Source organism: uncultured Formosa sp. (assembly GCF_947500765.1).
Lineage (GTDB): Bacteria > Bacteroidota > Bacteroidia > Flavobacteriales > Flavobacteriaceae > Formosa.
Map to the genome: position 1 here is coordinate 57,672 of NZ_CANMTH010000009.1, position 98,573 is coordinate 156,244.

Genomic DNA, 98,573 nt, shown 5'->3' on the forward strand with positions numbered 1-98,573 from the left:
AATCCCTTACTCTAATGTCATTCAGAGCAAAACGCAGTGAAGCGAAGAATCCCTAACTATAATGTCATTCAGAGCGTAACCCAGTGCAGTGAAGAATCTCTAACTCGAATATCATTCAGAGCGTAACCCAGTGAAGCGAAGAATCTCTAACTCGAATGTCATTCAGAACAAACCCAGTGCAGTGAAGAATCTCTAACTATAATGTCATTCAGAGCGTAACCCAGTGAAGCGAAGAATCCCTTACTCTAATGTCATTCAGAACAAACGCAGTGAAGCGAAGAATCTCTAACTATAATGTCATTCAGAGCGTAACCCAGTGAAGCGAAGAATCCCTTACTCGAATGTCATTCAGAGCAAACGCAGTGAAGCGAAGAATCCCTTACTATAATGTCATTCAGAACAAACGCAGTGCAGTGAAGAATCCCTAACTATAATGTCATTCAGAGCGTAACCCAGTGAAGCGAAGAATCCCTAACTCCACACTATAAAGATTCCTCCTACCGTCGGAATGACAACACACAAACAATCCCAAATGTCATTCAGAGCGTAACCCTGTGAAGCGAAGAATCTATTACTATAATGTCATTCAGAGCAAAACGCAGTGCAGTGAAGAATCCCTAACTCCAAAACATAAAGATTCCTCCTACCGTCGGAATGACAACACACGAACAATCCCAAATGTCATTCAGAGCATAACCCTGTGAAGCGAAGAATCCCTAATTAAGCTTCCCCGTTTTATGAAGAACAAACAAAATAACGATAGGTATAGCCAACAAACCAATCATCAATAAATTAGTTTGAAACAACGATGGAAACAAAATTAAAGTGGTAACATAACCACCAATTGCACCTCCAAAATGGGCATCGTGACCAATATTACCAATACGGTTTTTCATACCATAAATAGAATATAACAAATACCCAATACCAAACACATAAGCAGGAATTGGAATAGGAATAAAAAACATATACAAACTCATATTAGGCTCTAATAATATAGCTGAATACAAGATTCCCGTTACAGCACCACTCGCTCCTACCGCACTATATTCATATTCGTTTTTATGAAAAAACAACGACAATAAACTCCCTAAAATCAAACTGACTAAATAAACAACTATAAAGTTGAAATTACCTAAGTATGAAACCACAACATCTGCAAAGAAATACAGCGTAAACATATTAAAAAACAAGTGAGACATATCTACATGTAAAAAACCAGAACTAAACATTCTCATTTTTTCACCGCGATTAATAGCTCCTACATTAAACTTATATTTTTCAAAAAAGCTAAAATCATTAAATCCTTTTAGAGAGATAATCACATTCGCCGCAATAATCACAATAGTTACTATACTTAAATTCCCCATAAACTATAAACTTATATTTCAAATATACTATATATTTGTTTTTGCAAAACTAAAACTAAATAATGCAATTCCTCGCTTATATTCTTGTTTATCCTATTATTTGGCTCATTTCTATACTTCCGTTTAGACTGCTATATGCATTCTCAGACGGGCTGTATGTCTTACTATACCATATTATTGGATATAGAAGAAAAACAGTTAAAGAAAATTTAGACTTGGTATTCCCTAACAAATCCGAAACCGAAAAAAAACGAATCACCAAAGCGTTTTACCATCATTTATGTGATATGACGGTTGAGGCTATGAAATCGCTAACCATTTCTGAAGCGGAAATTAAAAAACGTTTCCAATTTAAAGATTTAGATGTCATTCAAGATTTAGTAGCGAATAATAAAAGTGTGGCTTTAATGTGCGCACATTATGGAAGTTGGGAATGGATTTTCGTGCTACAATCTTACGTAAATGTAAAAGGATACGCGGTATATAAAAAACTAAAGAACCCGTACTTCGATAAATTGGTTAAAAGAATACGTGCACGATACAATAGTTATTTAATTACCACTAAAGAAACGGTACCAACACTAATGCATGCTAAGGTTAACAATAATCTAATGATATGTGGTTTTGTCTCTGATCAATCTCCTAAAATAAACAGCGCCCATTATTGGACCAATTTTATGGGAATAAAAGTACCCGTGTACACCGGAGCAGAAATGCTCTCTAAACGTATAGATATGTCTGTGGTATTCTTTAGAGTGAAACGTTTAAAACGTGGACATTACGAAACTACATTCGAGTTATTAGCAGATCAGGCCAAAGACTATGAAAACTACGAGATTACCGATGCCTTTTTAAGAAAGGTTGAAAAACAAATAGAAGAAGCGCCCGAGTATTATTTATGGACGCACAAACGTTGGAAACATAGAGATAAAGTCCCTGCAGAATTCCTGTAAATATTCTAATTTCGATTACATGATATACAAAAAAAGACACCTTAATAAGGTGTCTTTTTTAGTTCTATGTACGTTGTCGTTTACAAGCCTGCTATTTTAGAAATCTCAGCAATAAAACGATCTGCTAAAGCATCGGCTTCTGTTTGCGATCCGGCTTCTGTATACACACGAATAATAGGTTCTGTATTACTTTTACGTAAGTGTACCCAGTTGGTTGGGAAGTCAATTTTCACACCATCTATAGTCGTTATCTGCTCTGAAGCGTATTGCGCTTCCATCGCTTTTAAAATACCATCGACATCCAATTCAGGGGTTAATGCTATTTTCTTTTTACTCATATAGTATTGCGGATATGATGCTTTTAAAGCACTAACCGACATTCTCTTTTCGGCTAATAAACTTAAAAACAAAGCTACTCCTACAAAAGCGTCACGTCCGTAATGTAAGGTTGGGTAAATAATACCACCATTACCTTCACCGCCAATAACCACGTTGTTCTTTTTCATTAAAGTTACCACATTCACTTCTCCTACAGCACTTGCTTCGTAGGTTCCGCCATGTTTTTCAGTAACATCACGTAAAGCACGCGTCGAGCTCATATTACTAACGGTGTTCCCTGGGTTTTTACTTAGCACATAATCTGCACAAGCAACAAGCGTGTATTCTTCTCCAAACATTTCACCTGTTTCATCCATAAACGCTAAACGGTCTACATCAGGATCTACTACAATTCCAAAATCGGCATGTGCTTTTACTACAGCTTCAGATAAATCGGTTAAGTGTTCTTTTAATGGTTCTGGATTATGAGGGAATTGTCCGTTAGGTTCACAGAATAACTTCACAGCTTCTACACCTAAACGTTCTAAAAGCAACGGAATTGCTAATCCTCCTGTAGAGTTTACACCATCTACCACCACTTTAAATTTAGCGTCTTTTATAGCCTCTAGGTTTACTAATGGTAAGTCTAAAACCTCATCAATATGAATATCTATATAGGCATCGTTTATAGAAATGTCTCCCAAACTATCAACATCCGAAAACTGAACCGTATCGGCTTCAGCATAATCTAAAATTTTAGCACCTTCTTCAGCATTTAAAAACTCGCCTTTAGCATCTAATAATTTTAAAGCATTCCACTGTTTTGGGTTATGGCTAGCCGTTAAAATAATACCTCCATCTGCATGTTCTAAAGGCACAGCAATCTCTACTGTTGGCGTAGTAGACAGTCCAAGATCAATCACATGAATTCCCATGCCTACAAGCGTATGCATAACTAAACTCTGTATCATTTCTCCTGAAATTCGAGCATCACGACCAACAACAACGCGGTAATTGTCTTTATTGCGTTGTGCCTTAACCCAAGTACCATAAGCTGCAGCAAATTTAACAGCGTCTATTGGAGTTAAATTATCTCCTACAGCACCACCAATGGTACCTCGTATTCCTGAAATTGATTTAATTAATGTCATAAAATAATTTAAGTTTCAACAAATATAATATTTCATTATGGTAATCTTATATTTTGAATTTGTAAATTCCCCAAATGAATTATTTAGCGCACATATATCTTTCGGAAAACCGTCCCAAAGTCACCATAGGTAATTTTATAGCCGATGGAAATGGGATTAGAGGGAAATCGTATCAGAAATTCGATAAAGATATTCAAGTTGGTATTTTATTACATCGCCAAATTGATACCTTTACCGATGCGCATCCTACCGTAAGACAAAGCACCAAACGATTACACAAAAATTATGGCCATTATTCAGGAATTATAATCGATATCTTTTACGATCATTTTTTAGCAAAAAACTGGACCTCCTATTCTGATGTACCTTTAAATGAATATGCAAACGCATTTTATAATTTATTAGAAGAACATGTAGATGATTTACCGAAATATACCCAACACATTTTACCATATATGAAAAAAGGCAATTGGCTAGTAAGCTATGCCTCTATAAAAGGTATTGAAAGTGTACTAAAAGGCATGGATAAACGTACCAAAAACCAATCGCAAATGTACCTCTCCATAACCGAATTAGAAACCCATTACAAGGAATTTGAATCTGAATTCACCTCCTTTTTTGAAGAATTACGCCAGTTTTCTCACACGAAACTAAACACCATTATAAATAACATATGAAGCCTAGTTACTACATCCTTATATTCTTTTTAATAGTATCTGCTTGTAAAGAATCTCCAACGAAAACAGAAGAAAAAACCACAGAGGCTGTTACAGGCGTTATCGCTAAAAAAGCCATGGTCGTTTCCGCAAGAGAAGAAGCCTCTATAATAGGAACCTCTATTTTAAAACAAGGCGGAAATGTGTTTGATGCCATGATGGCAACAGAATTATCGCTTGCCGTAGCTTATCCATACGCTGGAAATTTAGGTGGTGGCGGATTTATGGTATACCGCTTAAATAATGGCGATATTGGTGCCTTAGACTATCGTGAAAAAGCCCCAATGGCTGCAACAAAAACCATGTATTTAGACGAAGACGGAAATGTAATTCCAGACAAAAGTACACTTGGCGGCATGGCTATTGGTGTACCCGGAACGGTTGCAGGGGTATTTGCTGCTCATGACAAATTTGGAAGTTTACCTATAGCTACAATCTTAAAACCTGTAATTGCTTTAGCCAAACGCGGCGTTATTGTCACTGAAAAACAAGCAAAACGTATTCAAGCAAAACGCAAGTTATTTCAAGAAGTAAATAAAGACACCATTATTTTTGATGCCGATTGGAAAGCTAACGACACCATTAAATATCCTGTTTTAGCAAACACTTTAGAACGGATTTTAAAAACAGGTAAAGACGGATTTTATAAAGGTGAAGTCGCAAAAACATTAGCGACATTCATTCAAAATAATGGAGGAATCCTTACCGAAGAAGATTTAGCAAATTACGAAGCAAAATGGAGAACTCCTGTCGTTTTTAATTACGATGATCTAAAAGTTATTTCTATGTCACCTCCGTCTAGTGGCGGTATTTGTTTAGGTCAGATAATGAATATGATAGAACCATACGACCTTGCGAGTTTAGGACACAATAGCACCAAAGCCATTCAAATAATTACAGAAGCAGAACGTCGTGCGTATGCAGATAGAAGTTACTATTTAGGTGATCCAGATTTTGTTGAAATACCGACTAAAAAATTACTAAGCGATGCCTATCTTAAAGATAGAATGGCCAATGTATCTTTCGATAAAGCCACTTTATCATCGTCCTTAAAGCATGGAAATGTAGAGCTTGTTGAAAGCGACGAAACCACACACTACTCTATAGTAGACCAGTTTGGAAATGCCATTGCAGTCACCACAACTTTAAACGGAGCATACGGTTCTAAACTATACTGTTCAGAATTAGGATTCTTTTTAAATAACGAAATGGACGATTTTAGCAGCAAACCAGGCGAACCAAATATGTTTGGTTTAATTGGTGCCGAAGCAAATAGTATTGCGCCACAAAAACGGATGCTGAGTTCTATGACACCAACTATTGTTGAAAAAGATGGCGAGCTATTCATGACTGTTGGTACACCTGGAGGCTCTACCATAATTACTTGTGTATTACAAACCATTTTAAATGTACACGACTATAATATGGGCATGCAAGAAGCCGTTAATGCACCACGCTTTCACCACCAATGGTTACCCGACGAAATACTTATGGAACCCTCTAAATTTAGTCGTGAAACCATATCAGAATTAGAGCAAAAAGGCTATCATATTAATGAAAAAGATGCACCGGTTATTGGTCGTGTAGATGGAATTTTAAAACGACAAAACGGAACTTTAGAAGCTGGTGCAGATTATCGTGGAGATGATACTGCAATTGGATTTTAAATCCATAATATTGTAACACTAAATCAGAACTATGTCTGCAAAGAAAATTCTTAAAATCTGTGGTGGAATTATTGTATTCCTAACACTACCTACATTATTATTTTTTGGGTATTTATATGTTAGATATGATGAAGATTTACCTCAGGCCACACCTACCAAAGAAGCCGATATTGTAGCAAAAAAAATGCTTGATGCATTAGATTATAAGGCCTACAAAAAAACAAGTTATATTGAATGGACCTTTAATAAACGTCATCATTTTAAATGGACCAAGAATGCCGATTTTTGTGAAGTGTATTGGAAAAACGTGAGAGTAGATCTACAATTAAATGCACCAAACACAAGTAAAGTACTTGTTAATAACACTCACATAACTGGTGAAGAAGCTCAGGAATATATAGACAAAGCGGTAGAATATTTTAATAACGATTCGTTTTGGATTGTTGCTCCTTATAAAGTATTTGACGCTGGTACAACACGTAGTTTAGTTCCGTTAGAAGACAACAAACAAGGCCTTTTAATTTCGTACACTACAGGAGGAAGTACACCTGGCGATTCGTATATGTGGCTATTAGATGAAAATTATAAACCTTCGGCATTTAAAATGTGGGTATCTATTTTACCATTAAATGGACTAGAAGCGTCGTGGAGTAATTGGACGACAACAGAAACTGGAGCACAACTTCCTGAATTTCATCAATTACTGTTTCTGGGTCTAGATATTACAAATATCAAAACAGCATTCTAATTGTTAAGTATATTTACACCTCTAGATACCAAACAATTCCATGCTTTAAAAGAGCACGAGGTATAATATTTGTTTTAAATTCAGGATAGCACACTTCAACCACCTGACAATAATTCAATTTTAACACACAAAAAGCCTACATAAATAACAAATTCATAAAATATAAGTGTATTTTTTATTATTTTAAAAACCACAACAACACTTAATTCTATTTGATTTTTTAAAAACACCATTGAAATTCAATTTTTGAAGATATAATTTATTAATTTTGATTAACCAACTATTTAAAAGGCATGGATAACCATTTATTAAAACCTTTAAGTCATTATATCACTCCCGACTTAATAACTCAAGCTGCTGATACTTTAGACGAATCGGAAACGAGTGTTTTTAAAGCGATGTCCTCCTCGATTCCTACGCTTTTAACCGGACTATTAAATAATATAACCGACACAACTTTTATAGATAAGATTATTAATCTGGCTAACCATGAAGAATTAGATGCTTCTCATATACTTTCAGACCCAACGACTTTACTAACAAATAAGAGTAATCAATTCACTTTAGATGCAGGAACAAGCACTCTAAATATGCTTTTTGATACCAAACAGTCTAGTTTGTTAGATCTTTTAGGAAATGCTTCTGGAGTAAAAAAACCATCTGTTTTCCGATTATTGCATATGACTGCTCCTATGCTATTAGCTTTTATAAAGCAATCTGATTTTGATACAGACCTTTTAATTAAAACGTTATTATCTGAAAAAGACGATATTTTAATGGCTACTCCTGTAGGATTACAAGCCTTACTAAGTAAAGAATCGGCAGTAAAACCTCAAGTCTTTACAAGAACTAAAAAAAACAAAAAGAAAGAAACGGAAGCCATTAAACACAGATGGATTATACCCTTCTTAATCTTTGTTGCCTCTATACTATTATTTGTAATAATGAAAAAAAGTGATGGAGAACCCGACACACCTATTATGCCAAACAAGGTTCCCGAAACACTAAGCGAACCAATAGAACCTTTGGTTAAAGACACAAAAACAGATATTACATTACCAAACGGCTATACGTTTAAAGCTTCGGAAACGGGGTTAGAAAACAATCTGTCTGCTTGGTTAGCCCAAACCGATACGATTGCAAATAAAGACCAGTGGTTTAATTTCGATAAGTTATTATTTCCTACAGCAGAGGCTAAACTCTTACCAGAATCTAACCTTCAACTTAAAAATCTAGTTGAAATTTTAAATGCATACCCTAATATTTCTATAAAAATAGGAGGTTATACAGACAATACTGGAGATGCAAATACCAATTTAAAATTATCTAGCGACAGAGCTCAAAACGTAGTAAACGAACTAATTTCTATGGGAATCGACCCTAAACGATTGTCGGCAGAAGGCTATGGAAATCAACACCCTGTTGCTTCAAACGATACAGAAATTGGACGCTCAAAAAACAGAAGAATTGCCTTGCGTATTACAAGCAAATAATTTTAATTACAACTATATTTTAAAAGCTGATGCATCATATGCATCAGCTTTTTTTTATGATCATTGCTAATACAAAAGACATTTTTTTCAAAATAAACCCCTACAATACCCCCTTCATTTTTAACAATTTACTAAGACTCTTGGCGTTTCCTTTTTCATCATAAAATCAGTATCTTTGAGACTTTGCATTTCTATGAGCAAGTTCGAAGAATATATTGAAGTTAAGGGTGCCCGAGTGCACAATTTAAAAAACATTGACGTGTCTATACCTAGAGACAAACTCGTTGTAATTACGGGTTTATCGGGAAGTGGAAAATCGTCTTTAGCTTTCGACACCATTTATGCCGAAGGCCAGCGCCGTTATATTGAAACGTTTTCTGCTTATGCACGTCAGTTTTTAGGCGGACTGGAACGTCCTGATGTCGACAAAATTGATGGCTTATCTCCTGTTATTGCTATAGAACAAAAAACGACAAGCAAATCGCCACGGTCTACAGTAGGAACGATTACAGAGATTTACGATTTTTTACGTCTGTTATACGCAAGAGCTAGTGATGCTTACAGTTATAATACTGGCGAGCAAATGGTAAGTTATAGCGACGAGCAAATTAAACAGTTAATTATTGAAGACTATAAAGGGAAACGTATAAATATTCTCGCTCCCGTTATACGATCTAGAAAAGGGCATTATCGTGAATTATTTGAACAGATAGCAAAACAAGGCTTTGTAAAAGTAAGAACAGATGGCGAAATTCGAGACCTTGTAAAAGGCATGAAGTTAGATCGTTATAAAATGCATGATATCGAAATCGTTATCGATCGTTTAAAAATTGATAGCAATGCCGACAACGATAAACGCCTTTCTGAAACTATAAATACAGCAATGTATCATGGTGATGATGTGTTAATGGTTATCGATCAAGACACTAACGAAGCACGTTATTTTAGTCGTTTACTTATGTGTCCATCTACAGGTATATCGTATCCAAATCCTGAACCTAATAATTTCTCATTCAACTCCCCAAAAGGAGCTTGTCCGAAATGTAATGGAATTGGTCAACTGTACCAAGTAAACATTTCTAAAATTATTCCTGATCCAAGTTTATCTATAAAAGCAGGTGCTCTAGCACCACACGGACCAGAAAAAAACAGTTGGATTTTTAAGCAATTACAACTTATCGCACAACACTACAATTTTAAATTGACAGATCCCTATAAAGATATCCCTGAAGCCGCTAAGCAGATGATTTTATACGGCGGAAAAGAGAAATTTTCTGTTGAAAGTAAAACTTTAGGTATAACTCGAGATTATAAAATCGATTTTGAAGGTGTTGCTAATTTTATTGAAAGTCAGTATGAAAATGCACAAACTACAACACTAAAACGTTGGGCTAAAGAATATATGGACAAAGTTGATTGTGAGGTTTGTCAAGGCACACGACTTAGAAAAGAATCATTATATTTTAAAGTCAATGGCTTAAATATAGCCGAATTAGCAAATAAAGACATTAGTGATTTATCGGTTTGGTTTAAAGACTTAAACACCCATTTATCGTCTAAACAAGTTCAAATTGGTGAAGAAATTATAAAAGAAATTAGTACGCGTCTTCAGTTTTTATTAGATGTTGGTTTAGATTATTTATCGTTAAACCGAAGCTCTAAATCCTTATCTGGAGGAGAAGCACAACGCATTAGATTAGCAACACAAATTGGATCGCAATTGGTTGGTGTACTTTATATTTTAGACGAACCAAGTATTGGTTTACATCAGCGTGATAATGAAAAGTTAATCAACTCATTAATTTCTCTTCGCGATGTTGGAAACTCTGTTATTGTGGTAGAACATGATAAGGATATGATAGAACGTGCCGATTATGTTATTGACATCGGACCAAAAGCAGGACGTTATGGTGGTGAAATAATTAGTCAGGGCACCCCTGCCGAATTACTAAAACAACATACGTTAACCGCAGAATATATTAACGGGACAAAAGCTATAGAAATCCCTAAAAAACGACGTGAAGGTAACGGCCATTTATTAACCTTAAAAGGCTGTACTGGAAACAATTTAAAAAATGTAAGTGTTTCATTTCCTTTAGGAAAAATGATAGGAGTTACTGGCGTTTCAGGAAGTGGAAAATCGACTTTAATTAACGAAACCCTCTACCCTATTTTAAACGCTTATTATTTTAATGGCGTTAAAAAACCAATGCCGTACAAAAGCATAAAAGGTTTAGAACATTTAGATAAGGTTATCGATATTAATCAGTCGCCTATTGGTCGTACACCTCGAAGTAATCCAGCAACATACACCGGTGTGTTTAGCGAAATAAGAAGTTTGTTTGCTAAAATCCCTGAAGCCATGATTCGTGGTTACAAACCAGGAAGATTCAGTTTTAATGTTAAAGGCGGACGTTGTGAAACCTGCCAAGGAGGAGGTTTACGCGTAATAGAAATGAACTTTTTACCAGATGTATACGTAGAATGTGAAACCTGTCAAGGGAAACGTTTTAACAGAGAAACACTAGAAATTAGATACAAAGGAAAATCGATTAGCGATGTGCTAAACATGACTATAAACGAAGCTGTACCGTTTTTCGAGAATATTCCTAAAATTCATAAAAAAGTAAAAACAATTCAAGATGTTGGATTAGGTTATATAACACTCGGACAACAGAGTACAACACTTTCTGGAGGAGAAGCACAACGTATAAAACTTGCGACAGAATTAAGTAAACGCGATACAGGAAATACATTCTATATTTTAGATGAACCCACAACAGGACTTCATTTTGAAGATATTCGTGTGCTTATGATTGTTCTTAACAAACTAGCAGACAAAGGGAATACAGTACTTATTATTGAACACAATTTAGACGTTATAAAAACCGTTGATCATATTATAGATATTGGTTACGAAGGCGGTAAAGGCGGTGGTAAAGTAATCGTTGAAGGCACACCCGAAGAAGTTGCAAAACACAAAAAAAGTTACACCGCTAAATTCCTTAAAAAAGAATTAAATTAGCAAAAGAAGATAAAATGATTATGACAAAAGAACAACATCCTAAAGGTTGGAATGAAATAAAGACAAACGATTCATGGGCTATTTTTAAAATCATGGGTGAATTTGTAAATGGTTTTGAAAAAATGAGCACCGTTGGTCCTTGTATATCAATTTTTGGATCTGCAAGAACTAAACCAGAAGATAAATACTATCAATTAGCAGAACGCGTAGCCAATAAAATTGTAGATGAAGGTTACGGTGTAATTACTGGCGGAGGACCTGGAATTATGGAAGCTGGAAATAAAGGTGCGCATTTAGGCGGCGGAACATCGGTGGGTTTAAACATTAAATTACCGTTCGAACAACACGACAACCCGTATATCAATCCCGATAAAAGTTTAGATTTCGATTACTTTTTTGTTAGAAAATTAATGTTTGTAAAGTACTCTCAAGGATTTGTGGTACTTCCTGGTGGTTTTGGAACTCTAGATGAATTATTCGAATCTATTACCCTAATTCAGACCGGAAAAATAGAACAGTTTCCTATAATTTTAGTCGGAAAAGATTACTGGGCAGGCTTATTCGAGTGGATAAAATCTACTATGCTAGCAAAACACAATACCATTAGCGCTAAAGACTTAGACCTAATACATATTGTAGACACTGAAGATGAGGTAGTTAATATTCTTAACGAATTTTATAACGAATCTAATTTTAGCCTAAATTTTTAACATGAATTAATAAGATTAAATTCCTTTAAAAATATATCTTTCCAACTATATATTTGTAGTGATGCTTTAGTTAAACTAAGAATGACTAAAGCATTACTATAAAAGTTAAAGACAATTGTAAAATTAAAATTTTAAAAAGTAACTTGAGATTACGAAGTATTTGCTTTACCCTATTTATTTTCACAAACATGGTTGCTATCTGTCAAAACAAAATTGACGTAAAAGCAACATTCGACGTGTCTACAAAGCAGATTCTCATTTCTCAATCTATTCAATATAAAAACACCACACAAGATACGCTGCAAGCCGTATATTTAAACGATTGGGCCAACAGCTACTCTACAAAAACAACACCATTAGCAAAGCGTTTTGCCGAAGAATACAAAACAAATTTTCATTTTGCTAAAAGTCAAGATCGAGGTTTTACCGCTATAACAAGTATTACTGAAAACAATAAAGATCTCGTTTTTAATCGGCTTAAAAATCAACCAGACATTTTAAAAATTAAGCTTCCAAAACCTCTACAAGGCGGAGAAACCTATACCATACAACTTGAATACATTGTTCAAATTCCGAACGATAATTTTACTCGTTACGGATGGACAAACAACAACGATTTCAACTTACGGTATTGGTATATAACACCAGCTATTTATAATGGCACCTGGAATTATTACAGTAATAAAGATTTAGACGATTTATTTATTCCTGCTGCCGATTTAAACATACAAGTTAAATTTCCTAGTTATTACACTTTAACGTCAGAGTTAAAAAGAGTAAACACACAAATAGAAAAAGGGAATACATCGGTTACATTAACAGGGAAAAACAGTGTAGATTCTAAATTATTTCTAAAAAAGACTTCAGATTTTAATACCACCGGAAACGATTCTTTTTCTATCGTTACCAATATTAATGACGAGAATTTAAATCAAATTGACCGCATTATAATTACCGATAAAATTATCACATTTATAACCGAAAACTTCGGCAGTTATCCTAATGATAAATTATTACTTTCTGAAATAGATTATAAAAAGAATCCTATTTATGGCCTTAATCAATTACCAAATTTTATAAGACCATTTCCAAATCATTTTCAATATGAACTTAAACTAATAAAAACAGCTTTAAATAATTATTTTGAAAACATGTTATTCATTAATCCTCGAAAAGATTATTGGCTTAACGACGGATTACAAGTTTACTATTTAATGAAATATGTAGATCAGTATTACCCAAACATGAAACTTTTTGGAACACTTTCAAAGATTTGGGGGGTACGTTCTTTTCATGCAACTCAGCTACAGTTTAATAATCAATATAATTTTTTATACATGCATATGGCGCGTTCAAATTTAGATCAGCCATTAACAATGCCTAAAGATTCTTTATTAAAATTTAATTCTAATATTGCTAACAAATACAAAGCTGGCGTTGGTTTAAAGTATTTAGAGGACTATTTAAATCATGATATTATTCAAGGAACCATAGATAGTTATATCTCATTATATAAGCAAAAACAAACGTCTCCAAAAGATTTTGAAACACTTTTACGCTGTAACACAGACAAAGATGTAGATTGGTTTTTTAACGACTACATAGCAACACGACAAAAAATAGATTATAAAATTAAAGGCTACGATATTATTGGAGATTCTTTAGAAGTAACCATAAAGAATAAAAGAAAAAACAATATGCCCATTTCGTTATTCGGACTTAAAAACGATAGTATTGTTTACAAAACCTGGATTAATAACATTTCTGAAACTGAAAAAATTACCATTCCAAAAGACTCTATAGATAAGTTAGTTTTAAACTACGATATGGTAGTCCCTGAATTTAATTTAAGAGACGATTGGAAATCTTTAAAGGGCTTTTTATTTAACAATAAACCATTACAATTTAGGTTATTTAAAGATATCGAAGACCCGTATTATAACCAGGTATTTTTTATGCCAGACTTTACATATAATTATTACGACGGTTTTGCCCCTGGCCTACGTTTATATAACAAAACAATACTATCAAAACCTTTTGCATACAGCCTGAGTCCTCGTTATGCTTTAAAAAGCAAGCAACTTGTGGGAAACGTAAGCCTAAGCTACACACATCGCTTAGAAGAGACTAGCCTATATTATATTAGATATGGTTTTTCAGGAGAATATTCTAATTACGCCCAAGACTTATCTTACACCTCTTATACACCATATGTGCAGTTTAGTTTTAGAAATAAAGATAATTTTCGTGACAATAAAAAACAAAACTTAACACTTAGATATGTGAGTATTTCTAGGGAAGACGATCCTACTCTTCAATTCACAAATGAAGATCAGCCAGATTATGATGTGTTTAATATGCGTTACGGAAATACAAACCCAAATTTAAAAAATCATGTTAGTGGGTTTACCGATTTACAATTAGCCAAAAACTTCGGAAAAATAGCTGTGAATTTTGAATACAGAAAACTCACAGAAAACAATAGAAATTTTAATTTACGCTTTTTTGCCGGAACTTTTCTATATAACAATACCTACAAAACTTCAGACTATTTTAGTTTTGCTTTAGATCGTCCAACAGACTATTTATTCGACTACAATTACTTGGGAAGATCTGAAGAGTCAGGACTACTAAGCCAAGAATTAGTTATTGCAGAAGGAGGCTTCAAATCTAAACTAGATACCCCTTTCGCAAACCAATGGATTACAACATTAAATGGAGGAACCACAATCTGGAAATATCTTGAACTTTATGGAGATATAGGTCTAGTAAAAAGCCATAATCAACCTACTGAATTTGTTTACGATACAGGATTCCGTTTAAACTTAATAACAGATTACTTTGAATTATATTTTCCTGTTTATTCCAATTTAGGATGGGAAGTTTCACAACCTCACTATAAAGAAAAAATTAGATTTATTGTAACCTTATCTCCTAAAACCTTATTGGGATTATTTACAAGACGTTGGTACTAAATTTTATAATTTAATTAACAATTTATCATTAAAAACGAAATAATCTAACAATTCTTTATAAAAACATAGTAAAACCACGTTTTTACTATAAAATTCACAGCTCACTTAAGTTAGATTTGAATTGTGAAAACCATTTAATTTCCATAAATTTGCACTCATTCCAATCCAAATAAAAACATGCAAACAGAACCCGAAACAATGACAGGACTTTCTTTTGAAGATTTTAAAGCCGAAGTTTTAAATGATTACAAAATTGCAGTTACCTCTCGTGAGTGTAGTTTACTTGGTAGACGAGAAGTACTTACTGGTAAAGCAAAATTCGGAATATTTGGAGGCGGTAAAGAAGTGGCGCAATTAGCCATGGCAAAAGCCTTTAAAAATGGAGATTTTCGTTCTGGTTATTACCGTGACCAAACCTTTATGATGGCTATTGGACAACTTACTATCGAGCAATTCTTCTCAGGGTTATATGCCAATACCAATTTAGAAATAGAACCTATGTCTGCAGGTAGACAAATGGGAGGGCATTTTGCAACACATAGTTTAGACGAAAACGGAAATTGGAAAAACTTAACACAACAAAAAAATTCTAGCGCAGATATATCCCCTACCGCAGGGCAAATGCCTCGCCTTTTAGGATTGGCTCAAGCGTCTAAAATTTACAGACATGTAAAAGGAATTTATACTAAAAACTTCTCAGACAACGGTAACGAAATTGCTTGGGGTACTATCGGGAATGCAAGTACTAGTGAAGGAGTCTTTTTCGAAACTATAAACGCGGCAGGTGTACTTCAAGTCCCTATGGTTATTAGTGTATGGGATGATGAATATGGTATTTCTGTTCATGCAAAACACCAAACAACAAAAGAAAATATTTCAGAAGTCTTAAAAGGATTTCAAAGAGAAGAAGGTACTAACGGATACGAAATATTACGTGTAAAAGGTTGGGACTACCCTGCTTTGGTATCTACATACCAAAAAGCAAGTAAAATATCAAGAGCAGAACATGTTCCTGTTTTAATTCACGTTAATGAATTAACACAACCTCAAGGCCATTCTACGTCTGGATCTCACGAACGTTATAAAAGTCCAGAACGTTTAGCTTGGGAAACCGCTAACGATTGTAATTTAAAAATGCGTGAATGGTTAATTTCTAACGGGTTTGCAACCGACGAAGAGTTAACTGAAATAGAAAAAGGTGTTAAACGAGAGGTTCGTGAAGGTAAAAAAGCATCATGGAATCAATTTGTTGAGCCTATAAATAAAGATAAAATTGAGATTGTAAACTTATTAAAACAAGTTGCAAATATTAGTACCAATAAAGTTTTTATACATAAAATAGTAAAAGATCTAGAACATATTGAAGAGCCTATTAAACGCGATGTAATTGTTGCTGCTCGTAAAACTTTACGCTATATTATTGATGACGTAGCGCCTGAAAAAGATAGACTTTTACTTTGGATTGATAAATATTTTGAAAAAGTACAACCACAATACAGTTCTAATTTATACAGTGAAGGTAACAAGTCTGTTAAATACATTTCAGAAGTTAAACCTATATATACTCCAGATGCAGAAAACGTTGATGGACGTTTAATTATTAAAGATAATTTTGATGCAATATTTAGTAAATATCCAGAAGCATTAATTTTTGGTGAAGATTCTGGAAATATCGGAGACGTAAATCAAGGTCTCGAAGGTATGCAAGAAAAGTATGGTGAATTACGTGTGGCCGATGTTGGTATTCGCGAAACAACAATTCTTGGTCAAGGTATTGGTATGGCTATGCGCGGACTTCGTCCAATTGCAGAAATCCAATATTTAGACTACTTATTATACTGTATCCAAATTATTAGTGACGATTTAGCAACCTTACAATACAGAACTAAAGGACGCCAAAAAGCACCTCTAATTATACGTACACGTGGGCATCGTTTAGAAGGAATATGGCATTCTGGATCTCCAATGGGAGGTATTATTAACTTAGTACGCGGTATACATGTTTTAGTACCAAGAAACATGACTAAAGCCGCAGGATTCTACAATACATTATTAGAATCTGATGAACCCGCTTTAGTTATTGAATGCTTAAACGGATATCGTTTAAAAGAGAAAAAACCTTCGAATTTTGGATTATTCAAAACACCGATTGGTGTAACAGAAACCATTCGTGAAGGAAGCGATATTACTTTAGTTTCTTACGGATCTACATTAAGAATTGTAGATCAAGCTGCAAAAGAATTAATGGAAATTGGTATACAAGCAGAAGTAATTGATGTGCAATCGCTATTACCTTTTGATATCAATCATGATATTGTAAAAAGTGTAGAAAAAACCAGTCGTTTATTAATTATAGATGAAGATGTTCCTGGAGGAGCTTCTGCATATATTTTAAATGAAGTTTTAAATACTCAAAATGCTTATCAATATTTAGATAGTAAGCCAAAAACATTAACATCTAAACCACATCGTCCTGCATATGGAACAGATGGCGATTACTTCTCGAAACCTTCTTTAGAAGATATCTATGAAACGGTTTACCAAATAATGCATGAAGCCAACCCAACTAAATATCGTAAATTACGATAAATATAAATCTTTAGTATAGATAAATATTAACTCGCTTTTTTTAATATTATGACCATAAAATTATTGGCCATTGGTAAAACAGACAATAAGCTTTTACAAGGTTTAATAGACGATTACCAAAAACGACTTGGATTTTACATTAAGTTTGAATTTGAAATTATTCCAGATTTAAAAAAAGTTAAAAATTTAAGCGAAGAACAACAAAAACAAAAAGAAGGCGAACTTATTTTAGGAAAACTAAACGCAACAGATGCACTTATTCTTTTAGATGAGAATGGAAAACAAATGGATTCCGTTGGTTTCTCTAATTACCTACAAAAACACATGAATTCGGGTATTAAGCAACTGGTATTTGTTATCGGTGGGCCTTATGGGTTTTCTCCAGAGGTATACGCAAAAGCTTTAGGGAAAATATCGCTTTCAAAAATGACATTTTCACACCAGATGATACGTTTATTTATTATCGAACAACTGTATCGTGGGTTCACAATACTAAAAAATGAGCCTTACCACCATCGTTAATTAAGCAATTAAAACAAGATTGTATTTTAACGATAATGATACGTTTTTTTACCAGAACCTAATTTATAACCAATCGCTAGTTTAGCCTTAGTTACATTAAAACGGTATTTATTATTAAAATCTAGATCTGTAGAATAAACACCACCACCATAAATTAAACTCACGTAATAACGCTCTACATTATACCCTAATGCGAATGTATAATCTAATTTTAGTAATACGGGATTAGACGGTTTATAACGCCCTTCATGCAATGTTACATGTTTATACATTAAACCTATTCCAGGCATAATATTACAAGATGCGGTAAAATCTCCTGGCAATTTAAAAACAGACATTACCCCCCCTAAAACACCTAAAGCTGCACTATTATAACGTTTAATATGAGCTTTCTCATTAAAATAATCTCCCGAAGTATCGGCAAGAATATCTGTATCAGATGTAAAATAATCGTAAAAACTAAAAGCTCCAAAACCACCAGTAATATATACCTTTCTGTCTAACTTATCTATTCCAGCTTTTAACATGGCATACGAAAATTCTATGTCTGGAATTGTATGTAAATAATTAAAACCAACAGTAATCGATTTTATATCGTCCCTAAACACAAAAGGTTCATCATAATTATTTTTAACATTAAACCCCTTATAAGTCTGAACATAAAAATTAACATAATTTTTCTTTCCAAGAATGGTTGTTCCTTGCATGTCAAACCTGTGAGTTATATCATCTGTATTAGACTTAACATTAAAGGCAATATCAATTAATAATTTACTACTCGCTACACCAAATCCGACCCCAAATTTATTATTAGGAATGTAACGCGACTTAAAATTATCGTCATTAAGTATTCTAAATTGCTTGAATTTATAATTTGTAAAGAGACGAAATGAATAGTTATTTATATCATGATCTATAAAAAGTTTATCTAACTGTTTAAGAAACTTCAAAGAGTCTAAATCCTTTAGAATCTGAGCTTGTATCGAAGAATAGCTCGATAATAAAAATAATAAAAAGGCGATTTTTTTAAACATGTACTTAATCAACTAAACAGACATCGTTTTTTAACGATTTTGGTCAAGCATTAAAAATACATTAATTATAGACACTAACAATTTATGAATTGATTAATCTATTTTAAAAAGAAACTTAAACACAAAAATAAAAACAAAAGTGATTATTAAAACATTAAAGACCAACACTATAAAAGCTATTAATCGTCTAAAATTTAAATAATCACTTTCTTAAATTATATATAATTATTTATGAATTTATATACGTGTGTTTTCGTTTTTTAAGCTGAACTTCTAAATCGTTTATGGTGTTTTTAACTGCCAATTCATAAGTACGCTCTTGCGATGATGCAAAAATTCGTGGTCCAGGTGCACTTAATTCAATTTTACAAATTTTACCATCCTCTTTTTCATTCTGAATAGTCTCAAAAATTACTTCAGCAGAAATAATCCAATCATATTTTAAAGCTAATTTATTCAGTTTCGCAGTTACATGTTCATTCATTGCCTCGCTAGTTGACATATGAATATATTGAATGTTAATTGTCATAGATTAGTGTTTTAATGTTTATATAAATTTAAAGATAAACAGCGTGATTTCATATGTTTTTATCATAAAAATTATGAAATAATCAAAATATATTCAATATAAAAAGAATTTACTAATGTACTCTGCTAAAAATCAAATTATTAATCAAGTACAATTTCAAAAAAAATATTACTTCAAATTTAGTTCGTTTTAAAATTCATTTCAAACTCATAATAAAAAGGTATTTTAGCATTTTTAACGTTATAATGTCGAAGTATGAAACTTGTATTTGCTACCAATAACAACAATAAAATAAAAGAAGTGCAATCTTTAATTCCATCTCATATTACTCTTTTAAGTTTAGAAGATATTAAGTGTTTTGAAGATATTCCAGAAACACAACCCACGATAGAAGGTAACGCGCTACAAAAGGCAAATTATGTAAAAGACAATTATGGTTTTGACTGTTTTGCAGATGATACAGGTTTAGAAGTAGAGGCATTAAATGGTGCTCCTGGTGTGTTTTCTGCCCGTTTTGCTGGACCACAACGCAACGCTAAAGACAACATGGTTAAGCTATTAGAAGATCTAGGCAAATCAACTAACAGAACCGCTAATTTTAAAACAGTTATAGCATTATCACTTCAAAATAAAATGGAAACTTTTACAGGTATTTGTAATGGCGAAATTACAAAAACACAACACGGAAATTCTGGTTTTGGATACGACCCAATATTCAGACCAAATGGCCTTCAAGAAACCTTTGCTGAAATGTCGCTTAAACAGAAAAATACGATTGGCCACCGTGGAAAAGCTGTTTCACTATTGGTAGAGTATTTAAACACTTTGTAGGCCCTAAATTAATTGACTGATTTGCAATAATTTAATGAAAATTAGTTTATTTTAAAAAAATCACTACCTTTGCAGCTTGAAATTCCTCAGAGAGAGGATGTGTTACTTGGAAGTTTAAGGTTAAGTATGTCGATTCCCTTCTTATGTAACACTTACATACTTTAATCGAATACTTATTACAAGAATGAACACATTCAAAGATTTAGGTCTTAATGACGACCTATTGCGTGCTATTACAGATATGGGCTTTGAAACCCCAAGTGAAGTACAAGACAAAGCCATACCATTATTATTAGAAAGTGAAACAGATTTAGTTGCATTAGCACAAACAGGAACAGGTAAAACTGCTGCGTTTGGTTTCCCAATGCTTCAAAAAATTGATATCAATAGCAGAACTACTCAAGGATTAATCCTATCTCCTACTCGCGAACTTTGTTTACAAATTACTAACGAAATTAAAGCTTACGGTAAATACTGTAAAGGTTTAAATGTTGTTGCTATATATGGAGGATCTAGTATCCAAGATCAAGCAAGAGATGTAAAACGTGGTGCACAAATTATTGTAGCAACTCCAGGACGTATGAAAGATATGATTAGCCGTAATATGGTTGATATTTCTAAAATTACTTACAGTGTACTTGATGAAGCAGATGAAATGCTTAACATGGGTTTCAAAGAAGACATTACAGATATTTTATCGCACACACCTGCCGATAAAAATACATGGTTATTTTCTGCAACTATGCCAAAAGAAGTTGCAACTATTGCTAAAAAATTCATGGATAATCCTAAAGAAATTACTGTAGGAAATAAAAATGAAGGAAGTACTCAAGTGTCTCACGAATATTATTTAGTAAATTCAAGAGACCGTTACCAAGCATTAAAACGTTTAGCTGATGCTAATCCTGATATTTTCTCTGTTATTTTTTGTAGAACAAAACGTGATACTCAAAAAGTTGCAGAACAACTAATAGAAGATGGTTATAACGCTGGAGCACTTCACGGTGATTTAAGTCAAAACCAACGTGATTTAGTAATGAAATCGTTTAGAAATCAACAAATCCAAATGCTTGTTGCTACAGATGTTGCTGCTCGTGGAATTGATGTAGACGATATTACTCACGTAATTAACTACCAATTACCAGACGAAATCGAAACATATAATCACCGTAGTGGTCGTACAGGACGTGCAGGTAAAACAGGTATCTCTATGGTAATTGTTTCTAAAAGTGAGGTTAGAAAAATTAAAAGCATAGAGCGTATCATTAAAAAAGATTTCATCAAAAAAGAAATTCCAGACGGAATGGAAATTTGTGAAGTTCAATTAATGTCTTTAGCAAACAAAATACACAGTACAGAAATCAATCCTGAAATTGATAAGCACTTAGATAGTATTAATACATTATTTGCAGATACATCTAAAGACGAATTAATTCAGAAGTTTTTCTCTGTAGAATTTACACGATTCTTTAACTACTACCAAAAATCTAAAGATTTAAACGTAGCAGAAGGAAACTCAAGAGAAAGAGAAGGCAGAGAACACGTAAGTAACGATAATGCTGCACGTTTCTTTATTAACGTGGGTACTCGTGATGGTTTCGACTGGATGAAATTAAAAGATTTCTTAAAAGAAGTTTTAGAATTAGGTCGTGATGATGTGTTTAAAGTAGATGTTAAAGAAAGTTTTTCTTTCTTTAATACGGAAAAAGAAATTAAAGATAAAGTTTTAGCATTCTTTACAGATTACAAACACGATGGTCGTTTTGTGAATGTTGAAGAAACAGAAAACAAAGGCGGCGGCGGCGGTCGCGGCGGTAACAGAAGTCGTAGTGGCGGAGGTGGTCGTAGAGATAGAAAAGAATCTGGAGGATTTAGAGGAGATAGACGTTCAAAATCTGGAGGAGAAGGAAAAAGAAGAAGTTCTGATTCTGATTCTAGACCAAGACGTTCTAGCTCATCAAGTTTCAGTTCTGAAAAAAAAGGTGATTCGTCATCTTCATCTAGACCAAGACGTTCAAGACGCTAAACTATCTGTTAATATTTAGTCAAAAAAACATTACTTTTTCCTAAATATTATTTAGTTTGCTACTTTTACGCCTAACAAAACTATAATGAAATATATATTTATACTATTCATCCTATTATTGTCCTCGACAACAGTCTTTTCTCAAGACAGTAACACAAATGTCTTAGGGGTAATTATTAATGGTTCTAACAACGAACCGCTTGAAGGTGTAAATATTGTAAACATAAATCAAGTTAAAGGTAGTACCACCAATAGTAAAGGTGAATTTGAAATATCTGCGAAAGCAAATGATACACTTCACCTTTCTTATTTAGGTTTTAAATCTATTAAGGTTAAGGTTACTAACGACTGGATAAAATTTGGTAGTTCTACAATTGAATTAACAGAATTAGCTTTAGCTTTAGAAGAAGTTGTAATTAATCAGTTTAGACTAACAGGTTATTTAGCAGTAGATATTAAACAAGTACCTATTAACAATAATTACCAATACAGTATCTCCGGATTACAAAATGGTTATGAAGCTGGTAGAGGTACTTATAGTGTAAATAAAATTTTAAGTTCCATTTTTAACCCAGCAGATTTCTTATATAACATCTTTGGTAAAAAGCCTCAGGAAATGAAAAAACTGAAGCAAATGAAACAAGATGATGAAATAAGGAATTTATTAGCATCGCGTTTTGATCGCGAAATGCTAACGGTCTTATTACAGGTAGATCGTATTGACTTAGACGAAATAGTAAGGCAATGTAACTATTCTAAAGACTTTATAAACTCTGCTAACGATCTTCAAATACTTGATGCCATTAGTGGCTGTTATGAAGAATATAAGGTATTAAGCCGGGGCAGGAAAAAAATATAATAAAACAAAAAAAACTGTCTGTTAAAAGACAGTTTTTTTTTGCTTATTTAAAAAAAAGCATAAATTCACTCTCTCATACAAAATATAAGATTCCTAATATTTTTCATATTAAAAAATGTATTCAATAATTTTCGAGTATAATAATTAATGAAAATTTATTATTTGCAATATCTTTATAAATTTTATACTTTGCATGACCGACTCATATAACGATTCATGACAAACCTAACACGATTATTTGATTTCCCGTATTATCAACTAGAAAAGTATAATTTAAGTAAATCTTTAACAACAAAATACGGTGATACTTGGGTATCTACATCAACTCAAGATTATATTGACAAAGCTAATGCGATAAGTCGTGGTTTATTACGCCTAGGTGTAAAACCAAACGATAAAATCGCAATAATATCATCTACCAACAGAACCGAGTGGAATATTATGGATATTGGTGTACTTCAAATTGGAGCTCAAAACATTCCTATATATCCAACTATTTCTGAAACAGATTACGAATACATCTTAAATCATTCTGAAGCTATTTATTGTATTGTATCAGACCAAGCCGTTTTAGAAAAAATAAATAAAATTAAAGGAAATACACTTTTAAAAGAAGTTTACACTTTTGATGAAATTGAAAATGAAAAAAACTGGAAAGAGTTATTAGCTTTAGGAGAAGATACCTCTAATCAAAATGAAGTTGAAGTTTGTAAAGCCAACGTTAATCCTAATGATTTAGCAACTATTATATATACATCTGGAACAACAGGAACTCCCAAAGGGGTTATGTTATCTCATAATAATATTGTATCAGATGTACTTAACTGCGAAAAACGTGTGCCTTTTAATTATGGAAAATCAAGAGCATTAAGCTTCTTACCAATTTGCCATGTGTTTGAGCGTATGCTTTTATATCTATATCAATATTGTGGTGTAGAAATTTATTTTGCCGAGTCTATCGACAAAATGAGTGATAATTTAAAAGAAGTACATCCTCATGTAATGTCTGCAGTTCCTAGATTATACGAAAAAGTATATGATAAAATTGTAGCTAAAGGAGGAGAATTAACAGGAATTAAGAAGGCTTTATTCTTTTGGGCAATAGATTTAGGACTTAGATACGAGCCCTACGGAAAGAATGGTTGGTGGTACGAAAAACAACTAAGCTTAGCTAGAAAATTAATTTTCAGCAAATGGAAAGAAGGTTTAGGTGGGGAAATACAAATTATGGTTTCTGGAAGTGCACCTTTACAAGCCCGATTAACACGAACATTTGCTGCAGCAGGAATACCAATTATGGAAGGTTATGGTTTAACAGAAACCTCTCCTGTAATAGCTGTTAACGATGAACGAAATTTTGGTTTTCAAATCGGAACTGTTGGAAAATTAATAGACAATGTCGAAGTTAAAATTGCTGAAGATGGAGAAATTCTGGTAAAAGGTCCAAACGTTATGTTAGGGTATTATAAAGATCCAGAAAAAACTGCTTCGGTTATGAGTGGTGAATATTTTCATACTGGAGATATTGGAGAGATATGCGACGATGGCTTTTTAAAAATTACAGATCGTAAAAAAGAAATATTTAAAACTAGTGGTGGTAAATATATAGCACCAGCTGTAATTGAAAATCAGCTTAAACAATCTCGTTTTATAGAACAAGTAATGGTTATTGGAGAAGGCGAAAAAATGCCAGCGGCTTTAATTCAGCCTAACTTCGATTTTATTAAAGAATGGGCTAAACGTCATAACATAGACTCTAGCGATATTAAAACGTTGTGTAAAAACGAACATTTATTAGATCGAATTCAAAAAGAAATCGATTTCTCTAACAAAGATTTTGGTAAATGGGAGCAAATTAAAGTATTCAAAATCACCCCAGAAACCTGGTCTATTGAAAAAGGACACCTTACTCCGACTTTAAAGTTAAAGCGAAAAATCATCAAAGAAATTTACAAATCCTTAATAGAATCTATATATAGATCTTAAATTATCAAACTCCTTATATTTTTAAGGAGTTTTTTTTGTCTTTAATTTTAGTTAAAATTGTATCATTTATTATGCATGCATAATATTTTTTATTATATTTGGTTTAGACAAAAAATTAGAATGAAAGACAAAACAATCGACTATGTTTTACGAACCACTTGGTTAGCTGTTACAAAAATGTACAACGAACAAGGCCATAAATTTGATAGTACAATGGCTACTGGTTTTGCTTTACTTAGTATCGATCCTGAAAAAGGAACACCTTCAACTTCATTAGGCCCAAAAATGGGTATGGAAGCTACTAGTTTATCTAGAATTATAAAAAACTTAGAAAAACAAGGTCTTATAGAACGCAAACCAAATCCTGAAGATGGTCGTGGTGTGTTAATTTACTTGACCGAATTAGGCAAAGAAAAAAGAGGATTCTCTAGAGATCGCGTATTAATCTTTAACGAAGCGGTTAGAAATAATATTTCTGCCGAAAAAATCGAACATTTTTACGAAGTTGCAGAAGTCATCAACGATTTAATTTCAAACAAAAAGATATATAATAACGAAAGCATTTTAAAATAAATGAGTACACGTAGAATAAAAAAAGTAGCTGTTATAGGTTCCGGTATTATGGGTAGTGGTATTGCATGTCATTTTGCCAATATTGGTGTAGATGTACTATTACTAGATATTGTACCACGCGAACTTAATACAGCCGAACAAGCAAAAGGACTGACTTTACAAGATAAAGTAGTTAGAAACCGAATGGTAAACGATTCACTTAAAGCAGCTTTAAAATCGAAACCCTCTCCTATTTATCATCAAAAATTTGCCAGTCGTATTACTACAGGTAATTTAGAAGATGATATTGCTAAGGTAAAAGATGTCGATTGGATTATTGAAGTTGTGGTAGAACGTTTAGATATCAAGAAACTCGTTTTCGAAAATCTTGAAAAACACAGAACACCTGGCACTTTAATTACATCCAACACGTCTGGTATTCCTATTCATTTTATGAGTGAAGACCGTTCCGAAGATTTTCAAAAACACTTTTGTGGTACACACTTTTTTAATCCAGCACGTTACTTGAAATTATTCGAAATAATTCCTGGTCCACATACTTCTCCTGAAGTTTTAGACTTTTTAAATGGTTATGGTGAACAGTTTTTAGGAAAGACATCTGTTGTTGCTAAAGACACTCCTGCTTTTATAGGAAACCGTGTAGGTATCTTTAGTATTATGAGTTTATTCCACGCTGTAAAAGACATGGATTTAACCATAGAAGAGGTCGATAAATTAACGGGGCCTGTTATTGGCCGTCCTAAATCGGCAACCTTCAGAACGGTAGACGTTGTTGGTTTAGATACTTTAGTACATGTTGCTAACGGTATATATGATAATGTACCTAATGACGAACGTCACGACCTTTTCAAATTGCCCGATTTCATTAGTAAAATGATGGACAATAAATGGCTAGGAAGTAAAACTAAACAAGGATTTTATAAATTAGAACGTCATAAAGACGGTACTAAAGATATTTTATCATTAGACTTAGAGACTTTAGAATATCGTGCAAACAAAAAAGCAAAATTTGCAACTTTAGAATTAACGAAATCGATTGATAAAGTCGTAGACCGTTTTAAAGTTTTAGTTGCAGGAAAAGATAAAGCAGGCGATTTTTATCGTAAAAATTTTGCTGCATTATTCGCTTATGTTTCAAACAGAATACCTGAAATTTCAAACGAATTATACAAAATTGACGATGCCATGAAGGCTGGTTTTGGATGGGAACACGGACCATTTCAAATTTGGGATGCAATTGGTGTTGAAAAAGGAATAAAAATCATGGAAGCCGAAGGTTTAAAACCTGCTACTTGGGTAAACGACATGTTAGCTTCTGGAGTAACCTCATTTTATGCTGTAAAAGAAGGCGCATCTTACTTTTATGATATTCCGTCTAAAAAACAAGAAAAAATTCCAGGTCAGGATGCTTTCATTATTCTAAATAATATTAGAAAATCTAAAGAAGTATTTAAAAATTCCGGGGTTGTTATTGAAGATATAGGCGACGGTATTTTGAATTGCGAATTCCAATCTAAAATGAATACAATTGGTGGCGATGTTTTATCTGGACTTAACAAAGCAATAGATTTAGCAGAAAAAGATTTCCAAGGTTTAGTTGTTGGTAATCAAGGCGCTAACTTCTCTGTAGGTGCAAATATTGGAATGATATTTATGATGGCTGCCGAACAAGAATACGACGAATTAAATATGGCTATTAAGTATTTCCAAGATACTGTAATGCGTATGCGTTATTCATCTATTCCAACTGTATCTGCTCCACATGGGATGACCTTTGGTGGAGGTTGCGAATTATCGCTTCATGCCGATAAAGTTGTTGCTGCTGCAGAAACCTACATGGGACTTGTAGAGTTTGGAGTTGGCGTAATACCTGGCGGTGGTGGTTCTAAAGAATTAACATTAAGAGCTCAAGATACCTTTAAAAAAGGAGATGTAGAATTAAACACACTTCAAGAATATTTTTTAACTATTGGTATGGCTAAAGTTTCAACTTCGGCTTACGAAGCTTTTGATTTAGGCTTATTACAACATGGAAAAGATCTCGTTGTTGTGAATAAAGAAAGACAAATTGCAACAGCAAAAGCGCATGCCAAAATAATGGCAGAAGCAGGTTACACTCAACCTATAAAACGTACAGACATTAAAGTATTAGGAAAACAAGCCTTAGGGATGTTCTTAGTCGGAACAGATGCTATGGAAGCAAGTCGATACATTAGTGAACACGATCAAAAAATAGCCAATAAATTAGCTTACGTTATGGCTGGCGGAGATCTATCTGAACCAACTTTTGTTAACGAACAATACTTATTAGATTTAGAACGCGAAGCCTTTTTAAGTCTATGTACAGAACGTAAAACGTTAGAGCGTATTCAACATATGTTAAAAACAGGGAAACCGCTTAGAAACTAGATCTTAGTAATGAGTAATTTAGATTTTAGTAGTTAGAGATTATGTATAAAGTAGAAGATTTAATAATATGGAAAAAGTCAATTGAGTTGACTAAAAGAGCCTATCTACTTATTTCAGAATTCCCATCTAATGAAAAATATAGATTAAACACTCAAATTAAAAGAAGCGCTGTATCCATCCCTTCAAATATTGCTGAAGGAGCTGGAATAAATTCAAATAAAAAATTTAAATATTTTATGAGTGTTGCCAATAGTTCAACATACGAACTTGAAACACAACTCATATTATTAATTGAATTAAATTTAATATCAAAAGAAAAAACACAACCCGTCATTGAACTATGTATTGAAATTTAAAAAATGAATTATTCTTTTCAAAAGAAATTATAAATCTCAATACTAAAATCTCAATACTCAATACAAAAATAGATGAAACAAGCATATATAGTAAAAGCATACAGAACCGCAGTTGGTAAAGCACCAAAGGGTGTGTTCCGTTTTAAAAGAACAGATGAACTGGCCGCCGAAACCATCAAATATATGATGAAGGAATTACCTGGTTTGGATCCAAAACGTATAGACGATGTTATTGTTGGTAATGCGATGCCAGAAGGCTCACAGGGACTAAACATGGCACGTTTAATCTCATTAATGGGATTAGATATTGTAGATGTTCCTGGTGTAACCGTCAATCGTTTTTGTTCATCTGGAATAGAAACTATCGGTATGGCCACTGCAAAAATTCAATCAGGTATGGCCGACTGTATTATTGCTGGTGGTGCAGAAAGTATGAGTGCTGTTCCAATGACAGGCTTTAAGCCTGAATTAAATTACGACATCGTAAAAGCCGGTCATGAAGATTACTATTGGGGTATGGGAAATACGGCGGAAGCTGTCGCAAATCAATTTAAAGTCTCTCGTGAAGACCAAGATGAATTTGCCTATAACTCTCATATGAAAGCTTTGAAAGCACAAGCTGAAAATCGTTTTCAAGATCAAATTGTACCAATAAACATCGATGAAACTTATATTGATGCTAACGGAAAAAAAGCAACAAAAACATATACCATTACTAAAGACGAAGGTCCTCGTGCAGGAACAAGTATAGAAGCATTATCTAAACTTAGAGCCGTATTTGCTGCTGGAGGTAGTGTAACAGCAGGTAACTCTTCGCAAACAAGTGATGGTGCAGCATTTGTAATGGTGATGAGTGAAGATATGGTTAAAGAATTAGGACTTGAACCTATAGCGCGTTTGGTAAATTATGCTGCCGCAGGTGTAGAACCACGTATTATGGGAATTGGGCCAGTAAAAGCCATTCCAAAAGCATTAAAACAAGCAGGATTAAAACAAGGCGATTTAGAACTTATAGAATTAAACGAAGCTTTTGCGTCTCAATCTTTAGCTGTAATTCGTGAATTAGAATTAAACCCTGATATCATTAATGTTAATGGTGGTGCTATTGCATTAGGACACCCTCTTGGATGTACCGGAGCGAAACTTTCAGTACAATTATTTGATGAAATGCGTAAGCGTGATATGAAAGGAAAATATGGAGCTGTAACCATGTGCGTTGGTACAGGGCAAGGTGCTTGTGGAATTTTTGAGTTCCTCAATTAATAAAATAATTCAGAAACAAATTTAAACCATAAATTTAAGTTTAAAATCTTGATTATAATAACAAATCTTGATTTCTAATCTTTGAATCTACTAATAAACAAACAACTAAATTAAATGGAAACTACAGAAAAAGATATAATTAGAGGCGGGCAATTCCTGATCAAGGACACCCAATGTGAAGACGTATTTACTCCGGAAGATTTTTCGGAAGAACAAATTATGATGAAGGAAGCCGTTATGGAATTTAACGAGCGTGAAATTATTCCGAATAAAGCGAAATTCGAAGCGAAAGACTACGCTCTTACTGAAGAAGTAATGCGTAAAGCTGCAGAACTTGGATTCCTTGGTGTTTCGGTACCTGAAGCATATGGCGGACTTGGAATGGGATTTGTATCTACCATGCTAACGTGCGATTATATTTCTAGTGGAACAGGATCTTTTAGTACCGCTTTTGGCGCGCATACAGGAATTGGGACTATGCCAATTACACTTTATGGTACAGAAGAACAAAAACAAAAATACGTTCCTAAATTAGCTACAGGAGAATGGTTCGGAGCTTATGCTTTAACAGAACCTGGAGCTGGTAGTGATGCTAATTCAGGTAAAACAACTGCTAAAATTTCTGAAGACGGAAAATCATATGTCATTAACGGACAAAAAATGTGGATTTCAAATGCAGGTTTTTGTAGTTTAATGATTGTGTTTGCACGTATTGAAGACGATAAAAATATTACAGGTTTCATTGTAGAATATGATAAAGACAATGCAAATGGCATTACTTTAGGTGAAGAAGAACACAAATTAGGAATTCGTGCATCGTCTACTCGACAAGTCTTTTTTAACGATACTGTTGTCCCTACAGAAAATATGTTAGCAGGTCGTGGTGAAGGTTTTAAAATCGCGATGAATGCTTTAAATATTGGTCGTATTAAGCTTGCTGCTGCCTGTTTAGATTCGCAACGACGTATTACAACAACTGCGGTACAATATGCAAACGAGCGTAAACAATTTAAAACACCAATTGCAGACTTTGGTGCGATAAAAGTTAAGCTAGCAGAAATGGCTACAAATGCATATGTTGGCGAATCGGCTTCATATAGAGCTGCAAAAAATATTGAAGATCGCATTGCTATGCGACAAGCTGCAGGAAACACTCATCAGGAAGCTGAATTAAAAGGTGTTGAAGAATATGCTATTGAATGTTCTATCTTGAAAGTGGCTGTATCTGAAGATGTACAACATTGTGCAGATGAAGGAATTCAAATTTTTGGTGGTATGGGATTCTCTGAAGACACGCCTATGGAAGCAGCTTGGAGAGATGCTCGTATTGCTAGAATTTACGAAGGTACAAACGAAATTAATCGTATGCTTTGCGTAGGAATGTTAGTGAAGAAAGCCATGAAAGGCCATGTGGATTTATTAGGTCCAGCCATGAAGGTTCAAGAAGATTTAATGGGAATTCCATCTTTCGACACTCCTGATTTCTCTGAATTATTTTCAGAAGAAAAGGCAATGGTGGCTAAACTTAAAAAAGTATTTTTAATGGTTGCTGGTGCTGCTGTTCAAAAATTTGGACCAGAATTAGAAAGCCACCAACAATTACTAATGGCGGCTTCAGATATATTAATCGAAATTTATATGGCTGAATCGGCTATTTTAAGAACAGAGAAGAATGCTAAACGTTTTGGCGAAGCGTCTCAAAAAGTACAAATTTCTATGTCTAAATTATATTTATACCAAGCTGTAGATATTATTGAGAAAAAAGGAAAAGAAAGCATTATTTCTTTTGCAGAAGGCGACGAACAACGTATGATGTTAATGGGACTTAAACGTTTTACAAAATACGTTAACTATCCTGATATTGTAGATTTAAGAAATGAAATCGCAGAGAAAGTAAAATCAGAAAACAAATATTGTTTCTAAAATAATGTGTGACTAATTCTATTTTTATTTTATAAAAGGCCAATCCTATTAAGAATTGGCCTTTTATTTTTAATCTTATTTAACTTGTTTTTCACGCATACATTCAATAACCTTTTCTTCTTCAGTAACATTAGATAGATTAATAGCTGTTTCTATTAATGCTAAGTGTGAATACGCTTGAGGAAAGTTCCCTAATAATCGTTTCGTTTCAAAATCTACGTCTTCACTAAACAATCCTAAGTGGTTGCTATAAGATAATAATTGGTCGAACAAGGCTTTTGCTTTTTGCTCCTCTCCTATTTTATACAAACTGTTTATAAACCAGAATGTACAAATTGTAAATGATGATGATGGTAAACCGAAATCATCTTTATTTTTATAACGGTATAATAATCCGTCGTTACTTAAATCGCGTTCAATACCTTTTACAGTATTCACATATTTAGGGTCGTTGGCATCAATAAAACCGTAAGGTTCCATCAATAAAACAGAAGCATCTAAATCGTCTGAACCATACGATTGTGTAAACGCTTGTACTTTTTCGTTCCAAGCATTCGTCATGATATCTGCTTTAATTTCTTGCTCAAGTGGTCTCCATTTCTCAGCCTTAGCTGTTTTTCCTAAAATTTCTGCAACCTTAATGGCTTTATCAACAGCAACCCAACATAACACTTTTGAAAAAGTAAAATGACGCTCTTCTGTTCTAAACTCCCAAATTCCTTTATCTGCTTCTTTCCAGTGCTTGTTAACCACCCAAAAAATACCTTTAGTTATCGTCCAAATTTCTTCACCGTTTTCTATATCTGTACTAAAATTAACTAACTGTTGATGGATAACATCCATCAAAATACCATAGATATCGTTTTGTCGTTGCTCGTAAGCAGCATTCCCAACACGAACTGGTTTAGAACCTTTATAACCACTTAAATGATCTAAGGTTTCCTCGGTTAATTTCTTCTCTTTATTAATACCGTACATAATTTGAAGCTTCTCGTCTTTATCTGGAATTAAATCAATAATAAAATTTAAATAACGCTTCGCAATGTTTTTATGGCCTAAATGAGACACGACCTTCACGACCATAGATGCATCTCTAATCCAACAAAAACGATAATCCCAATTACGTACCTCTCCTATCGTTTCCGGTAAAGATGTTGTAGCGGCTGCTAATACCGCTCCTGTTTTATCGTAAGTTAAAAGTTTTAGTGTAATAGCACTTCTCGCAATTTCTTCATTATAACGCTCATAAGACGGTGTACTATCCATCCAGTTTAACCAATAAACTTTAGTACGTTCAAACTCAATATAAGCTTTATGAACATCTGGTTTAAAAATTTTCTCGTTATAACCTATTAAAAAATAGGCGTCTTTAGTAAGTTCTATATCAATACCATTTACAACAGCGTCTTTGTCTAGATCTGTATACATAAAAAGGGTATCAAATTTTTCCTTATCAGTTAAACTAACAATGAAATCTGATTTTACAAACGTATTTGTTTCTCCTAAAGCATATTCCAATTTTGGATTATAATCTGCTGAAAATTTTGGAGTCCCTGTTTTATATTTTATAAATCGAATAATTTCTGGAGGCGACTGATAACCTCCTGTCGTTTTGTGATATCTGGGCATAAAATCCATAATATCAAAGGCATCTGTTCCATTACTAAATGAAGTTACTAAAATCGCTGTTTTATTCAAATAACTTTGTGTAACAGTATAACTTTCGTCTACTTTAATACCAAAATGACCTCCAATATTCTCATCTAATATTTTTGCAAAAACCGAACTAGAATCGAATTCTGGTAAACAGCACCATTCTATAGTTCCTGTTTTTGAGATAAGTGCAGCGCTTCGGCAATTTCCTATAATTCCATAATCTAAATTATTCATTAAATCTTCATTTTATATGGTTAACAACCAATTTTTCTTTAAATTAACGAAAAACTTATTGCTAATCAAAATTGAACTCCATGAATAAGACTATTATAGTCTCAAATAGACTCCCTTTACAAGTAAAATTAGAAAATTCTAAACTAGAAATTAAACCAAGTATTGGAGGTTTAGCCACCGGAATGAAATCTGTACACGCCGAAGGTAACGGTATCTGGGTGGGTTGGTCTGGATTAACAGAAGATGAACTAACTCCTGAATTAGAAAAAGAAGTAAAAGAAGCTGTAACCAAAGAAAAATGTGTCACAGTACCTTTAACGACCGAAGATGTAGATAATTTTTATCTAGGCTTTAGTAACAAAACACTCTGGCCTTTGTTCCATTATTTTATGGAATACACCTCATTTGAACGCTCTGAATGGGAATCATACAAAGCCGTAAATCAGAAATTTGCCGATGTTATTCTAGAAAATGTTAATGATGGAGACACCGTTTGGGTACACGATTATCAGTTACTATTATTACCAAAATTAATTCGCGATAAAAAACCAAATATTTCTATTGGATTCTTTCTACATATTCCTTTTCCTTCGTTCGAAATTTTTAGAACCTTTCCTTGGCGTGAAGAATTACTAGAAGGAATGCTTGGAGCCGATTTAATAGGGTTCCATACTTACGATTATGAACGTCATTTCTTAAGCTCAATAAAACGAATTTTAAGACTTGAAGTGAGTTTTAATAATATAGATTATTTAGACCGTACGGTTACTGTAGATTCTTTTCCTATGGGAATTGATTATAATAAATTCTATAATGCAGCCCTAGTTAACGATACACAACAAAAAAAAGAACGTTCAGAATTACAACGCCGTTTAGACGAACATATAAAATCGGCTTCCGACGCTAAAATTATACTTTCAATAGATCGTTTAGATTATACAAAAGGAATTCCTAATCGCTTAAAAGCTTTCGAATATTTCTTAAATAAATACCCACAGTTTAAGGAAAAAGTAAGATTAATCTTATTAGCTGTACCTTCGCGTTCTAACGTGCCTCAATACCAGAAATTAAAACGCGACACAGATGAATTAGTCGGACGCATAAACGGAGAATTTTCAACAGTAAGTTGGACACCAATTTGGTATTTCTACCGTTCTATGCCGTTTGAAAACTTAATCGATTTATACACCACTTCAGACATTGCTTTAATTACACCCGTTCGTGATGGTATGAATTTAGTCGCTAAAGAATATGTAGCAACCCGTACTAATCAAGATGGTGTACTTATTTTAAGTGAAATGACCGGTGCTTCTAAAGAAATGAATGAGGCACTTTTAATTAATCCTAATAATTTTGATCAGATAGCGGATACCATTAAACAAGCTATTGAAATGCCTATTGAAGAACAACAAACTAGAATTAAAATTCTTCAAGAACGATTAGAACGTTATAGTGTTGAAAAATGGGCAGAAGAATTTTTAAAAGCACTAGAATCAACCAAAGAAAAAGAAAATGTATTTATTTCTAAACGTTTAAATAAAACATTAAAAAAAGATATTTCTAAAGCCTTTAGTTCTGCTAAAAAGAAACTTGTATTATTAGACTTTGATGGTACACTTGTTGGATTTAAAGACAATCCGAAAGATTGTAAACCAGATGCTGAATTATTTGAATTACTAGACAAAATAAATGCTGTAGAAGGTGTGAAACTAGTTATTATTAGCGGAAGAGATCGTGAAACTTTTGAAGAATGGTTTGCAGAAAAAGACTATACTTTAGTTACAGACCACGGCGTTTGGCTTAAAGAATCAGGAAAAGATTGGATGATGCTAGAACATCTTAAAAACGATTGGATGGAAAACATACTTCCTGTTCTAGAAACCTTTGTAGATAGAACTCCTGGAACTTTTATTGAAAAGAAAAAATATTCTCTAGCATGGCATTATAGAAAAACAGACCCAGAATTAGCTCAAACACGAACTATAGAACTCAATACAGTACTAAATAGTTTAATTGAAAATCATGGTCTTACGGTATTAAAAGGAAATAAAGTAACCGAAATAAAAAGTAGTAATGTAAATAAAGGACGTGCAGCATCTCGTTTACTAACGCAAGATAATTACGATTTCATGTTTGCTATAGGAGACGATTGGACAGACGAATATATGTTTGAAGAATTACCATATTCTGCCTATACCGTTAAAGTTGGGTTTAAAAAAACAAATGCAAAATATCATGTAAAAAACACTGCAGAAGTACGCGAACTATTAGATACTTTTACTAAATCTTAAATTCAATTTCAATTTTATCTATGACATATCGTTTATACTTATGTGCCATTTTAGGCCTAAGCAGTCTCATGCTATCTGCTCAAAATCATCAGCAAATTTATAATATTGTAGATGCTATTTCTGCAGATCGCATTCAACAAGACGTAAAAACATTGACCGAATTTGGTACACGTAATACATTTAGCGACACCATTTCTAATACTCGAGGTATAGGAGCTGCAAGACGTTGGATTAAAAATGAATTTAATTCTATTTCTAACACCTGTAACTCTTGTCTTAAAGTGTTTTATCAGAAAGACTTTGTTACTAAAGAAGGAAATCCTCGAGTACCTCACGATGCTTGGGTTGTAAATGTAGTCGCGATTCAGAAAGGGACAAAATATCCAAATCGTTATATTATTATGACGGGCGATATAGATTCTAGAGCTAGTAATACTATGGACTTTACAACTGATGCTCCTGGTGCAAATGACAATGCTTCGGGTATGGCCGGAACTATTGAAGCAGCTCGTGTATTATCGCAATACCAATTTGAAAGTAGCATTGTCTATTTAGGATTATCTGGCGAAGAACAAGGCTTATTTGGTGGTGCCGGATTTGCTGCTTATGCTAAAGCAAATAATTGGGATATTATAGGCGTGTTTAATAACGACATGATTGGTAATATTGAAGGTGTAGATGGAGTGATTGACAATAGATCTTTTCGAATTTTTTCTGAACCTGTGCCACCTACAGAAACAGAACGCGAACGTAAAATGCGCCGTTTTTACGGTGGTGAAGTCGATGGAGTTTCGCGTCAGTTAGCGAGATACATATACAAAACAACAAAAACGTATATGCCAGAAATGAATCCTATAATGATTTACAGATTAGATCGTTTTGGAAGAGGTGGTCACCATCGTCCGTTTAACGATTTAGGTTTTGCTGGTATCCGAATTATGGAAGCTCATGAAAACTATACCCAACAACATCAAGATGTGCGTACAGAAAACGGCATTGAATATGGTGATACTTTTGAGCATGTAAATTTTGATTACACTAAAAAATTAACCGCTGTAAATGCTATTAATTTAGCCTCTTTAGCTTCGTCTGCTCCTGCTCCTACTACAGTAGCTATTGGAGGAATTGTTGAAGCGGCAGCAAAATTAAAATGGAATACAGTAAAAGGTGCCGTGGGTTACAAAATATATTGGAGAGATACAACCTCGCCCACTTGGGATTATAGCAGATCTGTAGGAAATGTTACAGAGTTTACGTTAAACGGTATTGTTATAGACAATTATTATTTTGGAGTCGCATCTATCAATAAAAATGGCTTTGAAAGTCCTGTTGTTTTCCCCAATGCAATTATAAAAAAATAAATTATTTTAAAATTTTCAACATTGAAAAAACTTAATATTCTTCTCCTCTTTATTCTATGTGTTTCAACTTCTGCATTTAGTCAAATGTTGTCAAACAAAAAGAGTTTCACACATCAAGATACACTTCGCGGAAGTATAACTCCTGAACGTGCTTGGTGGGATTTAACATATTATCATTTAAACGTAGAAGTTAAACCTGAAAACAAATTTATTTCTGGACAAAACACCATTCAATATACCGTTTTAGAACCTGCTAATGTGCTTCAAATTGATTTACAAGATCCTTTAAAAATTATAAAAGTAACACAAGACGGAAAAACATTACAAGTTATTGACGATGGAAATGCTCATTTTATAACCCTTACCAAACCACAGCGTAAAGGTGCAGTAAATGCAATAGAAGTGTATTACGAAGGGCATCCCAAAGAAGCTATTAGAGCACCTTGGGATGGTGGTTTTTCTTGGAAAAAAGATGATCATGGAAATGATTTTATTGCCACATCTTGTCAAGGTTTAGGAGCTAGTGTTTGGTGGCCATGTAAAGACCACATGTACGACGAAGTAGATAGTATGGATATTAGTATAACGACACCTAAAAATTTAATGGATGTTTCTAACGGAAGACTAACAGATACAAAAACGTTAAGCGATGGCAGAAAAACATATACTTGGTCGGTAAAAAATCCAATTAATAATTATGGTGTAAACGTAAATATTGGTGATTATGTTCATTTTTCAGAAGTCTATCCTGGAGAAAATGGGCCTTTAGATATGAATTATTATGTACTAAGAGATAATCTTAAGAAAGCAAAAAAGCACTTTAAAGACGCTCCTAAAATGATGAAAGCTTTCGAGCATTGGTTCGGACCTTATCCTTTTTACGAAGATGGTTATAAACTAGTTGAAGTACCTTATTTAGGTATGGAGCATCAAAGTTCTGTAACGTACGGAAATAAGTTTAAAAACGGATATTTAGGCCGTGATTTATCTGGAACAGGTTGGGGGTTAAAATTTGATTTTATTATTATTCACGAATCAGGTCACGAATGGTTTGCCAATAATATTACCGATATTGATATTGCTGATATGTGGATTCATGAAAGTTTCACAGCTTATTCTGAAAACTTATTTTTAGATTATTATTACGGAAAAGAAGCTTCTGCAGCATATGCTATAGGAACACGTAAATCTATTATAAACAATAAACCAATTATTGGAGTTTATGATGTAAATAGTGAAGGTTCTGGAGATATGTATTATAAAGGCGCAAATATGTTACATACTTTACGACAGTTAATAGAAGATGACGAAAAGTGGAGACAGATTTTACGAGGCATGAACACAACATTCTATCACCAAACTGTTAACACAAAGCAAATTGAAAATTATTTAAGTCATGAAACAGGTATAGATTTAACCGAGTTTTTCAATCAGTATTTAAGAGATATTCGCATTCCTACTTTAGAATATAAAATTAAAAATAACACATTACATTACCATTGGACAAATATTGTTACTGGTTTCGATATGCCTATTCAAATGACTTTAGATGGAAAATCGCAATGGATACACCCTACTGCCGAATGGAAAACAAAGGCTATAAAAGATAAAAATTTAGAAATTGATCCTGATTTTTATGTAGAGTATAATAAGCTATAACAAAAAAAAAGCCATCTTTAAAAGATAGCTTTTTTTTTATATCTGACTTTTTTATTTACAATCCGCTAATATAACTTCCGTAAGGATCTTTAAACTGAATCCCTTCTGTAAAACGATATTTACTTAATTTATTAAATTGTACTAATCCCCAAAGCACAAATTCTTTTATAATATAGTGTTCGTCTTTGTTTAAATCTGGCTGATATGTATTGATTAAATCTTGCAATGGTGTTACAGCATCTAATGTTGATTTATAAGTAACTTCATCTAAATCGTCTAGCAATTCAAAACCTTCAGAATTATTAAAAAACCAAGAAACAATCGCATCATAAGGCGATTCTTCATCTTGTTTTTCTAACTTTTCAATCTTCGGAAAAAACTTCGGAAACAATGTTTGTACCGCATCACCTATTAAATTAAAAGCGACAACAGAAGCACCTTCTTGTTCGCCTTCGTAAACCAGTTCTACTTTTCCAGTGATTGCAGGAATAATACCTACAAAATCGCTAAGTCTAATTGCTGTTTTATCATCTCCTGAAATTAATGCTCTACGCTCGGCGGTGCTTACCAAATTTTCTAAAGCTGTAATTCCTAAACGTGCACTTACACCACTTTTTGCGTCAATAAATTCGCTATCTCGTGCTTCGAAAACAATTTGTTCTAGGATATCTTTTACCAATTCTGGAACAACAACACGTTCTGTTTGATTTTTATTTAGCTTAGCTTCCTGAGCTGTAATTTTTTTAGCCGTTTCAATATCCATTGGATAATGTGTAATAATCTGTGAACCAATTCTATCTTTTAATGGCGTTACTATACTACCTCTATTGGTATAATCTTCAGGGTTTGCTGTAAACACAAACTGAATATCTAAAGGCATTCTTAACTTAAATCCACGAATTTGAATATCTCCTTCTTGAAGAATATTAAATAGTGCTACTTGAATTCTGGCTTGTAAATCTGGTAATTCGTTAATTACAAAAATACATCGGTTTGCTCTAGGAATCATCCCATAATGAATTACACGATCGTCTGCGTAACTCAATTTTAAATGCGCTGCTTTAATGGGATCTACATCACCAATAAGATCGGCTACTGTTACATCTGGCGTTGCTAATTTTTCGGCAAAGCGTTCTTTTTTTGGTAACCAAGAAATTGGCGTATCGTCACCTTTCTCTTCGATTAATTCTGTTGCAAATCTTGAAATAGGTTGTAACGGATCGTCATTAATTTCAGAACCTTCTACAACTGGAATAAAATCGTCTAACAAATTCACCATTAAACGTGCTAAACGCGTTTTTGCTTGTCCGCGTAATCCAAGTAAATTAATATTATGTCGGGATAAAATAGCACGTTCTAATTCTGGAATTACAGTATTTTCATACCCATGAACGCCTTCAAAAGTAACTTCATTGTTCTTTAATCTTTCAATTAAATTATCACGTAATTCATCTTTAATCGATTTACTTTTATACCCTGAAGTTTTTAAAGCTCCTAATGTTTTTATATTTTCAATTTTCATATATGTATGTTTTTAGAAATTAATTTAAGATTCAAAAAAAACTAAATATTGTATTTTCTTATGTCTCTTTGTTTTAATCTCTTAACCTTTAATTCGTTTTTTTCTATTAGTTTCGTAATCTTCAAAAATCATTTCTCCTAAACCTTTTAAGCCGGTGTAAAATGCTTTTCCTTGATTCGCTTTTGTAAATTCTTGCACAAACTGAGTTAAATACGGGTCTTTCGCAATCATAAATGTGGTAATTGGAATGTGTAATCTTCTAGCCTGTTGCGCAGAATCGTAGCATTTATTTACAATAAATTCGTCTAATCCCATACTATTTTTATAATACTGCCCGTCTGGCATACGCAAGCAACTTGGTTTTCCATCTGTAATCATAAAAATTTGCTTATTAGTATGTCGTTTTCGTCTTAACACATCCATGGCCAATTGCAATCCTGCCACTGTATTAGTATGATATGGTCCTACTTTTAAATATGGTAAATCTTTAATTTCGATAAGCCAAGCATCGTTTCCAAAAACTAAAATATCTAAAGTGTCTTTTGGGTATCGTGTTGTAATTAATTCGGCTAATGCCATCGCTACCTTTTTTGCAGGCGTAATACGATCTTCTCCATAAAGAATCATACTGTGGCTTATATCGATCATGAGTACAGTACTCATTTGTGATTTATGAAGTGTTTCTTCGACTACCAAATCATCTTCAGTTAGATTAAAGCTTCCGATGCCATGATTAATTTGTGCATTCTTCAAGCTTTCAGTAATCGATACTTTATCTAAAGCATCTCCAAATTGATAGCCTCTAAATTCGCCCGTATGCTCATCTCCTGTTCCTAAAGATTTGCTTTTATGGCTACCAGAACCATTTCGTTTTAGTTTTCCGAAAATGTTATTTAAAGCTTGTTGCCTAATTGCACGTTCTGTTTTTGCAGTTATTATTGTTCCGCCCGAACCATTTTTGTCTATTTCATCTTTTATATAACCTTTCTTTTTAAGGTCTTCAATAAAATTGTCTATAGTATATTCTGCGGTTGTAAGTTTATATTCTTTATCTAATTCTCGCAACCAACTTATGGCTTCATCAAAGTCTCCAGAAGTGTGCGTAATTAATTCTTTAAATATTTCAAAAAGAGTATCGAAAGGGGATTTATTTTCCGCTTCAAAAACCTGAAATACAAAGCCTTTTTTGTGAATTGTTTTTTTCATAGCATTATAAAAATAGTAATTAAAGAAAGAAATCTTTACGCTTTCACATAACTTTATAACTAAAAAAAGTTGAATCGCTTTTCACAGCTATTCAACTTTATACTTTTTAAAAACATGAATTAAATTAGGGTTATTCCATTAACTCTAATCCTTCTTGATTCATTATTTGTATCTTCTTTCCTGAGGTTTTAATTAAACCTTCTTTTTTAAACTGAGAGAGTGTTCTAATTACAGACTCTGTTGCTGTACCTACAATACTTGCAAAATCGTCTCTAGATAACGGTACTTTTAAATGACTACTTTCATCTACTCCAAAATTATTATATAAATACAGAATAATTTCGGCTAAACGTTTTCTAACAGATTTCTGCGCCATATTTACAATAGCAATTTCTGCTTCTTTTAGATCTGTAGCCATACGTTTTAAAACACTAAAAGAAAATTCGTTATTTTTTAATAAGTCTTGTAAAATTTCTTGTTTTGGAATAAAACAAACTTCCATATCGTTTAACGCAGTAGCCGTTAAGTTAGCGGTTTGGTTAATAATTACCGAACGTTGCCCTAGAAGCTCCCCTTTTATAACCAATTTTACAACTTGGTCTTTTCCTTTTTCTGTTAATTTAGTTAATTTACAAACTCCAGAGCTAATGCAATACACACCATTAAGCATATCCCCTTCTTTAAAGACAACTTCACCTTTTTTAATTGTTTTTGTTACTTTACAACCAGAAATGGCTTTTATCTCTTCTCCCTTCAACATTTTTAAAGCACTAAGCTTCCTCACCATGCATTGTTCGCAATCACTCATTCTCAAAAAATTTAATTAGAGACAAAAGTAGTAAATCCATGACAATTATCATATTTTTGTAAGCTCCTATTTTAAACCTTTGGAGAATAAAAAAGATGAGTAAAATTTCAGAAAACAAGATATGTTACCATTGCGGTAATAGTTGTGATGATACTGAAATTATCTTCGACGAAAAATCTTTTTGTTGTAATGGTTGCAAAACGGTTTACGAAATTTTTTCAGAAAGCAATCTTACGGCCTATTACGACCTACAAAAATCTCCTGGAGCAATACCCAAAATTAATGAAGGTAAGTTCAATTTTTTAAAAGATACCCAGATTTTAGAAAAGCTCTTAGAGTTTAACGATGAGTCTATACAAATTGCCACGTTGTATATTCCGCATATTCACTGTAGTTCTTGTATTTGGATTTTAGAAAATTTACATAAATTAAATTCTGAAATTACAAGCTCTCAAGTAAATTTTAATAAAAAGACAGTTCGTATTACATATGAACATAAAAATACGTCTCTAAAAGATGTTGTTATTCTTTTAAGTACCATTGGTTACGAGCCTTATATTAGTTTAGATGATTATAGCGACGGTAAAAAGCATATAAACCGTTCTATGATTTACAAATTAGGAATTGCTGGATTTGCTTTTGGTAACGTAATGTTTCTATCGTTTCCTGAGTATTTCGAAGTGAATGAATTTTGGCTAGACCAATACAAGCCTGTTTTTAGATGGTTAATGTTTGCCTTTTCTCTTCCTGTGGTTTTATATGCAGCCCAAGATTATTTTATTTCAGCATTTAAAGGATTACGTGCTAAAATATTAAATATAGATGTTCCAATAACCATAGGTATCCTTGTACTATTTATTAGAAGTACCATAGAAATTACCTTAGATATGGGACAAGGTTTTTTTGATAGTTTAACTGGTTTAATTTTCTTTTTGTTATTAGGGAAATTTTTTCAGCAAAAAACATACTCCTTCCTCTCTTTCGAGCGCGATTATAAATCGTACTTCCCTATTGCGGTAACTAAAATTGTATCTGAAACTGAAGAAATTCCAATACAGATTTACGATATTAAAAAAGGAGACCGTTTACTTATTCGTAATGAAGAATTAATTCCTGTAGATGGTATTTTAATTAATGGACATGCATCTATTGACTATAGTTTTGTGACAGGAGAATCTGAAGCTATTGAAAAAAAATCTGGAGACAAATTATTTGCTGGCGGAAAACAAACCTCTGGAAGTATAGAAATGGAGGCTTTAAAAGAAGTAAAACAAAGCTATCTAACACAACTTTGGAGTCACGATATTTTTAATAAAAATAAAGAGGAAGCCTTTGTTAATTTAACCAATACTATTAGTAAACGATTTACAGTTGCTATTTTAAGCATTGCAGTTCTTTCTACTACATTCTGGTTATTTTACGATGCAAGTAAAGCCATGAATGTATTTACAGCCGTGCTTATTATTGCTTGTCCATGTGCTCTAGCTCTGGCTGCACCTTTTACTTTTGGAAACATGCTACGCATTTTCGGAAAACATAAACTCTATTTAAAAAACGCTAGTGTTATTGAACAAATGGCTGCGATAAACACCATTATATTTGATAAAACTGGGACAATTACATCTAACAAGAAAAGTACCGCAACTTACGACGGTGTACCTTTAACCGATTCTGAAGAGCGTTTATTAAAAAACACATTACGAGGTTCTAATCATCCATTAAGTAGAACGCTTTACGATATATTAAAAGCTAATGATATTGTAACTTTAGATTCTTTTGAAGAACATATTGGGCAAGGTGTTCAAGCATCTTTAAACAAAGATGATATAAAAGTAGGATCTGCCAATTTTGTTGGAAAAAAAGAATTAGTAAAATCATTACAAACAAGCGTACACATAAGTAGTAATAATAACTATAAAGGAAAATTTACTTTTTATAATAGCTACAGAACTGGACTTTCTAAACTTTTTAATGAATTAAAACAACATTACGATTTAGCTATACTTTCTGGAGATAATGAAGGTGAACTTAATAACTTAAGAAAAATACTCCCCACAAAAACAAAATTACTATTCAATCAAAAGCCTAAAGATAAATTAGAATATATAAAATATCATCAAACTGAAGGTGCTAAGGTATTAATGCTTGGAGACGGACTTAACGACTCTGGAGCTTTAGCACAAAGTGAAGTAGGAATTGCACTATCTGAAAATATCAATATATTCTCTCCTGCTTGTGATGGTATTATGGATGCCTCGGTTTTTCATAAATTAGAACAATTCTTAATAGCGTCAAAAAGGGCTATAAAGATTGTAAAATGGAGTTTTTTATTATCTTTATTATACAATTTAATAGGATTGTATTTTGCTATAACAGGGCAACTTGCGCCAGTTATAGCTGCTATACTAATGCCACTTAGCTCGATAAGTATTGTTGTGTTTACAACCATTGCTTCTAACTGGGCTGGGAGAAAATTGGTTTAGCAGTATACAAAACATGACAAAAGTCATATTTTGTATACAATAACCCTTTTACATTTACCGATTAATTAAGCAGCAATGAGTGTTATATACATATTATTAGGAGTCAGCGTTATCGTCGCTATACTATTTTTTATTGCATTTATTTTTGCAGTAAAGAGTGGACAATACGACGATAGTTACACACCGTCTGTACGCATGCTGTTTGAAGACGAACTAATTGAAGAAAAAACAACCGACAAAACCATACTAACCAAAAAAGAATAATTAACTCTCACTATGGAAATACAACAATTCTACTACGATAATAAAATCGTTAAAAAATTCATTTACGCAACCATTTTTTGGGGAGTAATTGGAATGGCTGTAGGACTACTACTAGCATTCTTCTTCCTATTTCCTAACCTAACCGACGGTATTTCTTGGTTAAGTTTTGGACGTTTAAGACCTTTACATACCAATGCCGTTATTTTTGCATTTGTTGGTAATGCAATATTTGCTGGGGTATACTATTCTTCGCAACGTTTGTTAAAAGCTAGAATGGCAAGTGATACTTTAAGTAACATCAATTTTTGGGGTTGGCAACTTATTATTGTTGCTGCTGCAATTACATTACCTTTAGGATATACTTCTTCAAAAGAATATGCCGAATTAGAATGGCCTATAGATATTGCAATTGCTGTAGTTTGGGTTATTTTTGGATGGAATTTAATTGCAACACTTTTAAAACGTAGACAACGTCACCTATATGTAGCCATTTGGTTCTATTTAGCGACATTCGTTACTGTTGCCGTTTTACATATTTTTAATAGTTTAGAATTACCTGTTAGCGCATTTAAAAGTTATTCTGTTTACGCTGGTGTACAAGATGCCTTAGTACAGTGGTGGTATGGACATAATGCAGTAGCATTCTTTTTAACAACACCCTTCTTAGGATTAATGTACTATTTTGTTCCTAAAGCAGCGAACAGACCGGTATACTCTTATAAATTGTCTATTGTTCACTTTTGGTCTTTAATCTTTATTTATATCTGGGCAGGACCTCACCATTTATTATATTCAGCTTTACCAGAATGGGCACAAAATTTAGGTGTAGCCTTTTCAGTAATGTTATTAATGCCATCTTGGGGTGGTATGATAAACGGGTTATTAACCTTAAGAGGTGCTTGGGACAAAGTAAGAACAGACCCTGTTTTAAAATTCATGGTTGTAGCCATTACAGGTTATGGTATGGCTACTTTTGAAGGTCCGCTTTTATCTCTGAAAAGTGTAAATGCTGTTGGTCACTATACAGACTGGATTATAGCTCACGTTCACGTTGGTGCATTGGCATGGAACGGATTCTTAACCTTTGGTATGATTTATTGGTTAGTTCCAAGATTATTTAAGACAAAATTGTACTCTATAAAACTTGCAAACCTACATTTCTGGATCGGAACTTTAGGAATTGTAATGTACGCACTTCCTTTATATGTTGCTGGATTTTTACAAGCAAGTATGTGGAAACAATTTAACCCAGACGGTACTCTTGTTTACGGTAACTTCTTAGAAACCGTAACAGAAATTATCCCTATGTATGCTATGCGTGCTATTGGTGGTACATTATACTTAACAGGTTTACTTGTATTAGTATATAATGTTGTTGTAACAATTAAACAAGGATCTGCTGTAACAGACGAATTAGCAGAAGCACCTGCTTTAGAGCGTGTTTCTAAAAGACGTGTTGCTGGTGAAGGTTTCCATACGTGGCTAGAACGTAAACCTATTCAATTAACAATTTTAGCGACTATCGCTATTTTAATTGGAGGTATTATACAAATTGTACCCACAATAATGATTAAATCTAATATTCCTACTATAAGTAGTGTTAAACCATACTCCCCTCTAGAACTTGAAGGTCGTGATATTTATATTCGTGAAGGTTGTGTAGGCTGTCACTCGCAAATGATTAGACCGTTTAGAAGTGAAGTAGAACGTTACGGAGAGTACTCTAAAGCAGGAGAATATGTTTACGATCACCCATTCCTATGGGGTAGTAAACGTACAGGACCAGATTTACATCGTGTTGGAGGAAAATATTCAGACAACTGGCACTTAAACCATATGTATGATCCACAAAGTACGTCTAGTGGCTCTATCATGCCAGCTTACCAATGGATTGTTAGAAACGAATTAGATAAATCTGATACAGAAAACAAAATGGAAGTTATGGTTACTTTAGGTGTACCATATTCTGAAGAAGACATTGCCAATGCACAACAAAGTATGTTAGAACAAGGAACTGCAATTGAAAAGAATTTATATAACGATCCTGATTTTGCTGAAACATACGAAAACGATAAAAAATCGGCTGCAGAAAGTGGTGATGATTTTGTTGAAATGAAAAATCGTGAAATTGTAGCACTAATAGCCTACTTACAACGATTAGGAACAGATATTAAAGTAAAAGAAGTAGAATAAATAAACTATTTAATCATGTTAAGCTTCGTAAAAAATTATATGGATAGTATTGCGGGTATAGAAATATACCCAATACTGTCACTTTTAATATTCTTCGGATTTTTTGTTATTCTTTTTTGGTGGGTACTTACTGCTAAAAAAGATTATATCGAATCTGTAAGCAACCTTCCTTTTGAAAAAGATAACCACCAAAACGAAACCACATTATGAGAAAACACATACCATCATACATAAGAGTACCCGTCTTATTCTTTCTAATAGCCGGATTAGTTGAATATTTTGTAGATTCAGGAAACGAACCCGCTTTTATAAAATACCCAATAGTATTGGTTTTCTTACTTTTAGTTTTAGTAGTTATTATGTCTATCGAAGGTATTGTAACTGCTCTAGACAACATCCTATACCAAAGTTTAGATGAAGAAGGAAAAGCAAGATATATTGCTAACAGAGACAAAACACCTAAATTTATTCAGTGGATTAGAGACACTTATATTAAGTCTCTAGGACAAAAACCTATTGCTCAAGAAAGTGAAATTATTCTAGATCATAATTACGATGGTATTCGTGAATTAGATAACCAACTTCCACCATGGTGGAAATATGCCTTTTACATCTCTATCGTTTTTGCTATAGTGTATATGCTTAAATACGAGGTTTTTAATGGTGATTCTCAAATAGATGAATATCAAACAGAACTAGCAGATGCAAAAATTGCAATTGAAGAATATAAAAGAACAGCTAAAGATTTAGTTGATGCTAATACAGTAACTTTATTAACAGATGCTTCAGATTTAAATGCTGGTAAAGCAACGTTCCAATCTAACTGTGTCGCTTGTCATATGGCAGATGGTGGAGGTGGAATTGGTCCAAACCTTACCGATGATCATTGGATTTTAGGTGGAGGAATTAAAAATGTATTCCATACTATTAGTGAAGGTGGTCGTGACGGAAAAGGTATGATTGCATGGAAACAAAGTTTAAAACCTGCACAAATTGCTCAAGTTGCTAGTTATGTTTTAAGTTTGCAAGGCACAACACCTGCTAAACCTAAAGAAGCTGAAGGTGACATATGGGTAGCAGAGAATGTTGCTGAATAAATAACACTGAAAAATTGATATTAAAACTCCACTAAATAATGGAAACTCCAGAGCAAGAAGTATTTCGAGATACTATTGGCACTATAACGGAAGACGGAAAACGCGCATGGGTATACCCCAAAAAACCTAGTGGAAAATTATACGACAAACGTAAACTTGTTAGTTACTTTTTATTAATCATTTTAATTATAGCTCCGTTTATAAAAATTAACGGAAATCAATTTTTAATGTTTAATGTTTTAGAACGCCGTTTTAATATTTTCGGGTTCCCTTTTTGGCCTCAAGATTTCAAACTCTTTGTGGTTTCACTCTTAATCGGAGTAGTATTCATTACATTGTTTACAGTCGCATTTGGTCGTATTTTCTGTGGTTGGATTTGTCCACAAACTATTTTTATGGAAATGGTTTTCAGACGAATAGAATACTGGATAGATGGTGATCGTGGTAAACAAATGCGTTTAGAACGTCAGCCTTGGAATGCAGAAAAAATAAAAAAACGCCTTTTAAAATGGTTTTTGTTTATTATTATTTCATTCTTTATTGCCAATGTTTTTCTAGCCTATTTAATTGGAGGAGACGAAGTATTATCCTATATACAGGAAGGTCCTGCAGAACATATTGGGACATTAATACCTCTAGTAATCTTTACGGCCATTTTCTACTTTATATTTACTTGGTTTAGAGAACAAGTATGTATTATTGCTTGTCCCTACGGGCGACTCCAAGGGGTATTATTAGACGATAAATCTATTATTGTTGCTTACGACCATAAACGTGGTGAAGGTGAAAATGGAAGAAAAAAATTCCGTAAAAATGAAGACCGAGAAGCTCTTGGTCATGGGGATTGTATAGACTGTAATCAATGTGTTAATGTCTGCCCTACTGGAATAGATATTAGAAACGGAACACAATTAGAATGTGTAAACTGTACAGCTTGTATCGATGAATGTGACACTATTATGGATAGTGTTGGCTTACCAAAAGGGCTAATTAGATATGCTAGTGAAGATGAAATTGAAAAGAAAGAAAAATTCAAATTCAATTTACGTTTAAAAGGCTATACAGCTGTTTTAATAATATTATTACTTGTTTGGGGCGCAATGCTATTTACAAGAAACGACTTAGAAGCTACCGTTTTAAGACTTCCAGGTCAATTATATGAACATAAAGAGAATAACATTATTAGTAACGTGTTTACTTATAAATTGATAAACAAGACGAATGATGATATTGATGATGTTACATTTAAATTAGTTGATTATCCAGGAGAATTGAAATTAGTATCTGCTAGTGATCATTTTATAGTACCAGGACAAGGTTTAGCAGAAGGCACATTGTTTATAGAAATAAAACAATCGGACTTAAAAGGAGATAAAAATAAATTAAAATTAGAGGTTTATAGTCACGATAAATTAATCGAAACAACAACGGTGAGCTTTATGGCTCCTAGAAGTTATAAATAATACTTACTTAAAGCATAATGTCATGAGAATTAATTGGGGAACAGGAATTGTTATTGCTTTTGGGTGTTTTATTGCATTCATCATGTATTTAGTTGTAAATATGGTGACCGATAAAAAATATCATCACGATTTAGTTGTAGAAGATTATTACAAACAAGAATTAACACTACAAGATGATATTGATAAAGAAGAAAATGCTTTAAAATTAGACGAAAATATAAGTTGGACACACACTGATGAAGGGATTCTTATACAATTTCCAAATTCAATGAACATCTCTAAAATTAGTGGAACAGTATCTTTATATAGACCTTCTAACAAATCTTTAGATTTCGATTTACCAATAGTTCTAAGTTCTCATACTTTATTAGTTCCTAAAGAAAAATTAATTGATGGTCGTTGGAATTTAACTGTAGATTGGAAAAACAACAATTCTAGTTACCTATATAAGAACTCTCTAGTTTACTAAAATGTTTATTTCAGCCTTTATATTTGGCCTATTAGGAAGTTTTCATTGCGTTGGTATGTGCGGTCCTATTGCATTTATGCTCCCGGTAGACAGAAGTAATTCTCTAAAAAAAATAAGTCAGATATTCACCTATCATTTCGGACGCCTTCTTGCATACAGTATTATTGGTCTTGTTTTTGGTTTTTTAGGTAAAGGACTTTATGTCTTTGGGCTTCAGCAAAAACTTTCAATTGTTATAGGTGTTTTACTAATTATTGTTGTACTTCTACCTTATAAAACGTTCAGTAAGTACAACTTTTCGAAGCCTATATTCAAAATTATTTCAAAAGTAAAAAAAGGTATGGGTGTTGCGCTTCAGAAAAAAACAGCAGACACTTTCTTAACCATTGGCTTTTTAAATGGATTTCTTCCGTGTGGATTAGTCTATATGGCCGTATTATCTTCTATCGCAACAGCACATCCTTTACAAGGGAGTTTATATATGTTTTTATTTGGTTTAGGAACCATTCCGCTAATGACAACAGCCATATATTTCGGAAATATGCTAAGTAGTTTAGCTAAAAAACGTATTCAGAAATTAATTCCGGTATTCGTTATAATTATAGGTATTCTCTTTATTATTAGGGGTCTTGGTCTTGGTATTCCTTATATGTCTCCAAAAGTGAATACAGATACAGTAGAAAGTACTATGGAATGTGTAGAATAAAAAAAGGGAATTATTTTAACATGTAAAACAACTCCCTTCTTAAACTAAAAATTAACTAACAAACTTTTTAATTCTATTTTATAACCAACCAAAATTATAATAGAATTGTTTAAAAAAAACTAACTATTTATTACTGTAAATGTAAGTGCTTACTAGTACGTACACAAACTTGTATTTAAACTTTACACTTTATTTAACACAGACTGTTAAAGACTTCTAAATTTCACAGCAAAATCGTCCATTTTAATTAAAATTATTAACATTTCTATAAAGCAAAACATGCTTTCATTTTAGCCCTAAATTCTAATTTTGCATTACCTTTGACTTAGATTTGAATTTGAATAAATATTCTGTAATTTAGAAATTCAATATAATAACAAAAAATATCTATCATGAAAAGAATAACAATTCTTATGGCTGTATTTGCTTTAGCTTTAACTACAAGCTGTAAATCAGACAAAAAAGAGACTCCAGCAACAGAAAGTGAAACTCCTGTAGAAAAAACAGAACAATTTGTAATTAAACCAGAAGGTACTACTGTAAACTGGACAGCTTATAAAACAACAGCTAAAACTCCTGTCTCTGGTGTATTTACTACTTTAAATTTTAAACCTCATTCTGGAGCATCTGTACAAGAAGCTTTAAATGATGTTGAATTTTCTATACCAGTAAGCAGTATTTTTTCTAAAGACTCTATTCGTGATGGTAAATTGCAAAAATTCTTTTTCAATGTTATGGCCGATACAGAATTTTTAAAAGGAACGTTAAAAACTACTTCTGCAACAGAAGCCGTTGCAACTATAACTATGAATGGTGAAACTCACGATTTACCACTAGCATATAGCGTAACAGAAGACAGACGAGTTTCTCTTACCGGTGTTATGCAATTAAAAGATTGGAAGGCACTTGATGCTTTAGGTACATTACACGAAGCGTGTTTAGTTTTACACACAGGTGCAGATGGTGTAAGTAAAACATGGGAAGAAGTCGGAATTAAAATAGACACCTATTTAAGAGAACAATAAAATCTCTTTAATATATAATAATAAAAAAGCTGCTTTATGCAGCTTTTTTTTGTGAATAGATTTAACTACTTTCATACCTTATAAATAACTATATGCAGTTAGAACATCTTATTGAACAATTCCAGCAAAAAGACGAGAAGGCTTTTGAAATGTTATATAATATGTATGCCAAAAACATCCATGGTGTCATCTTTAATATTGTAAAAGATCAAGATATTGCTGAAGAAATTATGCAAGATGTTTTTATCAAAGCTTGGCACAAAGCTGAAACTTATTCTGCCGATAAAGGACGTTTTTTTACTTGGATTTTAAATATTGCACGTAACGCTGCTATAGACAAAACCCGATCTAAATCTTTTAAGAATAAAAAACAAAACCTTGATGCTCAATTTTTCGTAGATATATTAGAACACGGAGATAATTTAAATGACAAAACCGATGCAATTGGCATTGAAAAATTTGTAAATAAACTAGCTGAAAAATGTATTGAAGTTATTGAGTTGTTATACTTTAAAGGATATACCCAAAAAGAAGCATCAGAAACTCTAAATATGCCTATTGGCACTATTAAAACAAGAAATAGAAACTGTATTAACAAGTTACGCACTATAGTATTAAACTAATATGGATATAAATAACTACATAAATTCTGGTATTTTAGAACTGTATATTGCAGGTGCGCTTTCGGAAGAAGAAAACAAGGACGTATACAATATGATGCAGAAACATCCTGAAGTTTTAAACGAAGTCTTACAAATTGAAGCTGCTATTTTAAAATTAACAGCACACACTGCTCCTAAAAATACTGTCTTAAATTTTAAACCGATTGCAGATAAAATACGTAAACCAAATGCAGATGCTAAAATTATAAATATGAAGGCCGAAAGACTAAGATCTAGTTGGCTGTCATTTACTGGTTGGGCTGCAGCTGTAATATTAGGGGTTGGTTTATTGTGGTCTATACAAGAAAATTCTGAATTACAATCTAAAATTACTGTTACTGAAACAGATAATGAATTCCTAGAACAACAAATACAAATAGCAGACTCTGATTTAAAACAGGCTAAAAGTTTAATTACTATTTTACGAGATAAAGATATTTTAGCCATTCCGCTTGGCGGACAAGCCGTTTCGCCAGAAGCTTATGCTAAAGTATATTGGGATAAATCGGAAAACAGTATCTATTTAGACGTACAAGGACTACCAGACCCTCCAGAAGGTAAAGTATACCAAGTTTGGTCATTAACTTTAAATCCGTTAACGCCTACTAGTTTAGGTACATTAGAAAACTTTACAGCAGACGATAATAAAATATTTGCTATGAAAAATACTAATAAATCTGAAGCTTTCGGAATTACATTAGAGCCTGCTGGTGGAAGTAAATCCCCTACTCTAGAACAACTTTATACTCTAGGTACAGTGGCTTCAGTTTCATAAATTTTATGACCGTAAATAGTCTATAAAATGCTCATGATTAAGATATATATCTTAATCATGAGCATTTTTACTTAGTAATCCAATCATAATGAAACAATTCTTAGTTTGATATTATAACTTATAAAGCAAACGATTATGAAAAAATACCTACTTTTCATCTCAATATTACTTCTATTAATAAGTTATAACAACAAAACCGATAAAAGAATAATTCTATAATTGGAATGGCTTTCAAAAATTTCAAATAACTAAATGCTTTTATTGATTATACTAAAATAAGCGATACGTCTTTTTACGATAACAAATTTTTCGACCCCGAGTATAGCATTCTACATTTACGTAATCAAATCAACAATTAATCTTTTTTAACAGTATTTCTCGAGACTCCCTTAACAGTAGAATTTATAAAGTGTTGGATACATTAATAATTAAAAATCTTAGTACATCTGAACTTATTACCATTGGGTATTCTGAATTTGATAAAGACAATAATATCAATCTTATTTCAATTGTTGATAAAACAGACAGCTTATATATTCAGAGTATTAAAAAAGTATGGAAAGCGAATAGAGAAACACATAAGATAGAAACTGTAAGCAATCTCATTGATATTAATTGTATTAATGAAGCATTCAGTTTATTATATTATCCAAAATTAAAATGACTCACTCTTAAAACACATTTACCTTCTTCATGAAATAATAATCATACATATAAACACAAAAAGCGTCTGTTATTTTACTAACAAACGCTTTCACTCAATAAAAACCACCAACAAAAAATTATATATATTTTAAATATTTTTAATACGTTGAATATTAACAGGTCCTAGTTCGTAAGATGCTGTTAGTAATTCTTTTTTCAAAACATTAGCTTCTTCTATTTTACCATTGTCTTTGTAAATTTGAGCGACATGCAATAATATTAAAGGCTCGAAACTTTTACCTTTAACATGTGTTTCAATAATGTTTAAGGCTTTTTTAGACTCTCCTTTTTTATAATAACTCCACGCTAATAAATCGTAAGAATGCGGTGTTGGCCTGTTTTCAACTTCGCGTTCTGCTAATTTCAATGCAGAATTAAAACGCTGTAAATCGTCTGTATATACTAATGTATTATATGCATTATACATATCACCATATTTCTTATCATCTACTGCTTTTAAATACGAATTTAAATACTTCGTTTTAGAGAAATCGTCTCCCATAAATTCAGCAATTTCTGCTTTAAACAGCTCATAATCTGGAGTTTTATGAGATTCTGTAACTTTATTTAAAATACGCATGGCTTCTTCCGGGTTTTTATCGTTTGAATATACAATCCAAGCAATACCTTTTTTTGAATACGCATCTGAGGGATCTAATTCTAAAGTCTTTAAATAATATTGATATGATTTTTCTATCTGACCATTATGACCGTAATAATCTGCTATATTGGTATAAATCCATTGTTTTGTATTTGAATTATTAGAAGATTCTGCTATTTTTAGAGCGTTCTCCATATACTTGATGGCCCCGTCTAAATTCCCTTCATGGTCCTGCCATTTAGCTAACCGAATGACATAGTCAAAATCGTTAAAATCCTGAATTTTGATTAAATATTTTTTAGCTTCGGTTATATTACCTAATTCTAAATACACATCGAAAAGCATGTTTTGTGTCCCTTTTAAATGTTCCCCTTTAACTTCTGCTTTTTTAAGTAAACTTAACGCTTCTTTAAAACGATGTTGCGAAATGTAATTTCTAGACAAGGCTCTTAATATTCCAGAGTTACCATAATGTGTACGTGTATTTGCTTCAACCAAGTCGACTTCTGCTTCAATTAAATAATCAATATTCCCTGTAATTTTAAACATAGAAGACAAAGACGCAGCTTTCTTCAATAAATAAGGAAACTGATTTGGGTTTTCGTTCAATTTGTCGTCCCAAAATGCATAATCGGCTTCTATTGAAGACAGCGACTTTTGGTCTTCTACTTCTACGTAGCAATTATAATCGCTCGTCTGAGCTATTTTTTTTGATGTTTTGGTATTACAACTAAAACAAAGTAATGCGAATACCAAAAGAGTAAAATGTTGTGTAGTTTTCATGATGTGAGTGTTTTTATTTTTAAAACACTAGGGCAAATAGCGTGTTACCCTAGTGTTTAGTTTAAATTACCAAGCAGAAGCTAAGTAAGGAAATGAACTTAAAAATGCTTTATCGTTGGCATCTACATTATCATCAGATAGTCCTGGATTTTCGGTAAAATCTTCTCCACCAAAAATTAATAACAATTCTACAGTAATCACATCGTCTGCCAATGCTCTTCCTGTTAATACATTTGTACCATCGTAAAATGTAGTTGTACCGTCTAAAGACACCGTTAGGACATCTGTTGCAAGTACACTTGTAAATGTAGTAGCATCTAATCCTAATGCATTTGTATCGCCTTCCATAGCGTAAGCTGGACTTAAACTTTCTAGATTGTTTTGAAACATAGTTTGATATGCTGCACCTTGCTCTGAAGGAATAGTTACGTTAAAGTCGTCTTTAGATGCAGATGACACAAATACAGTATTTATGGCTGGTCTACCCATTTGATCCGCTTGCATATAAGTTCCTGTAAAATCAGGTTCAACCGGATCTATAATCATGTTATTATCGTCGTCGCTTGAACAATTAAAGGCTAATAAAGAAACGCCCACTGCTAAAAGTGTATATTTTAAAGTTTTCATAAGTGTATTTTTAAATGGTTAATTATTATTTTGTTTTAGATTCTACCCAAGTATTTATTGTACCTGAACCACCAATCAAGCTTTTTGGTACTTCTACCACTACAGACATTACGTTAGTTCCTGCAAAAGTGTCGCTTCCTACTTCGTTAAAACTTGTAGCATTTCCTGCGATAATTTCAGAGAATTGTGCAAAATCCATGAAAAACGGATCGTCTCTTGGTCCTGCAAAAAACTTCATGTCGTTGCTATTCTCTATAATAGCAGTTCCGCCGTAAGCAGAAATATCTACCATAGAAGTTGTTGCTGTCGTTTCAATAGTACTACTTAAACCTGTTGTTGTTGGTTTAACGGGACCAAAGAAATACATTACTCCGTCGCGAGGAATAGCTTGAATAACGTAGTCTTCAATTTTATCATCATTAGTATCGATGTTAATTTCAATTAAAGTACTCTCGTCAAACATAGCGTCGCTAGAAGCTGCAGGACTTAATAACCCTTGTACATTAGCAACAAACACTATATTGTCTGTATTTTTACCTTGAAAGGCATAGAAATCTGTAATATCGCTTGTTCCTCCTTTTACTGCTGGAGCATCGATATGATCGGCTGCTACCATAAAGAAACCTGCTATTGATAAAGCTCCGATTCCTAAAATAATTTTCATTGTTTTCATAATAATTGAGATTTAGTTAATGATTTATTTGACTCTCACACATACCTACGAGAAAAAGAAAGTAGCGGTTTTGTTAAAATTATGTTAATGTAAAAAAATTGAATTTTTAACCTTTAAAAACTACATTTGTAAGACTAAGACTAAATGCTATGAATCCATCGGCTAATGGCTGGATAAAAAAACTAATTAAAGAACTATCCAACCAAACCTTATTAGACAATCCTACAGATTACGACTTTTATAAGGCGTTCCGAAATTCGGGGTTCATTTATGGTTACAACATTAAAGTTGTAAACGACTATATTATTAACGAAGATCTTACTGAAGAAGAATTATGTAAGGTGAATTTATGTATTGCGTTTATAAACACACATAAAACTAGCGGTACCGAAACAGATCTTTTTGAAAGTATAATTGATTTTTACACGGCTATAAACGAAAACAAAACGTCTTTTTTAGGAGACCTTTTAGGAAGAGATTCTGCTGAAGTATTAGTAGAAAAAATAATGCATAAGCGTATTCAGATACATGAAAACGTTATTACTAAAAACTTCAATCATTACATTACTAATGTATTGTTGTATATAGATATTATTGCTTACGACCACTTCTTAGAAACAAAATCGATTTCAAAATCGTATTTAGAGATTTTAGAATCCACTATAATTACTATTGTTATAGAAGCTTTAAATTTAAAATCTGAAAAGAGTGATTATGATAAGAGTTTAATTGAATTGTTTCAATCGTCTTTACGTTACGAACAAATTGGTGAATTAACTTATGCAGAAGCAATACAAAATGCAAAAACACTAAAACATAATTTATACTATTTAGATATTGCATGTATGGCGGCATGGAGTGACTCTTGGATTGAACCTGCCGAAGCAAAATTTCTAGAAAATTTAAGTATATCTCTTCTTATTAATGATAAAGAACGGAATGAATCTCTAAATTCTATTAACCTGTTTTTTAATGCCAATCGTGATGAAATACCATTATTAAGTGCGAAGAATGTTGTAAAAAGTTTTTACAATCGATCTTCTCAAATGGTGAGTAAATTAATTATGAGAAACAGTAATCGGTTATTGAGAGAATTACGAGATAGTAAAGAATTAATGATTTTATTGTCAAAATCTACCGTTCGGGATTTAACACCTCTAGAACGCAAAAAGGTAAACGAACAGCTTTTAGATATTTTTAAAAGCATACCCAGTTTAGCCATATTTTTACTTCCTGGAGGCGCTATTTTACTACCTATCGTGATTAAGTTTATTCCTAAACTGTTGCCATCGGCTTTTGATGATAACCGTATTGAAGATGAACACGAGGATTAAATGTGGTTCTAAAAGACTATTCTAACCAGTCTTTAAACGATTTCACACGTTCTCTAGCAACAATAACCTGATCGTCTTTATACGAGTTTAGTTTAATTTCCAATCGTGAATTGGTATAGTTTACCATATCGTGAATGGCATTAATATTTACAATAAATTTTCTATTTATTCTGTAAAATGCATTGGGCTCTAATTCTTGTTCTAATTGGTCTAAAGTTGAGTTTAAAAGATAGTTTCTACCTGAATTTGTATGAAGGTACGTCCCTTTGTTTTCACTATAAAAACACTCGACATCGTCACTATTAATCAGTTTTAAATGCTGACCAACTTGTACCGAGAACCGTTTTTTATAGGTGCGGTCTAACGGGTTTACTAGCAGATTTTTAATTTCGTTAAAATCTAAAACCACTTGTTCTTGTTTTGGGATTCGGGTTTTAAACTTTTCAACAGCTAATTCCAAATCATCTTCGTCTATAGGCTTAAGCAAGTAATCGATACTATTTAATTTAAAAGCTTTAAGAGCATATTCGTCGTACGCTGTTGTAAATATTATGGCCGATTCTATGTTAACGCTTTCAAAAATCTCGAACGATAAACCGTCGCTTAATTGTATATCTAAAAAGATAAGTTCCGGATGTTCATTATTTTGAAACCATAGTATCGATTCTTCTACAGAATGCAACAGCACATCTACCTCTAAACTTAGTTGATTAACCATACGTTGCAGGCGTCTTGCCGATGGTTTTTCGTCTTCTATTATAATAACTTTCATAAGGGATTAAAACTTCTAATATTAAACTGTATGCTAATTGGTACTGCGTGAGGGATTGGAGCAAGCTACCGTGTAGCGCGGAAAGCGCGGTTTTGGAGCCTTAGCGGAAAAACACGCCCAAATTATTCCCATTTATGGTTCCGTTCTTTTTCCATAAGCTCTTTAATCTTATCGTCTTCCCAATTTTTACCAATTACCAGTGTTGGTAAAAATACAGACACACCATGAGCTAGTAGGCCAATTCCCCAAGAGCCTAAGGTTATAAAATTTTTCCATTGGAAATAGCTTTCTCCTGGATCCAAATTTTTAATATTTATTAACACAAGTACGAGGTTAACAACTATATATATTAAAGTATGTCTATAAAAACCACTAATACGTCTTACTCGTTTTTTTGCGCGTTCGTAGCGTTCTTGTTCAAAGTGTGAATTGTCCATTAGTTCCAGTTTTTTTGTTGTTTTTCTTCCTTTAAAATAGATTCTATCTTACGCTCTTCCCAAGATTTTCCATAACCAAATACAGAAAACCCGTGAATTATAAGCCCCATTCCCCATCCTAACATCGGGTACCAAAACCATTGATGTCCCCAGAAAGTTTGATAATTAATAAATATTAAAAACGGAATGACAACACAGTATGATACTAAGTTCCCGTAAAACCCTTTAATTTCTTCTACGCGTTTCTTTGCACGATTATATGCCTCTTGCTCGTTATAATTATGTTTTATTTGTTCCATTGTTGTAATGCGTTTTGTAAGTATTGGTAATTTAACTGCGAAATACGTTTCGGTTTCGTCTATCAATACTTTTCTGTTAGTTAATATGCCGTAGCGATTTACAATATTCTGTAACCCTACGCCTTTTCTGGTTTGTAAAACCTCTTTCTTTTGTAAATTATTCTTCACAACCAAGACATTGTCTTCTATGGTTATGTTAATTTCTAATGGTTTTTGCTCGCTTACCGTATTGTGTTTTATGGTGTTTTCTAACAACAACTGCAAGGACAAAGGCACCACTTTAGCTTCAGGGTTGTCGTAGTTTTCTGGTAAGTGAAAAACGATGCTGTTTTCGAATCGCATTTTAAGCAAATTCATATACGTTTTTGCAAACTTCAATTCTTCTTCGACTGTCACTAATTCTTTATCTTTTTGCTCTAATACATAGCGGTAAATTTTAGATAAAGACACTGTAAAACGTTGTGCGCTATCTGGGTTTTCTTCAATTAAAGACGTTAACACGTTTAGACTGTTGAATAAAAAATGCGGATCGATTTGATTTTTTAAACTCTCGAATTGTGCACTTGCAGTTCCTGCAATAACCTTTTGTTCTTTAAGTTTATTTTGCTGGTACGCATTGTAATAATACACTAGATGAAATACGATAACAATGCTAATCGTCATCCAAAACCCAAAAATGTAATCTGAAACCCTTTCGGTTGCTACAAACTCACTAAACGTAGCATCTTGATACACCATTTTGGTAAATCCGTGAATGATAAAAAGACCAGCTATAGTAATTAGAGATGCTCCAACAAACCCCGTTAAGACTCTTACGATATGCTGATTAGGTTTCCATGGGCGTTTAGATAAGTAATCGAAAAAAGCCATGTTTGAATATCCTAATACAAAAGCATACAGTTGGTAGAATATAAAATCTATAAAGAAATCGTTAACCGAATTATAATTAAATCCGCTAAACCATAAATTCCCGATAAGGTACACCACACAGCCTATTGCAAATGTAATCGCTATACTTTTTACTGATTTAATCATATTCAAAGTCCTCGTTCTAATTATTTACATGATGCTAACACGTGCTTAGCTCGTGCTTCTCCCCATTTAGGATGAAATGCAGATTCCGGTTTAAAGTTAACAAAAAGTTCTAATGCATGCGCTATATCCTTACAAAACGGAGCCGTGTCTTGTCCGAAATACTTTGCACTTCCCATACCCCATTCTGCTTTCCCTAAGACCACCATTGGATTTTCTGGAGCCAATGCATATGCTTTATTATACAATTCTGTAATTTTAGCAGAATATTTCATCCCGTAAGTCATGCCATCGAACGCTACCCAATTGGTGTAAATTTGAGCTTGTAACACCATGATATCGGCATTATTAGGACTTATACCTTTTGCGGTGTTTAAATACTCCTGTGCCTTGTCTAAATTAGCTTTAAGCACCGTTGCATCTTTCTCCGTCCAACTCTTTAAGCTGTTTAATTGAGCCACGTAGTAATTAGGTAACCATTGGTCGGGTTCGGCAGATGCAATACGCTCGAAAAGTTGTTCTGCTTCTGCTTGTTTATTGTCTTGCCATAACGCAAAAGCCTTTTGCATACCGGTTTCAAAATTGGATTGTGCATTAGTTACTGTATTCACTAAAAGCACGACTAAAAGAATTAAATGTTTCATATTATTTTGGTTGATTAATTATTATAAAGCAAATATCTATGTAACGTCTTGGTTTCTAAAAAACGAAATACCGAACTGTAGTTTTTGTATGATGAACCGTAAGATGCCATCATTTCAAAATAAAACTCCTATAAATTATCTAATTGATTATCTGTGCCGTTATCGCTAATCGTCCAAAAGAAGCCTACAAAAAAGAACTGATCGCTAGCTGGTGTTAAGGCTCTTTTATTATAAACGCCATTACTATTTGGGGTACTGGCATATTGATAACCATTAACATTCTTAAAATCGAGCACATTATTTACTGATAGATACAGAATTTTTTGCGGACTAATTAAATAAGCCCAATTCAGACTTAAATTGTTATATGCTTTGGTTTTATTGTTTAAAAAACCCGTTTCATTTGGATTGGTGTAAGTACGTCCAGAAGCCAAACTGTAACTAAAACCAATCTGACTTTTCCAATCGTCTACCCAATATTTTCCTACTACAGAAAAGTTATGTGTATTGGCAAAATTAGGTTGTGCTGCTATTGGATAATTCTGATAATCGCGTTCCGTATCTAAGTAGGAATAACTCACCCAATAGTCGAAATTTCTAAGTGTTTTATCATCTCTAAAAAACAAATCGAATCCTTTGGCGTAACCAGAGCCATTATTGGTAAACACGCTATTATAACTCGCATATTCGGTATCGTACTTTATTAAATTACGATAGTCTTTAAAGTAAGCTTCTGCACGAAAGAGAAGCCCCTCTCCATTTAACTGATAGTTTAATAGATAATGACTAGATTCTTCTGAATCAACATCTTGATTAAATTTTAAAATATTATTATTAGGATTCTGATAAAAGGAACCGTAAGCTAAAGATACCTGACTTCTAGATGCTACCTTATAAGCTAAAGATACACGAGGTGCCACATCGAATGTCTTAAAAAGCGCACTATATTCTCCGCGTAATCCTGCTTTTAAAGCTAACTTTTTTGTAAAAATCATATCAGCCTCTACAAAGGATGCGGAGATAGAATTATCAAATCCATACGACTCCGAATTTGCATTAAACACCTTAAACGATTCATCGAAATTGGAGAAAAATTGCTCAGCTCCAAAGTTTAATTTAAACCGATTATTGAAACGATATTTCAAGGCTACTTTGGCGTGCATTGCATGTTCTAAATTATCGACTTCATCCGATTCAATATGTATATCTGATTTGTTATTGGTATAACTCCCACCTGCAAATACAGACCAATTGGCATTCAATTTTCCTTGATACGACGTGTTTACATATAGGTTTTTGTTATTCAGTTTATAATTAACGCCATCTTCATAATCGATATGCTCTTGAGTTAACTCAAAGTCACTAAGCTCGTAAGCCGTATACAATTTAAACAGCCCTTTATTCATTTTTTTGCGAAACACAGCTTCTCCAGAGAAACTCTGATATGGTTTTTCCCAATCGTTTCTCCCTGGAAACAACGAGATATACGGCCCTAAATTCATATAAGATGCATTAACACTCAGCGCACTTTTTTCCCACTTTTTGGTATGCCCTAGAGCGCCTCCAACCGACATTAATCCTATATCTGTTTTGTTTTGTTCCGGTTCATCAATGGTGTTTAACAATAACACGCTAGACAAGGCCTGACCGTATTCGGCAGAATATCCACCTGTTGAAAAGGTAATACCATCGAACAAAAACGGCGAATATCGCCCACGTGTTGGCACGTTATTAGCCGTTGGTGTGTAAGGTGTAAAGACGCGAATACCATCAATAAAAATCTGTGTTTCGTTAGCTTCTCCACCTCTTACAAACAATCGTCCATCTTCGGCAACGGTTGTGGTTCCTGGCAACGTTTGCAAAGCACCTACAAAATCGCCCATAGCACTAGCGGTAGTTACCACATCTAAAGACGACAAGGCATTGACTTTACTATTGTCGCCCGCAGAAAACGTTCCTGCCGAAAGCACTACAGCATCTAAAGTATTTACATCTTCACGCAATTTTATTTCAACATCTTGAAAATTGTAAACATCTCCTGCTTTACGGTAGGTTTCGAAGCTTATAAACGATACAATAAGAACTTGAGTGCCTGTTTCAGTCGTTTTAAAACTAAATATTCCCGATGCATCGCTTGTTCCGCCATCGTAAGATCCTTCTAAATACACATTAGCACCCGCGATAGGATTCTGTTTAGCATCTATAATGCGACCAGAAATTAATGTTTGCGAAAACCCAACATTTATAGTTAATAAGCAAACTAGATTCAAGAGCAGTTGTAATCGTTTCATGTTTTAATTGTTTTAATTAGCACTACAAAAATGAAACAGAATACAAGGTTTTAAAACTAAAGAAAACTCAACTGTTGTTTTTTAAAGATGAATTGAGATAATCACTTATTTATAGTAAAATCAAATCCTAAAAACACAATCTATTTAACTAATAAATAAAATTAAAATCTAATTTCAACTCAATAAAGCATATTAATGAATACTGAAAAAAACATTTTTTTAATAACTGAAATGCCTACAGTTCATTTATTTTTTGCATCTTTAAAATATCTTATTTCATAAATATAAAAACGCATAAAGAAGCACTATAAGATTTATCTATAACCACAACTTAATAAACTAATTACCAGAAAATTAAAACACCCAACCAAAACAACAAATCTAACACTAAAACAAGTTATACATTAAGGTTTGCAAATTTAATATTGAGTAGTTTTCTTTTCAATTTGCATATAATTTAGACATTAAAGAAGATGGATAAACAAGCTTTCTTTAAGCAGAAAACAAAATCGATTGTAACAATTTCTACATAAAAGACACTAATATCTTAACTAACCTTTTTCCTTGAATAAAGAACAAGAACATAGCTTTATAGCATTGCTTGAAAGGCATCAAAATATAGTCCATAAAGTGTGTCGTCTGTACACTAACGACTATGATGCGCACAACGATTTATTTCAAGAAATCACCATTCAACTATGGAAAGCATATCCTAAGTTTCGTGGCGATGCAAAGTTTAGTACTTGGATGTATCGTATAGGATTAAACACTGCTATAACACTATACAGAAAGTCGAAACGAAGAGTAACAACACAAGATTTCGATGCTGTACAGTTTAGAATAAAAGCAGAAGATTATGACGACACAGAAGAGCAGCAATTGAAATTACTTTACAGTGCCGTAAAACAACTAAACGACATTGAAAAAGCACTTGTCTTCTTGTATTTAGAAGATAAGAATTACAGAGAAATTAGTGAAACAATGGGAATTAGCGAAGTGAACGCTAGAGTGAAGATGAATCGCGTGAAAACAAAACTGAGAACCATTTTAAATCCGTAAATCTATGGATGAATTAGATATTTTAAAAAAAGACTGGAATAAGGAAGAGAATCAGAATTTTCCTAAGTTGTCTTATAATGACATATATAAAATGCTTTTAAAGAAATCCTCGTCTACCGTGAAATGGATTTTTATAATAAGCATATTAGAGTTCTTATTTTGGACTATTATCTCCTTTGGCATAAAGGATAACGAAAGCATGAAACGCCTTAAAGGAACCGACTCTGAAACGGTATTAAACGTGTTAACTGTGCTAGGCTACATTGTGCTTTGCTACTTTTTCTATTTGTTTTATAAAAACTATAAGAAAATTTCGACAACAGATAATGCCAAAAAGTTAATGGAAAATATTTTAAACACAAGACGTACCGTTAAACAGTATGTAGGATTTAATTTAGTCTTTGTTGTAGTATCTACTGTAGTGGTTGTATTAATAGAATTTAATCAAGATACTCACCTAGAAGCTCGTGTACACGAAGCGGCAGCTAGCGGACATATCTTTATGTTTTATTCTAAAATAATATTAATTACGGCTGGTATTTTAACTATTACCATAACTATTCTATTAGGCTTCTACGCCCTTATTTATGGCATACTTCTAAAACGTTTAAATAAAAACTATAAGGAATTAAAGCGAATGGATTTATAATTAAAATCCTCTTTTCGTGTTTAAATCTTCTATATCTTGAATTTGTTGTTTAGTAAGCACTTTTAAGAACGACGGGTGTTGCTCTATAGAGTATTCAATCTTTTCAACAATATCATCAATAGTATCATTCTTATAATCGATCTGTAAAGGTGCTTTAATCTCCATAGATTGAAGAATATTCTTTTTCTTAACACGTAACCCTTTTTTATCGAAAGACCGTCTAAAACCATCTATAACAACAGGAATAACAATAGGTTCGTAACGTTTTATAATGTGAGCTGTACCTTTTCTAATAGGTTTAAATGGTGTTGTTGTACCTTGAGGGAAAGTAATTACCCAGCCATCTTTAAGCGCTTTAGCAATACTAGAAATATCACTCATTTTAACTTGTCTATTTACATCTTTTCCTTCCGATCTCCATGTACGCTCAATACTAATAGAACCTGCATAAGCAAATATTTTAGGTAACAAACCAGCTTTCATAGTCTCTTTTGCTGCGACATAATACAAATTAAGTTTTGGATGCCAAATGTAACCAATGTTCTTTATAGAATCTTCTCTCCCACTCAAACTGGCATTAAACACGTGAAACATTGCGACAACATCTGCAAAATAAGTTTGGTGATTAGATATAAACAGTACATTCTGATCTGGCAAATCTTTAAGGATTTCTGAGCCTTCAATTTGAAGTTCATTAAACCCTCTAAAACGTCTATGCGTTAGAATTCCTAAAAATCTAATAATCCATTTTTTGAATAAAAGTATATGTCCGAAAGGATTTCGTTTCAACAATCCCATGATTTTTGCAGTTTTTTATAATTCACAAATGTAGGGAAAACTCAAAGATATTGCACCTCTTTTAAAATGTCTTTTACTTCACTCAACATCATAGCAGTTGCTCCCCAGACGATATATCCTTGTAAAACAAAAGCAGGAACATCTACATTTGTAGCGTAAGATGTTGTTACTCTTTTAGTCACCACATTTTTATCGCTTAAAAACTCTACCAACGGAACTTCTATTATAGCGTCGACTTCGGCATCTTGCTTTAAAAAATTTGGTGTTTTTTCGACTATTCCTATAAACGGTTGCACAATAAAATGACTAGGCGGAATGTATATATTTGTAATTTTTCGCCAAACATCTATATTATTTTCTGGCACACCAACTTCTTCAAATGTCTCTCGAATAGCTGCTGTTTTAAGAGAATAGTCTTCTGGCTCGACCTTTCCTCCAGGAAATCCGATTTGAGCAGAATGCACACCTTTATATGTGTTTCGTAAAATTAAAACCAACATGGTTTCATGTACTTTATTAGGATAAAACAGAGCCATAACTGCTGCTTTTCTAGCTGTTTTCATCTTAATATTATTGTCGTCTATCAATCCTTCTCTAAAAGGCGGAGACATTTTAAATTGAGATGCTTCGGCTGGAAGCGGTATATTTTCTATTTTTGATCTTAACTTTATAAAATCATCAAAATTCATTTATGAAATTCTTAGTCTACTGTTGTATATTCTTTCTACTATTTAATTGTGAAGATACGAAATCTAAAAAAAATAATGTAACAAAACCTGCAATAGAAACATTTGCAAAAAAGACTTCAGAAAAAGACACTATTAAGAAAATTATTGAAGATAAACGTGAGTTTCCCGTACTTACAGACGACAATGCTATGGAGTTTTTCCTTGAGTACGAAAAAATACATAAAGAGAATAAAGTTAGGATTACTACAGAATATGGCACTATAGATATATTACTTTTTAATGAAACAAAATTCCATCGTGCCAACTTTATCTACTTAACTAAACAAGGTTATTTCAATAATACACAGTTTTATAGAGTTGTAAAAAACTTTATTATTCAAGGAGGTAGTAGCGATGATCCTGATATTGGAAAACGCCGTGTAAATATTGGAAAATACCTTTTACCTACAGATGCAAAACGTGGGTTTAAGCACGACAGAGGTGTTATTTCTATGCCAAGCAGTGATATTGAAAACCCATATAAGCTAGCTTCTCCCTACGAGTTCTTTATTGTACAAGCCGCTGGAGGGGCTCACCATTTAGATGGAAGTTATACTATTTTTGGAAAAGTAATACGTGGTATGGATGTGGTTGATAAAATATCGAACGTAGAAACCGATAATGCCGAATGGCCATTACACAATGTTTATATTCAAAAAGTTGAGATTATAAATTAACCTCATCAACCTCATCTTTATAAACATTAGGTAAGCTAATTTTAAAACGCACAGCCAATAATCTTATCGCAATTATAATAACACCAGAAATTAAATAAATTAGATTACTTTCTAAATGTAATTTACGTAACAAGAAAAAAGAAATACCACCTAAAATACAAGCTGTAGCATAAATTTCTTTTCTAAAAATTACAGGAATCTGATTACATAAAATATCCCGTAAAACACCTCCAAAACAAGCCGTCATAGTTCCTAAAGAGATACAGATAATAGGGTGCAAATGTAAATTAATACCTTTTTGTATCCCAACAAGTGTATACAAGCCAATCCCAATGGTATCGAACAAAAACATTGGTGTTTTTAAATAGTCTATCTTTCTTTTTATAATAACAGCTAAAATTGTAGTCGCTACAATAACGTACACATAAGTCATATTCTTCATCCAAGACACAGGTGTATTTCCTATAAGAATATCCCTAAGCATCCCTCCTCCTGTTGCTGTTACAAAAGCAATAATTATAATCCCGAACGCATCCATACGTTTGTTTAACGCGACTAAAACGCCAGAAATAGCAAACGAAATGGTTCCTAAAATATCTATAATATAAAACATATTGTACGGTTTAATAACTGTATTTATAATCTGAAGCATAAAAAAACCCTTTAAATAAATATTTAAAGGGTTTTAAATTATTTATTACGAATAAATTAAACTGTAGTTTGTCCTAACCACGCTTTCATCATCCAAATTGTTTTTTCTTGTTCTGTAATAAAATCGCTCATCATTGAGTTTGTTCCTTCATCTCCAGCTTTATCAGATTTATCTAAAATATCTCTTTCAATTTTTAAAAGTATAGATAAAGAATCAACTATAAGTTGAACTGCTTTTACATCGTCTGACACGTTTTTACCAACTGGTACTTTTGCATGATTTGTATAGTCACTAAACGTATGTAAAGGTGTTTCTCCTAACGTTAATACACGTTCTGCAATTTCATCAACCTTAAGGTTTGCATCTGTATATAACTCTTCGAACTTAACATGTAATTCGAAGAACTGCTTTCCTTTTATATTCCAGTGAATTCCTCGTAAATTTTGATAATATGTTTGAAAATTTGCTAATAAACTATTTAAATCTGTTGCTAAATCTTTAGTTTTCTTAGAGTCTAATCCTAATATATTAAGTTCCATAATTTATGTTTTTTATATTTAAACAAATTTACTCTATAATTAATAGATTTAATAATTAATCTTATTGAATGATTTTATAGTTTTATAGTCTAAATTTATACCATGACGATAACACAACTATATTACGTTTTGGCTGTTGCCGAAAACCAGAATTTTACTAAAGCAGCAGAGAAATGTTTTGTTACACAACCTACGTTAAGTATGCAAATACAAAAATTAGAAGATGAATTAGATATTCTGATTTTTGATCGTGGTAAAAAACCAATCGAATTGACTGAGATTGGTAGAAAAATTGTACATCAAGCAAAAAATATTGTAAACGAATCTTATAGAATTCAAGATATTGTAGACCAACAAAAAGGGTTTATTGGAGGCGAATTTAGATTGGGTATTATACCAACGGTTATGCCTACGCTTTTACCAATGTTTTTAAATACATTTATAAAAAAACATCCAAAGGTTAAACTTATAATTGAAGAGATTACTACTGAAGAAATTATAGCACGATTAAACGAAGGACATTTAGATGCAGCTATTGCAGTAACACCTTTAGAATCTGAACTTATAAAAGAACGTGTTTTATATTACGAACCATTTATTGGTTACGTTCCTGAAAACCATAGATTATATAAATCTGAAAATATTATTCCTGAAGATTTAGATGTAGACGATATGCTTTTATTAGAAGATGGCCATTGTTTTAGAGAAGGTGTATTAAATATATGTAAATCTTTTAAAGCCAACAATGATACTAATTTTCAGCTTGAAAGTGGTAGTATTGAAACGCTAATAAAACTCTCTAACGAAGGACTTGGCATGACATTATTACCATATTTACATACTTTAGATTTAAACCCAAACGCACAACACCACTTAAAACATTTTAAAGAACCATCTCCTGCTAGAGAAGTGAGTTTAATTTACCATAAAAGTGAATTAAAAATGCAAATTATTGAAGCATTACAATCTGTAATTTCCGGAATTGTTAGAGGTGCTATAGCATTTCAAAATGTAAAAATTGTGAGTCCTTTGCCTAAAAAGAAAGCTGTATAATTATTACTAATTATAAGCCTATAATATATTAAGCACAAAAAAAGCAACTATTTCTAGTTGCTTTTTTTTATGCTTTTAAATAAACCAAGCATTTATCTAAATCGGGATTTTGTTGTACCATAGATTCTATAAAAATCTTGAGCTCTTCAATTTCGTAAGGCAATAATCTTTGAAGGGCTTTCTGTACTTCTTTACAAAACAACGACGTATCAAAACTAACTTTATTAAGTATAGTTTTAGTATACTCGAACATTGCTCTAGCCATAGTAATTTTATTTAGGTTTAGTAATTTTTAATAAAAAGTAGATTTGTTTAATAGGCAACTATAACGTTTTAATTTTTATTAAAAATAGAGATTTAAATCTTAATAAAAACCCAAAATGCAAATAAATTTGTTAAAACCTATTATCTCCACTCAATAAATCTCCCAATCCACCAAGCACGCTACCTTCACCTTTTTTATTATTTCCTTTAGGTAAAGCAGAAAGAATTCGTCCTGCTAAACGGCTAAATGGTAAAGACTGCACATAAACTGTTCCTGGCCCAGTAAGTGTTGCAAAAAACAAGCCTTCGCCACCAAAAACGGTATTTTTTATACCTCCAATAAACTCAATATCGTAATCTACATCTTTTGTAAATCCTACAATACATCCAGTATCTACTCGTAATTTCTCTCCGGGTTTTAAGACTTTAGTTGCCAATGTTCCTCCTGCATGAACAAAAGCCATACCGTCTCCTTCTAACTTTTGCATGATAAAGCCTTCGCCTCCAAACAAGCCTCTTCCTAAACGTTTAGAAAACTCGATACCTACACTCACACCTTTTGCGGCACATAAGAATGCATCTTTCTGGCAAATTACTTTTCCTCCAAATTGTTTCAAATCCACGGCTAATATTTTTCCTGGATAAGGCGATGCGAAAGACACCGAACGTTTTTCATTTAAAGTATTATAAAAAGCAGTCATAAATAAACTCTCTCCTGTAAGTAATCGCTTTCCCGCTCCAAAGATAGAATCTAAAAAGCCTTCGTTTTGGGTTGAGCCATCTCCAAATATGGTTTCCATTTTTATGCCTTCATGCATCATCATAAAACTACCAGCTTCTGCTATTACGCCTTCATTCTGGTCGAGCTCTATCTCTACATATTGCATTTCTTCACCATAAATATGATAATCTATTTCGTGTGCATTCATAATATCTCAATTTTTAAGGTTACACATATATGTTGATGAATAAAACATTTTGTTACAAAATATGATCTAACTTTTATAATACACAACTTATTGAGGTTTATGAGACATAAATTCAACATTTAGATTATTTAGCTCATAAAACGCTTTAATACAAAGACTTTACACTTGTTTTATTCTTAAACTGATATTTTACTCCTACATTAAAATAAAAGCTATTTGGCATATCAAAATCATATACCTCTTCGTTATCATAATCTTGAATTTGTAGCGTATTGTATACTGAATATCCTCCGTTTACTGTCGCTTTAAAATTCTTCCAGAAGGTATAATTATACCCTAAACCAAGTAAAACACTGGTTTGTCTTAAGGTTCCTGAATATTCAATTTTATAAACATCTACTCCATCATTTATATTTCCTGTAAATCCAGATAATGTTGCAAATCCTTCAAATTCGTGATTTTCTGACAATGTCCATTTAACACGCATATCTGGCACTCCTATTTTATAGGCCCAAGACTCATCTAATCTTTTGGTATAAGACAATACTGGTATTGGGTAATACAGACCATATTTAATATTGTATGCAGCACCAAAAGTCCATATAGAATTGTGTGCTTCACTATACTTCTCTAATGTGACTAAAGCGTTAAAGAAAATATCATCGTCTTTTATTTCGTTCTCTCCAAAATTTGATGAAATCTGAGATTCTCCCATTACGTTTAAAGCCCAGCTATCGCTTAAGCTACGTTGATATTTAAATTTAAGACTAAAAGACTTAAAATCTTCGATTTCGTCTGTTTCAAAAGGGACATCTTCATCTACATAATTATAACTAATACTCTGAACCTTCCCTCCGATAGTGAATTTTTCTTTACTTGTGTTTATAACAGGGTAATTTAAACCTGCTTCTAATTTATTTACACTACCTACATCGTAACTTGGAAAAAATTCCGAGTTTACATAAATACCATCTGTTTCTTGGGCATAAGACATTTTAGCCCCTAACAATAATAAAAGAATCAATATTTTCTTCATAAAACAACTTTACTTTTAATAAAACTAAATTTTAAGAATGGTTTCATTCCATTCTAGATATCAAAAGTGTTTAAAATATGAAGTCTAATCAATCAAAATAGATACTTAGGAATAATACATAGAGTAAATAGGCTATTCTATCGACCAACCAAATTACTATAGTTATCCCTGTAAACCCTTATAAAACCTATAAATTTAAGGTTATGAATTGTATAAGTATATCGTGAAATGGTTTTAATTAACTTTTTACGCGAACAGTCCACTCAAAATTAAAAGTAGACACCTCTACACCGTCTTCATTAGTCCCTACAGACTTCATCCAAACCGTTTGTCCATCTCCTGTAGATATTGTTTTTTCAATAGCTTCTTTAACTTTATAACCTTCATCACAAACAAAAGTTATACGTCCGGTTGCTTTTTTTGTAAAACTAGCGGTATTACTTAATACCAACATCGATATTTTTTTACCACTATTATTTATCTCCGAGATCATTAAAGCTCCAGTTGTTAATTCGGCTGCCATACCTTGCACTGCCCAAAACATAGATTTAAATGGATTTTGATTAATCCATCTATGCTTAACTGTAACGATACTCTTGTCTTTATCTATGTATTTAGAACGTACGCCACATATGTAAGCTGCTGGTAATTTAAATATTAAAAAGCTATTTAGTTTTGAAGGTGTAAGTGTCATAAGTTTGTTTATTTAGGTAAAAATATCGAAAATATTCGGAATTTCAATTTGTTAATAATATGTTAAATTACACTACTATGTTTTGCATAATACCTTTTTTTAAACATATATTTGCATAAACAACTATTATATACTTTTGTAAAATGAAAAAATCGTTTTAAGTTTTATACTATTAAGTTTCATTTCTATGATGAATTGTTCAAAATCAAATGATAATTTATCATTCATATTTAATTTAAAACAAAGTATAACAAGTGAATACAACACGAATAAAATAAATATTCATATTAATGAAGATGCTGATAATATAAACTTACAGATTTTTATAACCGACCCAAAATTTAATAATTACAGTGTGCAAGAAAAGCGTGATATGGCAAAAACCATTAAAAAGTTTACTGCAAAAAATGAAATGAAAACATTTAAAACGAAAACTGGTGAACTAATTTTTAAAAACGAAACCAACAATATTATTTTCAAAACAACCGATTCTGAATCATACAAAATGTATTAATGTATCACTAATTAAACTAAAAACAATGCTAGACAACCACCAAAAAAATATAGCTACATGTATTCATCTATCTACTTTTTCAAGATTCATTTTTCCTTTAGGAAACTTTATTGCTCCCATTGTTTTATGGATTGTAAACAAAGACAAGTCTACTTTTATAGATAGACATGGTAAAGAAGCTATTAATTTTCAGATTAGTATTTTATTGTACACAGTTATCCTAGGTATAATAAGCGTACCCTTTTTTATGTTCAATATCTTTAATGGTTTAAATATTATCGATTTTAATCTCTTCGATAGTATTCACATCAATCTAAGTAAACCTTCTCCTTTGTTATATTTAGGAGGTGCTTTAGGAGGACTTGCTGTTATTGGTTTTATAATTGAATTGGCGTTAATAATTAGAGCCAGTTTAAAAGCGAAAGACGGTGAAGAATACCAGTATCCGTTTACCATTCATTTTATCAAATAATTAATCATCATCAATCCAATCAAAAAATGAACAGTTTAAATTTAAAATGCATTAAAACATGACTCGAATAATTTTAAATCCATTTAGTCGAACACAGTGTATTAAACACACCTTAATATACAGAAGCAGATGAAAATAGAAAACACAAAAGCACAAATGCGCAAAGGTGTTTTAGAATACTGCATCTTATCTGTATTAAAAGACGATGACGCTTACGTTGCAGAAATTTTAAAGACCTTAAAAGACGCTAAAATGTTAGTTGTAGAAGGCACCATTTATCCGTTGCTTACACGACTTAAAAATGCAGGACTTCTTAATTACCGCTGGGAAGAATCTACCTCGGGACCACCACGTAAATATTACGGATTAACCGAGACCGGAAAGTTATTTCTAGGCGAATTAAACACCACATGGAGTGAACTACAAAACGCAGTAAACTTAGTAACAAGCAAAAAAAACAACAGCAATGAATAAAACAGTTAATATAAATTTAGCAGGTACATTCTTTCATATCGATGAAGATGCTTACCAAAAGTTACAACGCTATCTTGACGCTATAAAACGCTCGTTTACAGATTCTCAAGGCCGTTCTGAAATCCTTGCTGATATTGAAGCGCGTATTGCTGAATTATTTAGTGAACGTGTTAAACACGACAAGCAAGTGATTAGCTCTAATGAAGTAGAAGATGTTATTTCTATTATGGGGCAACCTGAAGATTACTTAGTAGACGACGAAATTTTTGAAGACGAACCTATAGCTAAACCACGTTCCAAATCGGTTAAAAAATTATATAGAGATACAAGCAACTCCTACATTGGTGGTGTCGCTTCTGGAATGGGGCATTACTTAGGTATAGACGCTATTTGGATACGCTTAATATGGGTATTACTATCATTGGGGTCTGTTGGAACTTTTATTTTAATATATGTGTTATTCTGGATTTTAGTTCCTGAAGCCTTAACAACTGCAGAAAAACTAACTATGACAGGGGAGCCTGTTAATATTAGTAACATCGAAAAAAAAATTAAAAAAGGATTCGAGGATGTTTCTGATACCGTAAAAAACGTGGATTACGAAAAATATGGTAGCAAAGTAAAATCTTCTTCTAAATCTTTTTTTGACACCATAGGAGACATCTTTATGTTTATCCTGAAGTTATTCGCGAAATTTATAGGTATCATTTTAATTGTTATAGGAGCCGTTACCATTTTTGGTTTACTAATTAGCTTAATTTCTTTAGGAAGCTCATCATTTTTTCACCCATGGTGGATGGACTATCCTGATGCTGTTAACACAACAGGATTACCCCTTTGGCTTGGTTCATTAATGGTGTTTTTCTCTGTAGGAATTCCGTTCTTTTTCGTGCTTTATTTAGGACTCAAGATATTAATAAACAATCTTAAATCTATTGGAAAGGTTGCTAAGTTTACTCTTTTAGGAATTTGGCTTATTTCGTTAATTGGATTAATTACTATTGCTGTAAAACAAGCTTCAGACCATGCTTTAGATTCTATGGTAACGCAAAAAGAAACGTTGCTTTTTAATACGCAAGACACCTTACATATTAAAATGGTAAGAAAAAGTAAGTTTAATCGCCGTATGAATAGAAGTAACGATTTTCAGATTGTATATGATGAATCAGATCAAAAAATGATTTTTAGTAGAGATGTAAATATTGATATTCGTTCTACGAAAGATAGTGTTGCAACCATTCAGATTGAAAAAGAATCTAAAGGTCAGAATTATTTAGACGCTAAAGATCGGGCTGAAAAAATCATCTATAATTACAGCATAAACAATAATGAATTACTATTAGATAACTATTTATTAACCGATTACAAAAATAAATATAGAGAGCAAAATGTTCAAATTATAATATTTTTACCAGAAGGTACCTATATAAATTTCAATAAAAACACCCGTACTTTTTTAAATCATAAAAGATCACCCGATAATATTATAAGTTATGATAATGCAAATCACACCGTTAAAATATTAAACGATGCAATTGAATGTTTAAATTGTGATGATATAGAAGAAGATGACCACGAAGATTTGATCGATTTAAATATTAATAACGGAAATGGTTCCTTAAAAATTAATAGTGATGGTGTTAAGATTAAAAACGACGAAGTAGATATACAGATTGGAAACACTGGTGTTAAAGCACAGAGTAGCGAGGTTAATGTTAATATTGATGAAAATGGTATTAATATTACGACAGACGACGATAATTAAACTAAAAATTCTTCAATAAAAAAAAACACTAGTATGCAATCTTTAACCATATTTATTACCGCTCTAATACTCGATATACTGTGTTAGAAATCACATAAAATAAGTAAAAAGAAAACCCAAACATATATATGTTTGGGTTTTCGTTTATAAATAAAGTCTTTATAAGCTTTAAGCTTCTTCTTTTGCCGCTAAATAACGTTCTGCATCTAAAGCAGCCATACATCCTGTTCCAGCAGCAGTAATTGCTTGTCTGTATACATGATCTGCAGCATCTCCAGATACAAATACACCTTCTACATTTGTTTTAGAACTTCCTGGTTTATTTATAATATATCCAGTTTCATCTAAATCTAAATAATCTTTAAAAATATCGGTGTTAGGTTTGTGCCCAATAGCTACAAAAAATCCTGTTGCAGGCACTTCGGTAAGTGCATTTGTTTGGTTATTTTTAACCATAACACCTGTAACCACTTGTCCGTCTCCTAAAACCTCTTCTGTTTCAGAATTAAAAAGGATTTCTATATTCTCTGTATTTTTAACACGATTAGCCATAATTTTAGACGCTCTAAACTCGTCTCGTCTTACTAACATGGTTACTTTTTTACATAATTTAGATAAGTAATGAGCTTCTTCACACGCAGAATCTCCAGCACCTACAAGAACAACTTCTTGATTTCTATAGAAAAATCCATCACAAACAGCACAAGCAGATACACCTCCTCCTAATTGAAGATATTTTTGTTCTGAAGGTAAACCTAAATATTTAGCAGAAGCACCTGTAGAAATAATTACCGTTTCGGCATGAATTTCTTGAGTTTCGTTAACCCAAATTTTATGTACATCTCCAGAAAAATCTACTTTAGTTACCCAACCATCACGAATATCTGTACCAAAACGTTTTGCTTGATCTTGTAACTGAATCATCATATCAGGTCCTGTAATTCCTTCTGGATATCCAGGAAAGTTTTCGACTTCGTTGGTTGTCGTTAATTGACCTCCAGGTTGCATTCCTTGATATAATACAGGAAACATATTCGCTCTGGCAGCATAAATAGCCGCAGTATATCCTGCAGGACCAGACCCCACTATAAGGCATTTTACTTTCTCAATAGTATCAGACATATCTTCTTATTATTTTATTATAACAAAAGTAGAATTTTTGGAACAATCCTTACCGTTTAAGTTATTAAAAGTTATTATAAACTAATAGAAATTATTGATATGTGCACTATTATTAAAAACAAAAAACCTAATAATAAAGATTAATGCTTTAACTATTAGGTTATAAGTTATATATTGAAGAGTATTTTTATACCATATAGCTGATTATATTTTATTTAAACAGTTTCTTCATAAATAGTAAAGAACCTATTTTACCTGTGTAATTAAGAGCTGTATGCACCCAATTTAAAGGTTTTAAATCTTCCTGAACATCTCCCTTTAAACTTTTCATTTCTTCCCATGCTATTTGGCGTTCTAAATCCAAACGTTTCAATTCCTGTTTAATCTCGTCAAAATTTGTAAATTCTTTTTTCATAAGTTAATCAAAAAAGTTTTCAGACATAACTTTTATAAATTTCTGATCTATACGATGTCTTAATAAATAAATAAAAAGGGCTATTAATAGAAATAGACCTCCAACAACTAGAGTGCCTAAAGCAAAATTATCTAACCAATATCCAATAGCTAAAGCTGCCGAAATTGCTAAAAATAAAAAGGCTATAAATAAAACGGCCCCAATTAATAGCATTTTACCAAAAAGACTCATCGCCCCTGTTAGCTGCTGAAATATTTTTAATTTCAAATATTGATGAGAGGTCTCTATATACCTCTCACCAATATCTTTTGCTTTATTTGAAGTCTCATTTAAAGATTCAAAAACATTCATATATTATGATTTTTGAAATTTCTTATTTTGTTCTTTAAGATTAGCTAACTTTTTTTCAAGACTAGAAATTACATCATCAGCTTTATGACTTGCATCTGTAACGATAGATTCTAATTGCTCATCTAACGTTCCTTTTTGAGTTGCCATTTTACTGTTAACCTTCTCCTTTAAATCATGAGCACTAGCGCTTACTTTTTCTTTTAAATCGTGAGCACTACTATTCATTTTATCTGCTGCCGTCGACGCTTCTTTAGCTAGACGTTTTCTTGTTTTACTTCCCTCATCTGGAGCATAAAGAATTCCAATTAATGCTCCTATTGCTGTTCCAGCTAAAAGCCCTAAAACAGTGTTTCCATTTTTACTCATAACTTTATGTTTTTAATGATTAAATATAAATTCTGATTCTTTTAGAATCATTATCAAATTTACATAATATTAAGATACTAATCGTATTATAAAACACAATTTTAAGTTAAACCATCTAAATTTAACAACAACACAAACAAACAGTAAAACATTTAAATATCAACACTTTACAACACCTAATAAAGTATTCCTATTTAACTTTATTTTATCAAAATCATTAATTGAATCCATTTTGTTTTTAACTCAAAAAAGGAACTTATTTTATAAATTCTAAACACAAAAACAACAGTCTTACTCTCTCACAATTTAAAAGAACTTTCATAGCTATCCTAATAGAAATTAAAACATCAAACAGTGTCTAAAATGACTTTAAATTTCTCATTGCTATATGTATTAAAACATTTTATAATAACTTATTAAAACTAGTTAAAAATGCCTCTGTACTAATTTTTAGTAATAAGTATACAAAGAACAATTAATCAAACTAAGATTCTTTTAAAGTATAGCATAAAAAAAGCCTTGCAATATGCAAAGCTTTCCTTTTCTAAGAAACTTTTAGGTATTAGGCCACTACTTGTATCGCTTCTTCAACTTTTAAACTAAGTGCTTTTAAACGGTTTAATTCCAATTCTAAACCTTCTAATATTGTGTTTTTAGAAGCTTCAAAATAATCTTTTGTATCTTCTAATAATCCTTCGTAATAATTTACTCCTTCTTTTAAATTATTAATAAAAGTTAAAAAATACTTTTCTTCTCTTTTATTAGAAATTACCGGAGAATCGTTAAACTTTTGAGTAATATAATCGACATAAATAGTCAATTCTTTTACAAAAATATTTGGACGCTTTGGTGCAACCAAATTTTTAATTTCTCCATAAATATGAGATGTCATTTCTTTTAAACTCATTATTTTAGAAAAATATGCCATATTTGGACCAGGGCAAATAGAAACTCCTGTCCCTTCTGTTTTTGTATCTAAATTATACTTTAATAAAGTAGATGTGCTTAAACCAACGCAAGTACAAGACTTAACGGTAATCTTATCAAAAGCTTTTTTATAAGTAACAGGATCTAAACCTTGCTCATCTAATTGTTTAATTTTTAAATGCTGATATTGTCTAGAAGCGGTACATAAACCTTCTTTTGAGAATTCGGTATCTAAAGCCACAAACTTTTTAGGACACGCACTTCCTGGTCGGTTTTTATCAATATTTCTATACTTTTCTTCATCTTTTGTATTCCCTTTCATACTATTAAAAGGAACTCCTAAAGGCGAAATATCGCTTAAATACAAATCGTCTTCCTTAGCAGCTACTAATTGTTGCAACGTGGCATCGTCTACGGCTGTGGCTTCAGGAACTAATAAAAAAGGGGTTCCCCAACCAATAGAATCTAAATTATATTTACTTAATAGAAATTCATGTTCTTCTGAAGTTCCTACACCACCTTGAGCGGTGATTTTTACTGGCAAAACAGATTCTGGAATAGGATATGCTTTAGCTTCTAATGCTTTTATAAACAAGTCGTGAAGTTCGTTAGTTAAAGCATCTTTATTTACCGTAAACTCGTTTAAGATTGGCCCTAATAATAATCCGTTTGTAGCGAAAGCATGTCCGCCACAGTTTAGCCCAGATTCAATTCTAAATTCTGAAACCCAGATTCCTTTTTTAGCTAATATTTTACCCTGAATTAAAGCCGATCTGTAATCGCTTACCTTAAGAATAACCTTCTTTTTAATATAATCTTTAGCATCTGGATAAAAATCTTTAAAGTTTTCTAGATAGCTAAATAAATGCGGATTCATACCAGCCGATAAAATTAAAGACGAACTTAGACTAGAATTTGCATACCCCCTTAATGCAGCATGTGCATCGTTATATTCTGCAGGTAATTTTTCATCGTCAATAAAATGCCCTTTATCAACCTTTGTCATAATATTTACGTCGATACTCCCTTTTACCAAGTTTTCTGAGACTAATTTCTTAGCTTTTTCTAAATTAAACGTTCCTGAGATCGCATTTACAAACTGAGATTTAAGCTCTGACGTGCTTGGTAATAAATTAAAGTAATTCTTTAACTCTTCTGTACAAGATTTATTAACTTCTTTAAGCTGATTAAATTTTTCTTCAGTAACATCATGTATCATATTTAAATATGAAGTAATACGTTTCGCTCTAAAATCAGATTCTGAATTATCGATCTCATTATAAGGCAATTCAAACATATGACAGTACATTTTCCGAAGCTTTTCGAGTAAAATATCATCGACTAAAGATATAGCCGAATCAATCCCCAGATGAGACACTTTTAACGGTGTATCAACGGTAAACCCTATTCCCATTACTGGGATATGGAAGGAATGTAATTTTTTCATCGTTATTGTTTTTAGTTATTCTTTTTTTTACAAAAAGATTTACAAAAGTGAGATTATTTTTATCTAAAACACATGACTTTTATCATGTTAGCTCTTAATTATTATAAAAACAACCTCTCTACATACGATTAAATAATTGTAACAAAACAAAAAAGACAGCCATAAGAGACCTTCTTTTATACTATAATTAAACTCAATTTTATTTAAAATTAAAGGGTTATAAAATGAACCTTTTTTAACTTTTAATGACTTGTAAAAGCATCCATGATTTGAGTTACGGAAAACGCTTCTTCTGCCGAACATGGATTTTCTCCTTTACCTAAAAAATAATCTAAAACAGCTGCAATCATAGGCTGCTGCACATGTTTTGGGTTTGAAAAATTAAAAACGAATTCTTCTCCGTTTTTATAATATTTAACTATTTCTCCAAAGAATGAAAACTCTATTCTTCCAGTTGTTCCATAAATAATACATTCGTCTTTTTGATCTGCTTCTGCACCATTAAAAGACCAAATACCACGACACTGAACTCCATTTTTAAAATAGACTATTCCATTTACAATATCGTCTGCGTTCACATTATTTCTGTTTGAAGAAAACCCTATTGCCTTAGTATAATCTCCAAAATACTGATACATTAAATCTAATTGATGCGGTGCTAAATCATGAAATAGCCCACCACCAGAAACTTTAGGATCTAGTCTCCAAGGTAAATCGGATTTGGCAATAAGATTCGATTTTCTAGATTGTAATATCTGAATATCTGCAAACAATACCTCTCCTATTTTATTCTGTTCTAGCAACTCTTTTACTTTTAAAAAAGCTGGTAACTTACGTCTGTAATGCGCTACTGTTAGTTTAACGTTAGCGTTTTTTAGTGCATTTAATATACGTTCTGCTTCGGTTGAATTTAAGGCCATAGGTTTCTCTAAATACACATGTTTTCCTACCTTAATAGCATCTAAAGTATATTGTAAATGTGATGCTGGAGGTGTCGCAATATAAACGGCATTAATTTCAGAATCTTCCAAAATCTGAGTAGCGTCGTTATACCAATGTTTCACATTATGCCGTTTTGCAAAATCTTCAGCTTTAGCTAAATTTCTTCGCATTACAGATTTTAATTCTGACCGTTCAAGTATAGAAAAAGCTGGTCCGCTTTTAACTTCGGCAACATCGCCACAACCTATAATTCCCCAAACAATCTTATCCATATTATGTTCTTTTTATTTCATTTCAAATTTAACGATTCCAATTTAAACCTAATTATGATTAAGGTTATACCCTTTTCCAATAATTTATGATTTTTTCAAACTAAAAAAGCTTGAGGCGAACCTCAAGCTTTGATATGATTACACAGTAAAAACTGTATGTTATTTATTCAAAATTATTTACGATACAATGGATCTACACCTATTGTTCCTTCTAATCCTTTTAAATATTCAGCTGTATTAGCATCATTATATAAGTCTTTTACAGTTTGTAAACGACTAGATAAATCCATTTCTTCAACCAATTGTTTATTACTTGGGTTAGACATGAATGTTTCTAAATAATTAATTTGTTTAGTATAGAAAGCGATGTCTTTTTGTTGTTTCAACTTCAATCTTTCTTTGTACCATTCGCTATTAATTACATAGTCTCTTTCAAAATATCCTCTCAATTCAGGATCGCTCATTTCTTTACCTTCATAATGTCCGTAAGCCATCATATGTAAAAGAATTTTTAATGGTGGTACAGCTGCTTCTATACTACCATCTTCAAAATATCTTAAAGCTACTTTTTGTTGTGCTTCAACAATATTGTTAATTCCATCTACATAGTCTTCCATACCTTGCAATTCTGGTTTAAGCATTTTCTCGTTAAACACTGCATTAGGTTCATCGAAAATACGGTTTAAACATCTTAAAGAGAATTGTTTTGTAATACGGTATCCAAGTCTACTTGCTAAAATTTTCTGTCCTTTATATTCAAAATCTTCTAGTTTTTCAAGAGCTCCATCGTTAATTAAGAATTTAGGATCTCTATCTTGAGGTTCTAAACGTGCCCAAATTTCAGGAATTAAAATACTAATATCATGATCTACTTTATTTTCTCCTCCAACATAACCTGCAGCTGTACTAAAGGCATTAGATTCTGTTAAAATGTGAGATAATAATGCATTGTTTAAATCTGTTGTAGGCGTTAGCATATTGAAAGGTCCTTTTGTTAAGGCGCCTTCAGAACCTGCTCCTGTTGTTGATGGTGATTTACCTGTAAGACTACAAATAAAATCCATAAACAATTCTGGAGTTTCTTGATAATGAATTGGGTTATATACAGCTAACGGACGAATTCCTGCTTTTGTATCGGCTGGATTATTACGTCTTCCTGGTAATACTGCATTTACAACATCGATAATTGGATCTTCAGATTCTACTTTTCTAAATAAACGCATACCTACTTCTGCCAAATAGCTTGCTTCGGTTTCGTTTATAAAGATATTTTTCTCTAAATAACGAGGGTTTTTAGTAGGTTCTCCGTTTACAATTCTAGTATGAGATGGTAATACAAAGTATTCTTCTTCTTTAGGACTATGTACAACACTTTCTATTAAATCTTTAACAGGTTGTGTATATTTATCGAAGTTAATAGTGTCTTCATGAATTTCGATAGCATCCTTCTTAGTTAACAATTCGTAATTTGTTAAGAACACATTTTCTCCAACAATATCACGTTCTGCATTTTTATCGTATCCACGAATAATAGCTTCGTCTGGTCTTTGAAATAAGTGAGATTCACAATTCGCAGAAACTTTTAAACTCTTATTTTTATATTGCGGATTTAGGTCTTTAAACTTATTTCTTGGTAATGTAATAGACGCTGTAATATCGTCTTCCATTTGGATTTTTAAACTTGCAGAGAAATCTGATCTTAATTTGTTTAATAACCAGTTTCCTTCTTGATTAAATCCGATACGTACATAACTACCAACTACTGGGTTATTCACATATTTTAAACCTGTTCCTTTTTGTCCGTTTACAATGTCTACAGATACACAATCTTTCCAATTTAAAGCTCCGTGATCTTGACGATATAGACGTTTAATAAACAATACTAAAGATCTAATATGTACTGGAATGTTAGAGACAAACTCATTATATTCGTCTGTAAATACATCTAAAGGTTGTAATAATCTTACTGCAGATCCTAATGTTCTTTTAGAACTTAAAAAGGGTTCTGAAGGTGGTAAAGTTGGATCGTAATTTCTCCATCTTTTAGAGTAATCGTATTCAATAATTTCGTCTGCTTTTTTAAAGTCTTCGTCAATATCAATAATGTTGAAATTACTATATGTAATTGCATTTTTCATTGATTTAGAAATCTCTGACTTTCCTCCTCCTGAAACCGTACAAGGTTTGTGGCAAAATACACCTTCTGGAGCTGTATTTACAATTCTCCAAAGGGCAACAGCATCGTGTTTTTCTAATTTGAATTTATTCCCAGATGGGTGAACATATGTTTTATTTGGATTTAATAAGATACGTTGTTCAACATCTTTATACGTCCAAGTAATATCGTTTGTATTTGTGTTGATGTATGCATTTTCAGGGACATAAACAATGTTAGGATATTTTTTATCTACAGCATAATATTCGGGTTTAACATCAATTCTATCACCTAAATATTTCTTAACATCTTCGAAACTGTAAATATTTCCGTATTTATTAGAAAACCCAGTACCATTTACGATATCTCCCATTACACCTCTTGGGTAAGCAACCGCTCCTCCTGAATGTTCTTCTTCTACTAAACCAAATAAGTTAGCTGAGTAACTAATTTGAGTTTTAATTTCTTTTTTAGAATATCCGAAATAATTATCTGCGATTAACGTAACAACAACACCTCTATCATCTCTACAAGTTAATTTAAAAGCACCACCATCGTTATATAATTCGCTTGGTTCTTTCCAGCACATACCATCTTTTCTCTGACGCTCTGTTGCATCGTCGTAATGAGGTAAACCAACATCTTTTTTCTTAAGTGTTTTTAATTGTGGCGCAAGGATAACACAACCAGTATGTCCTGTCCAATGTTCTGTATCTAAAGCAGCATCGTTTTGTACAAGAGATGGATCTCCCGCATTACCAAAAATAGCTTCAACAAAATCTAAGTTACTAACTAAGCTACCTGGAGCAAAGAAACGAACTTCTAAACTCTTTTTAGAAATCACTCCTTTTACTTCTGGGCAAACCATTGGTCTCATTAACATAGAAACCATAACTTTTGCTTTTTCTTCTTGTTTAGAAGTAAATGGTAATGTTTTTAATTCTTCTGAAGGTTTAAGTGCTGCATCTAATAAATGTGCAAATGTTATTTTAGGAACTTCAAATTTATCTAAAGGCACAGGTAAACTCCCTTCTACAATATGAAAAGTACCTTTTGTTGTTCTTTTATCATGAATTGGATTGTTTAAAACCCCTTGTTTTACTCTGTAAGATGTAACATCTTCACTAACAAAACTTTCACCATTTGGAGGTAAACTTACCTCGCGTGCATGTCCGGTTTGGTTTAACACTAAAGTATCGTTAGGTATTTTTATTGTTTTATCAAAAGTTACGTCTTTTAAATAATCTTCAATAAAAGATTGAATTCGACTATCTACGGGAGACAAATGATCTGATAGAATTCGGGATTTTTCACGAAAACTTTTAATTAGTCCATTGGTTAGTTTTTGAAAATTTGGATTACTAAATGCAATTTCTGCATTTTCGTCGTCGTGATAAATAGGTTGTCCTAAAGAAGCTAACTGCAGGTTGATGTACCTTATAGTATCTTTTCTGCTTCGAATTACAGCCTCATTATTCGCATTCTTTTCTCTACTCATAGTTATTTGTAAATTTAAAATCGATAATACTCTGTTTATGCATATTTTGTATTGTCATAATCCCATTAGCCGAGTATTTTTAGTCGCTAAAAGAAGATAATGAATCCTTTTATTTTTTAATTTAAAAGACGATTTCTGATTTGGTTTTCTTCAAACAAATAATCCTAAATCTAAATTGATATTTTTTACAAAAAATGCAATCTTTTATTCATTGTAAATTTACTTAATTACAAAATAAAAAACTAATAAGTTTAAGTAATAAATGCGCTCAAACTACCTAAAAACAAAGGGTTTAATCAAAATAGAATGATTCTAAATAATAAAAAATAATCTTATTTTTTTTCAAACGTTTTCGTTTTTAATTTAAAAAAAATCATAAAAATAAGATCTCATTTTACACAAAACATATCTACATTATCATGCCGAAAAAATAGTGAATGCATTTACTTTATTTCTAAAAAAATTATCTTCTAGAAATTAGATTAAAAAAACAAATTCATAATCTTGATTTAATCACCAATCAAATTGCAGAATAGAGTTCTATAAAAAGGACATCTATTTGGCTAAGAAACTAACGCCCTCAACTTGTATTAAAATTGTATATAATATTCTAAACAAAGGTAAATATGAAGAAAACAAAAAAAGCTTCCGATTTCTCGAAAGCTTTTTTGTGATGGCAGAAGGATTCGAACCTTCGACCGCCTGCTTAGAAGGCAGGTGCTCTATCCAACTGAGCTATGCCACCATTCACGAACAACTAGTGTTCTGAAAGCGCTTTATTAGAAAACTTAATTCCCGAAAAGCTGTGCAAATATAAGTGTCTTTATAAAACTACACAACATTATTTTGGATAAATTTTAAAAAATATTTACATCTTTTTATAACCCTATTGTAAATCAATTATTTCAGGTTTTATCTTTCTTAAAATAAAAGTTAATTCACGTTTTTATAGTACAAAAAAAAAGAACAGCCTTTACAGACCGTTCTTTTTTATAAAATGCAATTTTTATAAAAAATTATTTTCTAACTGCTTTTACTATAGCTAAAGCAGCTTTAACATCTTGCTCTAATTTTGCATAATCTTTATTAGCAATTATGTCTTTAGATATTAATTGAGATCCCATACCAACACAAGTAACACCAGCATCAAACCATCCTTTTAAGTTTTCTTCTGTTGGAGAAACACCACCAGTTGGCATAACACTTGTCCAAGGTTGTGGGCCTTTAATTCCTTTTACAAATTTAGGTCCGTAGATATCACCAGGAAATAATTTTACGATTTCACATCCTAATTCTTCAGCTCTAGCAATTTCTGTTAATGTACCACATCCAGGAGACCATAATACTTTTTTACGGTTACATGCAATTGCGATATCTTCCCTTAAAACAGGAGTTACAATAAAGTTTGCACCTAATGCCATGTATAAAGAAGCCGCTGCTCCGTCTGTAACAGAACCAACACCCATAATCATACCTGGTAATTCTGCAATTGCATATTTAGTTAACTCTCCAAAAACTTCGTGAGCGAAATCTCCACGAGCAGTGAATTCCATTAATCTTGCTCCACCATCGTAACAAGCTTTTAATACTTTTTTACTTAACTCAATATCATTATGAAAAAATAAAGGAATCATTCCAGTTTCTTTCATTGCTTGAGCTACTTCTAATCTTGAAAATTGTGCCATTTTATTATTTTTAAATTTTTTAATTCCAGTTTAAGATTTTTTTGAAATCGTATGCCTCTGGATTAGGTAAATATTTTTTAGCTTGTTCATAATCTTTCTCTTCAATATAGAATAGATTATTTATAAAAAGCTGTGCCATATCTGAATTGATATCGACTAATCTTGGTGGAATTTTACCGCTTTCATCTTCAAAATCCTTTAAAAATAAAGGCGTAATATCACCTTTTGAGTTTGCACTTACAATACAACCAGAGATCCCTTGATCAAATAATTTCTTTACACCAATACCCAATAAAGAGCATAAGGTTAAATCGAATGCTATAGGATTACAACATCTTAATTCGTAACCAAGTTCTACCGGTCTTGTTTTTACTTTTAAACCTATCTCTTTAAGTTTAACTTGAAGTAGATAATTAAAAATATGAGATTTACTTACATTTCCTAATTCCGGATGACCGTGGTCGTCGTAAGTAAAATTAATATCGGAATTTATAATTTCTTCTTCATCCATAAAATGAAAAACACCTTCGCTTACTAAAGCGACACCATATTCTACACCTTCAAGTTTACATTTCACAATAGAGGACACTATCATATTAATAAGTTTCTCGAAAGTAATTTTGGTTTTGTTAAACATTTCTGGAATAATCATCATTTGAAAATGACAAGCCGAAGCTATTCCGAAAGCTAAATGTCCTGCCGAACGTCCCATTGCCGACATAACAAACCAGTTTTCGCTGGTCCTAGCATCTTCATATACCGTATTTCCTATTCTAACACCTTCGTCTTTTGCTGTATGAAATCCGAATGTTGGATTTCTGTCTGGCAATGGCAAGTCGTTATCTATAGTTTTAGGTACGTGTACATGAGCTACATTTAACTCTTGTGATTGAAGATATTTGGTTAACCTATTGGCGGTAGACGCAGTATCGTCTCCGCCAATGGTTACCAATAATTTTACATTATTTTTCTTAAAAAAATCTGATTTAAAATCACTGTCTTTAGGCTTAAACCTACTCATAATTAAAGTAGATCCGCCACGACTAAAAATACGATCGGCATGATGAAAATCGAACACTTTTATTTCTGGTTCTTCGGAAAGTAATCCTTGGTACCCATGATGCACACCTATTACTTTGTAACCATCTTTCATAAAGGTTTTGGCTACAGTACTAATTACGGTATTAATCCCAGGTGCGGGTCCTCCTCCACAAATAATTGCAATTGATTTTTCCATGTATAAATCGTGTTTGTTTGTAATGATTTTAAGTTTCAGTTATTATCTAGCTACACGACCTGAAGCGTCTCCGCCCATAAGTTTATTTACCTCAGCAACAGTTGCTAAGTTAGCATCACCTTTAATTGTGTGTTTTAAACAAGATGCAGCAACTGCAAAGTCTAATGCATTTTGATCGTTATCTGGGTATGTTAATAATCCGTAGATTAAACCTCCCATAAAAGAATCTCCACCACCTACTCTATCTACGATATCAGTAATTTGGTATTGACGAGTTTCTAACATTTTAGTTCCATCGTATAAAACTCCAGCCCACGTGTTGTGAGATGCAGAGATAGATCCTCTTAATGTAGTAATTACTTTTTTAGCTTTAGGAAATTTAGCCATCATTTGCTTACAAACAGATAAAAACGCTTCTGCTTTAACATCATGTCCAGCAGTTTGCACTGCAGCACCATCAGGCTTAATTCCGAAGTGCATTTCAGCATCTTCTTCGTTTCCTAATACAACATCACAGTAAGATGTTAATTCTGTCATTACAGCTTCTCTGTGCGCATCGTCACAGTAATTCCATAATTTAGCACGGTAGTTTAAATCTGTTGAGATTGTAATTCCTTTAGCACTTGCAGCTTTAACAGCTTCTAAACATACATCTGCAGAACTTTGAGAAATAGCTGGAGTAATACCAGTCCAGTGAAACCACTCAACACCATCAAAAACAGTATCCCAGTCAATCATTCCTGACTCAATAGTAGACATAGAAGAATGAGCTCTATCGTAAACGACTTTACTTCCTCTAGATACTGCACCAGTTTCTAAGAAATAAATTCCTAAACGCTCTCCACCCCATACAATTTTGTCAACACCAACACCTCTTTTACGCATTTCCATCATTGCACACTCTCCAATATCATTCTTTGGTAAACGTGTTACGAAATCGCAAGACACACCATAGTTTGCTAATGATACTGCTACGTTAGACTCTCCTCCTCCATAAACAACATCAAAATTGTTAGCTTGAGAAAATCTTAAAAATCCTTGAGGAGCTAATCTTAACATGATTTCTCCAAACGTTACTACTTTACTCATTTATTTAAATTTATATTAATTAAGTTTATTTTTAATGAGGAATTCACTTCCTCTTTGTACTTTTATAATGATAAAAATATTGAATAATTACCATTAAGACAAACGTTTGTGCAAAACTTTTATATTTCTCTATTGATAAAAAAAATAAGAATTGACTCTCATTTTATATCGAATTAAAGGACAAAAGGAATATATTTGTTCAAACGATTGACCAAATTTACATAAAATTTTGAAAAACAAAAGAAAAACGACAATAAAAGATATAGCAAATGTGTTAAATATTACTCCATCTGCTGTTTCAAGGGCGTTACATAACCATCCCAGAATCAGTGATAAAACAAAAATTGCAGTAAAAAAAGTTGCCAAAGATCTAGATTATCAACCCAATCATTTAGCCTCTGCATTAAGGAGTGGAAAGAGTAAATTAGTGGGTATTATTGTTGCTAAAACCAACAGTTATTTCTTTTCGTCTGTCGTTGAAAATATAGAATATGAGCTCAATAAAAAAGGGTATAATCTTATCATTACACAGTCTAACGAATCCTTCGATAAAGAGTGTAGAAATATAGATGCGCTTTTACAAACTCAAGTCGATGGTATTATTGCTTCTTTAGCCAACGAAACAGTTAATTTCGATCATTACAACAAAATTAAAGAGAAAGGCATACCTCTTATCTTGTTTGATCGTGGTGAAAATGATATAGGTGTAGATTATGTAGGTATAGACGATTACCAAAGTAGTAATATTGTTGTAAATCATTTAGTAGAACAAGGCTGTAAGCGCATAGCACACATCGCAGGGTATAGTCATACCAGAATTTACAAAAACAGAATTAGAGGGTATAAGGATGCACTAAAAAAGCACGGATTACCTGAAGAGGAAGAGTTATTGTTAGAAGGAAGTTTATCTATTGAAGATGGAAGAGCAAAAATGACGGAACTTTTAAAACTTTCTATTTTACCAGATGCTGTTTATGCCGCTGGAGATTATGCTGCCTTAGGAGCACTACAGGTATTGCAAGAACACAACATTAAAGTACCTGAACAAATTGCTTTGGTTGGTTTTAGTAACGAACCATTTACATCGCTAGTATCGCCTTCCATTTCGAGTATTTATCAGCACAACAAAGAGATTGGAAAATTAGTAGCAAAACAGTTTCTTTTACGTGTAAATGATAAGAATTATAAGCCTGTTTTACACAAAACCATATTAGAACCTGAATTAATTATTAGGGACTCTTCTAGAAAATTAAAGTCATAAATCATTAAGCTTGCTAAATTGTTACTTTTATATTGATATAGCAAAGCCTATAACCAACACAGAAACAGATTATAATTTCTAGGTTAGTTCAGGCTTTATTATGTATAGTTTTATATGTTACGATACCTTATTAAGGCGTAACTATACTATTTTTTACTCGGTGGTCTTTGTCCGCCTTTAGGTTTTGGTCCATTTTCTAATTCTGCTTTCGAAAGAAATCCATCGCCGTCTGTATCTATATCAGAAAACGATTGGGCTATAGGGCCTTTCAACTCTTCTTTAGCTAATTTACCATCTTTATTTGTATCCATTTCAGATAGCAAAGTATCAAACATAGGTGGACCACCTGGTCGGCGTTCTGAATGCTCTTTAGTTGCTTTATGAGTTTCAGTAGTTGGCGCTATTTGTTGTTCTGATTTCTTGTCTTTCTTAGACTCGCAAGCTAACATTACACATGTAAAAGCTCCTAAAAGTATTATTTTTTTCATGTTTTAAGGTTTTATGTTATTATTAAAATGTTTTAAAGTATTAGATATTGATTCTTAACTAATTACTAGTCTTTTCATCCCTTAGTACTAGAGAGTACCAATTTTCTGCCAACTATTATGCTAGGCAAAATTATAGCAAAAAACCATAAATATTTAGTATTAGACTGCTGCTGACTAACAATCATTTTATCGTTTTTAAAAAACACAGAAGTACTATAATTATTATTTTCTGATAAAATAACCTTGCTTGTATCTCCATTTAACAACAATGAAAAAATAGTTTGATGATGATCATTCTCTGTAAAAGCACTTATGTTAAGATCTAAAGTTTCTAAGGTTTTAGGTAGTTTTGAAGTGATAAATTTAAAATTTGTTTCATGATTCCCTAATTTCAATCCACCATTTAAAAGATCGATATGTTCTCCATTAATTTCTAAATTGAAATGCTCTTTTATATACTTAACAGCCAATATTTTATATTCATCATTAGACAATGCATTGAAATCAAGATTTGGATAATGTTTTATTAAAGCTTCTTGAAAACCAACCTGACTTAAACTCACATTTAAAATTCCCAATTCTTGATTCACTTCTAAATAATAAGCTGCAGATAAAGGGTTGTGTGCCTTCACCACTTGTAAAGAGATTATCATAAAAAAACAGAAAAAAAGTATCTTTTTCATAAGGCTATTAATTATAGGTAAAACTACTATTTGCAGCTACTCCTTTTAAACATTTAGGAACATTAGGTGCATCTGTATTACTTGCGACATAATGATATGTACCCTCTGGAAACTCTGTAGTTTCGGCTGTTCTTCCTCCACAATCATCTAAATCATCTGGCTCTTCTGCATAGGCATAAATAGGAAAACCATCTTTAGCAAAACCAATTAATTTGGTTGTTGTAACTTGATCTATTAATGTACATGATACATCTGTAATACCATTAGCATCTAAAACTTGATTCATTGATTCAGGAATAAAATGCCAGTGGTAATACCCTGCAGGGTCGTGATGACCACCACATGGATCTAGAGAAGGGATATTACCAGCAACTTCTCTTCCTGGGTTTGTTACAGAAGGCGGAGCTCCGTTAATTGGAACACCATCTAAAGACACACCAACTAATTCTATGGTATCTATATCGTTATTTGAGGCTGCTAATTTTGGTATTGCAGGAATTAAAAATGTTAATTCTAAATCGTTATTTGGTGCAGCTTCTAAACAATAAGATAAATCTGCATCTACTGCTCCAGAGTTAAAATCGTCTATATTAATATTGCCTTCATCATCTACAATATCATATCCATCTGCCTCCATAGCATTAAATAATTCTGCTTTCATAACTTGAAATCCAGGATTTGTATCACCGTCGTAAACCCCTAAGCCTCCAATATCTTCGATTGTTTCTGGGCAATACGGACCGTTTTCTACTGGGTTACTTGAAAATGTGATTTGAAAACATTCAGCACTAGTTCCGTCTTCAAGAGTAGCCGTAACAGTTTCAATAGATAGTAATGACATTGAATTAAATAAAGATTCGGAAATTAAATACGTTCCATCTTCTGTTGTTTCGGTTTCAGATTCACTTTCTGTACTACTACTGTTACACGAGCTATATACCCCCAACATAAGTAATGCAATACAAAAGCCCCCTCCTAATAGGTATTTATTTTTTTTCATTTTTATATACTGTAAATTATGAATTGACTAAGTTTGTTTTTAGAGACAACTGGCGTTAGTCCATTTCTTCTATTAACTTAGAATTAAAATCAGGAATTAGTTTCTTTCTTTTTTTAAATTTAAAAATAAAACCAAATACACTAAGTGTTGCTAAAAAGGGAACTACATACCAACTTAAAGCATTACCCGCTAAGCTATTTGTATTACTTACCAGTATAAATTTATTATCTACAAGTTTAACTTTAGCTTCAAAATTGTTATTCTTTTCTAAAGCGAATATATTTCTATTCACACCATTTTTTAAAATCATAAATGTGTTTTTACTTTTAAATATATCCTGAAACATGGTGTTATTTAAAGACACGGTTTTAAACGTTTCTGGCACATCTATTAAATATACCACTAGAGTTTCGTGTCCTAATTTAATTTTAGGATCACTAAGTTTAACCTCTTGACCATTAATTTTAAGTGATAGATTTTTCGACATAAGTGTAAAAACCAACTCTTCAAATTCTTTTGGTGTATTGTACCCTTTAACGGTATACTTATTATTGACTACACTTTCGAAAGCTGAGAGCGCAGACCTTACCTGAAGTGTCCATTGTCCGCTCTTACTTTTAACCAATACTGTACTAGACTGTGATGTAGAGTGTGCTAAAACCACCATGGGTATAATAAACCACAAGAAAGAAAGCGCTACTCTTATTTTTTTTCTTGTGTTATAATACATAAGCACCTCTTAAACCATTTATAAAATTATTATTCCCAGCCTCGTCTACGTGATAATGATAACCACGAGTATCGTCTGAATGTCCAAGTAAATCATCTAAATCTGTTGGAGTATTACCATCTACATCTAGCAATTCATAAATACCATAACCATCTAATGCATATCCAATTAAAGCAGCATGACCATCTTCTTGATCTACAGATGTACTATAACCCGTTGCAGCGTGGTAGTGATACCCTTGATGTACATTTATATGTCCTCCTGCATCATCAAAAGGAGCTAGAGTATATGCACTTAAAATATTACTTGTAGGTGCTGGTGCAGAAAACTCAATTCCGTTTAAAGCAACACCACGAGTTGTAGGCACATTACTTTGCGCACCCCCTGCTGAGTTAAAATAAGTTGCCGTACTTTGATAAACTGGGGTTACAGGAATTAACCACGTTTGAGACACGCTTGTAATATAATCGGGAATACATTCTACACAAAAATTCTCATATTCTGTTCCAACGTCTGGATTTGCTGCATTGATACAATCTTCTTCTGTTTCTGTAATATATACATCTCCATTTTCATCATACATTAACCATTTATCATCATCATAAAAAGTTGCCATATTCTTCACAAAAGCACCATCTACATCATACACTTCTCCATCTTCTAACCAAATCCCTCCTGCTTCTGCATCGTCTTCAATATTATCTGGACACCATGGTCCCATAGTATGATCTGCAGGTACGCTAGTTGTTACTATTTGATAACATTCTGAACTTGAACCATCTGATAATGTACAAGAAACTTTAGTAATAGTTAGCGTTTCTCCTTCTGTATAAAAATATGCTGGATCTACATCTATAGACACACTATCATCTACATCGTCTGTATCAGAATCTGTTGAACTATCGCTATCACTACTTGAACAAGAACTGAAAGTAAATAATCCTACTGAAATAAAAGTTAATCCCAACATGGGTAATTTCATACTGTTTAATTTCATGATTTTTCTGTTTTTTTTGATTATTGATTAGTTATTAGAATTGAAATATTACTACTATCTATTTTCTATTAGGAATAGATTATTCTAATTCTTGCTTTAGTTTAATGGCAAGAATTTGTGTTTTTTTCCGAAGATTCATTGCAATATTTAATTGGTTTTTGGTTTGCAATAATTGATCTATAACACTGTTTTGATATTCTTTATTATTCAATAAACCTCGATAATTAGATTTCTGGCCGTAAACTCTAATCTGATTAAAATTGTGATTCGCTTCCGGAAGGACATCTATCAATGAAATGTATTCTTCCAAAACAGGTTTCAACCTATTATCTACAATATTTCTAATCTTTAATTCTTGTTCTTCAAATAATTTTAATTCAGTAGGATACTCTGCAATCAAATCGGCAAGTGTATCGTTTTCTAAAAATTGAAACTTATCTGTTATATTTACAGAGCTTAAAGCTTCTTTTCTTAAATTTGTATTTTTAAAATTTATCTTAATTATTGTATCCTTAGCACCTTCTGTTAAATCATTACCATGGAGCCCTACATATTTTAGCGTGTTTTGTAATGTTATTGTATTCTTATTATATTGCATTATTGAGGTATCAAGAACATTAAGATTTGTATGTAACTCTTCGTATAAGCTTACATAAATTTTCTCTTGGACTATTTTATTTTTTCTAACTTCATTTAAATCATTAATTTTCCATGCAATTAGAATTCCCAGTACAATCAAAAAAATTTCTCCAAGAGCATATAGCAGATGATTTTTTACTTTCCCTGAAAGCAACTGTTTTCTTCTTAGATTCCTAAATACTTTCATAACTTCATTAGCCCTAGTTATAATAGTTTAAAAAAAAAGCTTCATAATTACTTACAAAGCCTTTTAAAAAAAACAACAACAAACTATTTTTTATTTTCTTTTACCACTTGGTTTTCCATTATCAAACTCTTCTTCTGAAATGTATCCATCTTCATCCGTATCAATCTTAGCAAAATCATCTTTCAACGGCCCTTTTAATTCTGATTCTTCAAGTTTCCCATCTTCATTAGCATCTAGTTCTTTTACAAGCTCTGCATATGTTGGTGGTGCTTTTTGTTCTCCTCCTCTTTGTTGAGCACTTGAAACACTTACAAATGCTAAACAAAAAAACACCATCATTAAACCGATTTTAGAATTCATTGTTTTCATAATTATAATTTTTTAGTTCTTATATATGTGCAAATATGTAAAATAGTTAGATGTCTAATTTATGTTTTCAGTGGATGGGCATAATCCTTAAGTAAAATCATATAAAAAAATGTTAAACCTGTTTCTGTGAACCTATAATCACCTAATTTCTAACAGATATTAAGATTTTACTATAGTAAATCCCTAAAGTAAAGACTAAGTATTTTTGATGATCTGAGGTCCTATTTTAGATTAAACTGAAACAAAAAAAACCGTCTAAAAAATTAGACGGTTTTAAAAAATAGACTTATTGGATTATTTAATCACTACTTTCCTAGTGATGGGTTTGCCATATTTATATATGGACAACATGTAAAATCCTTTTGGATATGAAGATAAGTCTAAAGTTTTACGTTTTAAGCTTCCATCTGACTGGATAATTTCATTATATAATACCTTTCCTGACATATCGGAAAGTCGTATAGGAGATGCAACCATTAAACCTGATATTTTTATATTTAAAATACCTGATGTGGGGTTTGGATAAATACCAAATTCAAAATCTGGTATTACTTCTTCAAGTTCTTCAACTTTAAAATATTCTATATTAACAGTAACACTATCTTCTGTGTAACAACCTGCTACATTAAATACCTCGACCGTATAATTGGTTGTTTGATTTGGACTAACAGTAATGCTCGACGTCGTCTCACCTGTACTCCATATGTAATCAGAACCTCCTGTAGCTGTTAAAGTCACAAATTCACCTTCTTCGATAGTTTTATCTACTCCTGCATTTGCTACAGGTAAAGCATCTACATGTATAGTAACCTCAGCTGTATTTGAGACATCTCCTTCCGAAACAACTACATTATATGTTGTAGTCTGATTGGGACTAACCGTTATATTTTGAGTAGTCGCACCTGTACTCCATTTGTAACTCGATCCGCCAGATGCCGCTAGTGTTACTGACTCGCCTTCACAAATGATTTGATCTTCACCTGCATATGCTGTAACAATTATTTCGGTAGCGTTTACAATGACTTTAACATCATCTATAGTTGAGCAATCGCCTGCATTAAATACCTCGACCGTATAATTGGTTGTTTGATTTGGACTAACGGTAATGCTCGACGTCGTCTCACCTGTACTCCATATGTAATCAGAACCTCCTGTAGCTGTTAGAGTCACAAATTCACCTTCTTCGATAGTTTTATCTACTCCGGCATTTGCTATTGGTAAAGCTGTAACTGTTACTGTTACCTCGGCTGTTTCTGAGACATCGCCTTCCGAAACAACTACATTATATATTGTAGTCTGATTGGGACTAACCGTTATATTTTGAGTAGTCGCACCTGTACTCCATTTGTAACTCGATCCGCCAGATGCCGCTAGTGTTACTGACTCGCCTTCACAAATGATTTGATCTTCACCTGCATATGCTGTAACAATTATTTCGGTAGCGTTTACAATGACTTTAACATCATCTATAGTTGAGCAATCTCCTGCATTAAATACCTCGACCGTATAAATGGTTGTTTGATTTGGACTAACGGTAATATTTTGAGTGGTTGCTCCCGTGTTCCATTTATAACTTGATCCGCCACTTGCTGAAAGTGTAACCGATTCGCCTTCTTCGATAGTTTTATCTACTCCGGCATTTGCTATTGGTAAAGCTGTAACTGTTACTGTTACCTCGGCTGTTTCTGAGACATCGCCTTCCGAAACAATTACACTATATGTTGTAGTCTGATTGGGACTAACCGTTATATTTTGAGTAGTCGCACCTGTACTCCATTTGTAACTTGATCCGCCAGATGCCGTTAGTGTTACTGACTCGCCTTCACAAATGATTTGATCTGTACTTACTCCTGCCGTAACAATTATTTCGGTAGCGTTTACAATAACTTTAACATCATCTATAGTTGAGCAATTGCCTGCATTAAATACCTCGACCGTATAAATGGTTGTTTGATTTGGACTAACGGTAATACTTTGAGTGGTTGCTCCCGTATTCCATTTATAACTTGATCCGCCACTTGCTGAAAGTGTAACCGATTCACCTTCTTCGATAGTTTTATCTACTCCGGCATTTGCTATTGGCAAAGCTGTAACTGTTACTGTTACCTCGGCTGTTTCTGAGACATCGCCTTCCGAAACAATTACACTATATGTTGTAGTCTGATTGGGACTAACCGTTATATTTTGAGTAGTCGCACCTGTACTCCATTTGTAACTTGATCCGCCAGATGCCGTTAGTGTTACTGACTCGCCTTCACAAATGATTTGATCTGTACTTACTCCTGCCGTAACAATTATTTCGGTAGCGTTTA

At 32.5% G+C, this 98,573-nt stretch carries 86 protein-coding genes and 1 tRNA gene; 44 read left to right on the plus strand and 43 right to left on the minus strand.

What is annotated here, in order from left to right; all coding sequences use genetic code 11:
- Nucleotides 1-716: 716 nt before the first annotated feature.
- Nucleotides 717-1,370, minus strand: a complete 654-nt coding sequence (locus tag Q1B05_RS14785) for a rhomboid family intramembrane serine protease (RefSeq protein WP_299781730.1) — start codon at nt 1,368-1,370, stop codon at nt 717-719.
- A 62-nt stretch (nt 1,371-1,432) separates the two neighbouring features.
- Between Q1B05_RS14785 and Q1B05_RS14790 the strand changes: the two genes are divergently transcribed.
- The gene (locus tag Q1B05_RS14790) at nt 1,433-2,323 is read left to right on the plus strand and encodes a lysophospholipid acyltransferase family protein (RefSeq protein ID WP_299781731.1); all 891 of its coding nucleotides are present in this window, start codon (nt 1,433-1,435) and stop codon (nt 2,321-2,323) included.
- An 80-nt stretch (nt 2,324-2,403) separates the two neighbouring features.
- Here Q1B05_RS14790 and glmM read toward each other — a convergent pair whose 3' ends face one another.
- Nucleotides 2,404-3,792 carry a phosphoglucosamine mutase gene (gene glmM / locus Q1B05_RS14795; RefSeq protein WP_299781732.1) on the minus strand — a complete coding sequence of 463 codons (1,389 nt, stop codon included), beginning with the start codon at nt 3,790-3,792 and terminating at the stop codon, nt 2,404-2,406.
- 74 nt (nt 3,793-3,866) lie between these two features.
- Here glmM and Q1B05_RS14800 point away from each other — a divergent pair, with 74 nt between their 5' ends.
- The 9 genes from Q1B05_RS14800 to rlmH all read left to right on the plus strand — a co-directional run bounded on the left by Q1B05_RS14800 (nt 3,867) and on the right by rlmH (nt 18,237).
- Nucleotides 3,867-4,469 (plus strand): acyl carrier protein phosphodiesterase, encoded by a 603-nt coding sequence (locus Q1B05_RS14800; protein WP_299781733.1) that lies wholly within the window; start codon nt 3,867-3,869, stop codon nt 4,467-4,469.
- The gene (ggt, locus tag Q1B05_RS14805) at nt 4,466-6,175 is read left to right on the plus strand and encodes a gamma-glutamyltransferase (protein WP_299781734.1); all 1,710 of its coding nucleotides are present in this window, start codon (nt 4,466-4,468) and stop codon (nt 6,173-6,175) included. The genes Q1B05_RS14800 and ggt overlap by 4 nt, the downstream gene beginning before the upstream one ends.
- Before the next feature lie 31 nt (nt 6,176-6,206).
- Nucleotides 6,207-6,923, plus strand: a complete 717-nt coding sequence (locus Q1B05_RS14810) for a hypothetical protein (RefSeq protein WP_299781735.1) — start codon at nt 6,207-6,209, stop codon at nt 6,921-6,923.
- A gap of 293 nt (nt 6,924-7,216) precedes the next feature.
- Nucleotides 7,217-8,416, plus strand: a complete 1,200-nt coding sequence (locus Q1B05_RS14815) for an OmpA family protein (protein ID WP_299781736.1) — start codon at nt 7,217-7,219, stop codon at nt 8,414-8,416.
- 193 nt (nt 8,417-8,609) lie between these two features.
- Entirely contained in the window at nt 8,610-11,441 is a 2,832-nt protein-coding gene (gene uvrA, locus Q1B05_RS14820) for an excinuclease ABC subunit UvrA (RefSeq protein WP_299781737.1), read from the plus strand.
- A gap of 20 nt (nt 11,442-11,461) precedes the next feature.
- Complete coding sequence (locus Q1B05_RS14825; RefSeq protein ID WP_299781738.1) at nt 11,462-12,151, plus strand: TIGR00730 family Rossman fold protein; 690 nt, start codon at nt 11,462-11,464, stop codon at nt 12,149-12,151.
- A gap of 188 nt (nt 12,152-12,339) precedes the next feature.
- Nucleotides 12,340-15,126 carry a metalloprotease gene (locus Q1B05_RS14830; protein WP_299781739.1) on the plus strand — a complete coding sequence of 929 codons (2,787 nt, stop codon included), beginning with the start codon at nt 12,340-12,342 and terminating at the stop codon, nt 15,124-15,126.
- Nucleotides 15,127-15,303: 177 nt separating this feature from the next.
- On the plus strand, nt 15,304-17,715 hold the full coding sequence (locus Q1B05_RS14835) for a thiamine pyrophosphate-dependent enzyme (protein WP_299781740.1): 2,412 nt from the start codon (nt 15,304-15,306) through the stop codon (nt 17,713-17,715).
- 48 nt (nt 17,716-17,763) lie between these two features.
- Nucleotides 17,764-18,237: a 23S rRNA (pseudouridine(1915)-N(3))-methyltransferase RlmH gene (rlmH, locus tag Q1B05_RS14840; RefSeq protein ID WP_299781741.1), complete on the plus strand. Its 474-nt coding sequence runs from the start codon at nt 17,764-17,766 to the stop codon at nt 18,235-18,237.
- Between the two features lie 26 nt (nt 18,238-18,263).
- On the opposite strand, the gene Q1B05_RS14845 is transcribed toward rlmH, so the two are convergent.
- The gene (locus Q1B05_RS14845) at nt 18,264-19,187 is read right to left on the minus strand and encodes a DUF4421 family protein (protein ID WP_299781742.1); all 924 of its coding nucleotides are present in this window, start codon (nt 19,185-19,187) and stop codon (nt 18,264-18,266) included.
- Nucleotides 19,188-19,500: 313 nt separating this feature from the next.
- Nucleotides 19,501-19,800, minus strand: a complete 300-nt coding sequence (gene raiA, locus Q1B05_RS14850) for a ribosome-associated translation inhibitor RaiA (protein ID WP_299781743.1) — start codon at nt 19,798-19,800, stop codon at nt 19,501-19,503.
- Between the two features lie 255 nt (nt 19,801-20,055).
- Here raiA and Q1B05_RS14855 point away from each other — a divergent pair, with 255 nt between their 5' ends.
- The 9 genes from Q1B05_RS14855 to Q1B05_RS14895 all read left to right on the plus strand — a co-directional run bounded on the left by Q1B05_RS14855 (nt 20,056) and on the right by Q1B05_RS14895 (nt 32,026).
- Nucleotides 20,056-20,631, plus strand: a complete 576-nt coding sequence (locus Q1B05_RS14855) for a non-canonical purine NTP diphosphatase (protein ID WP_299781744.1) — start codon at nt 20,056-20,058, stop codon at nt 20,629-20,631.
- A 184-nt stretch (nt 20,632-20,815) separates the two neighbouring features.
- Nucleotides 20,816-22,657, plus strand: coding sequence for a DEAD/DEAH box helicase (locus Q1B05_RS14860; RefSeq protein ID WP_299781745.1), 1,842 nt, complete (start codon nt 20,816-20,818; stop codon nt 22,655-22,657).
- A gap of 85 nt (nt 22,658-22,742) precedes the next feature.
- Nucleotides 22,743-23,516 (plus strand): carboxypeptidase-like regulatory domain-containing protein, encoded by a 774-nt coding sequence (locus Q1B05_RS14865; RefSeq protein ID WP_299781746.1) that lies wholly within the window; start codon nt 22,743-22,745, stop codon nt 23,514-23,516.
- 216 nt (nt 23,517-23,732) lie between these two features.
- Entirely contained in the window at nt 23,733-25,502 is a 1,770-nt protein-coding gene (locus tag Q1B05_RS14870; RefSeq protein ID WP_299781747.1) for a long-chain fatty acid--CoA ligase, read from the plus strand.
- A gap of 120 nt (nt 25,503-25,622) precedes the next feature.
- Nucleotides 25,623-26,075, plus strand: a complete 453-nt coding sequence (locus Q1B05_RS14875) for a MarR family transcriptional regulator (protein ID WP_299781748.1) — start codon at nt 25,623-25,625, stop codon at nt 26,073-26,075.
- Nucleotides 26,076-28,484 carry a 3-hydroxyacyl-CoA dehydrogenase/enoyl-CoA hydratase family protein gene (locus Q1B05_RS14880; protein ID WP_299781749.1) on the plus strand — a complete coding sequence of 803 codons (2,409 nt, stop codon included), beginning with the start codon at nt 26,076-26,078 and terminating at the stop codon, nt 28,482-28,484.
- Between the two features lie 41 nt (nt 28,485-28,525).
- Nucleotides 28,526-28,840 carry a four helix bundle protein gene (locus Q1B05_RS14885; RefSeq protein ID WP_299781750.1) on the plus strand — a complete coding sequence of 105 codons (315 nt, stop codon included), beginning with the start codon at nt 28,526-28,528 and terminating at the stop codon, nt 28,838-28,840.
- 72 nt (nt 28,841-28,912) lie between these two features.
- Complete coding sequence (locus Q1B05_RS14890; RefSeq protein ID WP_299781751.1) at nt 28,913-30,103, plus strand: acetyl-CoA C-acyltransferase; 1,191 nt, start codon at nt 28,913-28,915, stop codon at nt 30,101-30,103.
- Between the two features lie 114 nt (nt 30,104-30,217).
- The gene (locus Q1B05_RS14895) at nt 30,218-32,026 is read left to right on the plus strand and encodes an acyl-CoA dehydrogenase family protein (RefSeq protein ID WP_299781752.1); all 1,809 of its coding nucleotides are present in this window, start codon (nt 30,218-30,220) and stop codon (nt 32,024-32,026) included.
- Nucleotides 32,027-32,101: 75 nt separating this feature from the next.
- On the opposite strand, the gene Q1B05_RS14900 is transcribed toward Q1B05_RS14895, so the two are convergent.
- The gene (locus tag Q1B05_RS14900) at nt 32,102-33,916 is read right to left on the minus strand and encodes a glycoside hydrolase family 15 protein (protein WP_299781753.1); all 1,815 of its coding nucleotides are present in this window, start codon (nt 33,914-33,916) and stop codon (nt 32,102-32,104) included.
- 80 nt (nt 33,917-33,996) lie between these two features.
- On the opposite strand from Q1B05_RS14900, the gene Q1B05_RS14905 reads away from it, so the two are divergent.
- From Q1B05_RS14905 to Q1B05_RS14915, 3 genes are all read left to right on the plus strand, one after another.
- The gene (locus Q1B05_RS14905) at nt 33,997-36,207 is read left to right on the plus strand and encodes a bifunctional alpha,alpha-trehalose-phosphate synthase (UDP-forming)/trehalose-phosphatase (protein ID WP_299781754.1); all 2,211 of its coding nucleotides are present in this window, start codon (nt 33,997-33,999) and stop codon (nt 36,205-36,207) included.
- A 68-nt stretch (nt 36,208-36,275) separates the two neighbouring features.
- Nucleotides 36,276-37,568, plus strand: a complete 1,293-nt coding sequence (locus tag Q1B05_RS14910; protein ID WP_299781814.1) for a M28 family metallopeptidase — start codon at nt 36,276-36,278, stop codon at nt 37,566-37,568.
- Between the two features lie 84 nt (nt 37,569-37,652).
- Nucleotides 37,653-39,227 carry a M1 family metallopeptidase gene (locus Q1B05_RS14915; protein WP_299781815.1) on the plus strand — a complete coding sequence of 525 codons (1,575 nt, stop codon included), beginning with the start codon at nt 37,653-37,655 and terminating at the stop codon, nt 39,225-39,227.
- 55 nt (nt 39,228-39,282) lie between these two features.
- Here Q1B05_RS14915 and Q1B05_RS14920 read toward each other — a convergent pair whose 3' ends face one another.
- The 3 genes from Q1B05_RS14920 to Q1B05_RS14930 all read right to left on the minus strand — a co-directional run bounded on the left by Q1B05_RS14920 (nt 39,283) and on the right by Q1B05_RS14930 (nt 42,763).
- Nucleotides 39,283-40,749, minus strand: coding sequence for a sigma 54-interacting transcriptional regulator (locus tag Q1B05_RS14920; RefSeq protein WP_299781755.1), 1,467 nt, complete (start codon nt 40,747-40,749; stop codon nt 39,283-39,285).
- 81 nt (nt 40,750-40,830) lie between these two features.
- Nucleotides 40,831-41,955 carry a VWA domain-containing protein gene (locus tag Q1B05_RS14925; protein WP_299781756.1) on the minus strand — a complete coding sequence of 375 codons (1,125 nt, stop codon included), beginning with the start codon at nt 41,953-41,955 and terminating at the stop codon, nt 40,831-40,833.
- Nucleotides 41,956-42,085: 130 nt separating this feature from the next.
- Nucleotides 42,086-42,763 (minus strand): Crp/Fnr family transcriptional regulator, encoded by a 678-nt coding sequence (locus Q1B05_RS14930; protein WP_299781757.1) that lies wholly within the window; start codon nt 42,761-42,763, stop codon nt 42,086-42,088.
- 95 nt (nt 42,764-42,858) lie between these two features.
- Between Q1B05_RS14930 and Q1B05_RS14935 the strand changes: the two genes are divergently transcribed.
- From Q1B05_RS14935 to Q1B05_RS14990, 12 genes are all read left to right on the plus strand, one after another.
- Nucleotides 42,859-45,246: a heavy metal translocating P-type ATPase metal-binding domain-containing protein gene (locus Q1B05_RS14935; protein ID WP_299781758.1), complete on the plus strand. Its 2,388-nt coding sequence runs from the start codon at nt 42,859-42,861 to the stop codon at nt 45,244-45,246.
- Between the two features lie 75 nt (nt 45,247-45,321).
- Nucleotides 45,322-45,510: a cbb3-type cytochrome oxidase assembly protein CcoS gene (gene ccoS, locus Q1B05_RS14940; RefSeq protein ID WP_299781759.1), complete on the plus strand. Its 189-nt coding sequence runs from the start codon at nt 45,322-45,324 to the stop codon at nt 45,508-45,510.
- Nucleotides 45,511-45,522: 12 nt separating this feature from the next.
- Nucleotides 45,523-47,703 carry a cytochrome-c oxidase, cbb3-type subunit I gene (gene ccoN / locus Q1B05_RS14945; RefSeq protein ID WP_299781760.1) on the plus strand — a complete coding sequence of 727 codons (2,181 nt, stop codon included), beginning with the start codon at nt 45,523-45,525 and terminating at the stop codon, nt 47,701-47,703.
- A 15-nt stretch (nt 47,704-47,718) separates the two neighbouring features.
- Nucleotides 47,719-47,913 (plus strand): CcoQ/FixQ family Cbb3-type cytochrome c oxidase assembly chaperone, encoded by a 195-nt coding sequence (locus tag Q1B05_RS14950; protein WP_299781761.1) that lies wholly within the window; start codon nt 47,719-47,721, stop codon nt 47,911-47,913.
- Nucleotides 47,910-48,800 (plus strand): cbb3-type cytochrome c oxidase N-terminal domain-containing protein, encoded by an 891-nt coding sequence (locus Q1B05_RS14955; RefSeq protein ID WP_299781762.1) that lies wholly within the window; start codon nt 47,910-47,912, stop codon nt 48,798-48,800. Before Q1B05_RS14950 ends, Q1B05_RS14955 begins: the two co-directional genes overlap by 4 nt.
- A gap of 38 nt (nt 48,801-48,838) precedes the next feature.
- Nucleotides 48,839-50,263 carry a cytochrome c oxidase accessory protein CcoG gene (gene ccoG / locus Q1B05_RS14960; RefSeq protein ID WP_299781763.1) on the plus strand — a complete coding sequence of 475 codons (1,425 nt, stop codon included), beginning with the start codon at nt 48,839-48,841 and terminating at the stop codon, nt 50,261-50,263.
- 22 nt (nt 50,264-50,285) lie between these two features.
- Nucleotides 50,286-50,732: a FixH family protein gene (locus Q1B05_RS14965; protein ID WP_299781764.1), complete on the plus strand. Its 447-nt coding sequence runs from the start codon at nt 50,286-50,288 to the stop codon at nt 50,730-50,732.
- 1 nt (nt 50,733) lies between these two features.
- Nucleotides 50,734-51,438 (plus strand): sulfite exporter TauE/SafE family protein, encoded by a 705-nt coding sequence (locus Q1B05_RS14970; RefSeq protein WP_299781765.1) that lies wholly within the window; start codon nt 50,734-50,736, stop codon nt 51,436-51,438.
- Nucleotides 51,439-51,830: 392 nt separating this feature from the next.
- Complete coding sequence (locus Q1B05_RS14975) at nt 51,831-52,463, plus strand: YceI family protein (RefSeq protein WP_299781766.1); 633 nt, start codon at nt 51,831-51,833, stop codon at nt 52,461-52,463.
- 92 nt (nt 52,464-52,555) lie between these two features.
- Complete coding sequence (locus tag Q1B05_RS14980; protein ID WP_299781767.1) at nt 52,556-53,086, plus strand: RNA polymerase sigma factor; 531 nt, start codon at nt 52,556-52,558, stop codon at nt 53,084-53,086.
- Nucleotide 53,087: 1 nt separating this feature from the next.
- A complete protein-coding gene (locus tag Q1B05_RS14985; RefSeq protein ID WP_299781768.1) occupies nt 53,088-53,900 on the plus strand; it encodes an anti-sigma factor in 813 nt (270 codons plus the stop codon).
- A 412-nt stretch (nt 53,901-54,312) separates the two neighbouring features.
- Nucleotides 54,313-54,564 carry a hypothetical protein gene (locus tag Q1B05_RS14990; RefSeq protein WP_299781769.1) on the plus strand — a complete coding sequence of 84 codons (252 nt, stop codon included), beginning with the start codon at nt 54,313-54,315 and terminating at the stop codon, nt 54,562-54,564.
- A gap of 129 nt (nt 54,565-54,693) precedes the next feature.
- Here the strand turns inward: Q1B05_RS14990 and Q1B05_RS14995 are convergent, their stop codons facing one another.
- The 3 genes from Q1B05_RS14995 to Q1B05_RS15005 all read right to left on the minus strand — a co-directional run bounded on the left by Q1B05_RS14995 (nt 54,694) and on the right by Q1B05_RS15005 (nt 57,289).
- Entirely contained in the window at nt 54,694-55,989 is a 1,296-nt protein-coding gene (locus Q1B05_RS14995) for a cell surface protein (protein WP_299781770.1), read from the minus strand.
- A gap of 66 nt (nt 55,990-56,055) precedes the next feature.
- Complete coding sequence (locus Q1B05_RS15000) at nt 56,056-56,616, minus strand: DUF4331 family protein (RefSeq protein WP_299781771.1); 561 nt, start codon at nt 56,614-56,616, stop codon at nt 56,056-56,058.
- A 25-nt stretch (nt 56,617-56,641) separates the two neighbouring features.
- On the minus strand, nt 56,642-57,289 hold the full coding sequence (locus Q1B05_RS15005; protein ID WP_299781772.1) for a DUF4331 family protein: 648 nt from the start codon (nt 57,287-57,289) through the stop codon (nt 56,642-56,644).
- 149 nt (nt 57,290-57,438) lie between these two features.
- On the opposite strand from Q1B05_RS15005, the gene Q1B05_RS15010 reads away from it, so the two are divergent.
- Complete coding sequence (locus tag Q1B05_RS15010; RefSeq protein ID WP_299781773.1) at nt 57,439-58,623, plus strand: LETM1-related biofilm-associated protein; 1,185 nt, start codon at nt 57,439-57,441, stop codon at nt 58,621-58,623.
- A 16-nt stretch (nt 58,624-58,639) separates the two neighbouring features.
- Here the strand turns inward: Q1B05_RS15010 and Q1B05_RS15015 are convergent, their stop codons facing one another.
- The 5 genes from Q1B05_RS15015 to Q1B05_RS15035 all read right to left on the minus strand — a co-directional run bounded on the left by Q1B05_RS15015 (nt 58,640) and on the right by Q1B05_RS15035 (nt 64,098).
- The gene (locus Q1B05_RS15015; protein WP_299781774.1) at nt 58,640-59,395 is read right to left on the minus strand and encodes a LytTR family DNA-binding domain-containing protein; all 756 of its coding nucleotides are present in this window, start codon (nt 59,393-59,395) and stop codon (nt 58,640-58,642) included.
- 122 nt (nt 59,396-59,517) lie between these two features.
- A complete protein-coding gene (locus Q1B05_RS15020; protein WP_299781775.1) occupies nt 59,518-59,832 on the minus strand; it encodes a 2TM domain-containing protein in 315 nt (104 codons plus the stop codon).
- Entirely contained in the window at nt 59,832-61,166 is a 1,335-nt protein-coding gene (locus Q1B05_RS15025; protein ID WP_299781776.1) for a 2TM domain-containing protein, read from the minus strand. The genes Q1B05_RS15020 and Q1B05_RS15025 overlap by 1 nt, the downstream gene beginning before the upstream one ends.
- Nucleotides 61,167-61,186: 20 nt before the next feature.
- A complete protein-coding gene (locus tag Q1B05_RS15030) occupies nt 61,187-61,807 on the minus strand; it encodes a hypothetical protein (RefSeq protein ID WP_299781777.1) in 621 nt (206 codons plus the stop codon).
- Nucleotides 61,808-61,935: 128 nt separating this feature from the next.
- On the minus strand, nt 61,936-64,098 hold the full coding sequence (locus Q1B05_RS15035) for a TonB-dependent receptor (RefSeq protein WP_299781778.1): 2,163 nt from the start codon (nt 64,096-64,098) through the stop codon (nt 61,936-61,938).
- A 564-nt stretch (nt 64,099-64,662) separates the two neighbouring features.
- Between Q1B05_RS15035 and Q1B05_RS15040 the strand changes: the two genes are divergently transcribed.
- Together Q1B05_RS15040 and Q1B05_RS15045 are read left to right on the plus strand one after the other, a co-directional pair.
- Nucleotides 64,663-65,157, plus strand: coding sequence for an RNA polymerase sigma factor (locus Q1B05_RS15040; protein WP_299781779.1), 495 nt, complete (start codon nt 64,663-64,665; stop codon nt 65,155-65,157).
- A gap of 4 nt (nt 65,158-65,161) precedes the next feature.
- On the plus strand, nt 65,162-65,806 hold the full coding sequence (locus Q1B05_RS15045; protein WP_299781780.1) for a hypothetical protein: 645 nt from the start codon (nt 65,162-65,164) through the stop codon (nt 65,804-65,806).
- Here the strand turns inward: Q1B05_RS15045 and Q1B05_RS15050 are convergent, their stop codons facing one another.
- Nucleotides 65,807-66,604 (minus strand): 1-acyl-sn-glycerol-3-phosphate acyltransferase, encoded by a 798-nt coding sequence (locus Q1B05_RS15050; RefSeq protein WP_299781781.1) that lies wholly within the window; start codon nt 66,602-66,604, stop codon nt 65,807-65,809.
- Nucleotides 66,605-66,645: 41 nt separating this feature from the next.
- Nucleotides 66,646-67,293, minus strand: coding sequence for a CoA pyrophosphatase (locus Q1B05_RS15055; protein WP_299781782.1), 648 nt, complete (start codon nt 67,291-67,293; stop codon nt 66,646-66,648).
- Nucleotides 67,294-67,295: 2 nt separating this feature from the next.
- On the opposite strand from Q1B05_RS15055, the gene Q1B05_RS15060 reads away from it, so the two are divergent.
- Nucleotides 67,296-68,009, plus strand: coding sequence for a peptidylprolyl isomerase (locus tag Q1B05_RS15060; protein WP_299781783.1), 714 nt, complete (start codon nt 67,296-67,298; stop codon nt 68,007-68,009).
- On the opposite strand, the gene Q1B05_RS15065 is transcribed toward Q1B05_RS15060, so the two are convergent.
- Together Q1B05_RS15065 and Q1B05_RS15070 are read right to left on the minus strand one after the other, a co-directional pair.
- Nucleotides 67,999-68,622: a trimeric intracellular cation channel family protein gene (locus tag Q1B05_RS15065; protein ID WP_299781816.1), complete on the minus strand. Its 624-nt coding sequence runs from the start codon at nt 68,620-68,622 to the stop codon at nt 67,999-68,001. The genes Q1B05_RS15060 and Q1B05_RS15065 overlap by 11 nt on opposite strands.
- A 95-nt stretch (nt 68,623-68,717) precedes the next feature.
- Nucleotides 68,718-69,200, minus strand: a complete 483-nt coding sequence (locus Q1B05_RS15070; protein WP_299781784.1) for a Dps family protein — start codon at nt 69,198-69,200, stop codon at nt 68,718-68,720.
- A gap of 102 nt (nt 69,201-69,302) precedes the next feature.
- On the opposite strand from Q1B05_RS15070, the gene Q1B05_RS15075 reads away from it, so the two are divergent.
- Nucleotides 69,303-70,253, plus strand: coding sequence for a LysR substrate-binding domain-containing protein (locus tag Q1B05_RS15075; protein WP_299781785.1), 951 nt, complete (start codon nt 69,303-69,305; stop codon nt 70,251-70,253).
- Between the two features lie 67 nt (nt 70,254-70,320).
- On the opposite strand, the gene Q1B05_RS15080 is transcribed toward Q1B05_RS15075, so the two are convergent.
- From Q1B05_RS15080 to Q1B05_RS15095, 4 genes are all read right to left on the minus strand, one after another.
- Nucleotides 70,321-70,518: a hypothetical protein gene (locus Q1B05_RS15080; RefSeq protein WP_299781786.1), complete on the minus strand. Its 198-nt coding sequence runs from the start codon at nt 70,516-70,518 to the stop codon at nt 70,321-70,323.
- 130 nt (nt 70,519-70,648) lie between these two features.
- Nucleotides 70,649-71,446, minus strand: coding sequence for a TIGR00266 family protein (locus Q1B05_RS15085; protein ID WP_299781787.1), 798 nt, complete (start codon nt 71,444-71,446; stop codon nt 70,649-70,651).
- Nucleotides 71,447-71,591: 145 nt separating this feature from the next.
- Nucleotides 71,592-72,482: a DUF6268 family outer membrane beta-barrel protein gene (locus tag Q1B05_RS15090; RefSeq protein WP_299781788.1), complete on the minus strand. Its 891-nt coding sequence runs from the start codon at nt 72,480-72,482 to the stop codon at nt 71,592-71,594.
- Between the two features lie 238 nt (nt 72,483-72,720).
- Nucleotides 72,721-73,176: a DUF4442 domain-containing protein gene (locus Q1B05_RS15095; RefSeq protein ID WP_299781789.1), complete on the minus strand. Its 456-nt coding sequence runs from the start codon at nt 73,174-73,176 to the stop codon at nt 72,721-72,723.
- A 187-nt stretch (nt 73,177-73,363) separates the two neighbouring features.
- Here Q1B05_RS15095 and Q1B05_RS15100 point away from each other — a divergent pair, with 187 nt between their 5' ends.
- From Q1B05_RS15100 to Q1B05_RS15115, 4 genes are all read left to right on the plus strand, one after another.
- Nucleotides 73,364-73,690 carry a hypothetical protein gene (locus Q1B05_RS15100; protein WP_299781790.1) on the plus strand — a complete coding sequence of 109 codons (327 nt, stop codon included), beginning with the start codon at nt 73,364-73,366 and terminating at the stop codon, nt 73,688-73,690.
- A 25-nt stretch (nt 73,691-73,715) separates the two neighbouring features.
- The gene (locus Q1B05_RS15105) at nt 73,716-74,162 is read left to right on the plus strand and encodes a DUF4870 domain-containing protein (protein WP_299781791.1); all 447 of its coding nucleotides are present in this window, start codon (nt 73,716-73,718) and stop codon (nt 74,160-74,162) included.
- A 129-nt stretch (nt 74,163-74,291) separates the two neighbouring features.
- Nucleotides 74,292-74,636 carry a PadR family transcriptional regulator gene (locus Q1B05_RS15110; RefSeq protein ID WP_299781792.1) on the plus strand — a complete coding sequence of 115 codons (345 nt, stop codon included), beginning with the start codon at nt 74,292-74,294 and terminating at the stop codon, nt 74,634-74,636.
- A complete protein-coding gene (locus Q1B05_RS15115) occupies nt 74,629-76,401 on the plus strand; it encodes a PspC domain-containing protein (protein WP_299781793.1) in 1,773 nt (590 codons plus the stop codon). The genes Q1B05_RS15110 and Q1B05_RS15115 overlap by 8 nt, the downstream gene beginning before the upstream one ends.
- Nucleotides 76,402-76,569: 168 nt before the next feature.
- On the opposite strand, the gene trxB is transcribed toward Q1B05_RS15115, so the two are convergent.
- From trxB to Q1B05_RS15170, 11 genes are all read right to left on the minus strand, one after another.
- Nucleotides 76,570-77,523, minus strand: coding sequence for a thioredoxin-disulfide reductase (trxB, locus tag Q1B05_RS15120; RefSeq protein WP_299781794.1), 954 nt, complete (start codon nt 77,521-77,523; stop codon nt 76,570-76,572).
- Between the two features lie 211 nt (nt 77,524-77,734).
- Nucleotides 77,735-77,938, minus strand: coding sequence for a hypothetical protein (locus tag Q1B05_RS15125; RefSeq protein ID WP_299781795.1), 204 nt, complete (start codon nt 77,936-77,938; stop codon nt 77,735-77,737).
- A 3-nt stretch (nt 77,939-77,941) separates the two neighbouring features.
- Nucleotides 77,942-78,289 carry a hypothetical protein gene (locus Q1B05_RS15130; RefSeq protein WP_299781796.1) on the minus strand — a complete coding sequence of 116 codons (348 nt, stop codon included), beginning with the start codon at nt 78,287-78,289 and terminating at the stop codon, nt 77,942-77,944.
- Nucleotides 78,290-78,292: 3 nt separating this feature from the next.
- Complete coding sequence (locus Q1B05_RS15135) at nt 78,293-78,655, minus strand: YtxH domain-containing protein (protein ID WP_299781797.1); 363 nt, start codon at nt 78,653-78,655, stop codon at nt 78,293-78,295.
- A 562-nt stretch (nt 78,656-79,217) separates the two neighbouring features.
- Nucleotides 79,218-81,029: a hypothetical protein gene (locus tag Q1B05_RS15140; RefSeq protein WP_299781798.1), complete on the minus strand. Its 1,812-nt coding sequence runs from the start codon at nt 81,027-81,029 to the stop codon at nt 79,218-79,220.
- 242 nt (nt 81,030-81,271) lie between these two features.
- On the minus strand, nt 81,272-82,243 hold the full coding sequence (locus Q1B05_RS15145; protein ID WP_299781799.1) for a Gfo/Idh/MocA family oxidoreductase: 972 nt from the start codon (nt 82,241-82,243) through the stop codon (nt 81,272-81,274).
- Between the two features lie 173 nt (nt 82,244-82,416).
- Nucleotides 82,417-85,896 carry a hypothetical protein gene (locus Q1B05_RS15150; RefSeq protein WP_299781800.1) on the minus strand — a complete coding sequence of 1,160 codons (3,480 nt, stop codon included), beginning with the start codon at nt 85,894-85,896 and terminating at the stop codon, nt 82,417-82,419.
- A 671-nt stretch (nt 85,897-86,567) separates the two neighbouring features.
- Nucleotides 86,568-86,641, minus strand: a tRNA-Arg gene (locus Q1B05_RS15155).
- Between the two features lie 271 nt (nt 86,642-86,912).
- Nucleotides 86,913-87,581, minus strand: a complete 669-nt coding sequence (locus tag Q1B05_RS15160) for a bifunctional 4-hydroxy-2-oxoglutarate aldolase/2-dehydro-3-deoxy-phosphogluconate aldolase (protein ID WP_299781801.1) — start codon at nt 87,579-87,581, stop codon at nt 86,913-86,915.
- A gap of 19 nt (nt 87,582-87,600) precedes the next feature.
- Complete coding sequence (locus Q1B05_RS15165; protein ID WP_299781802.1) at nt 87,601-88,818, minus strand: 6-phosphofructokinase; 1,218 nt, start codon at nt 88,816-88,818, stop codon at nt 87,601-87,603.
- Nucleotides 88,819-88,860: 42 nt separating this feature from the next.
- Nucleotides 88,861-89,907: a sugar kinase gene (locus Q1B05_RS15170; RefSeq protein WP_299781803.1), complete on the minus strand. Its 1,047-nt coding sequence runs from the start codon at nt 89,905-89,907 to the stop codon at nt 88,861-88,863.
- A gap of 229 nt (nt 89,908-90,136) precedes the next feature.
- On the opposite strand from Q1B05_RS15170, the gene Q1B05_RS15175 reads away from it, so the two are divergent.
- On the plus strand, nt 90,137-91,168 hold the full coding sequence (locus Q1B05_RS15175; RefSeq protein WP_299781804.1) for a LacI family DNA-binding transcriptional regulator: 1,032 nt from the start codon (nt 90,137-90,139) through the stop codon (nt 91,166-91,168).
- Nucleotides 91,169-91,314: 146 nt separating this feature from the next.
- On the opposite strand, the gene Q1B05_RS15180 is transcribed toward Q1B05_RS15175, so the two are convergent.
- From Q1B05_RS15180 to Q1B05_RS15215, 8 genes are all read right to left on the minus strand, one after another.
- Nucleotides 91,315-91,656 (minus strand): hypothetical protein, encoded by a 342-nt coding sequence (locus tag Q1B05_RS15180; RefSeq protein ID WP_299781805.1) that lies wholly within the window; start codon nt 91,654-91,656, stop codon nt 91,315-91,317.
- A gap of 74 nt (nt 91,657-91,730) precedes the next feature.
- The gene (locus Q1B05_RS15185; protein WP_299781806.1) at nt 91,731-92,339 is read right to left on the minus strand and encodes a hypothetical protein; all 609 of its coding nucleotides are present in this window, start codon (nt 92,337-92,339) and stop codon (nt 91,731-91,733) included.
- 7 nt (nt 92,340-92,346) lie between these two features.
- Complete coding sequence (locus Q1B05_RS15190) at nt 92,347-93,339, minus strand: YHYH protein (RefSeq protein ID WP_299781807.1); 993 nt, start codon at nt 93,337-93,339, stop codon at nt 92,347-92,349.
- 55 nt (nt 93,340-93,394) lie between these two features.
- Nucleotides 93,395-94,069 carry a DUF6702 family protein gene (locus Q1B05_RS15195; RefSeq protein ID WP_299781808.1) on the minus strand — a complete coding sequence of 225 codons (675 nt, stop codon included), beginning with the start codon at nt 94,067-94,069 and terminating at the stop codon, nt 93,395-93,397.
- Complete coding sequence (locus tag Q1B05_RS15200) at nt 94,059-95,066, minus strand: YHYH protein (protein WP_299781809.1); 1,008 nt, start codon at nt 95,064-95,066, stop codon at nt 94,059-94,061. The genes Q1B05_RS15195 and Q1B05_RS15200 overlap by 11 nt, the downstream gene beginning before the upstream one ends.
- Before the next feature lie 79 nt (nt 95,067-95,145).
- Nucleotides 95,146-95,892, minus strand: coding sequence for a hypothetical protein (locus Q1B05_RS15205; RefSeq protein ID WP_299781810.1), 747 nt, complete (start codon nt 95,890-95,892; stop codon nt 95,146-95,148).
- A gap of 90 nt (nt 95,893-95,982) precedes the next feature.
- The gene (locus tag Q1B05_RS15210; RefSeq protein WP_299781811.1) at nt 95,983-96,261 is read right to left on the minus strand and encodes an EF-hand domain-containing protein; all 279 of its coding nucleotides are present in this window, start codon (nt 96,259-96,261) and stop codon (nt 95,983-95,985) included.
- A 294-nt stretch (nt 96,262-96,555) separates the two neighbouring features.
- On the minus strand, nt 96,556-98,573 hold a 2,018-nt coding region (locus Q1B05_RS15215), incomplete at its 5' end, for a T9SS type A sorting domain-containing protein (RefSeq protein WP_299781812.1).

What these genes read in the sequence shown, in the direction of transcription:
- Q1B05_RS14785 (WP_299781730.1), bottom strand. Translation starts at nt 1,370, where the DNA reads ATGGGGAATTTAAGTATAGTAACTATTGTGATTATTGCGGCGAATGTG.
- Q1B05_RS15165 (WP_299781802.1), bottom strand. Translation starts at nt 88,818, where the DNA reads ATGGAAAAATCAATTGCAATTATTTGTGGAGGAGGACCCGCACCTGGG.
- Q1B05_RS15065 (WP_299781816.1), bottom strand. Translation starts at nt 68,622, where the DNA reads ATGTTTTATATTATAGATATTTTAGGAACCATTTCGTTTGCTATTTCT.
- Q1B05_RS14815 (WP_299781736.1), top strand. Translation starts at nt 7,217, where the DNA reads ATGGATAACCATTTATTAAAACCTTTAAGTCATTATATCACTCCCGAC.
- Q1B05_RS14790 (WP_299781731.1), top strand. Translation starts at nt 1,433, where the DNA reads ATGCAATTCCTCGCTTATATTCTTGTTTATCCTATTATTTGGCTCATT.
- Q1B05_RS14975 (WP_299781766.1), top strand. Translation starts at nt 51,831, where the DNA reads ATGAAAAGAATAACAATTCTTATGGCTGTATTTGCTTTAGCTTTAACT.
- rlmH (WP_299781741.1), top strand. Translation starts at nt 17,764, where the DNA reads ATGACCATAAAATTATTGGCCATTGGTAAAACAGACAATAAGCTTTTA.
- Q1B05_RS14885 (WP_299781750.1), top strand. Translation starts at nt 28,526, where the DNA reads ATGTATAAAGTAGAAGATTTAATAATATGGAAAAAGTCAATTGAGTTG.
- Q1B05_RS15170 (WP_299781803.1), bottom strand. Translation starts at nt 89,907, where the DNA reads ATGAGTAAAGTAGTAACGTTTGGAGAAATCATGTTAAGATTAGCTCCT.
- Q1B05_RS14955 (WP_299781762.1), top strand. Translation starts at nt 47,910, where the DNA reads ATGAGAAAACACATACCATCATACATAAGAGTACCCGTCTTATTCTTT.
- Q1B05_RS14825 (WP_299781738.1), top strand. Translation starts at nt 11,462, where the DNA reads ATGACAAAAGAACAACATCCTAAAGGTTGGAATGAAATAAAGACAAAC.
- Q1B05_RS14880 (WP_299781749.1), top strand. Translation starts at nt 26,076, where the DNA reads ATGAGTACACGTAGAATAAAAAAAGTAGCTGTTATAGGTTCCGGTATT.
- Q1B05_RS15075 (WP_299781785.1), top strand. Translation starts at nt 69,303, where the DNA reads ATGACGATAACACAACTATATTACGTTTTGGCTGTTGCCGAAAACCAG.
- Q1B05_RS14920 (WP_299781755.1), bottom strand. Translation starts at nt 40,749, where the DNA reads ATGAAAATTGAAAATATAAAAACATTAGGAGCTTTAAAAACTTCAGGG.
- Q1B05_RS14995 (WP_299781770.1), bottom strand. Translation starts at nt 55,989, where the DNA reads ATGAAAACTACACAACATTTTACTCTTTTGGTATTCGCATTACTTTGT.
- Q1B05_RS14800 (WP_299781733.1), top strand. Translation starts at nt 3,867, where the DNA reads ATGAATTATTTAGCGCACATATATCTTTCGGAAAACCGTCCCAAAGTC.
- Q1B05_RS14910 (WP_299781814.1), top strand. Translation starts at nt 36,276, where the DNA reads ATGCTATCTGCTCAAAATCATCAGCAAATTTATAATATTGTAGATGCT.
- Q1B05_RS15105 (WP_299781791.1), top strand. Translation starts at nt 73,716, where the DNA reads ATGCTAGACAACCACCAAAAAAATATAGCTACATGTATTCATCTATCT.
- Q1B05_RS15145 (WP_299781799.1), bottom strand. Translation starts at nt 82,243, where the DNA reads ATGGATAAGATTGTTTGGGGAATTATAGGTTGTGGCGATGTTGCCGAA.
- Q1B05_RS14890 (WP_299781751.1), top strand. Translation starts at nt 28,913, where the DNA reads ATGAAACAAGCATATATAGTAAAAGCATACAGAACCGCAGTTGGTAAA.
- Q1B05_RS14835 (WP_299781740.1), top strand. Translation starts at nt 15,304, where the DNA reads ATGCAAACAGAACCCGAAACAATGACAGGACTTTCTTTTGAAGATTTT.
- Q1B05_RS15045 (WP_299781780.1), top strand. Translation starts at nt 65,162, where the DNA reads ATGGATGAATTAGATATTTTAAAAAAAGACTGGAATAAGGAAGAGAAT.
- Q1B05_RS15050 (WP_299781781.1), bottom strand. Translation starts at nt 66,604, where the DNA reads ATGGGATTGTTGAAACGAAATCCTTTCGGACATATACTTTTATTCAAA.
- Q1B05_RS15140 (WP_299781798.1), bottom strand. Translation starts at nt 81,029, where the DNA reads ATGAAAAAATTACATTCCTTCCATATCCCAGTAATGGGAATAGGGTTT.
- Q1B05_RS14855 (WP_299781744.1), top strand. Translation starts at nt 20,056, where the DNA reads ATGAAACTTGTATTTGCTACCAATAACAACAATAAAATAAAAGAAGTG.
- Q1B05_RS15115 (WP_299781793.1), top strand. Translation starts at nt 74,629, where the DNA reads ATGAATAAAACAGTTAATATAAATTTAGCAGGTACATTCTTTCATATC.
- Q1B05_RS15150 (WP_299781800.1), bottom strand. Translation starts at nt 85,896, where the DNA reads ATGAGTAGAGAAAAGAATGCGAATAATGAGGCTGTAATTCGAAGCAGA.
- Q1B05_RS14860 (WP_299781745.1), top strand. Translation starts at nt 20,816, where the DNA reads ATGAACACATTCAAAGATTTAGGTCTTAATGACGACCTATTGCGTGCT.
- Q1B05_RS15195 (WP_299781808.1), bottom strand. Translation starts at nt 94,069, where the DNA reads ATGTATTATAACACAAGAAAAAAAATAAGAGTAGCGCTTTCTTTCTTG.
- Q1B05_RS14970 (WP_299781765.1), top strand. Translation starts at nt 50,734, where the DNA reads ATGTTTATTTCAGCCTTTATATTTGGCCTATTAGGAAGTTTTCATTGC.
- Q1B05_RS15010 (WP_299781773.1), top strand. Translation starts at nt 57,439, where the DNA reads ATGAATCCATCGGCTAATGGCTGGATAAAAAAACTAATTAAAGAACTA.
- Q1B05_RS14810 (WP_299781735.1), top strand. Translation starts at nt 6,207, where the DNA reads ATGTCTGCAAAGAAAATTCTTAAAATCTGTGGTGGAATTATTGTATTC.
- Q1B05_RS15210 (WP_299781811.1), bottom strand. Translation starts at nt 96,261, where the DNA reads ATGAAAACAATGAATTCTAAAATCGGTTTAATGATGGTGTTTTTTTGT.
- Q1B05_RS15015 (WP_299781774.1), bottom strand. Translation starts at nt 59,395, where the DNA reads ATGAAAGTTATTATAATAGAAGACGAAAAACCATCGGCAAGACGCCTG.
- Q1B05_RS14930 (WP_299781757.1), bottom strand. Translation starts at nt 42,763, where the DNA reads ATGAGTGATTGCGAACAATGCATGGTGAGGAAGCTTAGTGCTTTAAAA.
- Q1B05_RS15110 (WP_299781792.1), top strand. Translation starts at nt 74,292, where the DNA reads ATGAAAATAGAAAACACAAAAGCACAAATGCGCAAAGGTGTTTTAGAA.
- Q1B05_RS14870 (WP_299781747.1), top strand. Translation starts at nt 23,733, where the DNA reads ATGACAAACCTAACACGATTATTTGATTTCCCGTATTATCAACTAGAA.
- Q1B05_RS14985 (WP_299781768.1), top strand. Translation starts at nt 53,088, where the DNA reads ATGGATATAAATAACTACATAAATTCTGGTATTTTAGAACTGTATATT.
- Q1B05_RS15200 (WP_299781809.1), bottom strand. Translation starts at nt 95,066, where the DNA reads ATGAAATTAAACAGTATGAAATTACCCATGTTGGGATTAACTTTTATT.
- Q1B05_RS14895 (WP_299781752.1), top strand. Translation starts at nt 30,218, where the DNA reads ATGGAAACTACAGAAAAAGATATAATTAGAGGCGGGCAATTCCTGATC.
- Q1B05_RS14865 (WP_299781746.1), top strand. Translation starts at nt 22,743, where the DNA reads ATGAAATATATATTTATACTATTCATCCTATTATTGTCCTCGACAACA.
- Q1B05_RS15160 (WP_299781801.1), bottom strand. Translation starts at nt 87,581, where the DNA reads ATGGCACAATTTTCAAGATTAGAAGTAGCTCAAGCAATGAAAGAAACT.
- ccoN (WP_299781760.1), top strand. Translation starts at nt 45,523, where the DNA reads ATGGAAATACAACAATTCTACTACGATAATAAAATCGTTAAAAAATTC.
- glmM (WP_299781732.1), bottom strand. Translation starts at nt 3,792, where the DNA reads ATGACATTAATTAAATCAATTTCAGGAATACGAGGTACCATTGGTGGT.
- Q1B05_RS14935 (WP_299781758.1), top strand. Translation starts at nt 42,859, where the DNA reads ATGAGTAAAATTTCAGAAAACAAGATATGTTACCATTGCGGTAATAGT.
- Q1B05_RS15180 (WP_299781805.1), bottom strand. Translation starts at nt 91,656, where the DNA reads ATGAAAAAAATAATACTTTTAGGAGCTTTTACATGTGTAATGTTAGCT.
- Q1B05_RS15025 (WP_299781776.1), bottom strand. Translation starts at nt 61,166, where the DNA reads ATGATTAAATCAGTAAAAAGTATAGCGATTACATTTGCAATAGGCTGT.
- Q1B05_RS15070 (WP_299781784.1), bottom strand. Translation starts at nt 69,200, where the DNA reads ATGGAACTTAATATATTAGGATTAGACTCTAAGAAAACTAAAGATTTA.
- Q1B05_RS15135 (WP_299781797.1), bottom strand. Translation starts at nt 78,655, where the DNA reads ATGAGTAAAAATGGAAACACTGTTTTAGGGCTTTTAGCTGGAACAGCA.
- ccoS (WP_299781759.1), top strand. Translation starts at nt 45,322, where the DNA reads ATGAGTGTTATATACATATTATTAGGAGTCAGCGTTATCGTCGCTATA.
- raiA (WP_299781743.1), bottom strand. Translation starts at nt 19,800, where the DNA reads ATGACAATTAACATTCAATATATTCATATGTCAACTAGCGAGGCAATG.
- Q1B05_RS15085 (WP_299781787.1), bottom strand. Translation starts at nt 71,446, where the DNA reads ATGAATGCACACGAAATAGATTATCATATTTATGGTGAAGAAATGCAA.
- Q1B05_RS15005 (WP_299781772.1), bottom strand. Translation starts at nt 57,289, where the DNA reads ATGAAAACAATGAAAATTATTTTAGGAATCGGAGCTTTATCAATAGCA.
- Q1B05_RS15095 (WP_299781789.1), bottom strand. Translation starts at nt 73,176, where the DNA reads ATGACACTTACACCTTCAAAACTAAATAGCTTTTTAATATTTAAATTA.
- Q1B05_RS14900 (WP_299781753.1), bottom strand. Translation starts at nt 33,916, where the DNA reads ATGAATAATTTAGATTATGGAATTATAGGAAATTGCCGAAGCGCTGCA.
- uvrA (WP_299781737.1), top strand. Translation starts at nt 8,610, where the DNA reads ATGAGCAAGTTCGAAGAATATATTGAAGTTAAGGGTGCCCGAGTGCAC.
- Q1B05_RS14830 (WP_299781739.1), top strand. Translation starts at nt 12,340, where the DNA reads ATGGTTGCTATCTGTCAAAACAAAATTGACGTAAAAGCAACATTCGAC.
- Q1B05_RS15030 (WP_299781777.1), bottom strand. Translation starts at nt 61,807, where the DNA reads ATGAAACATTTAATTCTTTTAGTCGTGCTTTTAGTGAATACAGTAACT.
- trxB (WP_299781794.1), bottom strand. Translation starts at nt 77,523, where the DNA reads ATGTCTGATACTATTGAGAAAGTAAAATGCCTTATAGTGGGGTCTGGT.
- Q1B05_RS14915 (WP_299781815.1), top strand. Translation starts at nt 37,653, where the DNA reads ATGTTGTCAAACAAAAAGAGTTTCACACATCAAGATACACTTCGCGGA.
- Q1B05_RS15090 (WP_299781788.1), bottom strand. Translation starts at nt 72,482, where the DNA reads ATGAAGAAAATATTGATTCTTTTATTATTGTTAGGGGCTAAAATGTCT.
- Q1B05_RS15000 (WP_299781771.1), bottom strand. Translation starts at nt 56,616, where the DNA reads ATGAAAACTTTAAAATATACACTTTTAGCAGTGGGCGTTTCTTTATTA.
- Q1B05_RS15020 (WP_299781775.1), bottom strand. Translation starts at nt 59,832, where the DNA reads ATGGACAATTCACACTTTGAACAAGAACGCTACGAACGCGCAAAAAAA.
- Q1B05_RS14965 (WP_299781764.1), top strand. Translation starts at nt 50,286, where the DNA reads ATGAGAATTAATTGGGGAACAGGAATTGTTATTGCTTTTGGGTGTTTT.
- Q1B05_RS15205 (WP_299781810.1), bottom strand. Translation starts at nt 95,892, where the DNA reads ATGAAAGTATTTAGGAATCTAAGAAGAAAACAGTTGCTTTCAGGGAAA.
- ggt (WP_299781734.1), top strand. Translation starts at nt 4,466, where the DNA reads ATGAAGCCTAGTTACTACATCCTTATATTCTTTTTAATAGTATCTGCT.
- Q1B05_RS15125 (WP_299781795.1), bottom strand. Translation starts at nt 77,938, where the DNA reads ATGAAAAAAGAATTTACAAATTTTGACGAGATTAAACAGGAATTGAAA.
- Q1B05_RS15100 (WP_299781790.1), top strand. Translation starts at nt 73,364, where the DNA reads ATGATGAATTGTTCAAAATCAAATGATAATTTATCATTCATATTTAAT.
- Q1B05_RS14905 (WP_299781754.1), top strand. Translation starts at nt 33,997, where the DNA reads ATGAATAAGACTATTATAGTCTCAAATAGACTCCCTTTACAAGTAAAA.
- ccoG (WP_299781763.1), top strand. Translation starts at nt 48,839, where the DNA reads ATGGAAACTCCAGAGCAAGAAGTATTTCGAGATACTATTGGCACTATA.
- Q1B05_RS15190 (WP_299781807.1), bottom strand. Translation starts at nt 93,339, where the DNA reads ATGAAAAAAAATAAATACCTATTAGGAGGGGGCTTTTGTATTGCATTA.
- Q1B05_RS15080 (WP_299781786.1), bottom strand. Translation starts at nt 70,518, where the DNA reads ATGGCTAGAGCAATGTTCGAGTATACTAAAACTATACTTAATAAAGTT.
- Q1B05_RS14925 (WP_299781756.1), bottom strand. Translation starts at nt 41,955, where the DNA reads ATGAAAAAAACAATTCACAAAAAAGGCTTTGTATTTCAGGTTTTTGAA.
- Q1B05_RS14950 (WP_299781761.1), top strand. Translation starts at nt 47,719, where the DNA reads ATGTTAAGCTTCGTAAAAAATTATATGGATAGTATTGCGGGTATAGAA.
- Q1B05_RS15055 (WP_299781782.1), bottom strand. Translation starts at nt 67,293, where the DNA reads ATGAATTTTGATGATTTTATAAAGTTAAGATCAAAAATAGAAAATATA.
- Q1B05_RS14980 (WP_299781767.1), top strand. Translation starts at nt 52,556, where the DNA reads ATGCAGTTAGAACATCTTATTGAACAATTCCAGCAAAAAGACGAGAAG.
- Q1B05_RS15185 (WP_299781806.1), bottom strand. Translation starts at nt 92,339, where the DNA reads ATGAAAAAGATACTTTTTTTCTGTTTTTTTATGATAATCTCTTTACAA.
- Q1B05_RS15060 (WP_299781783.1), top strand. Translation starts at nt 67,296, where the DNA reads ATGAAATTCTTAGTCTACTGTTGTATATTCTTTCTACTATTTAATTGT.
- Q1B05_RS14875 (WP_299781748.1), top strand. Translation starts at nt 25,623, where the DNA reads ATGAAAGACAAAACAATCGACTATGTTTTACGAACCACTTGGTTAGCT.
- Q1B05_RS15035 (WP_299781778.1), bottom strand. Translation starts at nt 64,098, where the DNA reads ATGAAACGATTACAACTGCTCTTGAATCTAGTTTGCTTATTAACTATA.
- Q1B05_RS15130 (WP_299781796.1), bottom strand. Translation starts at nt 78,289, where the DNA reads ATGAATGTTTTTGAATCTTTAAATGAGACTTCAAATAAAGCAAAAGAT.